Source organism: Kribbella sp. NPDC000426, from assembly GCF_040300265.1.
Classification (GTDB): domain Bacteria; phylum Actinomycetota; class Actinomycetes; order Propionibacteriales; family Kribbellaceae; genus Kribbella.
The window spans coordinates 674438-786432 of the sequence record NZ_JBEPDK010000001.1 but is presented as its reverse complement, the minus strand read 5'-3'; the positions used below and the strand labels follow the sequence as shown (position 1 = coordinate 786432).

Sequence of the window (111995 nt, the reverse complement as noted above, 5' to 3'; positions counted from 1 at the left end):
CGTCGACGACCCCGCCGTACTGGGGGCGGCCTGCGGTGAGCTGAAGACGCTGATGGACCGCGTCGACAAGGCCGCCAGCCGCTTCCGCCCGGACTCCGAGCTGTCGGCCGTCAACACCCGCGCCGGCGCGCTCGTACCGGTGTCCCGCCTGCTGGTCGACCTCGTCGACGTCAGCCTGGTGGCAGCCCAGATGAGCGGCGGCGCAGTCGACCCGACCGTCGGCGCGGCCGTGATCGCGGCCGGGTACGACGCCGACATCGAGACCGTACGGCGCCGCTTCCCGCAAGCACCGCTTGACCCGAAGCCGGTCGCGGGCTGGCAGGAGGTCCGCCTCAACCGCAAGCTCGCACTGCTCGGCGTACCCAAGGACTGCGCGCTCGACCTGGGTGCGACGGCCAAGGCCTGGACCGCCGACCGCGCCGCCAACGTCATCAGCAAGCGCTATGGCTGCGCCGTGCTCGTAGAGATCGGCGGTGACCTCCGAGCCGCTGGTACGCCGACCAAGCCGTGGGTCATAACCGTCGCCGAGCGCGCCGGTGAGGAGGGCGTCCTCGTCACGCTCGCCCACGGCGGCCTGACCACGTCGACCCGCACGGTACGGCGTTGGCAGACCCCCACCGGCTACAACCACCACGTCATCGACCCGCGCACCGGACTGCCCGCGGCAGGCTCCTACCGAACCGCATCCATCTGGGCTCCGACCGCCGTACGTGCGAACACGTTCAGTACTGCGCTTGTCGCCACCGGGGACGCAGCGCTCGGTCGACTGAAGCTGGCTGGTCACCCGGCCCGGCTGGTAGCCGCGGACGGTGAGGTCACCGAGCTGTCGGGCTGGCCGACCGCAAGCAGGGCTGCCTGATGACGCTGTGGTATCTGGCCCGCGCCGCCGGCGTGGTCACCATGGTCATGTTCACGCTGTCGGCCGTCCTCGGCATGGTCATGCCGAACGTACGCCGACCCGAGCGCCGGTTCTGGCTGCAGTACGTGCACCGCTCGGCCGCAGTGACCGGTCTGGTCCTGCTGGCGACCCATGTCATCGCAGTCATCGCTGACAGCTACGTTGCGATCAGTCCGACCGTCCTGGTGTGGCCGTTCGCCTCCGGCTATCGGCCGTTCGCCATGGTCGTCGGCGTACTTGCTCTCTACAGCCTCGTACTGGCGTCCCTCGTCGGAGCAGCCCGTGGTCGATTGGCCGCGTCCGCGACGTTCACAAAGTACTGGCGCAAGCTCCACATTGCAGCGTCGGTCGGCTGGCTGCTGTCGATAGGGCACGCACTGCTCGCCGGCACAGACCGCAGTACGCCGTGGATGCTCGCGATCACGATCGGCTGCCTCGCTGCAGTCGCCACTGCGGGGGTGTACCGCCTCAACGCCGCCCCGAGACTCACCCGTGCCTGGAGGACCCAATGATCACCGTCGACGACACCCGGGTCATCGGTGAGGCCAGAGTCCTCGCCGGACTCGACCAGGGCCGCCTGGACCTGCAGCGTCATCTCCTGACGCACGGGAACATGCCTGGGCTGACCCGAGAGCAGTACACCAAGCTATGTGAAGCGGTAGGACTCAGAGGGCGCGGTGGAGCAGCGTTCCCGGTCGCACTGAAGCTGCAGGACCTGCCAGCCCGCGGAGTGGAAGCTGTAGTAGTCAACGGCTCAGAGAGCGAGCCGGTCAGCCGCAAGGACCGCCTGCTCCTCACGCAGTCGCCGCACCTCGTCCTGGACGGCGCAGTCGGCCTGGCGCACGCACTGGGTGCACCACACGTGCTCATCGCCGTACACGACCCGGCTGCTGCCACCTCGATCCGTGAGGCGCTGATGGAGCGTGACGACCGGCTCGCGATCGACGTACAGGAGACTCCGGGCCGGTTCGTCGCAGGAGAGGCCCGCGCCGTGCTGAGCGCGCTGGAGGGAGGCAGCGCCGTACCGCCTGGTCGGAGGGTGCTGCCGACACGCAAGGGGTACCACCGGCGCCCGACCTTCCTGTCCAACGTCGAGACCTTCGCCCAGCTCGCCTTACTCGCACGACTCGGCTCCCGCGGCTTCAGTAGCACCGGACTCATCAGTGAGCCCGGCACGCAGCTGCTGACGATCGACGGCGCCGTACGACGGCCCGGTGTGATCGAGACACCGACCGGTATCCCGCTCGACACAGTCCTGCAGTACGCCGGCGCACAAGCCGGTCCCGTGCTACTAGGCGGCTACCACGGCCGCTGGCTGCAGCAGACCGAGGGCGTGACGCTGCAGCGACCAGAGGTGTCCGCGGGCATCATCCTGGCGCTTGGATCCGACACCTGCCCGCTCGGCGAGATCACCCGTGTCACCCAGTGGCTGTCCAGTCAGTCAGCCGGCCAGTGCGGCCCTTGCGTCTTCGGACTGGCAGCACTGGTCGACGACTTCGCCCGGCTGACGGTCGGGGATCCGCAGGGCTGGCACGACGCGCACCGGCATCTCGGTCTGGTTCCAGGGCGAGGAGCCTGTGCGCACCCGGACGGTACTGCGAGATTCCTCACGTCCGCGCTCGAGGTGTTCGACGACGACGTACAGCATCACCTCACCGGTCAGGGCTGCGGCCGGCCGGTTCTGGGAGTCCTCGGAGGTACCCGATGAACAAGCTCGAGATCGACTGGACCAGGTGCGACGGGCACGGCCTCTGCGCAGGTCTGGTGCCTGATGACATCCTGCTCGACGAGTGGGGATTCCCGGTTCTGCGAGGCCGCGAAATCACCGCCGGTGAGCTGTCGGACGCGCGCCGCGCAGTCCTCGCATGTCCCGCTCTTGCCTTGCGCCTCAACAATCGCTGACAGCTCCGTCCCGACACCACACCAGTGACAAAGGTGGACTAATCTCTGAGTGACCGCACAATGTCGTGCGGTCCGGCGAGACCGACGCCGACGTCACGTGTGGAGACGGTGGGGAATGCAGAGCAAGCTGGACGTCCAGAAGGCAGATGTGCTCGCCAAGGCGGTGGCCGCGGGCACCCATGGGCACGACAAACTCGTCGACCCGGGCAAGCTGAGGACGTTCCTCGAGCAGTACTACCGGCACGTCGCCGCCGAGGACGTCGCCGAGCGCCAGCCGAACGACTGCCTGGGCGCCGCGCGGCACCACTACAAGTCCGCGATGAGCCGCCCGCAGGGTACGGCAAAGGTCCACGTCTTCACCCCGACCGTCGACGAGCACGGCTGGTCCGCGAGTGGCCGGACGGTCGTCGAGATCGTCATCGACGACATGCCGTTCCTGGTCGACAGCGCCTCGATGGCGATCACCGAGCACAACCTCGAGCTCCAGTTGCTGATCCACCCGCAGTTCGTCGTCCGCCGTGACGTCGCCGGCACGCTGCAGGAGGTGCTGGACGACAGCGCCGCCGCGGACGGGCACGACCTGGTCCGCGAGAGCTGGATGCACCTGGAGATCGAGCGGATCGCCGACGTCGCCGAGCACCGCGCCCTCGAGCAGGCGCTGCAGAAGGTGCTCAACGACGTCCGCGAGGCGGTCGAGGACTGGCCGAAGATGCACGAGAAGGCGGTCAGCATCGCCGCCGGGCTCACCGCCGACGAGCTGCCGGTCTCCGAGAGCGAGGTGGAGGAGGCCCGCGAGCTGCTGGAGTGGCTGGCCGACGAGCACTTCACCTTCCTCGGCTACCGCGAGTACGACTTCACCATGGAAGGCCGGCAGGGCATCCTGCGCGGCCGCGCCGGGACGGGCCTGGGCATCCTCCGGCCGGACCCGAAACCGGGCTCCGGCAAGCTGCCGCCCGAGGTGAGCGCCAAGGCGCAGGAGCGCAAGCTGCTGATCCTCACCAAGGCCAACTCACGCTCCACCGTGCACCGGTCGACCTACCTCGACTACGTCGGCATCAAGCAGTTCGACGAGAACGGCGAGCCGGTCCGGGAGTGCCGGTTCATCGGTCTGCTCTCCTCGACGGCATACACCGAGAGCGTCATGCAGGTGCCCGTACTGCGACGCAAGGCGCTCGAGCTGTTCCGCCTGACCGGCTTCGACCCGAACAGCCACAGCGGCAAGGGCCTCCTCGACGTACTGGAGACGTACCCGCGCGACGAGCTGCTGCAGGCCCCGGTGGAGGATCTGCTGCCGATCGTGCAGTCGGTGCTGCACCTGCAGGAGCGGCGCGCGGTCAAGCTGTTCGTACGGCGTGACGTCTACAACCGCTACCTGTCCTGCCTGGTGTACCTGCCGCGTGACCGCTACACCACTGCGGTCCGGCTGAAGATGCAGCAGATCCTGAAGGACGCCATCGGCGCGGAGAGCGTCACCTACGCCGCCTACGTCACCGAGTCCGTGCTGGCCCGCGTGCACTTCGTGGTCCGGATGAAGCAGGGCGAGACCGTCGGGGAGTACGACGCGGACCTGCTCGAGCAGCAGGTGATCGACGCGACTCGTGCGTGGGCCGACGACTTCACCGCCGCGCTGCACGCACAGGGCGGCGACGGCGCGGTCACCAAGCTGTCCCGCCGGTACGCCCAGGCGTTCCCGGAGGCGTACAAGGAGGACTTCGACGCGCGCGTCGCGGTCAACGACGTACACGTCCTCGAGAGCCTGCCGGCCGAGGACGGGCTGGCCATGTCGCTCTACAACCCGATCGACGAGGAGTGGGAAGGCGAGCGACGCTTCAAGGTCTTCCGGCGAGGTACGGCGCTGTCGCTGTCGCAGGTGCTGCCGCATCTGAGCGCGATGGGTGTCGAGGTGATCGACGAGCGGCCGTACGAGATCCGCTGCGACGACGGCACGATGGCCTACATCTACGACTTCGGCCTGAAGGCGCCCGAGGACACCGAGGAGCGCGAGGAACTGCGCAAGCAGTTCTCCGACACGTTCCAGGCCGTCTGGGACGGCCGGGCCGAGTCCGACAAGCTGAACGCGCTGGTGCTGCGCGGCAACCTCAGTTGGCGGCAGGTGTCGATCCTGCGCGCGTACCAGCGCTACATCCGCCAGGGCGGCACGCCGTTCAGCCAGGACTACATCGAGAACACCTTCCTGAACCACGTCGACCTGGCCGGGCTGCTCGTGCAGTTGTTCGAGACCAGCTTCGACCCGGCCCGCGGTCCGGCCGACGACCCCGACCGTGTGATGCAGATAGACCAGCTGGAGAAGGAGATCCTGGCCGCGCTGGACACGGTGCAGAGCCTGGACGAGGACCGCATCCTGCGGTCGTACCTGACCGTCATGAAGGCGACCCTGCGGACCAACTTCTTCCAGCCGGGTCCGGACGGACAGCCGCGGTCGTACCTGTCGCTGAAGCTCGAGCCGAAGGCGATCCCGGATCTGCCGCAGCCGCGGCCGAAGTACGAGATCTTCGTGTACTCGCCGAAGGTCGAGGGTGTGCACCTGCGGTTCGGGGCGGTCGCGCGCGGCGGTCTGCGCTGGTCGGACCGGCGGGAGGACTTCCGCACCGAGGTGCTCGGCCTGGTCAAGGCGCAGATGGTGAAGAACTCGGTGATCGTGCCGGTCGGCGCGAAGGGCGGGTTCTACGCCAAGCAGCTGCCCGATCCGTCCGTCGACCGGGACGCGTGGCTGGCCGAGGGCATCGCGTCGTACCAGACGTTCATCTCCGGGTTGCTGGACATCACCGACAACATCGTTGCCGGTGGCATCGTTCCGCCGCGCGACGTGGTCCGGTACGACGGTGACGACGCCTACCTGGTCGTTGCCGCGGACAAGGGCACGGCGACGTTCTCCGACATCGCGAACGGGGTCGCGAAGGAGTACGGCTTCTGGCTGGGCGACGCGTTCGCGTCCGGCGGCTCGGTCGGCTACGACCACAAAGCGATGGGCATCACCGCCCGCGGCGCGTGGGAGTCGGTCAAGCGGCACTTCCGCGAGATGGGTCACGACTGCCAGCACGAGGACTTCACCGTCGTCGGCGTCGGCGACATGTCCGGTGATGTGTTCGGCAACGGGATGCTGCTGTCCGAGCACATCCGGCTGGTCGCGGCGTTCGACCACCGGCACATCTTCCTCGACCCGGCGCCCGACGCGGCCTCGTCGTTCGCCGAGCGGCGGCGGCTGTTCGACCTACCGCGGTCGTCCTGGGCGGACTACGACGCGTCGCTGATCTCCACCGGCGGCGGGGTCTTCCCGCGGACCGAGAAGGCGATCCCGATCTCGGCCGAGGTCCGTGACGCGCTCGGCATCGACGCCGGGGTGACCAAGCTGACCCCGGCCGAGCTGATGAACGCGATCCTGAAGGCGCCGGTCGACCTGTTCTGGAACGGCGGTATCGGCACGTACGTGAAGTCGTCGGGCGAGTCGAACGCCGATGTCGGCGACAAGGCCAACGACGCGATCCGGGTGAACGGCTCGGACCTGCGGGCCCGCGCGGTCGGCGAGGGCGGCAACCTCGGCTGCACCCAGCTCGGCCGGATCGAGTACGCCGCGGCCGGCGGCCGGATCAACACCGACTTCATCGACAACGTGGCCGGCGTGGACACCTCCGACCACGAGGTCAACATCAAGATCCTGCTGGACAAGGTGGTTGCCGACGGCGACCTGACCGAGAAGCAGCGCAACGACATCATCGCGTCGATGACCGACGAGGTCGGCGCGCTGGTGCTGAAGAGCAACTACCGGCAGAACATCGCGCTGGCGAACGCGACCGAGCAGGCGCCGGCGCTGCTGCACGTCCACCAGGACTGGGTCCGGCGGCTCGAGCGGCAGGGTCTGCTCGACCGCGAGTTGGAGTTCCTGCCGAGCGTGACGGAGTTCAAGCGGCGCAAGGCCGAGGGCCGCGGGCTGACGTCGCCGGAGCTGTCGGTGCTGATCGCGTACACCAAGATCGTGATGGAAGCCGAGCTGCTCAAGACCACGCTGCCGGACGACCCGTTCCTCAAGCACAAGCTCGCCAGCTACTTCCCGAAGGCGATGCAGGAGCGGTTCGGCGAGCAGATCCAGAGCCACCAGCTGCGGCGCGAGATCATCACCACGCAGGTCGTCAACGAGTTCGTGAACACCTCGGGCATCACGGCGTACCACCGGCTGTCGCTGGAGACCGGCGGTACGGTCGAGGACGTCGTCCGCGCGAACCTCGCGGCCAGCCGGATCTTCTCGCAACCGGAGCTCCTGTCGCGCAACTCCGAGCTGGACAACGTCGTCGGCGCCGACACCCAGACCCACATGCGGCTGGAGACCCGGACGCTGGTCGAGCGCGCGACGCGCTGGCTGGTCAGCAACCGGCGGCCACCGGTCGACATCGAGGAGCTCATCGAGTTCTTCGGTCCGGGGATCGCGAAGCTGACGGCGGCGTTGCCCGACGTACTGCGGGGCCGGGAGCTGGCGCTGTTCGAGCAGCGCCGGGAAAGCCTTGTGCAGAAGGGGGTTGCGGACGACTTCGCGACCCGGATCGCGGTGCTGCCCCCGGCGTACGCCGGACTCGGCATCGTCGAGACCGCGTCCCGCGACGACATCGACATCCTCGAGGTCGCCAAGGTCCACTTCGCGCTGGGTGAGCGGCTGCAGCTCGGTCGCTTCCTGGAGCGGATCATCGGCCTGCCGCGCACCGACCGCTGGCAGACGATGGCCCGGGCCGCGCTCCGCGACGACCTGCACGCCGTCCACTCGCGCCTGACCCGCCAGGTCCTGGCCACCACCGACGCCTCGGCCGACCCCGAGGACCGGGTCATCACCTGGCAGGACCAGAACGCGGTCGCCCTGTCGCGCGCCTCCTCGATGCTCGAGGAGATCGTCGAGACCGACGGCCCCGAACTGGCCCAACTCTCGGTCGGCCTCCGCCTCGTCCGGACCCTCATTGCCAATCAGGCCTAGACGGGTATTGACAGGACGGTAACTCTTCGGAGAGGTTGGGTCACGTCGCGTTTACGCCCGAACGCGACGTGACGCCAACACTCTGGGGGAGTGAGGCATGGGTTCGTCCCGCCCGAGATCCATCACTGCAGGTGTCGTTGCACTGGCCGTACTGATCGGCGGACTACATGCTCCGCCGGCATCGGCGGCCGATCCGAAGAAACCGAAGGCGGTCTCGGCCGAGGACTCGGTCGTCTCCGTTCCGGACAGATCGGTTCCGTTGCAACTCGATCCGTCCACCGCCGGCACCGCCAGACCGCAAGCGACACCGTCGAAGGTCGTCTGGCCCGCCGCCGGCACCACAACAGTCACACTCTCCGGCTCCAGCAGCTCTCGTAGCGCTGGAGCCGTTGCCTTGCAGCCGGTGTCCGGCGGTCCCGAGCAGGTGACCGTCGCGACCTATGACCACAAGGTCGCCGAGAAGCTCGGCGGCCACGGCGTCGCGCTGAAACTGACCCGCGCCGACGGCAGCCGCCGCTCCGCACCGGTCGGGGTCGCCGTCGACGTCGGCGGCTTCGCCGGCGCGTACGGCGGGAACTTCGAGTCCCGCCTGCGCCTGATCGCCAAGCCCGCTTGCGCATTGACCACCCCGAGCTCGGCCGCGTGCAACAAGTCGCAGCCGGTCGTGAGCAAGATCAACCTGGTCACCCACAAGCTCACTGCGACGCTGCCGGTGGCACAGCAAGGCCTGGTGTACGTCGTGGCCGCCGCGCCCAACGGCGAGACCGGCTCGTACACCGCGACCAAGCTCGCCTCGTCGAGCAAGTGGTCGGTCGGTCTGCAGTCCGGTGACTTCAACTGGAGCTATCCGATCCCGAAGGTCGCCGCGGTCTCCGGCAACGCGCCGGACCTGGACCTGTCGTACTCGTCGCAGGCGGTCGACGGTCTGACCGCCGCCGAGAACGCCCAGCCCGGCTGGACCGGTCTCGGCTGGAGCCTCGAGACGCCGTACCTGGAACGCCGGTACAACGGCTGCTCGGACGACGGCGGTGACACCGGCGACCTGTGCTGGGCCGGCGACCAGTTGATGCTGTCGCTCCAAGGCACGTCGTCCGAGCTGGTCAAGGACAAGGCGGCCGGCGGCGACGTGTGGCGGGCCAAGCAGGATCCGGGCTGGCGGATCGAGCGCAAGAAGGACGCCGACAACGGCGACAACGACGGTGAGTACTGGACGGTCCAGACGCCGCAGGGGATGACGTTCACGTTCGGCCGCGGTAAGCAGGCGACCACCGGTGCGGCGACCAACTCGGTCTTCACCGTCCCGGTCTTCGGCGACGACGACGGCGAGCCGTGTCACAAGGGCAGCGTCGAGGACTCCTGGTGCACGCAGGCCTGGCGCTGGAACCTCGACGGCGTGGTCGATGCCCACGGCAACAGCACGACGTACTTCTACGACGTCGAGAAGAACAAGTACGCCCGCAACGGCGAGTCCGGCAAGTCGACGGAGTACATCCGCGGCGGCCACATCCGCGACATCGTCTACTCCCAGCGCAGCGGCGACGAGGGTACGACGGCGCCCGCGCGCCTGCACTTCGACACCGACCTGCGTTGCACCGAGGAGAACGGCGGATCGGGCAGCTGCCCGGCCTTCGACAAGGACCATGCGTCGTCGTATCCCGACGTACCGATGGACCAGGTCTGCACCGGCAGTTGCACGGGTGACGAGCAGAAGTCGCCGAGCTTCTTCACCAACGTCCTGCTCCGCTCGGTCACCGCGCAACGCAACGACGGCACGAACTTCGTCGATGTCGACCGGGTCAACTTCACGTACTCGTTCCCGAAGCCCTCGGACGGCACGAGTGCGTCGCTGTGGCTGGAGAAGTTCCAGCAGGTCGGCCTCGGCGGGTCCGGGACGGAGTCGCTGCCACCGGTCGTGATCGCCGGTCGCGAGTCGCCGAACCGGGTCGACGCCGCGCCCGACAGCGGAGTGCCGAAGCTGGAGAAGCTCCGGGTCACCACGGTCACCGACGAGCTCGGACGCCGGGTCGAGGTCGACTACGGTCAGCCGGACGGCTGCACGATCGACAACTTCCCCGAGGGGCACGCCGATACCAACACCCAGACCTGCTACCCGGCTTGGCGTTCGAACGGCGACAGCTCCGGCTTCGGCTGGTGGCACCGGTACCTGGTCAGCAAGGTCACTGTGGTCGACCAGGCCGGCGGTGCGCCGCCGCAGGTGAACGAGTACCGCTACCGCGGCAAGCCGTCCTGGCACTACGACGATGACGACGTCACGCCCGCCAAGCGGAAGACCTGGAGCGACTGGCGCGGGTACGGCTCGGTGGACGTGGTCAAGCTGTCCCAGGCCGCGAAGCCGCTGGAGATCACCCGCAGCCTGTTCTTCCAGGGCATGGATGGCGACCGACTTGCGGACGGCGGCAAGAAGTCCGTCAACGTGGTCGACTCCACCGGCGGATCGGTGAAGGACCTGCCGTGGCTGCGCGGGAAGGACCGCGAGACCCAGCAGTTCCAGCTCGACGCGTCCGGCAACCCGACGTACGAGCTGGGCGGTTCGCTGCACAGCTATGTCTCCGCGCACACGACCCCGCTCGACCCGGGGAAGACGAACGAGGACGACGACGCGCACCTCGTGGTCGAGAGCGATTCGGTCAAGCGGGAGACCGTCGTACCCGAGTCGGGCGACGCCCGCAGTACACGGACGACGACGATGACCACGACGTACGACGACTACGGCCAGGCTGTGGCCGTAGCCGACACCGCCGGCAACGACGTCCGCTGCACGAAGACCAGCTATGCCCGCGACGACGCGACGATCGCCGACTGGATGCTCGCGTTCCCGTACCGGATCCGCACGTACGAAGGCAGCTGCTCGGCGCCGAAGAGCCTGATCTCGGCGAAGGACCAGTACTACGACGGCTCCGACACCGTCGGCGGACCGGTTGCCAAGGGCGACGTCTCCAAGACCGTCGCCGCGGTCACGGCGACCGGCACCGACACCATCACCAAGTCCACCACGACGTCGGCCACGTTCGACGCGTACGGCCGGACGCTGACCGAAACCGACGCCAACGGTCACACCTCGAAGACCGCCTACACGCCGGCCACCGGCCGTCCGGACACCATCACCGAGACCAACCCCTTGGGCCAGGTCGAGGTCACCACGATGGAGCCCGACCGCCAGCAACCGGTGACGGTCAAGGACGCCAACAACCAGATCACGACGGAGACGTACGACGCCGTCGGCCGGCTCGCCACCGTGCGCCTGCCCGGCCAGGCCGCCGATGCACCGCCCGCGAAGGTGTTCAGCTATCGGCTCGACCCGGACCACAAGCTGCCGCCGCTGGTGACCAGCAAGCAGTTGCAGTCCGGTACGACGTACGTGACGACCTGGTCCTTCCTGGACTCGACCGGACGTCAACGCCAGGCCCAAGAGGTCTCGCCGGCGTCAACCGGCGACAAGCCGAAGACAGTCGTCACCGACACCCGGTACGACGAGGCCGGCCATGTCGCGGCGGAAACCCTTCCGGTGGTCGTGGACGCGGCCGCGGGTAGTGCGCTGCAGGCGATCCCGGCCGACCAGGTGATCGAGACGCGGCACAGCTACGACGCGCTCGGCCGGGACACCAGGGCCGCGCACGTTGCCCAGGGCAAGGAGCTGTGGGCGGCCACGACGGCGTACTTCGGGGACCACACCCGGGCCACGCCGCCGCCAGGTGGAGTGGTGAAGACGTCGTGGACCGACGTCCGCGGTCGTACGGTCAAGACCGAGGACGGCGCCGGTGCCGGGATCGCGGCGACGACGTACACCTACTATCCGTCCGGGCAGGTCGCGAGTACGACGGACCCGGGCGGGCACAGGTCGACGTTCGGCTACGACCTGCTGAACCGCAGGACCGATGCGGTCGACCCGGACGCGGGCCGGAGCCGGACGCAGTACGACGACGCCGGCAACGTGATCGCGAGCTGGGACGCCAAGACGCTGGCGTCGGGGCAGCCCGGGCCGACGACCTCCACGCAGTACGACGCCGTCAATCGTCCGACCGCCCGGTACGACGGCCCGGCCGGCACCGGCGAGAAGGTCGCGGCGTGGACGTACGACTCGACCGATATCCCGAACGGCATCGGGCGTAGTACCGCGCAGACGACGTACTGGAACGGGAAGGCGTTCACTCGCGCCGCGACCGGGTACGACGCACGCGGCCGGATCACCGGTCGCACGTGGACGTTCCCGCAGGGCGTGGGCGGTCTGCTGCACGGCTCGTCGTACACGATGAACTACGGGTACGACGAGGCCGGGCACCAGGTGTCGACGACCTACCTGGACCCGGTGCTCGGTGCGCCGAAGGAGACGATCACCTCCGCGTACGACGACCTGGGCAACCCGGACACGCTGTCCGGTGAGCTGACCGATCCGCTGACCGGGAACACCAGCACCGATCCCTACATCAGCTCGACCGGTTACGCGGCCGACGGCAAGCTGGCCGGCCGGGAGTACGCGAATGCGCACCACTCCCTCAAGCGCGCCTACGCCTACGAGCCGCAGACCCAGCGGCTGTCCCGGATCCAGACGCTCGTGGGCGACCCGCTCACCGGCGACGAGAAGGCCGAACAGGACGACACCTACAGCTGGGATCCGGCCGGCAACATCCAGCAGATCAAGGACGTCACCGGACCGAAGCCGGTGGCGACCTGCTACGGCTACGACGGTCTCAACCGGCTTGACCACAGCTGGACGACGTACCAGACCGACTGCTCGGACGGCTCCTCGGAGACCGTCCACGACGGCCCGGCCGGGTACAACCAGTCCTGGACCTACTCGCCCGACGGGAACCTCACGTCGGAGACCACGTTCGGGGTCACGGAGAACTACACGTACGGCGATGCCGCGCATCCGCACGCGGTGACCAAGGCCGGTGCGGCCGCGTTCAAGTACGACGCGAACGGCGCCATGGTCGAGCGGCCCGGACTGCTGGGCGGGCTGATCCCGACCAGGCTCGACTGGAACGCGCAGCAGCGGCTGGAGTCCGAGACCAGCACGCTGGTGAGCCAGACGCAGTTCGTGTACCTGCCGGACGGCACCCGGATGGCCCGGGTCGACCCCCTCGGGGTGGCGGCCACGCTGTACATCGACGGCGAGGAGATCACGATCGTCGCCGGCGTGCTCAAGGCGGCGACCCGGTTCTACCAGCAGGACGGCGTGCCGGTCGCGGTTCGGCTGACGCTGGGGAACGTGGTCTGGCAGCTCAACGACCAGCAGGGATCGGCGCAGGTCTCGGTTGCCGACGGCACCGGTGTGGCCGCGCGGACCTACTACACGCCGTACGGCGAGATCCGGAACCTGCTGCCCGCACTGCCGACCGAGCACGGCTTCCTCGGCAAGACGAAGGACCCGACCACCGGGCTCAACGCACTCGGGGCGCGGTACTACGACGCGCCGCTCGGCCGGTTCCTGTCGCCGGACCCGGCCAGCGACCTGTCGTCGGCCCAGTCGGCGAACCCGTACTCGTACGCGGCGAACAACCCGATCACCTATCTCGACCCGACCGGTCTGTGGAGCCTGTCCGGCGCCTGGGACGCGGTCAAGAGCGGGGTCAGCAAGGCGGTCGACTGGGTCGACGAACACAAGGGCCTGATCGCGAACGTTGCCGTCGGCATCGGTGTCGGCATCGCGATCGGCGCGGTCTGCGCGACCGGTGTCGGGTGTGTGATCGCGGCCGGTATCGCTGCCGGTGCGGCCGGCGCCGCGGCCGGGTACGGCGTCGATGTCGCGGAGGGGAAGAAGGACTTCTCCTGGGGTGGTTTGGCCACCGAGGTCGGTGTCGGTGCAGCCATCGGTGGGATCACGGCCGGCATCGGGGCCGGGGTTGGCGCGGGGTTCCGTGCGCTGGCGAACAACACCGCGGGCAAAGCCGTGACGGCTGCGGCAGGCAAGGCCGGTGTTGCCGAGTCCAATGCGGTCAGGTCCGCGGAGGCCAAGGCGGTCAGCTCGGGTGCGGCGAAGACCGGCGGCGGGAAGGTCGCCGAGTCGGCGAAGTCCGCGGCGGACACCGGCCGGCTGACCGGACGTGCCGACCAGCTCAAGGATGCGCTGAAGCTCAAGAGCGGGGCCCCGGACACGATCGCGCAGAAGCAGCGGGTGGCCGCGGTCCTGGCCACGAAGGAGGGTAAGGATGTCCTTGCGGGTGGGGTGCGCGACCTGAATCCGGCGCAACGTGCGCTGGCCGGCGCGGACGACGTGCTGGGTAAGGATCCCGGTCTGCACGCGGAGACGACCGCGCTGAAGACCGCGGCCGAGGAAGGTCTGACGCCGGCGGCGATCGGCACTTCCAAGGACTTCTGCCCGGCCTGTCAGACCGCGTTGAAGGATGCCGGCGCGGTGATCACTGGTCCTCGGACCGCAGTATGGCCAGGATAGGTCGCATGCTTCGATACGACGACGAACAGTTGCTCCAAGCTCTGTCGGCTGCACCGAAGGCGGCGCAGGTCGCCTTCGGTGCGGCGAGCGCTGAGCGTCTGCAACCGCTGTACGTGTGGTTTCACGAGGTCTCGGGGCAGGGAGATCCGGCGACCTTGCGGGCCGCCCTGGATGCGGTCTGGGATCTTGTGCTGGGGCTGCCTGTGCTTGACGATCTCGAGCGCCTGCGGGATGTCGCGGAGTCGCTGGTGACCGATGACGAGGATGAGAGCTGGGTGGCGCAGACGGCGTACGCGCAGAATGCCGCGGCTGCGGTCGCGTACGCCGTGAGTTCCTGGATCAGCGGAGACCCGAGCGACGCCGTACTGGCCTCGAACCAGCTCTACGAGGCTGCTGACTACGCGGCGCAGCAGGAGGCCGACCTCAACGCACTGGGAGCCGAGGACGCGATCCTCGGCCACCCGGTCGTCCAGGCAGCCCTCGAAGGCATCAACGAGGACCTGCAAGGTGTCAGCCGACCGGGGCTGCTTCGCGACAATGCCAAGGCAGGTGGAGAGAAGCTGGCCCGCCTCATCCGTAACTAGCGCTCGGAGACCACGACGTCGACCGAGTAGTGGTCGGCGCGGTAGCAGTGGTTGCCGTACTCGATCGGGGAGCCGTCCGCGGCGTAGGCGGAGCGGGTCATGGTGACGAGCGGCTCGGCCTTGGACATGTGGAGGGTACGTCGTTCGTCCGCGGTGGCGTTGCGGGCGCCGATGCGCTGGCGGGCGACCGTCGGGCGGATGCCGCGGGCCCGGAGTACGGCGTACAGGCCTTCCTGCGTGAGTTGTTCGAGGGTGAGGTCGTTGAGGGCCGGGGGCAACCAGTTGCGCATGATCGCGAGCGGGACGTCGTCGGCGTACCGGAGGCGGACGATCGAGACCAGCGGCGTGCCGGACGGGAGCTCCAGGACCGTCGCGGCGCGGTCGTCCTGCGCTTCGCAGTCGAGGGACAGGACCTCGGTGCGCGGCGTACGGCCCTCGCGCTGGAGGTCCTCGTACAGGCTGGTCAGCTCGGCCTTGCGGTGCACCATCTGGCTCGCGACGGTGGTGCCGATGCCGCGTCGGCGGACCAGCAGGCCCTGATTGACCAGCTCGGCGATCGCGCGGCGCACCGTCGGCCGGGACAGACCTAGGCGGTCCGACATGGCGATCTCGTTTTCGAACGGGTCGCCCGGGCGGAGCGAGCCGTCGGTGATGGCGGACGTCAGCTGCTCGGCCAGTTGGTGGTAGAGCGGCACCGGGCTGGCCCGATCGATACTGACCGGAAGGGCAACCATGGCCGGATGTTACATGATGAAGGTATGTATGTCGTGACGTGAAAATGTGTTAACAAAGTGTTGACACTGCCGCCGCCCGCCGGGGAAGCTGACTGGGGCGCGCCGACGGGACCGGCCACGCCGAGCCGGGCTGGTCCGTGCTGGGCTGTTCGGGTTTGCTCCGGGCATGTTCCGGGCCGGGACGTGCCGGGTGTGCAGGGCTGGGTTGTTCTGGGCTGTTCTGGACTGTTCGGGCGAGCGGAGAGGTGACCGGGATGCGGATCGGGTTGGTCGGGGTCGGGCGGATCGGGGCGTTCCACGCCGCGACGCTCAAGGGTCTGCCGGCGGTGGATCAGGTGGTCGTCGCCGACGCGGACCCGGGCCGGGCGGAGCTGGTCGCGAAGGACCTCGGTCTGGAGTTCGCACCCGACGTCGACGCGCTGCTGGCGAGCGGTGTCGACGGCTTCGTGATCGCGGCCGCGACCTCCGCGCACGCTGCTCTGATCGAAGCCGGCATCGCGGCCGGCGTACCGACGTTCTGTGAGAAGCCGATCGCGCTCGACCTGGCCGAGACCGAGCGGGTGGTGGCGGTGGTCGAGGCGTCGACCGTGCCGGTACACATCGGTTTCCAGCGACGGTTCGACGCCGGGTACCAGGCGGCGCGGGAGGCGGTGCGGTCCGGCGAGCTGGGTTTCGTCCACCACATCAGGGCGAACACCAACGACGCGTTCCCGCCGCACCACGAGTACATCCCGCAGAGCGGCGGCTTCTTCCGCGACTGCACGGTCCACGACTTCGACATCCTCCGGTACGTCACCGGCCGCGAAGTTGTCAGCGTCTACGCGACCGGCGCGAACCGCGGCGAGGCCTTCTTCGGCGAGTACGGCGACGTGGACTCGGCCGCCGCGTTGCTCACCCTCGACGATGGCACGTTCGTCGCGGTCAGCGGGACGCGCTACAACGGCGCGGGGCACGACGTACGCATGGAGCTGCACGGCAGCCTCGGCTCGCTCGCTGTCGGCCTCGACTCGCACACCGCGCTGCGCTCGGCCGAACCCGGCGTCACCTTCCCTGACGGGCAGCCGCACATGACGTTCATGGACCGCTTCCAGCCCGCGTACGTCGCGGAGCTGACCGCGTTCACCGAGGTCGTCGCCGGTACCCGTTCAGTGCCGTGCACGGTGAGGGATGCACTCGCTGCCTTCCAGATCGCCGATGCCTGCGAACTGTCCCGCCACGAGAACCGCATCATCACGCTCTGAGGAGACCCGCTCGTATGACTGATCTCGCTGCTCGCATCGCCGGCGCCCCGATCTCGTGGGGCGTCTGCGAGGTACCCGGGTGGGGCTGGCAGTACGACCCCGCGACGGTCCTCGCCGAGATGCGCGACGCCGGCCTCGCCGCAACGGAGTTCGGCCCGGACGGCTTCCTGCCGGAGGACCCGGCCGAGAAGGCGAAAACCCTTGCAGACGTGGGACTCCGCGCCGTCGGCGGCTTCGTGCCGGTCGTGCTGCACGACCCGTCGTACGACCCCGCTCCTGTTGTCGCCACGGCACTCGAGGGTTTCGTTGCCGCCGGCGCGACCACGCTGGTGCTCGCGGCCGCAACCGGCCAGGAGGGGTACGACGACCGCCCGGTGCTGGACGAGACCGGCTGGACCACGCTCCTCGCCAACCTCGACAAGCTGTCCGCCGCTGCGGCCGCGTCCGGGGTGCTCGCGACGATCCACCCGCACGTCGGCACCATGGTCGAGAACTCCGACGACGTCGAGCGTGTGCTCAGCGGCTCCGCCATCGGACTCACCCTCGACACCGGCCACCTGCTGATCGGCGGCGTCGACCCGGTCGCTCTAGCGGTCAAGCACACCGACCGCATCCGCCACACCCACCTGAAGGACGTCGACGCCACGTGGGCCGCCCGCGTCCAGGCCGGCACGATCTCCTACACCGACGCCGTACGCCAGGGAATGTACCGCCCACTAGGCGCCGGCGACATCGACATCGCCACCATCGTCACCACCCTCGAGAACTCCGGCTACAACGGCTGGTACGTCCTCGAACAAGACACAATCCTCACCTCCCGCCCCACCGACGAGGGCCCCGTAGCCAACGTCCGAACCAGCATCACCCACCTAAAAACAATCACCGAGACAACCCGATGACCCCCACCCCAACCCACCCAACCACCCCCACCCCGACTCGCGTGGATGGGACTGTGTTGAGCCGTGTGGGCGGGTGTGCGTCGAGTTCGGTGGGTGTGAGTGGGTTTGTGCGGACCCGTGTGGATGGGATGGTCTGAGGATGGATGACGTACTGACGATCGGGCGGATCGGGGTTGACCTGTATCCGTTGCAGGCGGGGACTCATCTCGAGGACGTGGAGTCGTTCGGGAAGTTTCTCGGTGGGAGCGCGACCAACGTGGCGGTCGCGGCCGCGCGGCACGGGCGGAAGTCGGCGGTGATCAGCCGGACCGGGAACGACCCGTTCGGCACCTTCATCCACCGGACGCTGCGCGAGCTCGGCGTCGACGACCGGTTCGTGTCGCCGGTCGACGGTCTGCCGACGCCGATCACGTTCTGCGAGATCTTCCCGCCGGACAACTTCCCGCTGTACTTCTACCGCTTCCCGAAGGCGCCGGACCTGGTGATCAACCCATCCGAGCTCGACCTGGACGCGATCCGGTCGGCGCGGATCTACTGGTCGACGGTGACCGGCCTGTCCGCGGAGCCGTCGCGGTCGGCGCACTTCGCGGCGTGGGAAGCCCGCGAGCGGAGGCCGATCACTGTGCTGGACCTGGACTACCGACCAATGTTCTGGGCCGATCCGAGCGAGGCGCACGAGCAGGTGTCGCGGGCCCTGGACTACTGCACGGTTGCTGTGGGCAACCGTGAGGAGTGTGAAGTCGCGGTCGGCGAGACGGACTCGGACAAGGCGGCCCAGGCGCTGCTCGATCGCGGGCTGGACCTCGCGGTCGTGAAGCAGGGTCCGCGCGGAACGCTGGCCCGTACTCGCGACGAGCGCGTCGAGGTCCCGCCGTACCCGGTCGAGGTCGTCAACGGCCTCGGCGCCGGCGACGGCTTCGGCGGCGCGCTGTGCCACGGGTTGCTGTCCGGCTGGCCGCTCGAGAAGGTCATCCGTTTCGCGAACATCGCCGGCGCCATTGTCGCCTCCCGCCTCGAATGCTCCACCGCCATGCCCACCACCGAAGAAGTCCTGTCCAAGTTGGGTGAATCCTCATGACCAGACGAGACCAGGACCCGTACGACGAAGACGCCCGCCCCATCCCCATCCAACGCCCCACCCACGACGACGAGACCGTCTACGAACCAGGCCCCAACGACCCCACAATCGCCCACCGCCGCACGCCAACCGACTCGCCCTTCGCCCCGCAACCCGGCGCGAACGACCCAACGGTTGCCCACCGCAGCACGCCAACCGACTCCCCCTTCGCCCCGCGGCCCGGCGCGAACGACCCAACGGCCGCCCACGGCGGTGGACCGACTGACTCGCCGTTCGCGCCCCAGCCCGGCGCAGACGACCCGACGATTGCCGCACCGCGCCCAACCAGGCCCGCCCGCCCAACACACCAAGCAGTCCCAGGCACCGGCAACCCAGCCCCCGCCCACAGCACGGCCCCAACCGACTCCCCATTCGCCCCACAGCCCGGCGCGAACGACCCGACTGTCGCCCACCATGGGACGCCGACGGGCTCCCCGTTCGCGCCGCAGCCTGGTGCGAACGACCCGACGGTTGTCGCCCAGCGCCCAGGCCCCGGGCCGAACGACCCGAGGGCCGCCCAGGGCGGTGTTCCGAGCGACTCCCCGTTCGCGCCTCAACCGGGCGCGAATGAGCCAACGGTTGCCCACCATGGGACGCCGACGGGCTCCCCGTTCGCCCAGCAGCCGGGCCCGAACGACCCGACGGTCGCCCACGGCGCTGCGCCGAGCGACTCGCCGTTCGCGCCTCAGCCGGGCGCGAACGACCCGACGGACGCCCGCCACGGGACGCCGACGGGCTCCCCGTTCGCGCAGCGGCCTGGTGTGAACGACCCGACTGTTGTCGCCCAGCGCCAGGGCCCCGGACCGAACGATCCGAGGGCCGCCCACGGCGGTGGTCCGAGCGACTCGCCGTTCGCACCTCAACCAGGTGCGGGCGACCCGACGGATGCCGATGGCCGTGTGCGGGCTGGATCGCCGTTCGCGGGGCAGGCTGGGGTGAACGATCCGACAGTGCCCGGCCAGCGGCCCGGATCGGGGGCGGATGAGCCGACTGGTGGTCACGGTGGCATGGCGGGTGACTCGGCGTTCGAGGCGCAGGCGGGTGTGGGTGAGGCGACGGTTGCTGCGCAGTATCAGGGCGCGCCCGGCGGCCCGACACACCAGGCGGCTTCGGGTGGTGGTGATCCGGCGGCTGCTCGCGGGGGTGTGCCGAGTGGGTCGCCGTTCGTGCCGCAGGTGGGGGTGGACGACGCGGCTGGTTCTCCTGGCGGACGGGCTCCGGACGCCGAGAGTGACCGCGGGGTGCACAGCAGCCCGTCGCAGGGGGCTGCTCCTGCCTGGCAGGACGAGGTGACGGTTATCGCTGGGTCCCCAGGTGACGCCAACGCCGGAACCTTCGCTAGCCCGGGCGCGCCAGGTGGCCCGGAGGGGGATGGGCAGCAGGGTGTGGCCGGACGGGGGGAGTCTGCGGGGGTGGGGAATTCGGGGCCTGGGTCGGATGAGCCGACAGTTGAGCGTCCCATGGTGCAGCAGGGGCAATGGTTGCCGGATGGGCAGACGACGGTGATCAGGGATCTTGAGTTGCCTGCGGAGCAGCATGTGCAGGCGCGGTATCAGGGGTATGGCTCGCGGTTGGCGGAGCTTACTGAGATTCGGGTGCGGCATCCGGAGCGGATGGCCGAGGCGTGGCAGCAGCGGCGGACTCGGGCTCTGGTGGGTGACGACGGACGGTTGCTGATTGTGGCTGCCGACCACCCGGCGCGCGGTGCACTCGGCGTACGCGGTGATCGGATGGCGATGGCCAGTCGTCCGGATCTGATCGCTCGCCTGATGACCGCGCTCGAACGCCCCGGTGTAGATGGCGTTCTGGCGACCCCGGACATCCTCGAGGACCTCCTGCTGCTCGGAGCGCTGGAAGGGAAGGTCGTCATTGGCTCGATGAATCGCGGCGGTCTGCAAGGCGCCGCGTTCGAGGTAGATGACCGGTTCACTGCGTACCGCACGGCGGATGAGATCGCGCTCCGCCGGCTCGACGGCGGCAAGATGCTGACCCGCATCGACCTCGGCGATCCGGGCACCGTGACCACCCTGGAGTCCAGCGCCGCGGCCGTCACCGGTCTGGCCGAGCACAAACTCATGGCGATGGTCGAACCGTTCTGGTCGACGCGCAGCGAGGACGGTCGGGTGACGAACCTGCTCGACCCGGACTCGGTGATCAAGTCGATCCACATCGCCTCCGCCCTCGGAGCAACCAGCGCGTACACCTGGCTGAAGCTCCCGGTCGTCGACGAACTGGATCGGGTGATGGAGGCAACGACCCTGCCGACGCTCCTGCTCGGCGGCGACCCGACGGTCGCGCCGGAAGCGACGTACGCGTCGTGGGGCAAGGCGCTCAGCCTGCCTTCGGTCCGTGGCCTGGTCGTCGGCCGCGCTCTGCTGTTCCCACCCGACGGTGACGTTGCCGCAGCCGTCGACCACGCCGCAATGCTCGTCCACGGAGGTGCCGCATGACCGAATGGTTCCGGCCTGCTGGATCCACGGCGTACGAAGGCTTCGAGCTGATGGTCCGGCCGGGTGAGCCCGACTGGCACTACACCGGCCTGTCGATCCGCACTCTGCTCCCAGGCCAGTCGGTGGAGATCGACACCGGGGACTGCGAGTACATCGTCCTCCCGCTCAGCGGGTCGGCCGAGGTGATCATCGACGGAAACTCGGTCCCGCTCGGCGGGCGGGCCGATGTCTTCGCCGGCGCGACGGACCTCGCCTACGTCCCTCGCGGTACGACGTTCGCCGTTGTCAGCGCGGGTGGCGCGCGGATCGCGTTCCCGAACGCGAAGGCCGCGAACGACATCCCGTTCCAGCGGATCGCCGCCGATGACGTCGAGACCGAACTGCGCGGCGCAGGCGTCTCCTCCCGCCAGGTCCGGAACTTCGGCGTCCCGGGTGTGCTCGACGCCGACTCGATCATCGCCTGCGAGGTGATCACGCCGGCCGGCAACTGGTCGTCCTACCCGCCGCACAAGCACGACGAGCACAAGCCGGGAAAGGAGAGCGAGCTTGAGGAGATCTACTACTTCGAGCTGCAGCTGTCCGACGACGTGCCGGAAGGTGTCAAGGGCAACGATCCGATCGGCTACCAGCGGGTCTACGGGACCGACGAGCGGCCGATCGACGTGCTGGCGGAGGTGAGAAGCGGCGACCTGGTGCTGGTCCCGCACGGCTGGCACGGCCCGGCGATGGCGCCGCCCGGCTACGACATGTACTACCTGAACGTGATGGCCGGCCCCGGCACCGAGCGTCAGTGGCTGATCACCGACGACCCGCAGCACGCCTGGGTCCGCGAACTGTGGAACTCCCAACATATCGATCCACGCCTGCCTTTCGGAAAAGAAGAATCTCTCGGAGGAGATGAGTCATGACGGTGCGTCTCACGGTCGCCCAGGCCCTGGTGCGATTCCTGAGCGTCCAGTACTCGGAGCGGGACGGGGACCGGCAGCGGCTGATCGCCGGATGCCTGGGGATCTTCGGGCACGGCAATGTCGCCGGGGTCGGCCAGGCGCTGCTGCAGTCTGAGCTCGAGGACCCGAAGGCACTGCCGTACATCCTGGCCCGCAACGAGCAGGCCATGGTGCACACGGCGGCGGCCTTCGCGCGCACGCGTGACCGGCTCCAGACCTACGCCTGCACGGCCAGCGTCGGTCCGGGCTCGACGAACATGGTGACGGGTGCGGCCCTCGCGACGATCAACCGGTTGCCAGTGCTGATCCTCCCTTCTGATGTGTTCGCAACCCGGGTGGCGACACCCGTGCTGCAGGAGCTGGAGAGCTTCGGCGCCGGTGACGTCTCGGTCAACGACGCGTTCCGCCCGGTGTCGAAGTACTTCGACCGCGTGTGGCGGCCCGAACAGTTGCCGTCGGCACTGATGAACGCGATGCGCGTGCTCACGGATCCGGTGGAGACCGGCGCGGTGACACTGGCTCTGCCGCAGGATGTCCAGGCCGAGGCGTTCGACTGGCCGGATGAGCTCTTCGCCGAGCGCACCTGGTACGTCGCACGACCATTGCCGGAGGCATCAATTGTCGACAAGGCGGCAGAACTCCTACGGTCCGCGCAGCGACCTCTGATCGTCGCCGGCGGTGGGGTGCACTACTCGGGAGCCGAGGAAGCGCTGCGTGAGTTCGCCGAGCGGACCGGAGTGCCGGTGTCGGAAACCCAGGCAGGTAAGGGATCTCTGAGCTACGACCACCCGCAGTCGGTGGGCGCGGTCGGCTCGACCGGGACCACGGCAGCCAACGCTCTGGCCCGTGACGCCGATGTGGTGATCGGCATCGGCACCCGCTACAGCGACTTCACGACGGCGTCGCGGACCGCGTTCGCGAACCCGCAAGTCAAGTTCCTCAACATCAACGTGGCGCGTTTCGACAGTGGTAAGCATGCGGGCCTTCCGGTCGTGGCCGATGCGCGGGAAGCCCTTGTTTCGTTGGGATCTGCGCTCGGCGAGTGGTCGGTGGATGCCAAGTACACAGCAGAGGCCCAGGAACTCACAAGGAACTGGAACGGAACTGTGGACGCAGTTTTCCGGCCCTCTGCGGAGATCACCGCGAAGTTGGCCGAAGGCCTGCTGACACAGGGCGAGGTGATCGGTGCCGTCAACGAATTGTCGGCGGCGTCTGATGTGGTTGTCTGCGCGGCCGGCTCGATGCCGGGTGACCTCCACAAACTGTGGCGGCCGCGCGATCCGAAGGGATACCACGTCGAATATGGCTTCTCCTGCATGGGATACGAGATCGCCGGCGGACTCGGTGTCCGCCTCGGCGCGCCGGATCGCGATGTCTTCGTCCTGGTCGGCGACGGGTCGTACCTGATGATGTCCAGCGAGCTGGCCACCGCGGTCCAGGAAAACCTCAAGATCATCGTGGTTCTTGTGCAGAACCACGGCTTCGCGTCGATCGGCGCGCTGTCGGAGTCGCTCGGCTCCCAGCGGTTCGGTACGGCGTACCGCAAGCGCACGGGCGACGGGCGGCTCGACGGCGACTACCTGCCCGTCGACCTGGCGGCCAACGTCCGCAGCTTCGGTGTCGAGGTGATCGACGTCCACAGCCGCCCCGAGCTGGAGAAGGCGATCCAGACCGCGAAGGCGGCGACCGGACCGATCGCGATCCACGTCACTACCGATCCGCTGATCGGCGGGCCGGACAGCGATTCGTGGTGGGACGTCCCGGTCAGCGAGGTGTCCGAGCTGCAGTCCACGCAGGCGGCGTCCGCGTCGTATGAGGAGAGCAAGAAGGCCCAGCGTCCGTATCTGGCTCCGATCGAGGGCGACGTCTGATGGGCCGGGTAGCTATCGGTACGGCGCCGGACTCGTGGGGAGTCTGGTTCGCCGACGACCCGAAGCAGACGCCGTGGACGCGGTTCCTCGATGAGGTCCAGCAGGCCGGCTACACCAAGATCGAGCTCGGTCCGTACGGCTACCTGCCGACCGACCCGGTCCGGTTGAAGGACGAGCTCGACCAGCGCGGACTCACTATGACGGCCGGCACGACGTTCGAACACGTGCATCGCCCCGACGGGTTGGAGTCGACCTGGCGGGACGTGGTCAAGACGGCCGAGCTGACCGCTGCGATGGGTGCCAAGCACCTCGTCGTGATGCCGTCGATGTGGCGCGGGGACAACGGCGAGATCGTCGAGGAGCGCTTCGATCACGACACGCAGTCCAGGCACGGTCGCGCGGTGACCGAGCTGGGCCGGCGTCTCGCGGAGGAGTTCGGGCTGCAATTGCAGTATCACCCGCATGCGGACGGGCATGTCGACACCCAGGACACGGTCGAGCGCTTCCTCGAGGAGACCGACAGCGCCTTTGCGAACCTGTGCCTCGACACCGGCCACATCAGCTACTGCCGTGGTGACAACCTGGAACTGATCAGCAAGTATCCGGACCGGATCCGCTACGTCCATCTGAAGCAGGTCGACCCCGAGGTCCTGGATCAGGTCGAGGCCGAGGGCCTGGCCGTGGATGAGGCGGTACGGCGCGGCGTGATGTGTGAGCCGCCGAACGGCGTACCCGATCTTCCGCCGGTGCTGGAGGCGCTGGCAGCGCTCGACGTCGAGCTGTTCGCGATCGTCGAGCAGGACATGTATCCCTGCGCACCCGATGCCCCGCTGCCGATCGCGGAGCGGACGCTGGCCTATTTGAGCTCTCACGGGGGTGGCGTATCGAGATGACGGCCAGGGGAGTGTGACACTCTCTGGTCCCACGCAACTCCGCGGAGTGGCCGCGGTTCACCTGAAAGGCTGGTTGAGTCATGGTTCGGTGGCAGAGGAAGGCCGTGGCAGGCGCCGCGGCGCTGGTGCTGGCCGCGGCGTTGGCCGCGTGCAGCTCCTCCGGGGGAAAGCAGAAGGAGGAGAGCACCAGTGGTAGCGGCGGGAACGTCGCCGACACCCCGCGCATGAAGGTTGCCCTGATCACCCATTCGGGTGCGGGCGACACCTTCTGGGACATCGTCCGGCGCGGCGCCGAGGCGGCCGCGAAGAAGGACAACATCGAGCTGCAGTACTCCGCCGACCCGGACGGTGCAGCGCAGGCCAACCTCGTCCAGACCGCGATCGACTCCAAGGTCGACGGCATCGCCGTCACCCTGAACAAGCCCGACGCCGTGATCCCGAACGTCAAGAAGGCCATTGCCGCCGGCATCCCGGTGACGGTCCTGAACGGCGGCCTCGACCAGTGGAAGACCACCGGGGCGCTCGGGTACTTCGGCCAGGACGAGCGGATCGCCGGTCAGGCCACGGGTGAGAAGCTCAAGCAGCTCGGCGCGAAGAAGGTCCTCTGCGTCATCCACGAGCAGGGCAACGTCAGCCTCGAGGCGCGCTGCCAGGGCATCAAGGACAAGCTGCCGACCACCGAGAACGTCAACGTCAACGGCACCGACCAGCCGGGCACGCAGGCGACGCTGACCTCGAAGCTGCAGCAGGACAAGAGTGCCGACTACGTCGTCGCGCTGAACGCCGGGATCGCGCTGACCGCCGTCCAGGCGGCGAAGGACGCAGGCTCGTCGGCCAAGATCGGCAGCTTCGACATGAGCAAGGAGATGGCCAAGGCGGTCGCGGACGGCACGGTGCAGTTCGCCGTCGACCAGCAGCCGTACCTGCAGGGCTACCTCGCGATCGACGCGATCTGGCTCTACCGGACCAACGGCAACACCATCGGCGGCGGCGAGGCCACACTGACCGGGCCGGCGTTCATCGACAAGTCCAACATCGCGGCGGTGCAGAAGTTCGCCGAAGCCGGGACGCGCTGAGGTAGCCCCATGGCATCGACCATCACTTCACCGGCCTCGGCCGACGACCGCGTCTCGGCGCGGTCCCTCGGGGCCCGACTGCTCAGCCGGCCGGAGATCGGATCGCTGGTCGGCGCGGCCGTGATCCTGGTGTTCTTCCTGATCGCCGCACCGCCGTTCCGCGAGATCAACAACACCGGCACGATCCTCTACCAGGCCGCGCTGATCGGCGTGATGGCGGTGCCGGTCTCGCTGCTGATGATCGGCGGTGAGTTCGATCTGTCGGCGGGTGTCGCGGTGACGACATCAGGCCTGACGGCGGGTCTGTTCGCGTACCAGTTCAGCGTGAACGTGTGGATCGGCGTGCTCGTCGCTCTGGTGTTCTCGCTGGCGATCGGCGCGTTCAACGGCTGGCTGCTGATGCGGACGGGCCTGCCCAGTTTCCTGGTGACACTGGGCACGTTCTTCATCCTGCAGGGCCTCAACATCGCCGTCACCCGGCTCGCCTCCGGCGCCGTCGCGTCGAACTCGATCAGCGACATGGACGGGTTCAGCGCGGCCAAGGCGATCTTCGCGTCGGAGTTCAAGATCGGCGGCGTGACGATCAAGATCATCGTCGTCTGGTGGATCGTCTTCGTCGCGATCGCGGCCTGGGTGCTGCAGCGGACCCAGATCGGCAACTGGATCTTCGCCGTCGGCGGCGACGCGGCGGCCGCGCGGGCGGTCGGCGTACCGGTCCGGAAGGTGAAGATCGGGCTCTTCATGGCGGTCGGGTTCTTCGCCTGGTTCACCGGCATGCAGTTGCTGTTCGTGCAGAACGGCGTGGTGCAGTCCGGTGAAGGTGTCGGGAAGGAGTTCCTGTACATCATCGCGGCGGTCGTCGGCGGGTGTCTGCTCACCGGCGGCTACGGGTCCGTGGTCGGTGGTGCGGTCGGTGCGCTGATCTTCGGGATGGTCCAGCTCGGCGTCGTGTACGCCGGCTGGAACCCGGACTGGTTCAAGGCGTTCCTCGGTGTGATGTTGCTACTGGCAACCATTGTCAACCTCGTCGTCAAGAACCGGGCGGAGGCACGATGACCACCACGGAATCGTTCGCGGACGAAGCCTCGACCGGCCCGAACACGCCGATCGTGCTGCTTGAGGACGTCGGCAAGAGCTACGGGAACATCAACGCGCTCCGCGGAGTGTCGTTGTCCGTCCGCCAGGGTGAGATCACCTGTGTGCTCGGCGACAACGGCGCGGGGAAGTCGACCCTGATCAAGATCATCGCCGGCCTGCACGACTACACCTCGGGCCGGATGTCGGTGAACGGTGAGGAGCGCCATTTCGGCTCGCCTCGTGAGTCGCTCGACAGCGGTATCGCGACCGTTTACCAGGACCTCGCGCTGGCGCCGCTGATGTCGGTCTGGCGGAACTTCTTCCTCGGCAACGAGATCACCAAGCGCCCGTTCCGGCAGCTGGACTCCGCGAAGATGAAGCGGATCGCGCAGGAGGAGCTGACGAAGATGGGGATCTCGATCCCCGATCTCGAGCAGCCGGTCGGCAAGCTGTCCGGCGGTCAGCGGCAGTGCGTCGCGATCGCGCGGGCGATCCATTTCGGGGCAAAGGTACTGATCCTCGACGAGCCGACCGCGGCGCTCGGCGTGAACCAGTCGGGCGTGGTGCTGAAGTACGTCGTGAGGGCGCGGGACGCCGGGATCGGGGTCATCTTCATCACCCACAACCCGCACCACGCCTACCTGGTCGGGAACCATTTCGTCGTACTGAAGCTGGGCCGGGTCGCGCTCGACACCCATCGGTCGGAGATCACGCTGGAGCAGTTGACGACCGAGATGGCGGGTGGCTCCGAGCTCGAAGCGCTGAGTCACGAACTGCGCAGTGTCGACCCCGAGTTGGTCGTGGAGAATGAATCCCAGCGGCAGGAGGACACATGAGCGATCTGCGGGTCGGGATCGTCGGCGTGGGGGTGATGGGCGCCGATCATGCCGAGCGAATCGTGCGGAAGACGGCGGGAGCGCGCCTGGTCGCGGTATCGGATCCGGATCAGACGCGGTCCGAGAGCCTCGCGTCGAGGCTTGATGCGCGCGTCGTGGCCGACCCGCTCGAGCTGATCGCCGCCGACGACGTCGACGCGGTGATCCTCGCCTCGCCCGGGTTTGCGCATGCCGAGCAACTGTTTGCTTGTCTCGAGCACGGCAAGCCGGTGCTCTGCGAGAAGCCGTTGACCATGGACGCGGCCTTGGCGCTGGAAGTGGTCGAGCGGGAGCACAAGCTCGGACGTCAGCTGATCCAGGTCGGGTTCATGCGGCGCTTCGACCCGGAGTACGCCGCGATGAAGCAGCTGCTCGACTCGGGGGAGCTCGGGCGGACGTTGCTGCTGCACAACGTGCACCGGAACAAGTCGGTCCCGACGACGTTCCGCAGCGAGATGATCGTGCGGGACTCGATGGTGCACGAGGTCGATGTCGCGCGCTGGTTGTTCGGATCGGAGATCACCCGGATCACCGTGCGTACGCCGCAGCCGACGAGCCTGGTGGCGGACGGCGTGCTCGATCCGCAGCTGGCCTTGTTCGAGCTGGCGAACGGCGCGATGGCCGACGTGGAGGTGTTCGTGAACTTCCAGGTCGGGTACGAGGTCAGGTGTGAGGCGGTTGCCGAGCGCGGGAGCGCGACGATCGGCCTCGGGTCCGGCGTGTTCACCAGGGCCGGCGGGCGGTGGGGCGGCGTGATGCCGGCTGACTTCCGGGTGCGGTTCGAGCAGGCGTACGACATCGAGGTGCAACGCTGGGTCGATGCGACCGTGGGCGGTGAGATCGACGGGCCGAGCGCCTGGGACGGGTACGCCGCGGCCGCAGTCTGCGAGGCAGGCCTCGAATCGCTCAGCTCTGGTAGACCAGTTGAAGTCACCCTGGCAGACCGCAGCAAGGTCCTCGGATGAAGCACCTTCAGGAATTCGGCAGTGAGGAAGCATCGTGAGTACTGAGATCAAGCGCATCACCCACCTCGTCGGCGGCGGCTCGTGGACCGGCGTGGCCGAGCGGACCAGCAAGGTCTACAACCCGGCGACCGGCCAGGTCACCGGGGAGTTGGACCTGGCGTCGGCGGCGACCGTCGACGAGGTCGTCAAGGTCGCTCACGAGACCTCCAAGGCCTGGGCGGAGACGTCGCTCACCAAGCGTGCCCAGGTCCTGTTCGCGTACCGCGAGCTGGTGAACCGGGACAAGGAGCGGATCGCCGCGATCATCACCGCCGAGCACGGCAAGGTGCTGTCGGACGCGCTCGGTGAGGTGACCCGCGGTCTCGAGGTGATCGAGTTCGCCTGCGGGATCCCGCACCTGCTCAAGGGCGGGTTCAGCGAGGGCGTGTCGACTAAGGTCGACGTGTACTCGATCCGCCAGCCGCTCGGTGTCTGCGCGGTGATCTCCCCGTTCAACTTCCCGGCGATGGTGCCGATGTGGTTCGTCCCGATCGCCGTTGCCTGTGGCAACAGTGTTGTGATCAAGCCGTCCGAGAAGGACCCGTCCGCGGCGAACGCGATGGCCGAGCTGTGGAAGGAGGCCGGCCTGCCGGACGGCGTGGTGAACGTCGTCCACGGCGACAAGGAGGCCGTCGACCGCCTGCTCGAGCACCCGGACATCAAGTCGGTCTCGTTCGTCGGCTCGACCCCGATCGCCAAGTACGTCTACGAGAACGGCACCAAGAACGGCAAGCGGGTGCAGGCGCTCGGCGGCGCGAAGAACCACATGATCGTGCTGCCGGACGCGGACCTCGACCTCGCCGCCGACGCCGCGGTCAACGCCGGCTTCGGTTCGGCCGGTGAGCGCTGTATGGCGATCTCCGCGCTGGTCGCGGTCGAGCCGATCGCGGACGAGCTGATCGGCAAGATCAAGGAGCGGATGGGCAAGCTCAAGACCGGCGACGGGACGCGCGGCTGCGACATGGGTCCGCTGGTCACCGGTCCGCACCGCGACAAGGTCTCGGGGTACGTCGCCGCCGGTGTCGAGGAAGGCGCCGAGCTGGTCGTCGACGGACGCGAAGGTGACTTCGACGGCGCGGACGACGGGTTCTGGCTCGGTCCGACGCTGTTCGACAAGGTCACGCCGGAGATGTCGATCTACACCGACGAGATCTTCGGTCCTGTGCTGTCGGTCCTGCGTACGGCGTCGTACGACTCGGCGCTCGACCTGGTGAACTCGAACCCGTACGGCAACGGGACGGCGATCTTCACCAACGACGGCGGCGCCGCGCGACGGTTCCAGAACGAGGTCGAGGTCGGGATGGTCGGCATCAACGTGCCGATCCCGGTCCCGATGGCGTACTACTCGTTCGGCGGCTGGAAGAACTCGCTGTTCGGTGACACGCACGCGCACGGCACCGAGGGCGTGCACTTCTTCACCCGCGGCAAGGTCGTCACCTCGCGCTGGCTGGACCCGTCGCACGGCGGCATCAACCTCGGCTTCCCCACGCACGACTGACCCTCGAACGGGATCGCTCCCCACCCGGTCGACCGAGCCTGTTGACCGAGCCTGTTGACCGGGTGAGCAGCCGTTCGGTACCGTCCAAAGGCGTCGTGAGGACGCGTCGAGACTCGCCGGAAGGCTGGAAGCCACCTCACGTTCCCACCAGGCTGAGTTGCTGACGCGCTCTTGTGGCCCGTGCGAGTCCGGGCGCGAGAGGATGCGTTGTGAAGCTGTTGCCTGACCGGCCGAGTATCGAGTTCCTGCGCAAGGAAGCCAAGGATCTGCTGGCTGTACTGCGCGATTCCGCCCCCGACACGTCGCTCGCGGAGGCGCAACGGGCGTTGGCCGCAGAGTACGGTCTACGCGACTGGCCGGCGTTGAAGGCCGAGGTCGAACGACGGGCGGCTGCGACGCCCGCTCCGCCGGACGGGCTGGCCCCGTCGCTCGCCGGAGCGTTCGGTCTGGGTGAGGTGACCGCCGAACCCAGACCTGTCTCGTTCACCGCGATGGGCCGGTGCTGGGAGCTGACGACCGACCGCGGCCGGTGGCTGGCGGTGACGGTCTTCGACTGGATCACCAACGAGCAGGCCGAGCTGGGCGCCCGGCTGCGGGACGCTGCGGTGGCGGTCGGTGTGGCGGCGCCGGTCGCCGTACGGAGTCCGCGGGGTCAGCTGATCGAGAGCGTGCAGGGTGAGAACTGGCGCGTGCACGAGTGGCTCGAGGTGGGTCCGTCGCCGGCGTTGCCGGTGTCCGCGGCGGTGGCTCGGCGCGCGGGTACGGCGTACGGGAAGCTGCATGCGCTGGCGATCCCGACCGAGACGCCGATGAGCCCGTACGTCGTGTGGCGACGGGATGCGACCGAGTGGGAGAAGCTGCTCGAGCGGGCTCGGAACGCCGGTAAGCCGTGGGCCTCGAGGCTCGAGGAGCTGCTGCCGGTGTGGCTCGACCTGCAGACGATCGAGGCAGAGGTCGATCCGGGCGAACTCATTGTCTGCAACAGCAACCTGATCCCGACGCATGTCCGGCTGGGGCGTGACGACGAGCTGATCGTGATGGAGTGGGACTTCACCGGCTCGATGACGCCCGCACTGGAGCTGGGGGCGGCGCTGACGCAGTGGGTGATGCGGCCGACGGTCAACTCCAAGGCCCTCGCGGCGTTCCGGGAGGGGTACGGCGAGTGGCCGGCGATGGACCTGTCCTCGTTCAGCGTCGCGATCACCGGCTGGCTGAACTGGGCACACAACGCGATCTGCGAGGCAATCGATCCGCAGGACTCCGACCACGCAGAGTTCGCCGAGCGCGAGGCCGTCGGGGTCCTCGACCGGCCGATGACCCGCGCAGGCCTCGAGCAGCTACTTGAGTAGCTATTTGAGCAGCTACTTCAGGTTCGATAGCAGAAGCGCGGCCGGCTCGGACAGGTCGCCGTGGAGCAGTTCAGTTCGGTGGACCAGCCGGGGTCTCGTGAGCGGGACGGCTCCCGGCGCCTGAACCGCTCGGGGCAGGACGGCCAGCCCATGGCCGCTGGTGATCAGGGTCAGGAGGGTGTGGAGGTCGGTCCCCGCGTAGATGAAGGCCGGGCGGAAGCCGTCGGAGCCGGTCGCCGCGCGGAGGACCGGGAGCGGCGCGGCGAGATCGGGTGCGTCGATCCAGCGGGCGTCGGCGAGGTCGTGCAAGGACAGACCTCGCCGGCCGGTCAACGGATGATCGTTGGGGAGGGCAACCACCAGGTCGTCGTGAGCGATCGGGGTCGTCCGCGGGTGCACTGTCTCCGACAGCCGGAGCGGATCACTCGGGGCGGCTACTCCGTCGACGAGCCCGATGGCGAAGGTCCCGGCGGCCACACCCTCCACAACCTCCTCCCGGCCACAGACAGTCAAAGTCACCTCGGTCCCGGCGTGCGCTCGCCGTACCTCACGCAGCGCCACGGCAAGCGCGCCAGGCTCGGAGGCGGCGGTGGCCAGTGGGGTGGTTGCGACGGGCAGGACGGTTGGCGGTTTGGCGAGGGTGCGGCGTACGTCGGCTCGGGCAGTGGCCAGCCGGAGAAGGATCGGGGCGGCGTGTTCGAGGAGGCGTTCGCCGGCCGGGGTGGGGGTGGCGGGGCGGCGGCGGAGGAGCGGCGTGCCCAGGTCGTTCTCGAGGGCGGAGATGTGCTGGGAGACGGCCGACTGGGTGTAGCCGAGGCGTTCTGCCGCGGCGGAGAACGAGCCGCACTCGGCGACCGTCACGAACGTCCGGAGCAGATGAGGATCCACGCGGATCAGTATTGCTTATGCACAGTGCAGAGATCATCGTTGGCGCTGATACAGCCATCGCGGCCAGGATGGAGCCATGAACGCCTACTCCGGACGTATCGCCCTCGTCGGTGACCGCTCGCCGCATGTCCGCTCGCACGTCCGCGTACCCGGGCTGTTCGACCGACTGCGCGACCGCGACAACCTCGACTTCGACACCTACTGGATCCCGACCGAGCAGGCCGACGAGGCGCTCGAAGGCTTCGACGGGATCTGGCTCCTTCCCGGCAGCCCGTACCGGAGCGAGGCCGGCGCGATCACCGCGATCCGGGTCGCCCGTGAGGGCGGCATCCCGTTCCTCGGCACCTGTGCCGGGTTCCAGCACGCGATGCTCGAGTTCGCCCGCAACGTCTGCGGCGCCTCGCAGGTGCAGCACGGCGAGAGCACGCCGGACGCCGACGACCTGCTGATCGTCCCGCTCGCGTGCTCACTCGACGGTCATGAGGGCGCGATCCAGGTGACGCCCGGCACCCGGGCGGCCGCGCTCCTGGGCGTCGAGCGATCGATGGAGCGCTACCACTGCTCGTACGGCCTGGACACCAGCAGGCTCGACCTGCTCCGCGAGCACGGCCTCGTCTTCAGCGGGTACGACGACGAGGGCGACCCGCGTATCGCGGAGCTACCCGATCACCCGTTCTATCTCGCCACGCTGTTCCAGCCGGAGCTGGCCGGCGACGGCACGCGACCGCACCCGTTCATCCAGGCGTTCGCGCACGCGGCGGCTCAGAGGGCAGAGGTGGGCCGCGGCGTCATCCCGGCCGCGATGTAGCAGGCGTCGATGAGCTCCATCGTCGCCAGCGCGTCGTCGACGTCGGTGAGCACCGGGGCGCCGTTGCGGACGGCCCCGGTGAAGGCCTCGAGCTGATAGGTGTACGACGTCCGCGTGCCGCGGTGCTCGACCCAGGTGTCCTCCTTGGTCGTCACCACCACGCGGTCGTCGCGCTGCGGCAGCACGTAGAACGGCGCGAACGCCTCACCGCGACTGCCGACCACCTTGAGGCTGAACTCGACCTCCTCGGCCGCCATGCTGGTCCGCACCGCACCGGTCGCGCCGTTCGGGAACTCGAGGTCCGCGTTCAGCCACTCGTCGACACCGGGCAGCCGCTTCCGCTCACCGGCGCGTGCGCTGACGAGCCGCGGCGCGCCACCGGCGTACGGCGCGAACATCCGCTGCGCGTGGAGCGCGTAGCAACCGACGTCCATCACGGCGCCGCCGGCCAGCGGCAGGGACCAGCGCGGGTCGTCCTCCGGCGGCGGGGGCATCACCATGGTCGCTTCGACGTGCTGCAGGTCGCCGAGCTCGCCTTTGGCCAGCAGCTCGAGCAGCCGGCGCATCACCGGGTGGTACGCGTAGTGGAACGCCTCCATGAACACCAGCCCGGACGAGTGGACGGCGTCCCGCACCTGCAGCGCCTCCGCGGCGTTGCTGGCCGACGGCTTCTCGGTCAGCACATGTTTGCCAGCGGCAAGCGCCTTGAGGTTCCACGGGCCGTGCAGGCCGTTGGCCAGCGGGTTGTAGATCGCCTCGACCTCGGGATCGTCGATCAGCGCCTGGTACGACGCGTGCACCCGTTCGACCCCATGCTCGGCGGCGAAGGCCTCGGCGCGGTCGGCGTCGCGCGCAGCGACCGCGACCAGCCGGGCACCGGTCAGCTTGGCCGGCTCGACAATGGCCCGGCCCGAGATCCGGGCGGCGCCGAGGATCCCGATCCGCAACGGTTCCATGCCTTCTCCTTCGAGGGTCGGCCGCACGGGCGGCGTACGGCGCTTCGTCCGCGAGGCGCGTGTTCCGCCGGTAAGGGTAGCTCCCGGATCGGACAGCGAACGCGCCATCCTGCCTGACGATCGCTCCGGCCCGACAGCGGCTGCCCGTGATCCGGACGTGGTTCACCCAACGTTCACGCGTTTCTGTCGGCTGTCTGTCGCCGGTCGGCGTGCTCGGCGAGCGCCTGGTGCAGCCTGTCCGGGTGCCAACGCTCTGTGACCGCGGACCGCAGTACGTCGGCCTGGGACTGGGGCGCGAGGCCGCCGATCGGCTGGTCGCGGTCGAGGTTCGTCGGGAAGGCGTAGCCCTCGGCCGTTGCCGCGATCACGTTCTCGATCGCTGCCGGATCGGCCTGGGCGAGCAGGGCGGGATAGACCGCTTCTATCATCCGGGCCCGGTCGATGCTCTCCATCGCGCGGCCGAACGCGGACGAGACCTGCAGGAGGTTGGCCATCCGCTTGATGTCGGTCGAACGGTTGCTTCCGGCAGCGTGGAAGAGCGCGGGGTTGAAGAACACCGTGTCGCCCTTGTCCAGCGGCAGCTGCACGTGGTTCTCGACGAAATGCGCCTGGAACTCGGGCCGCCGGTACGCGAGGTATCCCAGCCCGTACTTCTGCGAGTGCGGCAGATACAGCGTCGGCCCCGACTCGACCGGCATGTCACAATGCGCGACCGCACCCTGCAAAGTCAGCACGGACGACAGCCGATGCACATGCTCCGGGTACTGCGCCGCCACCTCGTCCGACTGGAATCCCAGGTGGTAGTCCCGGTGCACTGTCTGCCCCTCGCCGCCCGGGTTCACCACGTTCACCTGCGACGTGACCTGGTACGCCGGTCCGAGCCAAGCAGCCGACACCAGTGCGAGCAGATCGTTGGCGTAGTACGCCGTGAACACGTCAGGCGCACCGACCGCGAGCTTCTCGAGCGCGTTCCACACCCGGTCGTTCGCACCCGGCTTCGCGAAGTGGTCGCCGGCCGCGACGCCGGACCGGTGCTGCTCGTCGATCAGCCGGTTGAACTCGACAGTCGTGGCATCGACCACGTCGTTGCTGAAGGCACCTTTCAGGACGACGATCCCCGGCCCGTCGCTGAACGCCCGGACGAACTCGGTCTGCACTTCACGCGGATCGGCGGCTCGGACCCGCGCGGCGTCGTACACCGGCACCTGCTGCTCGACGGTCACGGCTAGTGGGTAGTCGGCCGGATCGGTCTGGTCCTTGAGAACGGTCAGCAGATCGTCGAGCCGGGCATCGGCGGGTTTCAGCCACATGCTTCTAGACTGCTTGACCAGCTGAGCACCTGTCCACGTTCGAGCAGTCTGGCCTGCAGCTTCTGCACATCTACTTCTTGTACGTCGGTCTGCTCCCGGAGCGACTGCACAGCGGCGACTGCAGCCGACTCGGCTAGTACGCAGAAGACAGGTTCCATCCGTGTCGCGGCGTACCCGACGTGGGAGGCGGACAGGCAGACCGGGACCAGGAGGTTGCCCATCTGCTGTGGAGTGATGGCTCGGTAGGGGACCGGGTACGGTCGGCCGGTGCCGAGGTGGCCGCCGATGAACATGTCGCCCTCGGTGGCCACGCCTAGCTGGCCGGATGCGCTCCGGCTGGCGATTCGTCGTACCGGATAGACGTCGACACCGAACAGGGCAAGACCGATGCTGTCCGCTGGTTCGGTCTGGTTGATCACGTCTGCGTGGGTGATCGTGTACTGACCTTCGAGTCGGCGGCAGACCCGGATGTACAGCTGCGGCGGCCAGCCGTCTGTCTCCGGGAAGACGCTCCCGTCCAGTCCGTACGCCGCTGTCTCCGCCCGGAACGCTGCGGGCACCGACGGGTCTGTCGACAGGAAGTGGTGGAGTCCACGGAGGTAATCGAGGTGCTGACGCCAGATGCGCGAGCGGACCTCCCAGCTGCCGTCCTGGTATTCCCGGCTCAGTCCTAGCGGAGCGTTGGTGATCAGCGAACTACGCTGGTAGTTGTACTCGCCTGAATTGATCCAGCCGGGGAAGATGCCGGACAGGTCCTCCGAGTACTCGAGGTACCGCCGGACCAGTTCGTAGTCGGCTGGTGAGTAGTTGTCGGGCGGTGTGAGCTCCACGCGCTTGGCAGGGTCCGTAGTGACGTAGAAGCGATAGTTGTAGGCCTGCGTGTAGTCGTCGCCCGAACCTGTAGCCAGGCCGTGGTCTTCTTCGACCAGCGGCAGCAGTCCGCTCGTGCTGTCCCCAGGAACGACATACGGGTCGATTGGGGTCCAGTTGGTGACCGGACGGACGCCTGCGAGCTCCTCACCGAAGGTGTCCTGGGACTCGCGTCCGGTTCGGTAGGGGACGCTGGCGAGAGCCATCAGGTCGCCCTCGTAGGAGGCGTCGATGAAGTACGCCGCGTGGACCTCGCGATCGGGAAGAGAGTCGGCAGCGGGTACGCCCCACAGGTCCGGCGGCGATGTCTCGAGCTGAACGGACGTGATCCGGTTGCCGGCGCGGCTCACCGACCGCACGCGGCGTTCGAAGATCACCTCGATCCCGGACGCGGCGATCCAGTCGTGGAGCGCGCGCATCACCTCGTGCGGGTGGTCGCCGAAGCCGAACACCACGTCCCGCGTCAACCCGCCCGCTGCGGCCGGTACCGGACAGTCCTGCGCCGGCTTGATCCCCGCACCGAGCATGCCGCCGAGCCACCGACTCGGCTCGACCAGCACCACCGACGCACCTTCCTGGTACGCCGTCATCGCCGCGACACAGCCCGCGGCCGTTCCTCCGTAAACGCAGACATCGACCATGTCATGCACTCTGCAACAACCACAGCCCGCCTAGAAATAGCAGTTCTGAGCGTGCTCATGTACTTTCTTGCCATGCTCGAGCTGGACGGCTACCTGCTCGCACCGCCCCGGTCGCAGTTCGCTCTGCCGTTCGACACCTACGAAACCTGGTGCCTTCTGCTCCCGGCCACCGGCTCGTTCGACTACCAGGTCGGCGACGCGCGTGGGACCGCCAAGTTCGGCGATGTCGTCGTCTGTCCGCCCGGCGGCGTCCTCCATCGCCGCATGCGCACGCGAACGTCGTTCTTCCACGCGCGCTTCAGCACCGAGCTGGAGCCGCCGACCGGCCGCACCCGAGTCCGCGACCTCGACCGCCTCCGCGGCAACCTGAGACTGCTCGAGAACGCCACCACGGCGATCGCGACCCACGTGGTGACCGACGTCGTCCTGATGCTCAACCGCACCGGCTCCCCACAAGACCCGCTGATCCACAGCGCCATGACCTATCTCAACGAGCACTACGCCTCACCGGACGTGTCGTTGACGGAGCTCGCAGCTGTCCTCGGCATCAGCCCGTCGCAGCTCTCCCGGCGCTTCCGCGCGGCCCGTGGCTCCACACCGGTCGCTTACCTGCGCGACCTCCGCCTCCAGAAGGCACGTGAGCTGCTGACTGAAACCGATCAGACCCTCCAGGTCGTAGCCGAGCACACGGGCTACCGCAGCGCGTTCTACCTCAGCAGAGTGTTCAGCGCGCAGACAGGACAATCGCCGTCGGACTATCGACGTACCAGTCGGGTCTGAAGCGTTTTAGGCTTAGCTATGCGGACAGACCACGGGCTCCCCGTCGTGCGGTTGGGACTGATCGGGGCCGGCCGGATCGGCACGATGCACGCCGGCAATATCGCGCGGCGAGTGCCCGGCGTCGAGTTGGCGGCAGTCGCCGACACCAGGCCGGAGGCGGCCCAGAAACTCGCAGCCCGGTACGACGCCGCGCCTGTGACCGTCGACGAGGTGTTGAAGGATCCGGAGCTCGACGGCGTGGTGATCACGTCGCTCGCGATCTCGCACTCCGAGTTGATCACTCGCGCCGCCGAGGCCGGCAAGGCGGTCTGGTGTGAGAAGCCGGCGTCGCTGACGCTGGCGGAGATGGACCAGGCCATCGCCGCGACCGATCGCGCTGGTGTCCCGTTCCAGGTCGGCTTCAACCGGCGGTTCGCCAAGGACTTCGCCGCCGCGCGCCGGACGATCGAGGACGGCGGCATCGGGACGCCGCGGCTGATGCGCTCGATCACCCGCGATCCCGGCCGTCCCGGCGGTATGCGGTACGCCGATCGCATCCCGCAGTGGACGATCTTCCGCGAGACGCTGATTCACGACTTCGACATCCTGCTCTGGCTCAATCCCGGCGCGCGGCCGGTCGAGGTCTACACGACGGCGGACGCGCTGGTGGCGCCGGAGTACAAGGACGCTGGGCTGCTCGACACCGCGGTCGTGATGATCACGTTCGACAACGGTGCGATCGCGACGGCCGAGGCGAACTTCTCGTCGTACTACGGGTACGACGTCCGCGGCGAGGTGTTCGGCAGCGAAGGCATGGTCGTGGCTGGTCAGCTCGCCAGCAGCGCAATGGTGCATTACAACGCGAGCGGCGTGCACCAGCAGACGTTGCGTAGTGACGAGGAGATGTTCCAAGACGCGTACGTGCAGGAACTCGCCGACTTCGCCGACGTGGTGCGGACGAACGGCGTACCGCCGGTGACCGGCCGGGACGCGCGCAACGCCTTGCAGGTCGCGCTGGCGGCGATGACGTCGTACGAGGAGCGCCGTCCGGTGCGGATCTGATCAAATCCGGGTGGTGGGTCGACGGAATCGGGCCCAGCATTCAAGATGTGCCCATGAGTACCGTCCAGGTCCAGGTCGATCGGAACAGCCGTACGCCGTTGCACGTTCAACTGGCGCAGCAGCTCGAAGCGGCCATCCAGGGCGGTGAACTGCCCGTCGGTTCCCGGCTGAGCAACGAGGTGGACCTGGCCGAGGCGTACGGCCTCAGCCGGCCGACAGTGCGTCAGGCGATCGCCCGGCTGGTCGACCAGGGCCTGCTCGTCCGCAAGCGCGGCGTCGGCACACAGGTCGTCGGAAACTCCGGTCAGGTACGCCGGTCCCTCGAGCTGACCAGCCTGTACGACGACCTCGCAGCCGCGCACCGCAAGCCCGAGACCGAGGTACTGCGCTTCGGGATCTCGCCCGCAACCGCAGAAGTGGCCGCTGCACTGCAGTGCGAGCAGGGGGACCGGGTGCTCAGGCTGGAGCGACTGCGCCGTGCAGATGGTGAGCCGCTGGCCCTGATGCGGAACTGGCTGCCGCCGGACCTCCTGGAGACCGACCCGACCACGCTGGCCGAGCGGGGTCTCTACCAACTGCTGCGGGCCGAGGGTGTCCGGCTGAAGGTGGCGCACCAGACGATCTCCGCCATCCCGGCAACGCCGGAGCAGTCACGTCTGCTGGCAGAGGAGCCAGGCTCACCGCTCCTCGCGACCACCCGCGTCACGTACGACGACCACGGGCAGCCGGTCGAGTACGGCTCCCACCTGTACCGCGCGAGCCGGTACTCCTTCGAGCACACACTGGTGCACCGCTAAGAGACGCGCGGCGGGTACACCCACTGCTTGCTGCCAGCGATCTCCGTCAGCTGTGCGATCGACAGGATCGGAGCGGGCCGGCTGTGCTCAACGCCTTCGTCGCGAGGCGCGTTGTAGTTGCTGATGCTGATCTGTCGCCCGTCCGGGTAGAAGAGCTCGACGGTGGTCACTGTGATTCCGCCGGGATTCACGCGGTCCGTGTACAGGGGCCGGTTGGCGTAGGCGACGTACACCGTGCCGTCGGGCTGGACGGTGCAGGTGCCGGCAGGGGAGCCGTTGCAGTTGGTGTTCGCCTGCGCGGTCATCATGTCGACCGTGAGCAGTCCGGCGCCGTGACCGTCGTCGAGCACCACAGAGAGGGTGCCGTCCTCAGATGTGTTGGTGTGGGTGCGGTGCAGGCTCTTGGGCAGTAGCGCGGCCAGAGTCTCCGCAGGCGTCAACGGCGTCGGGCGGTGTGCGCTGGGCTTACTGGCTGGCTGAACAGCTGCGTCGTGCTGAAGCAGTTGCGTGCTGCCGACGATGATGCCGACGGTCGCCAGTACAGCGGCCGCGCCGGACAGCCCGGCCAGTGCGGTCCGGCGGCGGCGCAGGACCTTGCCGCGACGGATGCCCCGGGCAACCAACTCGGGAGTGGCCGGCTGGAGGTCCTCGGTGGCCCGCCGCATCAGGTCCGGGAGGCTGTCGTGAAGGTCGGTCATGGTGCTCCCAGCTCAATGTGCGGTCAGGTGGACGGCTTCGTCGCCGAGCACCGCTCGTAGGCGGCTCAGCGCGCGTGACGTACGCGTCCTGATCGCACCGGTGTTCTTACCGAGGTCCTGCGCTACCTGCTCGGTGCTGCGGTCCTCGAAGTACCGCAGTACCAGCACTGCACGGTCCAGCGGGGACAGCTCTGCCATCGCCTGCAGCAGGGACAGGCGCAGCGCGTGGTCGCCAGGAGGGTCCGCACGGTCCGGCGTCCGCTCGACTGGCCGCTCGGTGGAGCTACGGCGCCGCCGCTGGGAGATGTACGTCCGCGCCAGCACGGTCTGGGCGTACGCCGCTGGGTTGTCCGCCTGCTCCACCCGCCGCCACGCGCGGTACAGCTTGGCCAGCGTCTCCTGGACCAGGTCCTCCGCCAGGTGATGCTCGCCGGCCAGCAACCAGGCAGACCGGTACAGCTGCGGCGTCCGCGCCCGCGCGAACTCCTCGAAGTCCTGTGTAGACCGTGTCAAAGCACCCTCCCGAGGTCCCTCCACCCGGTTCGACGCCACGAGTCCGCGTTCTGTTACCGCCGAATTGCAACAAGCTGCAATTTCCTGGACCGGTGGTGAGGCGATGGATACGGTGAGTGAGCCTCCGGCGTGTCACGGTTGTCCACAGGGTCGCCTCCGCGAGTGGCGCGGGCCGCTCCGGACTTGAAAGGATGGTCGCGCATGGTGACCGCACGGTCGCCAAACGGGACACACACGGGGAGATCGATGACAGCGGACAGGCTCGACGCGCACCGGTCCGGGTGGGATGGTGCCATCGAGCTGATCGACGCCCAGGTGCGCGACGTCGTCCGCCGCGAAGGCATCGACCCGCTCCGCGATCCCGGCGCGGTGAACGCGATCGTCGCCCTGGTCGTCAAGGAGTACGACGAGCGCAGCCTGACCGGCGTCGTCCCGCCGATCGGCGACGTGGAGGCGGTCAGCCGGGAGGTGCACGACCGGGTCGCCGGCTTCGGGCCGCTGCAGCGCTATCTGGACGACCCGACCGTCGAAGAGATCTGGATCAACGAGCCGAGCCGGGTCTTCATCGCCCGTGAGGGCCGGCACGAGCTGACCACGACCGTCCTGACCGAGGAAGAGGTCAGCGACCTGGTCGAGCGAATGCTCAAGACCACCGGCCGCCGGATCGACGTGTCGCAGCCGTTCACCGACGCCCGCCTGCCCGACGGGAGCCGGGTCCACATCGTGCTCGGCGGCATCACCCAGCGGTATGCGGCGATCAACATCCGCAAGTTCACCGTCCGCGCGACCAGACTGGCCGACCTGGTCCAGCTGGGTTCGCTGACACCGCACGCAGCCGCGGTGCTCGAAGCATCCGTTGCTGTCGGCCTCAATGTGCTGGTCTCGGGCGGCACGCAGGCCGGCAAGACCACGATGCTGAACGCGCTGGCCGGTTCGATCCCCGGCAGCGAGCGGGTGATCAGCTGCGAAGAGGTCTTCGAGATCAAGCTGCCGATCCCCGACTGGGTGTCGATGCAGACTCGTCAGGCCGGTCTCGAGGGCACCGGCGAGGTGCGGCTGCGCGACCTGGTCAAGGAGTCGCTGCGGATGCGGCCGTCGCGGGTGATCGTCGGCGAGGTGCGCGGTGAGGAGTGCCTCGACCTGCTCCTCGCGCTCAACAGCGGCCTGCCCGGCATGTGCACGATCCACGCGAACTCGGCCCGCGAAGCGCTCACCAAGATGTGCACGCTGCCGCTGCTGGCCGGCGAGAACATCGGCTCCCGCTTCGTGCTGCCGACCGTCGCGGGGTGCGTCGACATCGTCGTGCACCTGGGGATCGCGGCGGACGGGCATCGCCGGGTGCGGGAGATCGTCGCGGTCACCGGGCGGGTCGAGGAGCAGGCGATCGAGACCGAGTCGCTGTTCGTGACGTACGACGGGTATCTGCGCCGCGCCGAGGGACATCTGCCGCATCCGGAGCGTTTCCAGCAGGCCGGGTACAACGTGGCCGGACTGCTCACCGAGCTGCCGCGGGGCGTGGCCTGATGGGGCTCCTGATCGGGTTGTTCTTCGGGGTCGGCGTGCTGCTGATCATCGCGGCGTTCGTGTCGCCGTCCGAGGCGGTGGCCGGCGAGGACGGGCGGCTGCGCCGCAGGAGTCGTGAACTGCTTGCCAGTGCAGGGATCGAGGGCCTGACTCCCGGTGCGTTCATGGGGGCTTGTGTGATCACCGGGCTGGCGGGGTTCGTGCTGATGTTCCTGGTGTCCAGGGCCTTGCCGGTCGGTGCGGTGTTCGGGCTGATGGCGGGCTGGCTGCCGATCGCGTTGGTGCGGTCCAGGGCCCGTCGGCGGCTGGCGGAGTTCCGGGAGTTGTGGCCGGACGTGGTGGACAACGTCGCGTCCGCGGTTCGCGCCGGGTTGTCGTTGTCCGAGGCGTTTGCCCAGGTGGGTGAGCGCGGGCCGTTGCCGCTGCGGGAGCCGTTCCGGCGCTTCGGTGCGGACTATGCGTCGACGGGCCGGTTCGCCGAATCGCTCGACCGGTTGAAGGCTCGCCTGGCCGACCCGGTCGGTGACCGGGTGGTCGAGGCGCTGCGGATCGCGCGCGAGGTCGGCGGTGGCGATCTCGGTCGGCTGCTGCGATCGCTGTCGACGTTCCTGCGCGACGACGCCCGGACCCGGTCCGAGCTCGAGTCGCGACAGTCTTGGTCGGTCAACGGCGCTCGGGTCGCCGTCGCCGCGCCCTGGTTGGTGCTGGCGATGCTGTCGTTCCAGGGCGATGTGATCCAGCGGTACAACTCACCCGTCGGCGCGCTGATCATCGGCGCGGGCGCAGTCATCTGCGTGCTCGCGTACCGGTTGATGCTGCGGATCGGTCGCCTGCCCGAGCCCGAGCGGGTGCTGCGATGAGTCCGATGCTGGTCGGCGGCTTCCTCGGTGCACTGCTCGGCGCGGGGTTGCTCGTCGTCGTACTGCGGTTGTCGTTCCTGCGCAAACCGACGGTGGACGAGCGGATCTCGCCGTACCTGCGGGATCTCGGGGCGCCGGATGTCTTCGTCGGCGTGGTCGATTCTCGGTCGCCGTTCTACGCGATCCTGCGGTTGTTCGGGCCGTCACTGCGGTCGGCGGCCGCCCGGCTCGAGCGGATCCTCGGCGGCGCGAACACGATCCGCCGGCGGTTGCAGCGGGCCGGGATCCAGCGCACGGTGGAAGAGTTCCGGATCGAGCAGTTGCTGTGGGGCGCGCTGGCTTTCGGCGCCGGCCTGGTGATCTCGATCATCGCCGCGGCGTTCAACGCCGGGGATCCGGTCGCCCTGATGGTGTTCTGCCTGGTTCTCGGTGTCCTCGGTGTGCTCGGCCGTGACACCTACCTGACCGCACAGGTACGACGTCGCGAGCGGCGACTGCTGGCCGAGTTGCCGACTGTCGCCGAGTTGCTGGCGTTGTCGGTCGCCGCTGGTGAGGGGCCGGCGGCGGCACTCGATCGGGTGACGCGATCGTGCCGGGGCGACCTGGCCGACGAGCTGGAACGGGTCCTGGCGGAGACCAGGGCGGGGGAGTCGCTGGTCCGCGCGCTCGACGCGCTCGCGGATCGCACCGGATTGCTGGCGCTCTCGCGCTTCGCGGACGGGCTGGCGGTGGCGCTCGAGCGCGGCACCCCGCTGGCCGACGTACTGCGGGCGCAGGCCGCCGACATCCGGGAAGCGGGGCGCCGTGAGCTGATCGAGTCGGGCGCGCGCCGCGAAGTAGCCATGATGGTGCCGGTGATCTTCCTGGTCCTCCCGGTGACCATCGCCTTCGCCTTCTACCCGGGCGCTGTCGGAATCCGGCTGATCGCCGGATGAATCGAGGAGAGGTCATGTCCCTACACCTGACGAGACTGTTCGTGGCGTTGCTGCTGAGGCCGCGCCCGGCGCGGACAGAGCGCGGCGACGTCCCCGGCTGGGTGCTGATCACCGTGATGACGGCCGGCCTGGTCGTCGTGATCTGGCGGGTGGCCGGCGACCAGCTCGCCACCATGCTCAAGGACGCGCTGTCCTCGGTCTCGAACAAGTAATGCGCAGAGCCCGTGGTGAGCGGGGCGCGGCGGTCGTCGACTTCGTCCTGGTCTCGACGCTCGTGGTGCCGTTGTTCCTCGGGATCCTGCAGGTCGGCCTGTTCCTGTATGTGCGAAACACGGTGACCGCCGCCGCCTCCGAGGGCGCGCACTACGCGGCCGTGCTCAACCGGGAGCCGGCCGACGGTGAGGCACGCACGCGCGAGCTGATCAGCGGTGTGGTGCGGGACCAGTTGATCGACTCGGTGTCGGCGGAGGCGACCGATGTCGACGGGCAGCCCGGCGTCGAGGTCACCGTCGACGCTCACATGCCGCCGCTCGGGCTGTGGGGACCAGGTATCTCGTTCAGCGTCCACGGGCACGCGGTCAAGGAGACGGGCGAATGAGGCGCCGCCGGGACGAGCGCGGGAGCGCGATCGTCGAGTTCTCCTGGTTGGCGATCCTGCTGATGGTCCCGTTGGTGTACTTCATGCTCGGCGTCTTCGATGTCCAGCGCGCGTCGTACGGCGCGACCGCGGCGACCCGCGCCGCGGGACGGGCCTTCGTCATCGTGCCGGACGGCGTGTCCGAGGACGAGGCGCGCTCGCGGGCGTTCGAGGCCGCCAAGCTGGCGATGAAGGACCAGGGGATGGACCTCACCACCGACGAGCTCACGATCAGCTGCAACCCGGCCTGTCTGCAGCCGGGGTCGACGGTGACCGTCACGCTCAACACCGAAGTACGCCTGCCGCTGATCCCCGATGCGCTCGGTGGCGAGCCGCCGGCGATCCGCATCAGTGCCTCGCACACCGAGGCGTTCGGCGACTACCGCGAAGCCAAAGGCGACGGATGAGTCGGCGGAGGCGGGGCGAGGACGGGCAGATGTCCGTGCTGATCATCGGGTTCACCGTGGTGATCCTGCTGATGATCGTCGTGGTGACCGATATCTCGAAGGCCTTCCTGGTCCGCCGCGATCTCGACGCGACCGCCGACGGCGCCGTTCTCGCGGCCGCCAACGGCCTGGCCGCGGTCTACGCCCAGCCCGGCGCGGGCGGCAACGCGGAGCTCGACCCCGACCAGGCCGCCCGCCTGACCGCCGACTACCTCAACGAAGTTGCCGCCAGCAACAGATTCGACGGCCTGGGCTGGTCCGTCGACGTCAACGGCGCCACGGTCACCGTCCGCCTGACCTCCACCGCGAACCTCCCCTTCCACCCACCTGGCTTCCCCACCTCGACCAACCTCTCCTCCGAGGCCGCCGCCATCGTGCCGATCCGCTGAGCTCAGAACAGCCCGGGGTGGTCGGCGAGCCAGGTGGTGAAGGTGCGGCCGGTGTGGCCGGTGAGGAGTTCGACGCCGGGCTCGATGCGCTGGGGCAGGCCGACGCGGGACTTCCAGTAGGCCAGCAGCGTCTCGCGCTGGCCTTCGTCGCGCATTCGCATCTCAGCGCGGGCCTCGTCCGGGGTGAGGTCGACCGCCTCGATCGGTACGCCGGTGGCCGCGGTGATCAGCCCGATCTGGTGACGACGGGTCATCGACTCCGGACCGGTGAGCGGGTAGCTGCGACCGTCGTGGGCGCTGCCGGGTCCGTCGAGGAGGATGCGGAGCGCCGCGTCGGCGATGTCCTGCTCGTGGATGGGGGCCTCCTCGGCATCGAGGTAAGGGAGCCGGATCTGACCGGTCGCGCGGACCTGGTGCGCCCAGTACTTCGCGTTGCTCATGAACGCACCGGGTTGCAGGCGCGTCGTCGCGTACGACCCGTTGGCGATCACCTGCTCGGTCTTCGCGTGCGGATCGTCAGGACCGCCGAGTGAGGACAGCGACGAGAGCAGCACGACCTGCTTCACGCCGGCGGCCTCGGCTGCGGCAACGAAGGCGGGTGCTGTTTGCGGGTCGGAGTACAGGAAGACCTGGCTGATGTCGCGAAGAGCAGGCGCGGGGTCGGCGGGGTCGTAGCCGATGGCCGACGGGAGAGCGGAGGGCTCGCGGCTGGCGATGCGGACGTCGTGTCCGGCCGCGATCAGGCCGGCGGTGACGGCGCGGGCGATCGCGCCGCGGCCACCGGTGACCAAGAATGGTCATTGGATGTGCTCCAAAAATGTAGTGACTACAACAATGGATTCAGTAAAGCAGATGCTCTACGGTGTGGCAATGGAGCTCGGGCGGCGGGAGCGCAAGAAGCAGCAGACGCGGCATGCCATCTCGGACGTGGCCACGCGGCTGTTCCTCGAGCGCGGGTTCGACGCGGTCACCGTTGCCGAGGTGGCGCGCGCGGCCGACGTCGCCGTACAGACCGTGTTCAACCACTTCCCGGCGAAGGAGGATCTGTTCTTCGACGAGTCGGGGTGGTGGCTGGGGCCCGCGCGGGCGGTCCGGGAGTCGCCGGCCGAGGCGGATCCGATCGATGTGCTCGAGGCGCATTACCTGGCCGGCACGCGGGATCGGTTCGAGGTCGGGCATCTGGCGACCTGGAAGCAGTTCGTCCGCACGATCGAGAACAGCCCGGCGCTGGAGGCCCGTCGCCGGTTGCAGGCCGCGGAGCTGGAGACGACGCTCACCGAAGCCCTCGACGAACGCGCGCCGGACCACCTGCGTAACAGGCTGATCGCCGCGCAGTACGCCGCCGCACAGAAGGTGCTCGAGGAGCAGTTGATGCACATCCTGGCCGACGACGCATCCCCGGAGCAGCTCGCGGCGGCCCAGACAGGTCTCGAGCGCGCGATCACCCAGATCTTCGCCGTTCTTCGTCGCGGTCTCGCCTGAGCTAAGCTGCTTAGTTGTGGCTGGACTGGATTTTGACGCGGAGCTGAAGCAGCTCGACGTGACGATGACCTCGATCGAGAAGGTGCTCGATCTCCCTGCACTGCGCAAGGAGATCGACGAGCTCGGCGAGCAGGTCGCTGCGCCCGACCTCTGGGACGACCAGGCGAACGCGCAGAAGGTGACGTCGCGGCTTTCCAGCCTGCAGGCCGACCTGGAGCGGGTGACCGCGCTGCGTAGCCGGGTCGACGACCTCGGCGTCCTGGTCGAGCTCGGCCGCGAGGAGAACGACGCGGACAGCCTGGCCGAGGCGGAGAAGGAGCTCGGCTCGCTGGCCAAGTCGATCCAGTCTCTCGAGGTCCGCACGCTGCTGTCCGGTGAGTACGACGAGCGCGAGGCGCTGGTGACGATCCGCTCCGGCGCGGGCGGTGTGGACGCCGCGGACTTCGCCGAGATGCTGCAGCGGATGTACCTGCGCTGGGCCGAGCGGCACGGCTATCCGACCGAGGTCTACGACACGTCGTACGCCGAAGAAGCCGGGATCAAGTCGACCACGTTCGGGGTCAAGGTGCCGTACGCGTACGGCACGCTGAGCGTGGAGTCGGGGACGCACCGGCTGGTGCGGATCTCGCCGTTCGACAACCAGGGTCGCCGGCAGACGTCGTTCGCCGCGGTCGAGGTGGTCCCGGTGCTCGAGCAGACCGACGAGATCGACGTACCCGAAGAAGAGCTGCGGATCGACGTGTACCGGTCGTCCGGGCCGGGTGGCCAGAGCGTCAACACCACCGACTCCGCGGTCCGGATCACGCACATCCCGACCGGCACCGTGGTCTCCTGCCAGAACGAGAAGTCCCAGCTGCAGAACAAGGCCAGCGCGATGGTCATCCTGAAGGCCAAGCTGCTCGCGCTGAAGAAGGCCGAGGAGCGGGCCCAGCTCGACGCGCTGCGCGGCGACGTGGCCGGTTCGTGGGGCGACCAGATGCGCTCGTACGTCCTGCACCCGTACCAGATGGTCAAGGACCTGCGGACGCAGTACGAGTCCGGTAACACGTCCGGGGTCTTCGACGGTGAGATCGACGAGTTCATCGAGGCCGGCATCCGCTGGCGCCGTACCGGCCACACGGTTGCCGAGCAGAACTGAGCTCCGCGCCGACTGCGGTAGTTGCGTCGGCCTGTGCTGCATCGCGCTCACTTTCACCAAGTCGGCGGACTTCGCGCTGGACAAGCCGGCCGGTGAAGCCTGCCCGAATCTCAGCACAGACTTCCGCTGCACGATCCACAAAGACCTGCGCAGCAAGGGTTTCCAGGGCTGCACGGTGTACGACTGCTTCGGCGCCGGCCAGGCGATCACCAGCCGCGGGCAGTCCGCACCGGAGATGTTCGCGGCGCTCCCGATCCTCCGCCAGCTGCACGAGCTGCTCTGGTACCTCGACCAGGTCCTCGAGTACGACGAGACCGCGCGCGAGGCGATCGCCCGCATCGAGGACGTCAGCCGTACGCCGGACCTCACGACCGTCGACGTGAACGCCGAACGCGCAGCCGTGAACGAACTGCTCCTCAAGACCAGCCAGCGCGTCCGCGGCAAGCAAAGCAAGAAGAAGGAACGTCGCGGCGCCGACCTGATCGGAGCCCGCCTCCGAGGCGCCGACCTCGCCAAGGCCAACCTGCGTGGCGCCTACTTGATCGGCGCTGACCTCCGCGAGGCGGATCTACGCCAGGCAGACCTGATCGGCGCGGACCTGCGCGACACAGACCTGCGCGGCGCCGATCTGAGGGGCGCCCTGTTCCTCACCCAGTCCCAGGTCAACGCTGCACGCGGCGACCACTCCACCAAACTCCCGCCGGCCGTGGAGCGGCCGGCGCATTGGTCACAGCCGTAGCGTCACGTACCGCGTCGAGCCGGCCGCACCGGTCACGTCGACGGTCACGTCCGCGCCCAGCAGCGTACGGCGTACTGTGACGCCCTCGTCCGCGTCGACCAGCCGTGCGCCAGGTGCGAGCAGGTGCAGCCGGAGCGAAGTCGCCAACTGGGTCGGATCCGAGATACCGAGCCGAACGGTCGGTCCGTCGATCCGGCGAACGACCGAACACGGGTCGTCCGCAACCAGCCCACCGACCCGACCGGCCTGCCAGAAGTTCGCCAGCGTCAGACCGTGTCCGAGATCGAGCACGGCCTGCACCACCGTGGTGTTGCTGAGGATCACAACCCCTGGGTTCCGCGACAACGCCCTGGTCTGCGCGACCGAGGCCCCCGGAACGATCAGATAGCTGTACGACGCTCCCGCCGGATCCACCCCGTGGTCGGTCCACAGGGTCGCGTACCGCCGCGTGATCGGTGTCGTCGGGCCACCCGTGTTGACGTCCCGCCACGCGCCGGTCCGGGCCTCCCGCAGTACCTTCACGTCCGCACCCGACGGGAACACGTATCCGCCGACACCCTCCAGGTGTGCCCAGCGCGCGTCTTCGATCGTCGCCGTGTCGCCGAGCCCCGGAACCCGTACCTGGCCGTCGACAGTCAGCGTGTTCGTCCCGTCGCTGTGCAGGTTGTGGTTCTCCACCACGGTCTCCACCGGATATCCGCTGCTGCCGGTGATACCGGTGCCTAGGGCAACGACGTACCGGTCCAGGCAGAACCACGACTTCCGCGCACGCATCGGCGAGGACGGCCCTTGCAGGTCCTGGCCGACGGCGGCGTACCCGTCGAGGGTGCTGCCGCCGACCCAGGTGCTCGTGGGCCGAGCCGCTCCCCACTCGCCGCCGGCCTTCGGTGCGAGCGGCAACTTGTCGACCGTGATGCCGGGCAGACGACAGCGATCGACGGTCGGCCAGAAGGCATCCGCGTACTGCCCGTTGTCGTGGTCGTAGAGGTAGGTCATCCCGGACCCGGAGTGGTATCCCTGGTCGTTCTCGCCGTTGCCGCACTCGTAGTAGGCGATCCGGCGGCTGGCCATCGAGATCGAGTACGCCCAACCGGACCGCCGGTGCACCGACCGGTCCATGCTCGCGAACAACGTATGCCCGTCCGCCTCCGCGGCCGGCTGCACACCCTGCAGGGACTTGATCAGCGCGACCCGCGGAATGCTTGCCCCCGACAACATGTTGCCGAACGTGTCGCGCGCCAGCCAGCCGGCGACCGCGGCGCGCCAGGGGCCGGCCAGCGACGCATCGACGCCCGCGGCCAGGCGCAGGATCGCCTCGGCGGCGATGTAGGCGTCGTCGTGGTCCGACTCGGTGTTGCGCGACACCGCGCGCCCGCGGACGAAGTCCATCATCCGCAGATCGTGGACCACCGGGAGGAACGTTCTGGCGACGGAGTCGAACAGGATCTGCCGCTTCGGGTCGGTCACCGCCCACGGCGAACCCGCGAGCAGCGCGAGCAGTTTCCCGATCCCGCCCAGCAGCACCTGCCCGTAGGTGCCGGTGTACGCGACCCAGGTGTGCTGTACGAACGAGCCGTCGCGGTAGAACCCGTCGCCGGTCGTGACGTACTGCCAGACGTCGCTCAACCCGTCCCGGGCGTGCACGAGCTTTGCCTCGTCCTCGGTGACGAGCGCGCGGACGATGGTCGCCTGGCACAGGTCCACCCGGTTGGCTCCGGTCGACACGACCGCGCGCGACGGCGGGAACATCTGGTACGGATCCGGCACGAAGTGGTCGATCGCGGCGCAGTACCGCGCCCGGGCCTCGGCCGGCAGGACGTCGTACAGCAGGACCATCGTGTTCGCGAGCGGCCGGGTCGCGCCGATCTCCCACGACCACCAGTTGCCGAACTCGGCCTGTCCGGGGTTGTAGATCAGCCGGTCCATCGACTCCAGTGCGGCCTGGAGGTCGGCGAGCAGGCTCGCACTGGAGTGGTACTGCGAACCCGGCGTCGCCCAGGCGGTGGCGAGTTGTTCCAGCCGGACGTACGTGTTCGCGACCGAGGGATCGGCGGTCAGCGGGTAGTCGGTGAAGACCTGTGTGCGCGATGCCGATCGGTCGAGCTTGGCGAGCGAGGCTGTCGCGCCGGCGTCGAGACGGGTCAGGGCAGCGGCGAAGTCGGGGTCGGAAGGATCGAGGACCGATCCGCCGGTGAGCGCGTCGGCCCACTTCCGGCGGAGAGCGGCCATGTCAACGGGGTCGGCGGGATCGGCGAAGGCTCGAGGGCTCAGTGTCATGGCGGCGGCGGTTGCGGTCGAGGCGGCGAGGAACGTCCTGCGTTTCATGAGGTCTCCTGCAGTGGTGGCGGAATCACTGAGGCGCTGCTGACGAATGAGTCTGTGCCAAGTCATTCCCTTTGGCAACAGATTCATGCGAATGAATTTTCGGATTCATCCCGGTAGAGTCAGCGCTGTGACTGACGTCGTACGGGGCCAGAAGGCACGGCTCCTGGCCGCCGAGCTGCGCCGGGGGATCGCCGAGCTGCGCTGGCCGGGCGGCAAGCTGCCGACCGAGCAGCAGCTGGCCGCCGAGCAGGGCGTCAGCCTCAACACCGTTCGCCGGGCGGTCGACCTGCTGGTCCAGGACGGGCTGGTGTACCGCCGTCAAGGCTCAGGGATGTACATCGCGAGCCCTAGCACCGGTCCGCTGATCGGTGTCGCCGTGCCGTCGATGACGTACTACTACCCGCGGATCATCGTGGGGATCGAACGCGAGCTGGCCAAGCACGGCGCCCAGATGCTGCTCCGCAGTACCGAGTGGGACTCCGCAGAGACCAGGCTGGCGATCGATGGGCTCGTCGGTGCCGGTGTCGCCGGTCTGATCGTCGCACCGGACACGGCCGAGCTCGAGGAGCTGGATCTGCCTGTGGTGCTGGTGGAGCGTGGACTGGAGGACCCGGCCACCCTGCACGAGTTCGTCGGCACGAACCACGCGGCCGGTGCTCGGCTGGCACTGAAGCACCTGAAGGAGCTCGGGCACACCCGGATCGCCTACCTCGAACGCACCAGCCCGCATACCGCACCGCAGGTGCGAGCCGGGCTGGGTGACGTGCCAGTGCTGGGCCGTGCGCTCGACCGCTGGACCGGTGCGGACGTCGAGCGCTTCTTGACCGAGGTACGGCGGGAGCGGGTCACCGCCGTCATCTGCTTCGCGGACCGCGAGGCCAACCTGCTCCTCAACGTGGCGCTGGCCCGCGGGATCAACGTACCGGGTGAGCTGTCGGTCATCAGCTACGACGACGAGATCGCCGAGTTGTCCGACGTACCACTGACCGCTGTGTCGCCGGCGAAGCTGGAGGTCGGTCACAGAGCGGTCGAGGTACTCCGGGCGCGCCTGGCGGACCCGGAGTCACCTCGTCGGCAAGAGTCGCTCGTTCCACGGCTCGTAGTCCGTGAGTCGACCGGACCAGCCCTGCGTTAGCGACTGCGGAGCTGGTTGGTCACCGGGGTCATCAGTAGTGAGATCGCGGTGATGGCCAGGGCTACCGCGGCCAGTGCGCCGCCTTGGCCCCAGGAGCTGCCGGCCAGCGACAGGTAGGCCGTGCCGACCGTGGCTGCGCCCAGAGCCAAGCAGGTCTGCTGGCTGGTGAGCAGGATGCCGCTACCGAGACCTGCCTGTGCCGGCGGGACCTGACTGAGTACGACACCCATCAGCGGCACCATGACCAGGCCGGAGCCGAAGCCGGCGATCAGCATCGGTACGGCGAGCTTGAGCGGGTTCACGTCCGGCCACAGGGTGAGTGCAGCGACCGCGAGTACGGCGTACCCGACGCCCTGGATGATCCAGCCGCGGACGATGAGGCCGGCGCCGTACCGCACCTGCAGGCGTGGTCCGTAGATCGAGGTGATCAGGAACCCGACAGCCATCGGCAGCAGGCTCAGACCGCCTTCCAGCGGGGACATGTGCGCCTCACCCTGGGTGGCGATCGCGAACACGAACATGAAGCCGCCGAACGTGGTGAAGAACGCGACCGCCAGCAGGAGGCCGATCCGCATCGCCCGCAACCGCAGCACCGTCGGCGGGATCAGGGGAGACCGGTCGGACTGCTCTGACCGGTGCTGGTGTACGCCGAGGGTCAGTACGGCCGGAATCGTCGCTGCCAGGCAGAGCCAGGTCCACAGTGGCCAGCCGAGCGGCCTGCCCTCGGTGAGCGGCAGGAGCAGCAGGACCAGCGTCAGCGCGAGCAGTGCGGCTCCGACCAGGTCGACCCGCTGCGCCTTGCCGGCCTTGGTCTCCGGGATCAGCCGGACTGCCGCAGCCACGCCCACGATCCCGACAGGGACGTTGACCAGGAACACGGCCCGCCAGCCGAGGTCGAAGACGTTTGCCTCGACCAGTACGCCGCCGAGAATCTGGCCGAACGCCGCCGCCGCACCGCCTGCGACGCCGTACATGGCCATGGCGCGGGCGCGGTGTTCACCGGTGAGGACGCTGGTGATCGTCGCCAGCACCTGCGGGGTGACGGCGGCGCCGGCCGCGCCCTGGACGACGCGGGCGACCAGGAGTACGCCGATGCTCGGGGCGAGGGCGCAGATCAGCGACATCACGGTGAAGCCGATCAGCCCGATCAGGAACAGGCGTTTGCGGCCGAACTTGTCGCCGAGGCGACCGCCGACCACGAGGAGGGTCGCGACGGCGATGCCGTAGCTGCCCACCACGAGTTGGAGCTCGCCCGAGGTGGCTCGCAGGTCCGAGCCGATCGCGGGCAGAGCGACGTTGATGACGAAGAAGGAGAGCATCGGCAGGAAGGCACCGAAGATGAGAGTCGTGAGGGTCACCGGCTTCAGCGGGGCGGCGACGGCCTGCGGCCGGGCGGGCACTCCGGTGGCGGCTTGGAGCTGGTCTGTCATGCGTCCAGCCTGGACGGACTCCGAACCTGGTGGTGAGAGCCTGGTTATCCTATTACTGACAGCACCTGGCACCAGGATCGAACTGTGCCCATGATGGAACCATGACCACTCTCCCAGCCGCCACCGACAGAACCGTGCCGGCCCAGCGGCGAGAGCTCGGGGTGTTCCTGCGCAGTCGGCGGGAACGCATCCGGCCGGACGACGTCGGGTTCGCGCCCGGCGGCCGACGGCGTACGCCGGGACTGCGGCGCGAGGAGGTTGCGCTGCTCGCCGGGGTCGGGGTCACTTGGTACACCTGGCTCGAGCAAGGGCGCGACATCAACGTGTCCGCGCAGGTCCTGGACGCGATCGCGACGGCGCTTCGGTTCGACCGGCAGGAGCGCATCCACCTGTACCGGCTGGCCGGGATCCGCTCCGATCCGGCGCCGGGAGTGTGCTCGGCGCTGCCGCCGTCGGCGCAGAAGACCCTCGACGCGGTCTCGCCGTACCCGGCAGTGGTGCTGAACAAGCGGTACGACATCCTCGCCTTCAACGACGCGTACTGCCGGGTCATCATCGATCTGGAGAAAGTGCCGGTCGAGGACCGGAACATGCTCTGGCTGAACTTCGTCTCGAACGAGTGGAACTGCAGCTTCGTCGACGCCGAGTCGACCAAACACCACATGGTCGCGGCGTTCCGGGCGGCATCGGCCGACCACCTCGGTGACGCGCTCTGGCAGGACCTGATCCAGAGCCTGCTCAGGAACTCGCCGTACTTCGCCGAGTTGTGGGAGCGGTACGACGTCGCAGCGCCGAGCACCCGGACGAAGATGCTGGAGATCGACGGGTTCGGGATCCTGCGGATCGATCCGATCAACCTGTGGCTGTCGCCGGTCGGGCCGTTGCGGGCGACCATCTACACGGCGCTCGACGAGGAGACCGAGGTCAAGCTCCGGCAGATCGTCGATGCGCCGTCGGTGGAGCCTGCCTGCCGGCTCAGCTGATCAGGCCGTGTCGCGGTCCGGCCAGGCTGACTTCAGGGTTTCCAGGGTCACCGCGATCGCCGGGCGGCGCGACGTGGTCGTCCGCCAGACGGCGTACAGGCGGCGGGTCGGCGCGGGCTGCAGGGGTACGACGACCACGCCGGCGGGGACCGGGCCGCGGCCGAGGCGGGGGAGCAGACCGATGCCGATGCCGCGGGCAAGCATCGCGAGCTGGGTCTGATACTCCGCGATCGAGTACGCGACCTCCGGCTCGACGCCGGCGCGACGCATCGTCCGGATCAGCCACTCGTGGCAGATCGACCCGGCCGGCTGGCAGATCCAGCGCTCGCCCACCAGGTCCTCCGCCCGCACGAACTCCTTGCCGGCCAGGCGATGCGACGCCGGCACCAGTACGTCGGCCGGATCCGTGCCGAGCTTCGCCCGTGACAAGCCTTCGGGCAAGGCGAGCGGCGTGTTGTGCCAGTCGTGCACAACCGCCACGTCGATCTCGCCACGATTGACCGCCGCCACCGCCTCGAACGGATCGGTCTCGCGGACGCGAATGTCCAGCCCTTCGTGATCATGGACGAGCCGCACCAGCGCCGACGGCAGCAACCCGCGCGCGGCGGTCGGAAAGGCGGCGATGCTGAGCGTCCCGATCGCCTGCCCACGTTGCTCGTCCAGCGTCAGCTCGGCGTCCTCGACCAGCGCCAGAATCCGGGCCGCCGTCGACGCGAGCTGCTGGGCGGCGTCGGTCAGCACGATCCCGCGCCCTTGCCGCTCGATCAGCGTCGTGCGCGTCTCGCGCTCCAGCTTCGCCAGCTGCTGCGACACCGCGGAGGGTGTGTAGCCGAGCACCTCGGCGGCCCGGTTGACCGACCCGTACTGCGCGACCGCGTGCAACGCGCGGAGCCGACCGAGATCGATCATGTAGCACTCCTACATTGAAGGCGATAGAAATCGGTGCTGGTCCTTAAGTGTACCGCCACCCACACTGGACCGTATGAAGCCTCGTGACCTGCTCCTCGCGCTCGCCGTCGTCGTTGTCTGGGGCATCAACTTCGTCATCATCGAGGTCGGTCTGGAGGGCGTGCCGCCGCTCCTGCTGTCCGCGCTGCGGTTCTTCTTCGCCGCCGTACCGGCGATCTTCCTGCTCGGCAAACCGCGCGTCCCCTGGCGGTACGTCGTCGGCGTCGGGCTCGCGCTCGGTGTGGCCAAGTTCGGTCTGCTGTTCATCGCGATGGACCACGGCGTGCCGGCCGGTCTGTCGTCGCTCGTCCTGCAGGCCCAGGTGATCTTCACGGTCCTGTTCGCGATCGCCGTACTGCGGGAGCGTCCGCGGCCGGCTCAGCTCATCGGCATCGTGATCGCCTGTGTCGGGATCGCGCTGATCGTCCTCGACCGCAAGCTGTCGGCCCCGCTCGGCGCGCTGGTTCTCGTCATCGTCGCGGCCGGCTTCTGGGGTGTGTCGAACACGATCACCCGCTACGCCAAGCCACCGGACACGCTGCGCTTCATGGTCTGGGTGAGCGCGGTCGCCGTCGTACCCCTGCTGGTCCTCTCCCTGATCACCGAAGGACCGCGCGCCGACGTCGACGCGCTGCGCGACATCAACCTCAGCGGCATCGGCGCGATCGCGTACCTCGCCTTCGGCGCCACGCTGTTCGGCTTCGGGGTGTGGGGCTACCTGCTGAGGCAGTACGACGCGAGCACGGTCGCGCCGTTCTCACTGCTCGTGCCGATCGTCGGGATGTCGGCCGCCTGGGTACTGCGTGGCGAGGCCGTCGGGCTGCAGCAAGGGATCGCCGCAGTACTGGTGATCGGCGGTATGGCCTGCACGATCATCCGGCGCCGGACCCCGCGCGCAGTAAAGCCCGCGGAGTCCGGCGACCCGGAGCTGACGTCAGTCGCCTGACCCGACCGGGATCGGCATCGGCGGCATCTGCCAGCCGCGCGCGAGCGAGGACGCGTACGCCGGACTGCCGCCGGCGAAGTACTCGGTGAACTTCATGATCAGCGGATCCCACCGCAGCGGGTCGATGTAGCGGTCGTTGCTCATCAGCAGGTCCTCGCGGACCCGGACTCGCTCGACCCGCATCTCCAGCGAGCACAGGTGGGAGTCCGGCCCGCCGATCTCGTTGATCGCCACGATGCGGCCTTCGAGGTTGATCGGGCTCTCGACGACGGTGTGGAGGGCGGACAGCTCACTCGGCTCACGGGTCAGCCCGGCCGCGGCGAACTTGTCCGGCTCGTACCGGTATCCGCGCGCCCGCTTCGAGTCGGACATCTCCTGCGACCCGGTCAGCAGGGCGATCCGGTCGAGCGCGGCGACCATGTCCGGATCGACCAGATTGAGGACGATCTCCGGCCGCTCGACCAGGTTCTTGACGGTCTGGGCGCTGGTCCCCATCCCTAGCATCGCGGTGTACCCGAGCCACCACGCGGACGACATCGGGGCGAGGTTCGTGGTGCCGTCGGGGTTGAGGGAGCTGATCAGTACTACCGGCGTACCGAAGTACAAGACCTTGGGCTCGACAGTTCGCTTCATGGGCATGGAACGGCGCAGCGCCGGAATGTGTGAGGGCTACTCGTACGGGTTCGCCGGCGCCGTAGTCGGCGTGATGGTCTCGACGGTCAGCGCGGCGACGTCGCCGTCGACCCGCCTGGTCGGCTCGCCCCATTGGCCCGTGATCGTGACCCACTGGTTCTTCGGCGGCGCCGCCTGACCACGGGCCTCGACCATGTACGCCGTACCGTCCGCGACGCAGCAGGTCAGGCCGATGCGGGTCACGTACCAGACGCCGTTCTTGGCCGGGGTGACGAAGCCGGTGAGCTGGAACGAGTGGCCTTTCATACTGTCCTGCTCCCACACCGCCCAGACGGCGTAGTCGCGGACCGCGAGGGCCGTGGGTCCACTTGTGTTCCCGCCCAGCCAAGACGCGCCTTGAGCCGGTTTCGCGGCAACAGGCGACTGGCGTTGGGCGGCGTCGGCACCGAGCGCAGGCGGGTCGACCACGAGCAGGGCGAAGATCGGAACAACGAGCAGCCAGGCGGTCCGCGGCAGGCCGTGGTCGTGCTCCTCCCGGGTCCTGATCAGTACGTCGGTGACGGCGAGCGCGATCAGGATCAGCCCGGCCGCCAGCAACATCCACCGCATGCCGGGCTTGACGTAGCGCAGGTACGTCCCGGACGTCGCGAGCTGCAGCACCGCCGCGCCGACGAACACCATCACCAGTCCGGCGATGTTCCGCTTCACAGCAACCACCACCCGACGAGCAGACTGGCGACGAGCGCGATGACGAAGGTCGTCGGCGCGAACCGTACGGCGAACCTCGGCCCGAACGTCCCGGTCTGCAACGCGATCAGCTTCACGTCCACGATCGGCCCGACCACCATGAACGCAAGCCGCGCGGTGAGCGAGAACTGCGACAAGCTCGCCGCGACGAACGCGTCCGCCTCGGAACAGATGGCCAGCAGGACGGCGAGCAGGCCGAGGATCACGACCGACAGCAGCAGATTCCCGGCGACGTGATCCAGCCAGGTCCGCGGTACGACGACGTTGAGCGTGGCTGCGGCGGCGGCGCCGATCACGAGGAATCCACCGGCGTGCAGGAAGTCGTGCAGCATCGCGGACCGGAACACGTCGAACTTGCCCGCGTCGTGCGCATGCCGGTTCTTCGGCGGCTTCAACCCTTTGCCGGTCAGCAAGTACAACCAGCCAAGGACCATCGATACCGCGAGTGACGTGACCGCTCGTGCGACCACCACCTTCGGCTGGCCGGGAAAAGCGACCGCTGTCGACGTGAGCACGACCGGGTTGATCGCCGGCGCAGAGAGCAGGAAGGCGATCGCTGCGGCGGGCGTGACCCCCCGGTTCATCAGCGCGGCCGACACGGGCACCGACGCGCACTCGCACCCAGGCAGGACGACGCCGGACGCGCTGGCAACCGGGACCGCGAGGGCAGGGTTCTTGGGCAGTGCCTTGGCGAAGAACGACGCCGGCACGAACGCGGTCAGCGCAGCTGACAGCAGCACACCGAGGACGAGGAACGGCATCGCCTGCACGGTCACGCCGACGAACATCGTCGCCCAGGTCCGGATCCCGTCCGCGGTGAACCAGCCGGAGAAGACCCGCCGCCCGAACAGCGCCGTACCGACCAGCAGGATCAACGTCGCGGTGAACGCGATCGAAGACCCCGAGGACTCCTCCTTGGCCGTTGCCATGCGGGAATGCTGGCAGAACCCCGCCGGAAATGAAAATCAGCATCAACAGAGCCGGGCGTGGCAGTGTGGTGGGTATGAATGCCGACGTGGTGCGCGCAGTCACTGACCTCACGGCTCGCTGGGCTCGGAGTCTTCCGGCGGGCAATACCGTCGTGTCCGGGCTGGGGCTGTGGCCGCTGCTCGCGTTGCTTGCGACCGGGGCGGACGAGCCTGGCCGGAGCGAGCTTGCCGCGGCCGCCGGGGTGGACGCGGCGAACGGTTCGACCGACGCGATCCGGCTGATCGAGGCGATCGAGGGATCCGCCGACCTGCATGCCGCGCTCGGTGTGTGGGTGAGCGAGCAGTTGAAGCTCGCGGAGTCGTTCGACACCGTGATGCCCGCTCCGCTCGTCGGCATGCTCACCGGCAACCCCGCGGTCGACAAGCCGAAGCTGGACGCGTGGGCCGCCGATCACACCGACGACCTGATCCGCGAGATGCCACTCGAGCTCGACCCCGGCGTACTCCTCGTGCTCGCGTCGGCCCTGCTGCTGCGCACGACCTGGGTCCGCCCGTTCACCGAGCAGGTCCGGCGCGTGCCTGATGGGCCGTGGGCAGGCTCGTGGCACTGGCTCGACCGCGTCGACTCGGACCTCGACGCCGTAGGGCGGTACGGCGACCTGACGGTCGTCACGGTGCAGGGCGATGCCGATGTCGACGTACTGCTAGGGATCGGGCAACCGCAGGCCCCGCGGGCCGACGTGCTGGCCGGCCTCCTGGATGCGGTCGCCGACCCAAGCGACGGAGTGTCCGGCCAGACCCTGATCGAGCAGGGCGAGCAAGGCGCCGAAGTCGCGCCAGGCGTACGGATCGGGCAGACGACGTCGGCGCGGCCGGATCTGAAGCTGTCACTGCCGTCGTTCAACGTCGAGATCGAGCACGACCTGATGCAGTCACGTGAGCTGTTCGGCCTGACCGCCGTCACCTCGGATCCCGGCGATCACGGCCACTTCAGTGCGCTCAGCCCGACTCCGCTCCAAGTCGGGCAGGCCAAGCAGAAGGTGCTCGCGCGGTTCTTCGCGACCGGGTTCGAGGCGGCGGCGGTGACGGCGATGGCGATGACCCGGGCCGCGATGATCACGACCAAGCAGCGCCGGCTCGAGCTCGCGCTGGACCGGCCGTTCGCGTTCACCGCCGTACTGCGGGAATCGCGGCTGCCGATCGTGGCCGGCTGGGTGGCGACGCCTACCCAACCGGGGGACTGAACAGCCGGTTGAGCAGCGCGGACGCCTCGTCGACGCCCGCGTGATCGCCGGTCAGCAGCAGGTCGAACAGCAGACCCCGCGACGCCGCCAGACCGAGCCGCGCGTACGCCGGTGCCTCGTCCGCCGGGAGCCCCGCGCGGATGCATAGCTCGATCAACGGCGGCAACCAGACGTTGATCAGATCCGCCTTGAGCGACTCGGTGTGCGGCAGATCCTGCATCGCGTGCGCGCTGAGCTCGAAGAACAGCGGTCCGTAGATCAGCGCCGCCTCTGTGACCCGGCGCCAGAACAGTTCGTTCTGCTCGGCGACCGGGAGGTCGGTCGCCAGCACCTCGGCCAGCAGGTCACGCTGCTGCTGCTCGACCGTGCGCACCACTTCGGCGAGCAGCCCCTCGCGGGAGCCGAAGTGGTAGATCAGCATCCGGTGGCTGGTGCCGACCGAGGCCGCGATACTGCGCAGGCTGGCGTCGCCGATCCCGTTCTTGGCGAAATGCTCGACCGCGTCAGCCAGCAGACTCTCTCGACTCACTGACTTCCTTCAGCTTCTCGGTCTCGGTGGCGATGTAGCGCTTGGTCAGGCCCGCGTACAACCTGCCGAAGAGCCAGCTGAGCGGACCTTCCTGGATGATCGTCGCGGTCGCCACCGTACCTTCCGGGGTGCTGATCACGCGGTGCCCGCCGGTCGTCTTCAGCCCGGGAGCGGTGGAGACCCACTCGAAGTACTCCCCGTCCTTCAGTTCGGTCACCTCCCAGACGGCGACCTTGAGCTTGGGCTGGCGGATCCGGGTGCGGGACCCGAGATGGATCCGGCCCGCGTCGAGCCGCTCGACGGAATCGACAGTCGGGGTCCAGTCGGGCCACCGCTCGACATCGCTGAAAACCTCCCAGACCCGCTCTGGCGAGGCCTGGATCGTGCTGGAGTGATCGAAGCGCATGTACCAAATGGTACATCAGGTCTGTGTGAGGCTTCTGTGGGCGGTCTGCCGGGCCGATCCCGGCGGCAGGTAGGGTCTTGGCCCATGGCTGACCAGAACGTCCCGCAGAACGTGGAGAACGAGCAGGACCCGGGTGCGAACACGCAGATGTTCCGCGCGTTCGTCAACGAGGGCTCGACCGAGACGACCCGCGATCCGAAGATCAACGGCCGCGTGCTCGCCGTCATCGGCGCCGCCGTGCTGCTGATCGCGGTGATCGCCGCCATCGCAGTTCTCTGACTTGACCTCGATCCCCGTCCAGGTCGTCCACGTCTTCACCGACCCGGACGGCCGGTTCGGCAACCCCCTGGGCATCGTCGACGGCCGCCTCGTCCCGGCCGCGGACCGGCAACGGCTCGCCGCCGAGCTCGGGTACAGCGAGACCGTGTACGTCGACGACGCCGCGACCGGCACGCTCCGCATCTACTCCGCCACCGGCGAGATGGCCTTCGCCGGCCACCCGACCGTCGGCGCAGCAGCCTGGCTGCACTCGACCGGCCAGCTGGTCGACACTCTCCACGTCCCGGCCGGCGCCATCGCCGTCACCCGCAGCGACGATCTCTTCTCGGTCCGCGCCGACACGACCTGGGGCAGCACCTGGGAATGGCGCCAACTCGACTCGCCTGAGGCGGTCCTGGCGGCCGAGCCCACGTCGTACGACGCCGGCCACACCTTCCTTTGGTCCTGGCTGGACGAGCCCAGCGGCATCATCCGCGCCCGTGCCTTCGCTCCCGCGATGGGCGTCGTTGAGGACGAGGCCACCGGCTCCGCGGTCACCCAGCTGACCGCCCAACTCGGCCGCGACCTCCACATCGTCCAAGGCGCCGGCTCGCACCTCTACACCACCCACGAGCCCCCGACCCACGCCACAGTCGGCGGCCACGTCCGCATCGGCAGCGCCCGCACCATCACGATCTGACCCCGATCGGGGCATCCGTTGACGGCTGGTATGTAACGGATAGAGCATGGGACCTCTACTTGGGGAGGTCTTGTGGCGGACGTTGTCAGGGCTGCTTTGGTGCAGACGTCGTGGACCGGCGACAAAGAGTCCATGATCAAGGCGCACGAGGACTACGCGCGGCAGGCGGCCGCCGCGGGTGCGAAGGTGATCTGTTTCCAGGAGCTGTTCTACGGACCGTACTTCTGTCAGAAGCAGGACGCCGAGTACTACGAGTACGCCGAGTCCGTGCCGGGCCCGACGACCGAGCGGTTCGCCGCGCTGGCGCAGGAGCTCGGGACGGTGACGGTGCTCCCGGTGTACGAGCAGGAGCAGCCGGGCGTGCTGTACAACACCGCGGCCGTGATCGATGCCGACGGCACCTATCTGGGCAAGTACCGGAAGAACCACATCCCGCAGGTGAAGGGTTTCTGGGAGAAGTTCTACTTCCGCCCGGGCAACCTCGGGTACCCGATCTTCGACACCGCGGTCGGGCGGATCGGCGTCTACATCTGCTACGACCGGCACTTCCCGGAGGGCTGGCGCGCGCTCGGCCTGGCCGGCGCGAAGATCGTCTTCAACCCGTCGGCGACCAGCCGCGGGCTCTCGGCGTACCTGTGGAAGCTGGAGCAACCCGCGAGTGCGGTCGCGAACGAGTACTTCATCGGCGCGATCAACCGGGTCGGCATCGAGTCCGAGTTCGGCGAGAACGACTTCTACGGGACGTCGTACTTCGTCGACCCGGAAGGCAAGTTCGTCGGCGAGGTCGGCCATGACCACGATCCGGAACTGATCGTCCGCGACCTGGACCTCGGACTGCTGGACACGGTCCGGGACCGCTGGCAGTTCTACCGCGATCGCCGCCCGGACGCGTACGGAGACCTCACCAAGCCGTAGAACCTCAGCGCTCAAAGGGGAGTGGCCTGAATGTCGTTGCTGGTCAAAGGTGGAACCGTCGTCGGACCGACCGGAACCAGGGTCGCGGACGTGCTGGTCGAGGGCGAGAAGATCGTCGCCGTACTCGATCCGTCGTTCACGCCGACGATCACCGCGAACGAAGTGATCGATGCCTCCGGCAAGTACGTGATCCCGGGCGGGATCGACGCCCACACCCATATGGAGATGCCGTTCGGCGGTACGTCGGCCAGCGACACCTTCGACACCGGGACCCGGGCCGCGGCGTACGGCGGAACGACGACGATCATCGACTTCGCGATCCAGCGCACCGGTGAGGTCGTGCAGGACGGGCTCGCAGCTTGGCACGCGAAGACCGAGGGCGAGTGCCACATCGACTACGCGTTCCACATGATCCTCGGCGGCGTCGACACCGATGCGCTGAAAGCGATGGACCAGCTGGTCGCGGACGAGGGCATCACCAGCTTCAAGCTGTTCATGGCGTACCCGGGCGTCTTCTACTCCGACGACGGGCAGATCCTGCGGGCGATGCAGACCGCGCGGGCCAACGGCGCGATGATCATGATGCACGCGGAGAACGGCATCGCGATCGACGTCCTCGTCCAGCAGGCGCTGGAACGTGGCGAGACCGACCCGATCTACCACGGGATCACCCGCCCGGCGGCTTTGGAGGCCGAGGCGACGAACCGGGCGATCGCGTTGGCCGAGGTTGCGCAGGACTGCCCGCTGTACATCGTCCACCTGTCCGCGAGTCAGGCGCTGGCCAAGGTCGCCGAGGCGCGGGACCTCGGGCGGAACGTGTTCGCGGAGACCTGTCCGCAGTACCTCTATCTGACGTTGGAGGACCAGCTCGGCGCGCCCGGGTTCGAAGGTGCGAAGTGGGTCTGCTCGACGCCGTTGCGCAGCAAGCACGAGTCGCATGCCCGCGATCTGTGGAAGGGTCTGCGCAGCAACGATCTCGCGATCGTGTCGACCGACCACTGCCCGTTCTGCATGAAGGATCAGAAGGAGATGGGCATCGGCGACTTCTCCAAGATCCCGAACGGCATCGGCGGCGTCGAACACCGGGTCGACCTGATCTTCCAGGGCGTTGTCGACGGCAACATCTCGCTCGAGCGCTGGGTGGAGACGATCGCGACGACGCCGGCCCGGATGTTCGGGCTGTACCCGCAGAAGGGCATCGTCCAGCCCGGATCCGACGCCGACCTGGTGATCTACGACCCGAACGGGACGACCCGGATCGGGGTCGAGACGCATCACATGAACATGGACTACTCGGCGTACGAAGGGGTCGAGATCCAGGGCCGGGTGGGCACGGTGATCTCGCGCGGCGAGGTGATCGTGGCTGACGGCAACTATCATGGCCGCAAGGGCCGGGGGAAGTTCCTGAAGCGCGGCCTGTCGTCTTACTTGATGTAGGGGGAGACAGTGGACTTCGGTGTGGTGTTCCAGTGTGATCCGCCCGCGTCCACGGTGGTGGAGCTGGCCCGGAAGGCGGAGGACGCCGGGTTCGGCTACGTGTGGACGTTCGACTCGCACCTGCTGTGGCAGGAGCCGTTCGTCATCTACAGCCAGATCCTGGCGGCCACGCAGCGGGTGATCGTCGGCCCGATGGTGACGAACCCGGGGACGCGGGACTGGACCGTGATCGCGTCCCAGTTCGCCACGCTCAACGAGATGTTCGGCAACCGGACGATCTGCGGGATCGGCCGCGGCGACTCGGCCCTGCGGACGCTCGGCGCGAAGCCGGGGACGATCGACGAGATGAAGCAGTGCGTCGAGGTGGTGCGCGCGCTGGCCCGCGGCGAGACCGTCGAGTATCGCGGACAGCAGCTGAAGTTCGCGTGGGTCGACAACGGTGCGCTGGACGTCTGGGTCGCGGCGTACGGCCCGCGCGCGCTGGCCGCGACGGGCGAGGTCGGCGACGGCTACATCCTGCAGCTCGCGGATCCCGACATCGCCGAGTGGATGATCACCGCGGTACGGCGGTCCGCGGAGCAGGCCGGCCGCGACCCGATGGCGATCAAGTTCTGCGTCGCGGCCCCGGCGTACGTCGGCGACGACCTGGACCACCAGCGCGAGCAGACCCGCTGGTTCGGCGGCATGGTCGGCAACCACGTCGCCGACATCGTCGAGCGCTACGGCACGTCAGGCGCCGTACCGAAGGCACTCACCGACTACATCGAGGGCCGCAAGGGCTACGACTACGCCGAACACGGCCGCGCCGGCAACACCCACACCACCTTCGTCCCCGACGAGGTCGTCGACCGCTTCTGCATCCTCGGCCCCGCCGAGAACCACCTCACCCGCCTCAACGAACTGAAGGACCTCGGCGTCGACCAGTTCGCCCTCTACCTCCAACACGACGCCAAGGAACAAACCCTCGCCGCCTACGGCAAACACATCATCCCAACCTTCTGAGCTGCCCGCGCCAGTTGTAGGCCGGGGGTGGTGGTGCGGTAGACGGTTGCGGGTGGGTAGGCGTCGGTGACGGTGCGGGTGATTAGGGCGGCTGCTTCGAGGTCTTTGAGGGTGAGGGTCAGGGCGCGTGGGGTGACGTCGGGGAGGGCTCGGCGGAGTTCTGAGAAGCGGCGTTGTTCGGTCAGCAGCGTCAGGGTGGGGAGGGACCACTTCTTCAGGCCCAGGTCGGTCACGCCCAGGTCGGCCAGGAGGTCCGTGAGTACGGCGGCGTCCGCGCCGAGCTGCGGGTCGGTGAGCAGGTACTCCGGGCGGAGCGGGTGACCCTTGCCCGGGTTGCGCTGGATCAGGCCGGCCTCGGTGAGGAACGTCAGCGTCCGGCGTAGCGACTCGCGGCTCACGCCCAGGGAGTGGGTGAGGTTCACGAAGCGCCCGCCGCGGCCGCGGTGGAGCTCGGCCAGCACTGGGACGGCCCAGCGGAAATGGACCAGGCGGGCAAGCGTTGACACGAAAGTAAGCTTAGTATAAAAACAGGACTATGGGTGGGATCGAGTACGACGGGCGCGCGGTCTGCGCGCTGGACGTTTCCGACCTGGAGCGGGCCGTGCAGTGGTACGAGCAGGCCCTCGGCTTCGAGGTCGTACACCGGCTGGAGTCCTGGGGCTGGGCCGAGTTGAGTACGCCGCTGCCCGGGATCTCGATCGGCCTCGGCCAGGTCGAGGAGCCGAAGACCGACGGCGGGGTCGTGGTCACGTTCGGGGTCCGCGACATCGAGAAGTCACGCCGGCATCTGGAGTCGCTGGACACCCGCTTCGACGGCGAGACGAGGCAGATCGCCGACGAGGTCCGCCTCGCCACGTTCTACGACCCGGACGGCAACACGTTCATGCTCGCCGAGAGGCTGGTGTGAGCACGCCGCCGCGGCCGGGCATGGAGAGCCTGACACTGGTCCTGCTCCGCCGCCCGGCGGCTCCGGTCGACTTCGCCGACGACGAGGCCGACCGCATCCAGCAGGCCCATCTCGACTTCCTCGACGGCAAGCGGGCGGCCGGCGTGATGGGCGCGGCCGGTCCGTTCCGCGATCACGACGACCAGGTACTACGGGGGCTGTGCGTCTACCGCACCGGGATCGACGAGGCACGCAAGCACGCGGCCGAGGATCCGGCCGTGCAGGCGGGCATGCTCGAGGCCGAGGCGATCACCTGGTGGTTCCGCGAGGGCGAGATCGTCTTGGGTCAGGGCGTCCAGCGGTAGGCGCCTGGGAGCAGGTCGGTGGCGAGAACCGACCCGGGGCCGTCCTCGCTCGGCAGGATGACCCTGATGCCGGGGTGGTAGTCGAGCAGGACCTGCCGATCACGGCCGCACGGTCCCTGGACGCCGCGTCCTTCGTTGCCTACAGCCACGATCGTCGTCAGCTCGCGGGCGCCGGACGCGCGGGCGTGGCCGAGGGCAACCAGTTCGGCACAGGGTCCGCCGGTGAAGTGGTAGAGGTTGATGCCGGCGTACATCCGGCCGTCGATACCGCGGACCGCGGCGCCCATCGTGTAGACGCCGTCGGGTCCGTCGGTGTTCGCGTCGACCGTACGGCGGGCCAGCTCGATCAGCTCGCGGTCGTCGTCGGTCAGCGGTTGCAGGGAGAGCATGCCGCCTACTGTGGCACGCTGCGGCTCAGCCCGCGATGCGTTTGAGCTCCGCCTCGGTGACCGTGCGGACCTTCTTGATCTCCGCGGCCGGGTCGGCCCCGCTGCGGATGATCCGGTTGAGCGCGTCGGAGTACGCCGTACTGGCCTTGGGCGACCACAGCATCGGGTTCTGCGGGCGGCCGTTCTCGTTGAGCAGCTTGACCGCGTCGGCGGCCGGGCCGGACTTGAGCTTGTCCGCCTTGCCGGCCAGGCTCTTGCGGGCCGGGACGTGGAAGCCGTACGACTGCGCGAAGTCGAGCTGGTCGTCGGTCTGGTCGACCCACAACCACTCGATGTACTTCTTCGCCGCGTCGACGTTCTTCGACTTCGCGTTCACGCACGCGCCGTACGCACCGACCGGGACGCTCGCCTTGCCGGTGGTCGCGTTGAGTTTCGGCCAGGGCAGTACGCCGTAGTCGCCCGGCAACGCCTTCTCGATCACGGGCAGCGTCCACAGCCCGGTGAACTGCATCGCGGTCAGCCCCTGCGTGAACGCCGCCGGGTCGGACCAGTCGGTCGGTGCCCCGAGCAACAGAACCTTCGAGGTCCAGAGCTCGCGCAGCTTGCTCAGCGACTCGGCCGCGAGCGGGTCGTCGAACCCGAACTGGTTGTCGGCGGTCAGGTAGTCGAGCCCGGCCGACCACAGCGCCGGTCCGCCCAGCACGCCGACGCCGCCGTCGTTGCCGACGAACAGGCCCTTCACCTTGTCGTTGGTCAGCTTCTTCGCGGCCGCCAGCAGTTCGTCGACGGTCTGCGGCGGCTGTACGCCGGCCGCGCTCAGCATGCTCTTGCGGTAGACCATCAGCTGCATGTCGATCACCTGCGGGATCGCGTACAGCTTGCCCTGGTACGACATCCGCTCGACCAGCGCGGCGTTGAAGTCGTCCTTGGCGTCACCCAGGATGCCGCTGAGATCGACGACCTGGCCGCTCTTGATCATGTCGATGGTCGGACCGTTCGGGTACTCGAACGTGTCCGGCCCCTGGTTCGTGAGCAGCGCCGTCGAGGCCTTCTTCTCGTAGTCGCCCGGCGACCAATGGATCGTCACGGTCGCGTCCGGATAGGCCTTCGCGTACTTCTCGACCGCCTGCTGCGTGCCCGCTTCGCCGTACTGGTGGTACCACTGCTGGAGCGTCGGCTTGTCGCCGCTGCCGCCGCTCGATGGCCGCCCGCTGTCGGAACCACATCCGGCGACGGCCATCGCCGCCAGCCCGGCCCCGAGCCCCAGCACCTGCCGCCTGCTGATCCCACCGCTCATTACGCCGTCTCCAGTCCCGCACGGTCCCACAGCCCGTGCGCATCCGCTGACTCTACGTCGGCGGTGGGGCTCAGGAGACGGTAATTCCAGGGATCAGGAATTCCGCGGGGTCAGGCGGGGGTCAGGCGGGGGCCGGCGCGGCACCGGCGCCGTTGTCCGGCCGGGCGCCCGCGATCCGGGCGACGCCGGCATCGGGTTTGCGGCCGGCTCTGCGGGCAGCCTCGACGTGCAACCGGGCCAGCTCGACGGCCTGGCGGGAGACCTTCACGGTCTTCTTCTCAGCCATTGTCACTGTCTCCCTCGACGACCTCGATGTCTGCATCCGCAATATCAGCGTACGCGGCCGCGCCGACGCGGTCGATCGCTACCGCGGCGGTCAGCGCGGCGACCAGGTCGTAGTCCTCGGGCTGTAACAACTCCGACCGCATCAGTGAGCGCAGCGTCACCACACCGGCGTCCGTGCCGGCGTTGTCCTCGCCGTCGAGGATCTGCTCGACCGCCCAGCGGACCATCCGCATCGTCTCCTCCCGGTGCCGCCAGGTGTCGAGCTCGCGGTCGGACTTGCGGACCAGGTACGACCCGAGGAAGACGCCGCCGAGCGCGAGCAGCGGACTGAGCACCGTCATCACGACGCCGACGATCGAGATCCAGGTGGGGATCACGTACGCGCCTCCCGAAAGCCGATGAATTGCATGGTTTTGACCGGTCGATGATGTTACGAAGGAGCATTCCACCCGCCACCGACAAAGCCGGCCCAGGCTGACCCAGGATGACAAGGAGCGGTGTCACCGTGACCGACGAACCCGAGATGTACGACGTGTTCGTACAAGGCACCGTGTTCTACGACATCGTGATGACCGGCCTGGAGACCGCCCCGACCACCGGGACCGAGATCTTCGCCGAAGGCATGGGCTCCTGCCCGGGCGGCGTCGCGAACTTCGCGATCGCGGCCGCGCGGCTCGGCCTGAAGAGCGGCCTGGCCGCCGTCTTCGGCGACGACGTGTACGCCGATTTCTGCTGGCGGACCCTGGCCGACCAGGAAGGCGTGGACCTGTCCCACTCGCGCCGGATCGGCCACTGGCACTCGCCCGTCACCGTCTCGATGTCGATCGACCGGGACCGGGCGATGGTCACGCACGCCCACGAGGCGCCCGGCGACCCGAGCAAACTGGTCGGTCCCGGGCTGAAGACCCGGTCCGCGATCGTGCCGGTCGCCGACGAGTTGCCCGGCTGGACCGTCGAGGCGAGGGAGTCCGGTGCGCTGCTGTTCGGCGACGTCGGCTGGGACCCGACGGACGAGTGGTCGCCCGCGGTTCTCGACGTACTGGAAGGTTTCTACGCGTTTACGCCGAACGCGACGGAGGCGATGGCGTACACGCGGACCGACACGCCGAAGGCCGCGCTGCACAAGCTGGCCGAGCGGGTGCCGCTGGCCGTCGTGACCAACGGCGCTGACGGCGTACTCGCGATCGACTCGACGACCGGTGAGGAGGAGCAGGTGCCGGCGCTGCCGGTCCGCTCGTACGACCCCACCGGCGCCGGCGACGTCTTCCTCGCGTCGCTGGTCCTCGGCACGCTGCGCGGCTGGCCGCTGGCCCACCGGCTCGCGTTCGGCAACCTGTGCGCCGGGCTGTCGGTGCAGCACTTCGGCGGCTCGCTCGCGGCGCCGGGCTGGGGCGACATCATCGACTGGGTCCGCGACCACAGCCGGCACCGTCCCGGCGAGGTCGACCCGGCCGTCCTCGAGCACTACACGTTCATCGGCGACGTGCTCCCGGCCGGCCCGGTCCCGATCGTCCGCCGGGCCTCGGCGACCATCGCGCGCCAGTCGGACGCCTGATACATCCGTTTCAAACGCACCGGGTATCGGACGCGCCCGCACGCACCGGCAGGCCTGGTCGGCGGCACGCCCGGGAACGCCTAGACTGATCGCCGGCCGCTCCGGTGGCGTACGGTGCCCTTCGTGGTTACCGTCGCGTCGCTTCCTGTTCCCGACCACGGCCGGATGATCCCGTGATCCGCTTCGAGAATGTGTCCAAGACGTACGAGGGCCAGTCCAAGGCCGCTCTGCTGAACGTCAACGTCGAGATCGAGAAAGGCGAGTTCGTCTTCCTGGTCGGCACCTCCGGGTCCGGCAAGTCGACGTTCCTGCGCCTGGTCCTGCGTGAGCACCGGACCACCCGCGGTCACATCATGGTCGCAGGGAAGGACCTGAACCGGCTGGCCAGCTGGCGGATCCCGCAGATGCGCCGCCAGATCGGGACCGTGTTCCAGGACTTCCGGCTGCTGCCGAACAAGACCGTCGCGGAGAACGTGGCGTTCGCGCTGCAGGTGATCGGCAAGCCCCGCTCGCACATCCGCAAGACCGTTCCCGAGGTGCTCGAGCTGGTCGGCCTGGACGGCAAGGAGGACCGGATGCCCGACGAGCTGTCCGGCGGCGAGCAGCAGCGGGTGGCGATCGCCCGCGCGTTCGTGAACCGGCCGATGATCCTGATCGCCGACGAGCCGACCGGAAACCTCGACCCCGGTACGTCGGTCGGCATCATGAAGCTGCTGGACCGGATCAACCGCACCGGGACGACCGTGGTGATGGCCACCCACGACGTGTCGATCGTCGACCAGATGCGCAAGCGCGTGATCGAGCTGGAGAACGGCCACGTCGTCCGCGACGAGTCGCGCGGCGTCTACGGCTACCAGCACTGACCAGGGGACTGACTGACTGATGCGCTTGAACTACATCCTGTCCGACCTCGGGATCGGCCTGAAGCGGAACCTGTCGATGACGATCGCGGTCGTCGTCACCATCTGGGTCTCGCTGTCGCTGTTCGGCAGCGCGCTGCTCGCCCGCGAGCAGGTCGACCTGATGAAGGGGAACTGGTACGACAAGATCCAGATCTCGGTGTTCCTCTGCACCAAGGACTCCGGCGGCCGCGGCTGCAGCGGCACCGAGGTGACCCAGGAGCAGAAGAACCGGATCCAGCAGGTCATCCAGACCAACCCCGACACCGCGCCCGACGGCGTCTTCTCGGAGTCGAAATCCGAAGCGTTCGAGTCGTTCAAGAAGCTGTACAAGGACTCGCCGATCGTCAGCACGGTCACCCAGGACCAGATGCAGGAGTCCTTCCGGGTCAAGCTGAAGGATCCGCAGCGCTACCAGAACCTGGTCAGCGCGGTCGCCGGCCTACCGGGCGTCGATACCGTGCAGGACCTCCGGCAGTACCTCGATCCGCTCTTCAAGGCGTTGAACGGGTTGCAAGTCGGCGCGCTGATAGCGGCCGCACTGCTGCTGGTCGCTGCCCTGATGCAGATCTCCAACACGATCCGGCTGGCGGCGTACGCCCGGAGACGGGAGATAGGCATCATGCGCCTGGTGGGCGCCTCGAACTTCTACATCCAGCTGCCGTTCCTGCTGGAAGCGGTGCTGGCGGCCCTGGTGGGCGCGGTCTTTGCCTGCGGCACCTTGTGGGTCGGGGTGTACTTCGTTGTCATGCAGCGGGCCCAGGAGACGTTCCGGGTCTGGCAGTGGGTCGGCGCGACCGAAACCTTCCGCGCGACGCTGATCATGGTCGTGGTCGGCCTGATCCTGGCCGTCATCCCGACATTCCTGACGACGCGGAAATACCTCAAAGTCTGACCCGGGTGCTTTATCGTGCGTTAACAGGAGTAACAGCAGTCACTCCTGTTACGTACAACTGAACCCAGAGCAAGGGGTCGACCTGTGGTCCCGCACTTCCCCGGTGCGAACCCGCGTGAGCGGGGGAGCATCAAGCGAGACGACAGCACCGGCACCTCCACCACGCCGTACCCGCGATCACGCACGCGACCGCCGGGCCGGCAGACGGTGGTTGCCGCCTGCTGCCTTGTCCTGTCCCTGTCCGCCGGAGTCCTGGCGGCGGTTCCCTCTGCACCGGCAGAGGCGAAACCGCCGGATCCAGCCGCCAAGAAGAAACAGCTCGACGCGCAGCTCGGCCAGCAGAAGGCCGATCTCGACGACGCGTCCGACCAGCTCGGCAAGTCCGTTGCCGCGTACAACCAAGCCGAGGCGAAGTACCAGGCCGTCCAGGTCCGGTACGCCGCCGCACAGGGCCAGCTGGCCGCCGCGAAGGCCGCCGATGCGGTTGCCGCGGGCAAGCTTGCCGCGGCCGAGGCGGCGCTGCGGACGGCGGTGGCCGACGTCGAGGCCGGCGAGAAGCTGATCGCGGAGAAGCGCGCCGTCGCGGGTCGCGCCGTACGGTCGGCGTACCAGCAGCAGAACAGCCTGGTCGGGCTGTCGATCGCGCTGCGCGGCGCCGCGCCGGCCGATATCGCCACCGGGATGCAGATCCAGCGGAACGTGTTCGGCATCCAGAGCAACGCGATCACCAATCTGAACAACGCGCAGGCGGAGCTCGCCAGCCGCCGGGTCAAGGTCGCGGCCGCGGAGAAGGCATCCGAGGCCGCTCGGGCCGAGGCGGCGGCGACGGTACTGCGGGTCACCGAGCTGACCAGGCAGGTCGCGGCCGACAAGGCCGAGGCCGCGGCGGTCGCGAAGGTCAAGCTGGTCGCGTTCAAGGCCGCCGAGAAGGAGAAGAACACCGAGCTCGCGCAGTACAACTCGCTGCTGCGGGAACGGGCGCGGGTCGAGCAGTTGCTGATCGCGCGGGCCAAGGCCGAGAAGGCGGCGGCTGCGCGCCGGAAGGCGGCAGCCGAGAAGGCCGAGCGCGAGAAGGCACGCAAGGAGCACCGGCCGCCGCGGAACATCCCGGACGACCCGGGCGGGTCTGGTGACGGCCGGTTGGCCTACCCGGTCAGCAGCTACATCACCTCGCCGTACGGGATGCGCTTCCACCCGGTCCTGCACTACTGGAAGCTGCACGACGGCACCGACTTCCGCGCCCCCTGCGGTACGCCGGTGCGCGCCGCGGCTGACGGGGTGGTGACGGACAAGTACTACAACGGCGGTTACGGCAACCGGCTCTTCGTCTCACACGGGGTGATGAGCGGTCACTCGATCACGACGGTCTACAACCACCTGTCTCGCTACAAGGCTCACGTCGGCGAGCGAGTCAAACGAGGCGAGATCATCGCCTGGTCCGGTACGACCGGGTACTCGACCGGCTGCCACCTGCATTTCATGGTGTACAAAGACGGCAACGTGGTTAATCCGATGGGGTGGTTGTAAGCGGTCTGAGATACTGGTCGGATGGTGAAACAGACCGGCCAGCAGAAGCCGATCGCGCAGAACCGGAAGGCGCGACACGACTACCACATCGAGGATGTGGTGGAGGCCGGGCTGGTGCTGACGGGGACCGAGGTGAAGTCCCTGCGGCTGGGCCGGGCCTCCCTGGTCGACGCGTTCGCCGCCGTCCGCGGTAACGAGCTGTGGCTGCAGGGCATGCATATCCCGGAGTACACGCATGGCACCTGGACCAACCACGAGCCGCGCCGTGCGCGCAAGCTGTTGCTGCACAAGGACGAGGTACAGAAGCTGATCCGCGCGGTGGAGCAGCAGGGCGTGTCGCTGATCCCGCTCTCGCTGTACTTCAAGGACGGCTACGCAAAGGTCGAACTGGCCACCGGCCGAGGCAAGAAGGACTACGACAAACGCCACGCCCTCGCCGAACGCCAAGCCAACCGCGAGGCCCAGCGGGCGCTGTCGGACCGCAACCGCCACTAACAGCCGCGCCGGCGGTTTGCCTGTGGACAACGCCGTCGGCGAACTCTTGAAAGCGGATACGCTCAAGCAGGAAGGGCAGGGGCGGGGCGGCGGTGGGGCGGCGGCACGCGGCCCGGAGCCCAGGTGGGGTCCGCTCAGGGGCTGTTGGGGGCTGAACCCGATGGGGCGAACGGGCGCCTGCACGCAGAGTGGAAGCATGTCCACTTCAGACCTGCTGGTGACGCCGGCCCAACGGGACCGCGCAGTCGAGATCCTGAAAGAGATGTACGCCGACGGCCGGCTCGACCACATGGAGTTCGACCTCCGGCTCGAGAAGGCCCTGAAGGCCCGCACCCGCGCGGAGCTGAACAGCACGTTCGACGGCCTGGTCGCCCGGCCCGTCCCGACGTTCGCGCCGGCCGCCTTCACCCGCCCCGCGCCGATCCAGCGCTACCAGGGTGACGGCCGCGGCATGGGCACGGTCGCCCACTGGCTCGGGTACCCGACCTTCTTCGTCGGGCCGGCCATCGTGGTCGCCACGACCGGCCAGAAGAACCCCGCCGTACGCCGCCACGCCGTCGAGGCGCTCAACTTCCAGCTGACCGCATTCGGCGCCTTCGCCGCCCTCGGCATCATCACCGGGTTCACCCACGGCTTCTTCGGGTTCCTGTTCCCGATCCTCGGCATCCTCTGGTTCTTGCTGACCGGCATCGGCGGCCTGGCCACCGCCGCCACCGGCAAGTTCCGCTACCCGTTCACACTCCGGTTGATCAAGTAGGCCCTACGCTTTCTGCGTGGGCGTTCCGGTCGGGGTGCGGTGGGAGGTCGGGGCGTTCCTGGGGTTGACCGCGGCGACCGGGTTGATCGACGCGGTGAGCTATCTGAAGCTCGGGCATACCTTCGTCGCCAACATGACGGGGAACGTGGTGTTCCTCGGGTTCGCGGCGGCACCGGATTCGGGGTTCCGGTTCGGCCCGCCGTTGGTGGCGGTCGCGGGGTTCGTGCTCGGGTCGCTGGGTGGGGGACGAGCGGCTCGGGTGCTTGAGGCGCGGCCCCGGCGCTGGTTGGGGATCGTCTTCGGGTTCCAGGCGGTCGTGCTGTGGACATGCGGCCTGCTGGTCGGCCTCGACGTACTGCGGGAGTCGGGCGGTACGTCGTACCTGCTGATCGCCGCGCTCGCAGCCTGCTTCGGACTGCAGAACGCCACCGTCCGGCACGTGGCGCCGCGTGATATGACGACCACCGTGCTCACTCTGACTCTGACCGGGCTGGCCGCGGACAGCGTGCTCGGGAGTGGACGCTCCGCCAGCCCGTACCGCCGGCTGGGCTCGATCGCGGCGATGCTGGCCGGCGCCGCAGTCGGCGCGCTGCTGCTCCGGTCGACCACCGGCTGGGTGATCGCGCTCGCCGGCGCGGCCGTCGCCGTCGCCGCGGCGATCTTCCTCCTGGCACCCGCCGACTGATCCCCGGGGAATGTCGGATGCGGCCGGTCTGTTGGACTTGATAGTGTTGATCTTCCACCACCCCTCGGGGCGGTGGGAGTTTGACAACTCAACAGGGGGTGAACGGTTTCGACTTTGGACGTTGGTTCCAAGGGAAGCGGGCCGAGGATCCAGGGTTATCTCGTTAACGATCTCTGGAAACCAATAAGTGCCAATACATCGCGCACTAGCTACGCTCTCGCCGCCTGACGGCCGAGCACTAAAGTAGCGGTCAGCCCGGGGATGCTTCCGACCCGGTTCCTGGCCTCAGCTAGGAAGCTTGCTGTGCTAGCCCGGTCACGGGGTTAGCACGGGACATTCACAGTGACTGAGCCTGTCAGCGAGATGTCTGTACAAACGCTGGGGCTGAGAAAAGCGCCATTCAGACTGCGCCCGGAGAAGTCTTGAAACCCCGCCGAAGGACGCGGGTTCGATTCCCGCCACCTCCACCCCTTGAGAACGCGCAGGTCAGACCACCTCTGACCTGCGCGTTCTGCTGTCTACGACCACTTTCGCCACAGACGGCGAGAGCAGTGGTACGAAGACCAGCGCCTCTCTGAACCTCAAGACTGAGGCCGGTTGCCGATGTGTCGCCAGTAGGCCTCCTGGCGGGCGTTCGCCTCAGGCCATTCGTCGATGAAGGCGGCAGCAGCACCCGTTGTGAGACCGCGCCACTCCACCAGACAGGCGATCGCTTCCTCGCGACAGATCAAACCCTCATCCACCGCGAGCGCGAGGCTCTCAAGTTGTTCGATCAGAGTCGTCATCTCTCGCTTCTTCGACTGCCGCCGATGTGGAAGGCGGGGCGGGCACGGATGCAGGGATCGACATGCGCGCCCCGCCGGTCTAGTCCCGCTCGTCGTACGGCCGCTGCTTCAACCAGTCCGGACGGACGTCCTCGGTGCCGTCGTCAAGCCACTCGGCGCCGGCCTCGTCCCGGTGGAAGCCGTGGTGTTGGCCGAGCACACAGGTTCGGTCGGTCAGCGGGTTCCGCCCATCGCATTCAAAGTCCTGCGCTGCCCGAAGAACCGGCCAGGGTGTGCCGCCCTTCGGGGTTCCCGCCGTCGCGTCGTTCATGGCTGAAAGCATCAGGCCAAGCACGCTGTGGAGCCACGATTCCCGCGTACCCCACTACACAGGGAGACAGGGATACAAGCGGTGGGTAACACTTGGGGCGTGACGTTCGGGAGTCGTCTGCGCGAATACCGGGGACACCGTGGCTGGTCGCTCGGGGACCTGTCGCGCGGGACGAACTACTCACGGTCGTACCTGAGCAACATCGAGAACGGCCGCAAGACCGCCACCGATGACGTTGCCAGCGCCTGCGACCGGGCGTTGAAGGCGACAGGCGAATTGATCGCGGCCGCCCGTCAGGACGCGGCTGCGCGGCTGAACGACACACCGTGGCAGACGGCGGAGCTCGTTCAGAAGATGCAGGTCAGTGACACCACCCCCGCGACCCTCGAACAGCTCCACGCCACCGTCGAAGAGCTGTGCTGCCAGTACAACCGCAGAGACGCCCTGGAGCTTCGTGAAGAGGCCCACGAGTGGCTCCAGTACGTCGGAGTACTGCTGCGCCGCCCGGTCGGCCTGAAGGCCCACTCGGAACTTCTGGTGGCCGGCGGCTGGCTGGCTCTCCTCGCCGGCTGCGTCGAGTACGACCTGGGCATGGGGACAGCAGCCGAGTCCACCAGGGTTGCCGCGCTCCAGTTGGGGCTGGAGGCCGGTCACCCTGAGATCGTCGGGTGGGGCCACGAGATGACTGCGTGGTTCGCGTTGACGCAGGGCCGGTTCCGCCAGGCCATAGCTGCATCGCTGAGGGGGCAGGAGGCGGCGCCGCACTCCAGCGTCACCGTCCAACTGAAAGCCCAGGAGGCGAAAGCGAAAGCCCGCCTCGGAGAGGCCCAGCTGACTGCGCTGCTGGAGTCCGGCAGGGACATGCTTCATCGGCTGCCGTACCCCGACCGCCCGGACAACCATTTCAAAGTCGACCCGGCGAAGTGGGACTACTACTCGATGGACGTACACCGGATGGCGGGCGACAACGAGCAGGCCGCCCGGTACGCCGAGGAAGTGATCCGCGACAACACCGCCCCCGACGGCACGGAGCTGTCCCCGATGCGGATCTCCGAATGCCGCATCAACCTCGGGTTCGTCGCCGGCCGCGAAGGCGACCTCGAACAGGCTGTCAGCCTCGGCATGGAGGGACTGAAGGACGGCCGCCAGTCAAAGGTCCACCTGCGCATGGTCGCAGCAGAACTCGACCAGGAACTCCAACACCACTTCCCCGGCGAAGGCTTGGTCACCCAGTTCGAAGACGCTCTACGCTCCGTCTGACAATCCAACCTGGAACTGATGCGTCCGTCCCCATCACCACGACCCAATCGACCTACTGCTTGGCTAGGAGCGCCTGCAGCAGCTGGTTTGTGCGGAGTTGCTCGTTCACCAGTGCGATCGCGTGCTGGTTGGCCTCCTCGGCCAGTTGGTTTGAGCGGGCCAGTTCGTTGGCGACGGCCCCCAGAAGTTCGACCTGCGCGGCCAGTAGCTGGCCTTGTTGCAGGTTGTGGGCTCCTATGAGTTTTGCGGTCTTGCGCGTGTTCATCGCAGCCGCAGCAATGTTCAGTCCGTCGACGCTTCCCATGGTGTTCCCCTTTCGGGGTGGACATCGTGGTTGGGGCGGCGGCTGTTACTGGATCGGGTTAGTCGTCGGAGAGTAGTTGGGCGGCTAGGGCTGTGTCTTCGGTGCCTCGGTAGTAGTAGACCTTGCCGTCGCGGAAGCGCCACCAGTGGTGGAGGTCCATCGTGCCGGACTTGCCGGTGCGGATGCTGGTGGAGCTGAAGCGGACGACGCTCATCACGTCGGTGTCGTTGGAGGCGAACGACAGGGGTGTGAACTCGGTGACGGTGATCGTCTCGGCCAACTGCTGGAAGAAGGTCTGTACTTCGGCCGTGCCGTGGCGGGCACCGTGCCAGGGCGCGATCGGCAGTTCCGAGACGGACGACCAGTCGACGTCGTCGGTGAGCTGGTCGACGATGAAGCCGACGTCGGCGCGGCCGAATGCGTCGTAGATTGCCTCGACCGTCTTGATGTTGTCGTTCATGCTCGCCATGAGAGCCTCCCCTGTCGCGTGGCCGGGGGCGCTGTTCACCCCAGTTGCGCAGTGTCAGATCGGCCCGGATGCCAACGGCACCACGGCGAAAGCCTTCCCCCGGGACCACGTCCCTCCCTACAGCTATAGACCGTTCGGAGCCGGATGGGAACCCCGCCCCGGGCCATTGCGGAGGGGGTAGGCCGGGCGCAGTCTGGCGGCGTGGAGACGACGGGGGTTCGGCTGGCAGAGCTTGTTGTCGGGCTGTCGTCGGTGGCTGACCTCGGTATGGGCTTGCCGATCGGGTCCGCGGCACGGACCGCCTTGATCGCCGTCCAGCTCGCCCGCAACTGTGGGTGGCCCGAGGACACGGTGAGCCACGTGTTCTACGCGGCGCTCCTGCAGCACATCGGATGTACGGCGTACTCGCACGAAGTGAGCGCGCTGTTCGCGGACGAGCTGTCGGTGAAGCGTGCATCGATGGCCACCGACTTCACCCGCCCAAGCGAGATCATGCTCGGCTACCTGCCGGAGATCACCCGCCGGTCGCCACCGGGAGAGCGGTTGCGAACCGTTCGATCGGGCCTGTTGCACTCCCGTCAGATGACGGCCGGCTACACGCTGTCGAACTGTGAAACGGCCGCAGCTGTCGCTCGCCGGATCGGCCTGCCCGACCCAGTGCGTACGGGCCTACTCGACAACTTCGAGTGGTGGAACGGCAAAGGAGGGCCGAAAGGGCTGCGGGGTGAGGCCATCTCCCTCATCGCCAGGGTGGTCAACGTGGCTGGATACGCCTCGTTCTTCGATCAGCGCGGTGGACCCGACGCGGCCGTTGCCGCGATCGTGCAGCGCTCAGGTCACTACCTCGACCCGGCGCTAGCGACCGCGTTCCGTCGGCACGCGAACGATCTGCTGACGGCGACGGCCGCCGGCGATGTCTCCGATCGACTGGTCGCCGCCGAGCCCACGCCGCCCGTACAGATCGCTGCCGCCGCCGTCGAAGATGTCCTGCGGATCTTCGGCGAGGCCGTTGATCTGAAGTCGCCGTTCCTGCACGGTCATTCCACCAGGGTCTCGAAGCTCGCCGACGGCGCGTGCCGACGACTCGGCCTGGACGAGCCCGACGTCGAGCTGGCGCGCCAGGCGGGCCTGGTTCAGGACCTTGGCAGAGTCGCCGTGGCAACAGGGATCTGGGAGCACGCGGGCAGTCTCGGCACCGATGCTTGGCAGCAGGTACGGCTCCACGCCTATCACAGCGAGCAGATCCTCTGCCGCTCGACGGCGCTGTCGCGACTAGGCACGTTGGCCGGTCTGCATCACGAGCGTCTCGACGGCAGCGGCTACTACCGACGCGTGTCGGCGGCGCAGCTACCCATCACAGCGAGAGTGCTAGCGGCGGCGGACAGCTACCAGGCGCTGATCCTCGATCGTCCACATCGCCGCGCGTTCTCACCGTCCGCGGCTGCCGGCGTCGTACTCGCGGAGGCACGCACCGGTCGCCTGGACCCAGACGCAGTCGCCGCCGTACTCGCGGTTGCCGACGGTACGCCGGTGTCGCAGCGAGCCCAGGTTGCCGGACTGACCGACCGGCAGATCGAGGTGATCCGCCTGGTGGCGCGCGGTCTGTCGAACCGCGCTATCGCCGGCGAGCTGACGATCTCGACGCGTACGGCGGAACACCATGTCCAGGACATCTATGCGCGCATCGGAGTCTCCAGCCGGGCCGCGACCGCGCTCTTCGCGATGGAGCACGGTCTGCTCTGACCATTGGTAGTTCTGCCCATGTGGCCCGCCGCGGTGATCGCGATCCTCGAGAAGTACCAGCCGATTCGAGGAGGAACGATGAGCGAGACGAACAAAGCGATCATGAAGCGCTTCATCACCGATTACCAGGTCGGTGACGACCAGCAGGTGCTGTACGACACGGTGTCGCCGTCGCTGGTCAATCACACCCCGATGTTCCCGGATGCGCCCGGCGGGCCGGCGGAGGTCAAGGCGATCTTCGACCTGTTCCACGCAGCCTTCGACGACTTCGGCGCCGAAGTGCTCGGACAGCTCGCCGAGGGTGACAAGGTCGTCACCTACAAGGTGTTCACGGGCAGGCACACCGGTGAGTTCCTGGGCGTGCAGCCGACCGGCGCGAAGGTCCGGTTCGAGGTGATGGACATCGTCCGGATCGCCGACGGCCAGATCGTCGAGCACTGGGGACTGGTCGATCAGCTCGGTCTGCTCCGCCAGCTCGGAGCGGTCACCTGAGCCGCGCGGACCACGAATTTCCTCATCCGGGCAGATATCGGGCCGCTGACGGGTTATGTCAGTGGGGTGTCAGGCCGATGCCAGCGGGGCGGGGGATGGTGGGGTTGTGGAGCAGGGGAGGGTCCGGATGAGCGCAGCACGCGCAAAAGGGTGGGAGCGGGACGTTGTGGTTGCCGGCGATCGGTCGGCGATCGAGGTTCTGAGCCGGGGCGCGGGGCCCGGCGTGGTGGTGGTTCCGGGGAACAACCGGCGGGCGCACCACTACGAGAAGCTCGCGCGCGGGTTGGCCGGCGCGCACACCGTGCACGTGATCGAACGGCGGGGCCGCGGGGCGAGCGCGCCCCAGGGACCGTCGTACGGCGTGGAGACCGAGGCCGATGACGTGCTGGCGGTGATGGAGCGTACGGGGGCTCGGGTGCTGTTCGGGCATAGCTACGGCGGGTTGATTGCGCTTCATGTGGGGTTGCGGGAGTCGTTGGATGCGTTGATTGCGTATGAGCCGGGTGTGAGTATCGGCGGGTCGTTCGATGCGAGTTGGCTCGAGGTGTTCACGCGGCAGTTGGGGGACGGGCGGCGGGTGGCCGCGATGGCTACGTTCCTCAAAGGGACTGATTTGTTGCCGTTCCGCGCCGGTCCGTTGCTGTGGGCAATCTCGTTGCTGATGTTGCGCGGCTCGGGCGGGCGGGAGACGCGGGAGATGATGCCGACGACGCCGGCCGAGATCGGCGAGGTTGTGCGGCTCGACTCCGACGGCAGCCGGTACGCCGGGATCGCGGCGCGGACCCTTCTCCTCGGTGGTGAGAAGTCGCCCGCGTACCTGACCGGAGTACTCCCGCAGCTCGCGACGATCCTGCCGAGCGCCGAGTACACGATCCTGCCCGGCCTCGACCACAACGCGCCCGATCTGAACGCTCCGGACACTATCGCCCAGCAGATCCGGCTGCACCTCGTCCGTGGGGAGCGTCACGGGTACGTCGACCACGACCTCGAGGCATCGCTACCCACGACCTGACCCGCTTATGTACCTTGACGGTTACGTACCCTGATGGTTACATAAGAGCCATGGAAGCTGTACTGCGGGCTCTGGCCGATGACGGGCGACGGACGCTGGTAGAGGCGCTGGCCGCCGGTCCCGCGACCGCGGGCGAGTTGGCGGAGCTGTTGCCGATCGCGCGCCCCGGGGTCTCCCGGCATCTGAAGGTGCTGCGTGAGGCGGGGCTGGTGGACAGCCGGCAGGAAGCGCAGCGCCGGGTCTACAGCCTGCGGTCCGAGCCGCTGGCCGAGCTCGACGAATGGCTGGGACGGTACCGCGCTCTCTGGGAGCAGCGGCTCGACGCGCTGCACACCGAGATCGCCAGAGGGGAGAGGAGCGACAAATGACATCCAGCGGAGGCCGTGTTCTGGGCCGCCTCGCCGCAGCGGACGGCGCCGGCGTCGTCCGGATCGAGGATCGCTACGACACCGGCATCGACGACCTGTGGACGGCAGTCACCGATCCGGACCGGCTGGCCCGGTGGTACGGGAAGGTCGACGGCGATCTCCGTCTCGGCGGCGCCTTCACGCTGTACGTCGAGGCCGCCGACCTGCACAGCACCGGGCGCGTCGACGTCTGCGAACCGCCGCGGAACCTGCGGGTCACGACCCGGGAGACCGACGAATCGGCGGCGCGAGGCAACGGTCCGGCACCGTTCGACACGACGATCGAAGCCACCCTCACCGCCGACGGCGCGCAGACGATCCTGACCATCGAGGTGCGCGGCGTCCCGTTGGACAAGATCGAGTACTTCGGCACCGGCTGGCAGATCCACGCCGAGAACCTCGCGGCGTACCTCGCCGGCGGTGAGCCGACCGGCACCGAGGAGCACTGGACCGAGCTCGTCGCCGCCTACCAAGCGATGTCGGCCGCCATCCGCTAGCCCGACGCGGTCGCGATCAGCTCATCCGACAGGCTACGCAGCCGCGCGCGGGCGTCCGCGTCGTACGCCTGTGAGTTGGCTCGCGACTCGCGGAGACCGTTGAAGTACCGCCCGGTCGGCAGGTCCGGCGCCGTGATCAGTCGCATCGTGGCATCGGCGCCCTCGGCAACAGTGCTGATCGGGCCGACCCCGCTGTCGGTCACCATCGTGGTCGCCATGAAGGTTGCTGGGTGCAACGAGTTCACAAGGAACCCTTCTGCAGCAAGGGCGTGGCGCGACCACCCCCGGCTGGCCGGCCATCGCTAACGCAGATCCCGGAACGTCCGCCGGAGGTCGTCGGTCCATTCCGTTGGCAGCTCCCACGGAATGAAGTGGCCGCCGTTCGGATGTGCGGTGATGTTGACGTGGTTGTACCAGGCGGCGCGGTCATTGGCGAGGAAGTTGTCGACGCGTTGCTGCGGGGTGTGGACGCCGGGCGGGTCCTCGTGGCCGACGAAGGTGATCCCGGTCGGCGCCTCGATCACCGGCGTACGGTCGTGGGACGGCGTCCACGGGTAGCGGTTGTTGTTGGCGTACGTCCGGATCGAGGTGTCGATCGCGTTGCCGGCCCAGAAGATCGTCGCGTGCGTGAGCAGGTCGTCGTCGGTGAACGCCTTCTCGCTCTCGGCCCACTTCTGCCAGCGTTCCAGGATCCACGCGAGCATGCCGGCGGGTGAGTCCGCGAGACCGAAACCGAGCGTGCTCGGGTCCAGGACGTGCACGGCAAGATGCGACGCGAAGCGGTGCTCTAGCTCGAGGATCCGGGCGTGGATCTCCGGCGGCAGACCTTCCGGGATCGGGTTGCCGCCGCTCAGGTCCCATCCGCGGTCGCCGTTGAAGAAATTCAGCTTCAGGGCCGAGCCGATGTGCATCCCGTACAGCTCGTCGGCGTACTTGTGCCCGAGCTGCCCGGTCACCAGCGCGCCGACGTCGCACCCGGCCGCGGCGTACTTCGGATGCCCCAGCACCTCGGTCATCAGCGAATGCCAGACATCGGCGATCTTCCAGAAGTTCATGTCCGGCCGCGTCGGCGTCGAGAACCCGAACCCGGGCAGCGACGGCACGATCACGTCGAACGCGTCGGCCGGATCACCGCCGTACGACGCGGGGTCGGCGAGCCGGTCGATCACCTTCGACCAGTGCCAGAACGTCCACGGCCAGCCGTGACTCAGGATCAACGGGATCGGGTTCGGGCCGACGCCCGGCTTGTGCATGAAGTGCACGGGTACGTCGCCGACGTCGACCCGGTAGTGGTCGTACGCGTTGATCGCGCGCTCGGCGGCACGCCAGTCGAAGCCGTCGGCCCAGTACTCGACCAGCGGTTGCAGGCGGGTACGACGTACGCCGTAGAAGCCGTCGTCGTTGCCGGCGTCCCGCGGCCATTTCGTGGCGCGGAGACGCCGGCGGAGATCGTCGAGTACGTCGTCGGGTACGTGGATGGGCGTTGGAATCATGGGGAATCCTCAGCAAGCTCGGTCAAGCGGTGGAGTACGTCGACGGAGCCCGCGAGCACGGCGCGCTCTTCGGGCGTCAACTGGTCGACGAGTGCGGTGAGTTTCGCGACCCGGTTCGCGTGCCGGGAGTGCACGATCTCCTGGCCCGCTTCGGTCAGGGAGATCAGGCTGGCCCGGCCGTCGCTGGGGTCGGGGCGGCGTTCGAGCAGGCCGTCCTGCTCGAGCTTCGCGACCAGGCTGGTCAGCGCGGGCTGCTTCAGCTGCTCGGTCGGTAGGAGCTCGGTGAGCCGCAACGGGCCGTTGCGGTTGAGCGTGTGCAGCACCGACAGCGTCGAGAAGTTGAATCTCCGCACCGACGGCAGCCGGATGAAGATCGTGTTGAAGTCCTCGATGACAGTCGTCAGCCGGTCGACGTCCATGCCGACGACTATATCAATTTTCGATGTATGTTCAAGTCAGTTGCTTAGGGCAACAGGTACGCCGAGCCCGGTCCCGCCGGACTTCAGGGTGAGGACGGCGGCGTCGGCGCTGTCCGGAAGCTTGCCCTTGAAGGTGATCGTGCCGTGTGCGGTGCCGCCGGTCGCCACCTTGCTCGGCCAGTTGCTGCGGCGGGTGTCGGCGCGCAGGGTGGTGCCGTCCGCGGCCGTGAACGTCGCGCCGGCGATCGGGATCGTGATGGGCTCCTTGGCGCCGTTCGCGAGCATCACCTCGACACGGGTGAAATGGCTCGTGTACGTGACGTTCTCGACCGTGACGGTGATCGCACCGGCCGGTTTCGCGACGGGTTTGACCAGGCGGTCCTCGCCGGATTCGTTGCCGGTCAGGTAGCCGCCGACGTACTCCGTGCCGGCGGTCAGCGCGAACCCGCCGACGCCGACGCCGACCAGCACGACGGCGATCGCGATCAGGATCGAGACGTCGAGCCGCCCCGGGCGGTGGTCCTTGGGTGCGGCCGCGTCGAGCAGCGCAAGCACCATCGCCACCACGAGCGCGATCCCCGGCGGCACCAGCCAGCGCAGCTCACCACCAGGTCCGTCGGCGAGGAACGTGACAATCAGGTTCACGATCAGCCCGAGCACGATGATCCCCGCGCCGACAATCAGCACCCGAGGCAACCGCACAGTCCCAACGGCCTCACCCTCAGCTCCCACCACCCGCCGGTCCCCGTCAGGCAACCGGTCCGCTTTTCCGCGCCGATCCGCGCCCCGCTCAGTCTTGGTTGGCCGCCCCGCGCTCGCGCCCCGCCCACCGTTCGCACGCCGATCCGCGCCGCGCTCGGCGTTCGTGCGATGGTCCGCGCCCGCGCCGGCCTCGGCCGTCGTGCCACGCTCGGCGTTGGTGCCGCGCCCTCCGTTCGTACGACGGTCCGCGTCGGCACGCCTGTCTGCGGCGGCGCGCCGATCCCCACCCGTACGACGGTCCCCACCGGGCAACCGCCGCTCCGCCGGTGCCCGACTCGGCTCCGGCCAGTTGTCCGACTGATTCCAGTTAGGCTCCGCCTGCTCAACCCGAGCCGAAATCTCCCAAGGCGTCCGAACCGGCTCCGCGTTATCCACCGACGGATAAGCCGCCCAACCCCCACCCCCCGACGGCCGCTCACCCGCCTCCTCAACCTCAAACCCAGGCACAACCCCCGCAGCCCCAAACTCCTCCCCACCCTGCCCCCGCTGATACCGCCCCGGCTCCGCCTGGTCGCCCTGGTACTGCGCTGGGCCCGGCTGGTCGCCCTGGTACTGCGTCGGCTCCGCCTGACCGCCGTCGTGGCCCGCCAGGCCCGCGTGGTCACCGCTGTACTCGGCCGGGTCCGCCTGCTCACGCTGGTACTGAGCAGGGTCCGCCTGCTCACGCTGGTACTGAGCAGGGTCCGCCTGCCGACCCTGGTACTCGGCGGGGTCCGCCTGGTCACCCTGGTACTCGGCGGGGTCCGGCTGCCCACCCTGGTACTCGGCGGGGTCCGCCTGGCCACCCTGGTACTCAGCTCGGTCCGCCTCCCCACCCCGGTACTCCGCCGGACCGGCCTGCTCGCGCTGGTACTGGGCTTGGTCCGGCTGGTCGGCCCGGTACTCCGCTGGGTCCGCCTGCCCGTCGCGGTACTCGGCCCGGTTCGGCTGCTCACGCTGGTACTGCGCAGCGCCACCTGCCTGGTACTCGGCCCCAGCATTCCCCTGGCGTGCCGGTTCGCTGGACTGCCCGCCACCGCCAGCAGCCCCGTCGGCCGCCCGCGGGTCCTGAGCAGGCGGGAACGCCCCACTGGGGCCTGTGGGTTGTGGAGGGGCAGCCGGAGGCGGGAACGCCTCGCCCTGCGTAGGCCTCGCGGGTGCTGGAGTGGCGGCCGGCGCCGCAGCCGACTCCGGCGTGAAGTCGCCGTACTGCTGGCCGCCTGCAGCCGCGCCGGCCTCCCCTGGCTCCTCAGCAGGCCGAAACGCCTCACTGGATGCAGCCCCCGCTGACGCTGGGGGAGCAGCAGCCGCTGCTCCGTCGGCTGCCCACGGATCCTGAGCGGGCGGAGCCCCGCCGGGCGCGGGGCCTGCAGGTGGCGGAGGTGTCTCTTGGGCTGCGAACCCGGCGTACCCAGGGCCGTCGGACGACCTCGGCGTGTACCTGGGGTCGGGCTCCCCGCCCGCAGCAGCCGGACCGGCTGGTGCTGGGGTCTCCCACGACCCGTCCTCGCCTGCGGAGGAGACCCGGTCCGGGATGGAGGTCTTGTGGAAGGTGAGGACTGAGCGGCCTATGTGGATGCGGTCGCCGGTGCTGAGGGCCGTGGGGGCGGTGATGCGGTGGCCGTTGAGGCCGGTGCCGTTGCGGGACTCGTCGTGGAGGGTCCAGGTGGTGGCTTCGCGGGTCAGGCGGGCGTGGATGCGGGAGATCTGGTCGTCGGCCTGCAGACGGATGTCGGCGTTGGAGGCGCGGCCGATGGTGATCGTGTCGGCCTCGGGCGGCAGCGTCCAGCGCTGCTCGCCGAGCGACAGCACGAATTCGGTTTCCACTCACACCCCAGCCGGCGTCATCCTGATCGCGTTTCCGTCGCGCCGCTGCCGGCGCGTCGCACCCCGCGGCAGCCAACCCGTCTGCGCGATTCTGCCATCCGCGCCCGCTCCGGACCACCGGCAGTACCCCACCAGCACCCTCCGCGACAGCCCCCTCACAGCCCGGCCCAGGCGCACCCGGCGTACGGCCTCCGGTTGTCACAAATCTCAGGATCCGGTCGCCTTTGTCAGCTGTTAGTAGCGATGACAACGCGGTCAGTTGTCTTTGCGGTGCCAACGGCACGGTAGCGCCTTGCCCGGGTGGGGTCGCGGACATAGTGTCCCCCCGCGCGATTCATCGGGGCCGGATGAAAAGGGGGACCCAGTAACAGGCCCGGTGAGTAGGCCGGAGGTTCCAGGCGGAGTGGTGCACCGCCTGCAGTCCGGCGAGGCGCAACCCGCCCAAAGCACCGTATTCGCGAAGGGACCAATACCAATGGTCTTGTTCCAGCGTTCTCGTAAGCCTGCCGTCATACTGGGGCTCACCGGCCTCGCCGCGGCAGCACTCGCCGGATTCGGTACGTCGGCCGCAGGGGCCGCGCCGAGTGCGGCACCCCCGCCCCGGCCCTCGCAGGCGCAGTCGAAGGCGTTCGCCGTCGATTCCGCCTCGTCGCTGGTCGCCGGCCGGCCGAGCGCCCTGCACGCCTCCAAGGACGACAAGTTCGCCGCGAAACCGGTGATCTCGGACCCGTCCGGCCTGCAGTACGTCCCGTACGAGCGCTCGTACAAGGGGCTCCCGGTCATCGGTGGTGACTTCGTCGTCGTCACCGACGCCAAGGGCGCCGTGAAATCGACCTCGGTCGCTCAGACCACCGCCGTACCCGATCTGTCGACGACGGCCAAGGTGACCGCCGCGGCCGCGTTGAAGACCGCCACCAAGCAGCTGAAGAAGGTCGACTCCTCGACCACTCCGACGCTCGCGGTCTACGCGCTCAACGGCACCCCGAAGCTGGCCTGGCAGTCCCGTGTCACCGGCCGCAGCGCATCGGAGCCGTCGAGCCTGAGCGTGTACGTCGACGCGCAGAGCGGCAAGGTGCTCGGTACCCAGGAGCACGTCATGGCCGGCAACGGCACCGCGGCGTACAGCGGGCCGAACCCGGTCCACCTGGACACCACGCTGTCCGGCAGCACGTACTCGATGAAGGACCCCAACACCACCAACCAGTCCTGCCAGGACGCGGCGAACAACACCACGTTCTCCGGTCCGGACGACAACTGGGGCAACGGGACGGCGTCCAACAAGGAGACCGGCTGCGTCGACGCACTGTTCACCGCGCAGACCGAGCGGCACATGCTGACCGACTGGCTCGGCCGTAACGGCTTCGACGGCAACGGCGGCGGCTGGCCGATCCGCGTCGGCCTGAACGACGAGAACGCGTACTACGACGGTTCGCAGGTGCAGGTCGGCCACAACACGGCCGGCGGCTGGATCGGTTCGATGGACGTCGTGGGCCACGAGCTCGGCCACGGTATCGACGACCACACTCCGGGCGGCATCTCGGGTTCGGGCACGCAGGAGTTCGTGGCCGACACCTTCGGCGCGGCCACCGAGTTCTACAGCAACCAGGGCTCTGCCTACGACCCGCCGGACTTCCTGGTCGGTGAAGAGGTCAACCTGGTCGGCAGCGGCCCGATCCGCAACATGTACAACCCGTCCGCGGTCGGCGACCCGAACTGCTACTCGAGCTCGATCCCGGGCTCCGAGGTGCACGCCGCGGCCGGTCCCGGCGACCACTGGTTCGTGCTGCTGTCCATCGGCAGCGGCGGCAACCCGAACGTGCCGACCTGCAACAGCTCGTCGGTCACCGGTCTGGGTATCCAGAAGGCCATCAAGATCATGTACAACGCGATGCTGATGAAGACCAGCAGCAGCTCGTACCTGAAGTACCGCACCTGGACCCTGACCGCGGCGAAGAACCTGTACCCGGGCAGCTGCACCGAGTTCAACACCGTCAAGGCGGCGTGGGACGCGGTCAGCGTGCCGGCTCAGTCCGGTGACCCGACGTGCACCGTCTCCGGCGGCGTCACGGTCAACAACCCGGGCAACAAGAGCGCCACGGTCGGTACTGCGATCGCGTCGTTCACGCTGACGGCCAGCGGCGGCACCGCGCCGTACACCTGGTCCGCCACCGGTCTGCCGGCCGGCATCACCATCGGTTCCTCCACGGGCACCGTCTCCGGTACGCCGACCACCGCCGGCACCTACAACGTGACCGCCACGGCCACCGCGAGCGCGGGCGGTTCCGGCAGCACGTCGTTCAGTATCACCGTCAGCCCGGTCGGCGGCGGCTGCTCCTCGCCCGGCCAGAAGCTCGGCAACGCGGGCTTCGAGACCGGTACGGCGTCGCCGTGGTCGGCCTCGGCCGGAGTGATCGACAACACCACCTCCCAGCCCGCCCACAGCGGCACCTGGAAGGCATGGCTGGACGGCTACGGCCAGACCCACACCGACACGCTGAGCCAGTCGGTCACGATCCCGTCCGGCTGCGCGGCGACGCTCACCTTCTACCTGCACATCGATTCTGCGGAGACCACCACCACTACGCAGTACGACAAGCTCACGGTGAAGGCGGGCTCGACCACGCTGGCGACGTACTCGAACCTGAACAAGGCGAGCGGCTACTCGCTCAAGTCGTTCAACCTCTCGTCGTTCGCCGGCCAGACGGTGTCGATCAGCTTCACCGGCACCGAAGACAGCTCCCTGCAGACCTCGTTCGTCATCGACGACACGGGCCTCAACCTGAGCTGACCCCTTGAAAGAACCCGGCCGCCGCACCTTCGGGGGTGCGGCGGCCGGCTCATTCCTCAGGCTCTTGAGACAGCCGGGCTCCGCGAAGATCGGCATCACGAAGAATCGCGCGGTTGAGCTTCACATCGCTCAGATCCAGCCCTCGAAGATCGGCCCCGGTCAGATCGGCACCGCTCAGATCGGCGCCACTCAGCAACGATCGCGGCTGTCCCGAGGACTCGGGTGAGCTGCCCTTCGCCTGGGAATTTGCCGGGATCTTGACGACCGTGGCCGGATCGAGCCCGGCCCGAAGGACCAGGCCGGCAACGACCGCCAGCATGAGTCCAAGCGCCACAGCGGCACCGACGATGCCCAACCAGGCGCTGGCCGCGGCCAGTACGCCGAGAGCCAGCACAGGCACCGCCCACACCGTCAGCCGCTCGACGCGCATCGCACTCCTTCCGGCTCGTCCGTAGCATCTCAAGCCTGCTGCGGCTCGAGGCCGCCGCCGCGCCGACCCCTGGATCAGCAACCGCGGCGGGGGACATACTGACAGTTATCAAGGTGCGGGGAGGTCCAGGATGACGTTTCGCTTGCCGGCTGCGCTGGCGGTACTGATCCTGCGGCTCGGCCTGACGACACAGCACCCGAACCCGGAGGCGGCCGGGGTCGGCCGACTGGGCCAGTCCCGCAAGTGCGACGAGTGCAAGCGGCCGACGCTGAAGTTCAACGAGCGGACCGACGTCTGGTATTGCACGAGCTGTGGCTGGCGGCAGCCGAAAGGCGACCGCTGATGGCAGCTGGGCTATCCGGGGCTACGACCTCGGTCGGCTCGCAGATCGGGCGATACTTCAGCCTCGCGTCGCTGTTGCCGTCGCTGCTGTTCGTCACCTGGATCGTCGCTCTCCAGGGCGCGGTCCACCATCCCTTCGGCGAGTTCACGCTGACGGGCCTGAAAACGGCCTTGTCTGACTGGAGTCCGACCAAGATCGGCCTGCTGCTAGGAGCCGCGCTGGTACTGGGTTTCGCCGTTCATCCGCTGATGTACGCGACGACGCAACTGCTCGAGGGGTACTGGGGTCCCCGGCCATTCGCGGTTCGGCTGGCGACGATGTTGGCGCTGCGGCACCGCGGGCGGCAGCTTCGCCTGGAGCACCGCGCAGCGGATCTCGAGGTGGAAACCGAGGAAAAACTCGACGAGCTGATCCTGTCGCGGTTGCCCGAAGCAGACGTCGCGGGCCTGTCCGCCGAGGAGTTGGAGGAGATACTGGCGGCCGAGCGGGAAGAAGAGCGGCTGCAGCCGAGCGGGGCTGCGGTGTACGGCCTGATCATGGCAAGAGAAGCGATCCAAAAGGTCTTGGACAGCTCGATGCCGAAGGATGCGGACCGGATGCTGCCGACCCGCCTCGGCAACGTGCTGCGCAGGATCGAGGACAGTGTCGGGCAAAGCTACAAACTCCCACTGGTCCGGATCGCGCCGCATCTGACAATGGTGGCCGCGCCCGGCCGAGCGGCGTACATCAACGACACGCGCGAGCAGATGGACATCGCCATCCGGATGACCTTCTACGGTCTGGCGGCAGCTGTTGTGACAACGGTCTGGATGCTCGGCTCCGGGTGGTGGCTCCTGCTCGCGGCGCTGCCGTATGCGTTCGCGTACATCGCCTACCGCGGTGCTGTGGCCGCCGCGAGCGCGTGGGGCGCCGCGGTGAAGACGAGCATGGATCTCGATCGGTTCGCGCTGTACGACGCGATCCACGTCGACTGGCCGACCGACACCAGGGCCGAACGCAGGCGGAACGAGAAGCTGATGGGCGTGCTGCTGGGCACGCCGGGAGCTTCTGTCACCTACGTCCGGCCCAAGAAGGTCTAGTTCAACGTCATTCTCGGTTCGCCGTTGACCAGGCCGGTGCCGGCGATGGTGCAGGTGCCGCCGCGGTTCTGGGTGTAGGTCTGGCGGACGCAGTTGCGGAGGGCGAGCTGGGCCCAGTAGTTGGGGTGCAGGGACTCCTGGATGAAGTAGTTCGAGCCGATCGTGGTGACGGTGCGGATCTGGTTGATCCACTCCGTCTTGTCGACGGCGGTCGGCTGGGTCCAGGAGCTGAGCCCGACTTCCTCGTACAGGCCGACGGTCTTCTCGCACAGGCGGCGGCCGTTGAAGGCGGACTGGAGTTCGAGCAGGCGGGCGTTGGCCAGGCCGGACTGGCCGATCGCGGCGCGGACGGTGTTGTTGATCGTGACCAGCGCGGTCGCGTTGGCCCAGTCGGCGTCGGCGTTCCAGAAGCCGCAGCCGCCGGTGCTCTGCCGGGTGAAACCGCTCTGGCTGTAGCGGAACCCGCTGGACGAGGGGATCGGCGACGGATACGTCTGTACGACGAGGCTCCACGCGGTGTCGCCGTACCCGGCGTTGCGCATCGCGGTGCGGACGTTCTGGAACGCGGTCGCGATCCGGGCGCGGACGGTGGTGATGTTGGCGGAGGTGAAGTTGGCGACGACGGACGAGTCGTCCTTGCAGTAGTCGGGATCCCAGGACGGCGACAGCAGGAAGTCCTGCACGCACTGGGTGACGATCGACGCGAAGTTGAAGTCGTTGCCGCCGATCGAGACGTCGACCTGCTTCACGTTGTGGCTCGTCGCGAACTGCTGCAGCATCTTCGCCTGGCCGAGGTTGCCGGCGCCGTCGTCGTAGAAGTCGATACCCGGCTTGAAGTAGTCGCCGGTGGCCGTCGTGGTCTTCGCGCCGGAGCAGGCCAGGTTGAGCCCGCCGACCCCGCCGCCGATGTACGCCTCGGCGGACAGGCTGCGGTGGCATCGCGGGATCTGCTCGGCGGTGTGGCTCGCGTTGTCGTGGTAGGCGTGAGCACCGAGCGCATCGGCCGGTGCCTCGGAGTCGTTCGAGCTACCGGCCCAGCGGCCGGCCTCACCCGAGATGTAGGAGTCCCCAACGGTGACGACGTACGGCGTACCAGAGCCGGGACCGTCGGCGTGTGCCGGGGGAGCGACCAGGCCGAGCCCGGTCAGGGAGAGTAGGAGGATTGCTGCGGACACTCGACGACTTCTCGGAAGAGTTCTCACCCGGAAGGCCTCTCTCGCCGGAGTTCGGTGATCCCAGGACCCCCACCAGATCACCGTCGGCGTCAAGGTACTCCCGAGTAACCATCAATGGTAGACCGAGCGTACTGACACGTTTGCGCCCTGTCACCACCGTGTCATCGCGCCCACCTCCACGGCACCCGGCCCAGGGCGCGCGACCTCGCGGCGCGCAAGCCCACAGCCCGCGACCCACGGCGCGCCAGCCCACGGCGCGTGACGCACGGCGCGCCAGCCCACGGCGCGTGACGCACGGCGCGCCAGCCCACGGCGCGTGACGCACGGCGCGCGACCCGCAGCGCGCGACCCGCAGCGAGCAGGCCCACGGCGCCCAACCCCGAAGGCGCCCATCTCCCAGGGCGTGTGACTCCAGGGTGCAAGCCCACGGCCCCAAGCTCACCGACGATCCGGCCGGCCGGATCGTTGCCCGCGGGCTGGCCCCTGCGGGTCGTGTCTCGGGTTAACCGAGGAGGTTGAGTTCTTCTGGCCAGCGCTGCTGCCACCAGGTGCGCCAGCGGGTCTCGAGTTCGTCGCGGTCGGTGTCGGCGTACACGGAGAGGATCGCCATCGTGGCGCCGTCCGGCTTCTGTTCGCCGGGTGGAATGTGGCTGAGGACGAGCAGGCCGTTGCCCCAGGCATCTACTGTCAGGCCGACCTGGTGCTCGCTGGTATACCAAATCTCGCCCTTGATGGCCTGACCAACGAGCTCCACCTCGACGGGTGCACCGGCCGGCTCGGCGGGGATGCCCAGCTCGGTGATCGGCGACACCGCGCCGGTGCCGGAGAAGAACAGCGTGTGCCGGGGCTCGCCCGGGTGCCGCTCGACCGCGAACCGCAGTTGGTGCAGGAAGGTGATCCAGCCCTCGGTGACGTCGTCGTAGTACGCCTCCCACTCGGGGTTCGCGCCGCGCGCCGCCCGGGTCAGCGTGACCCGGGACCCGCCATCGACCGCCTCGACCTCGAACCGGTCGCCGTGGCCGAGGGTCAGCGTCGTACCTTCCTCGGTCGTCTCGGTGAAGTAGATGAGGTCGATCTCCTCGTCCAGTCCACCCTGCGCTCCCTCGTACTCCCAGCCGTGCCAGTGCCGGATCTTCTCCTTGTTCCGCAGGGCGTCCCACACTGCCTCGACCGGCGCCGCCACGGTGACCACGATCTTCATGACTCTCCTTCGGTACGGCGGGGCGCCGGATGCCCGCCCGCGATCAATCGGTACGGCCGCCCGCCCTCGCTGTCGAACTGCTCGACGACCTGCTGCACGGCCGCGGTCAACGCATCGGTGAACCGGTGCACGTCACCCGGCTCGGCGAACCGCACCTCGGCCTCGAGCGTGAACGTCAGCAGCCGCTTCCCCTCAGCGTCGGCCGCGCTCTGCATCCGCGCCACCTCGCGCACCGTCCCGGCGGCGACCTCGACCAGATGCTCGGCGGCATACTGATCCTGGATCTCGGTGAACGCGTGTCCCATCACGCCCGGATCGACCACCAGTCCGGCCGACGCGCGCAGGATCCGCTCGGTGAACCCGCGCCGCTGCCGCTCTTCGACGAGCTCGACCAGACCGGCCTTCTCCAGCTCGCGCAGGTGGTAGTTCACCCGCTGCCGGGGCAGGTCGAGTGCCGCCGCGAGCTGGGTCGCCGATGCCGGCTCCCGCAGCAGCTCGAGCAGCCGCCGCCGGATCGGCGACAACGCCAACCGCACCTTCTCGGGCTCCTCGACGTACCGCAGCATGTCCCTAATCTCCAATTGACAGGAAAATTTGTCAAGGGATCGCTCCGGATCCCCAGGCCATCGCAATCGACAGCCGGCGTTCGCGTCAGGCGGGGCGCGGGCGGGGGACCGCAATTGTGATGGCCTGGAGATCCGCCGGTACGGGAGCATGGGCGGCATGTCCGAGCGATCGCAGCGAGGTCCGCAGTTGCCGGTGGGGACTCAGGTAGTGATGCGGGTGGCGGCTGCCGACCATCACGGCGGTACGGCGCAGCGTGGGGCGACCGGGCGGGTTGCAGGCATCACCGCGGACGGGCGGTACGCCGTGCGACTCGTCGACGGCCGGGAGACGGTGGCGCGGCGCGACCAGCTGAGCCTGCGGACGGTATACCAGGACGAGGCGATCGAGCTCGAACTGCCGGACGGTGACCGGCTCGTCCGCGAACACACGATCTACGCAGCCGTCGTCGGGTCGCGGGCGTTCGGTCTGGACACGGATGCCTCGGACACGGACACGCGCGGGGTGTACGTCGCGCCGACGGAGGCGTTCTGGTCGCTGGCCAAGCCGCCGACGCACGTGGACGGTCCGGAGCCGGAGTGGTTCTCGTGGGAGGTCGAGCGGTTCTGCGAACTGGCGTTGAAGGCCAATCCGAACCTGCTTGAGGTGCTGCACTCGCCGCTGGTGGTACGCCAGACCCCGCTCGGCGAAGAGCTGGTCGGGCTGCGTCGCTCGTTCCTGTCGCAATTGGCATACCAAACCTATTCCGGGTACGTGCTCAGCCAGTTCAAGAAGCTCGAGACGGACTTCCGGCGGGACGGTTCGCCGAAGTGGAAGCATGTGATGCACCTGATCCGGCTGCTCCTCGCCGCGCGCAGTTTGTTGCTGGAGGCAACGTTGGTCGTCGATGTCGGACCGCATCGGGACCGGCTGCTCGCGGTCAAGCGCGGCGAGATCCCGTGGGACGAGGTCGAGCGCTGGCGGTTGTCGCTGCACGAGGAGCTCGACCGCGCGCTCCAGCAGACGGTCCTGCCCGCGACACCGGATGTCGCCACGGTCGACGAGTGGTTGCGGTCCGTACGGAAGAGGAGTCTCGGTGACGCGTGACATGCGGCAACTCGACTACGCCGAGCTGCGCACCATCATGGGCGAGCAGCCGTACCCGCTGCTGTTCGCGACGGTCTCCGGCGCGCACCTGTACGGCTTCCCGTCCCGCGACTCCGACGTGGACCTGCGCGGCGTACACGTCCTACCGGCAGCCGAGGTGGTCGGGCTGCGGACCGGCCCCGAGACGCTCGATCGCACCTGGTTCGAGAACGAGGCGGAGGTCGACCTGGTCACCCACGACCTGGCCAAGTTCGCCCGGCTGATGCTCCGTCGCAACGGCTACGTACTCGAGCAGGTCCTGTCTCCGCTCGTAGTCATCAGTACTCCGGAACATGCCGAGCTGATCGAACTCGCGGCCGGCTGCATCACCAAATGGCACGCACACCACTACCGCGGCTTCGCGAAGACCCAGTGGGAGTTCTTCCTGAAGAAGCGCGAGCTGAAGCCGCTGCTGTACACGTTCCGGGTCCTCCTCACGGGTATCAACCTGATGCGGACCGGCGTCGTGCAGGCCGATCTGCGTGAGTTGCTCGACGGCGCCCCGGCCTATCTGCCCGAGCTGATGGCCGCCAAGGCCGAAGCTGAGCATGCGCCGTTGGACGGCCCGTCGGGTGAGCAATTGTCCGAGGATGTCACCCGCCTCCAGGCAGCTCTCGACGAGGCGGAGGCGGCGAGTCTCCTGCCCGACCGGCCGACGGCTGAACCGGGCCTGCACGACCTGCTCGTCCGCGCCCGCCTCGGATAACGGTTGCCACATCCTGGGCTGACAACGCTGGACAGTCGTAGCGTAATTACTTAACTTCGTGAAGCATTGACATTGAGGCTGGCGGGGTAAATAGTTCCGTCCTGAAATCAATCAGAAAGCAGAGTGAATCAACAGTGTCGAACATCGAGATTTTGCAGCTCCGGGCCGCTGCGGTCAGCCTGGTGCTCGACTGCTCCGGCCCAGGCCTTCCGTCCGTCCTGCACTGGGGTGCGGACCTGGGCGAGCTGACCGAGAGCGCTCTGCTCGAACTGCGCCGCGGCGCGGGTGCGGTTCAGGACGGCAACGGCCTGGACGAGAACCGTCCGATCGCGATCGTGCCGGAGTACTCCGCCGGCTGGTTTGGTATACCAGGCCTGAGCGGGCACCGCGACGGACACGACTTCTCCGCGAGCTTCCGGCTGACCAGCGTCGCGCAGACCGGCAACACCGTGCAGTTCGACGCCGCCGACGCCGATGCCGGCCTCGACCTCAAGCTCACCATCGAGCTGACCGACTCCGGTCTCGTGCGTGCCAAGGCGGACCTGACCAACACCGGTGCGACGCCGTACACGGTCGACGGTCTGCTGCTCGCGCTGCCGGTCCCGACCGAGGCGACCGAGCTGCTCGACCTGACAGGCCGGCACATCGGCGAGCGCCACCCGCAGCGCCACGCCTTCACCCAGGGCGCGCATATCCGCGACAACCGCCGCGGCCGCACCGGCGCCGACGCGACCCTCCTGCTGTTCGCCGGCACTCCCGGCTTCGGCTTCCGCGACGGCGAGATCTGGGGCGTGCACACGGCCTGGAGCGGCAACCACCGCTCGTACGCCGAGCGCGGCATGAGCGGGTACGCCGTCATCGGCGGCGGCGAGCTCCTGCTCCCGGGCGAAGGCCGCCTCCAGCCGCAAGGCACCTACAGCACCCCGTGGATCTACGGCTCGTACGGCGTCGGCCTCGACCAGGTCTCGCACCGCTTCCACGACTACCTGCGGGCGCGGACGAACCACCCGAAGACCGAGCGCCCCGTCGTACTGAACACGTGGGAGGCCGTGTACTTCGACCTCGACCTCGACAAGCTGAAGGCGCTCGCGGACGCGGCCGCCGAGGTCGGCGCCGAGCGGTTCGTCCTGGACGACGGCTGGTTCCGCGGCCGCCGCGACGACCACGCCGGGCTCGGCGACTGGTACGTCGACGAAGGGATCTGGCCGAAGGGCCTGCACCCGCTGGTCGACCACGTGAAGGGCCTCGGTCTGCAGTTCGGGTTGTGGGTGGAGCCGGAAATGGTGAACCCGGACTCCGACCTGGCGCGCGAGCACCCGGACTGGATCCTCGCCGCCGGTGACCGGCTGCCGCCGACCGCACGCCACCAGCAGGGCCTGAATCTTGGTATACCAGCCGCCTACGACTACATCCTCGAGCGGCTCGACAGCATCCTGTCCGAGTACGACATCGCGTACCTGAAGTGGGACCACAACCGCGACTTCGTTGACGGCGGCAACCAGTTGACCGGCACGGCGGGGATCCACGAGCAGACGCTCGCGGTATACCGGCTGATCGACGAGCTCAAGCGCCGGCACCCGGGTCTCGAGATCGAGTCCTGCTCGTCCGGCGGTGCGCGGGTCGACCTCGCCATCCTGGAGCGCACCGACCGCGTCTGGGGCAGCGACAGCAACGACGCGCTCGAGCGGCAGACCATCCAGCGGTACACGCAGCTCCTGCTCCCGCCGGAGCTGATCGGCTGCCACGTCGGTCCGCCGCGCGCCCACACCACCGGCCGTACGCAGACGCTGTCGTTCCGCGCGACCACGGCCCTGTTCGGCCACTTCGGCATCGAGTGGGACATCGCGTCGGCCAGCCCCGAGGAGCGCGAGGAACTCAAGGGGTGGGTCGCGCTGCACAAGCAGCTGCGGCCGCTGCTCCACACCGGTCGAGTGGTCCGCGCCGACCGCGGTCCCGAGGACGTGCTCGTGCACGGGGTCGTCGCGTCGGACGGCGGGAGCGGCGTCTTCAGCGTCGTACAGGTCAAGCAGTCGGTGACGTCTGCCGTCGGACGGGTCAGGCTGCCCGGCCTTGATCCGCAGCGAACTTATCGAGTCAACAAGGTTGCGACACCCGGACCCGAGTCGCGGTCCACCGCCTGGTCGGCCGACCGTGGAAGCGTGGAGTTGAACGGCGCCGCCCTCGCCTCGGTCGGAGTACTCATGCCTGTGCAATGGCCCGAGAGCGCGATCTTGCTGGAAGTTACAGCGATCGGGTAAGCCCGCCCGATCGCCAGACAGTAGAGGAGATCCCCGTGACCGCCACCACCAACGCACCACCTACTACGACACGAAGTCACGGGGACTCCGGAGCACCGCCGCGGAAGCGGCGAAGCCTGGGCGACCTGAAGGTCGCGATGATCTTCATCGCCCCGGCCACCCTGGGCTTCGTCGTGTTCTACATCTGGCCGACGCTGCGCGGCGCGTACCTGAGCTTCACCGAGTACAGCCTGCTCTCGGCACCGAAGTTCAACGGGCTGGCCAACTACGACCGGATGATCCACGACAGCTTCTTCTGGAACGCGCTCGGCGTCACGGTCGAGTACGTCGTGATCAACATCGGCCTGCAGACCGTGCTGGCGGTCGGGATCGCGATGCTGATGTACCGGCTGACCAAGTCGATCACGGTCCGCGCGATCATCCTCGCGCCGTACCTGGTCGCGAACGTCGTGGTCGCGCTGGTCTGGTACTGGATGCTCGACGTGCAGGTCGGCGTCGTGAACACGTTCCTGGGCTGGGTGGGGATCGACCCGATCGCGTTCTTCGGCGACTCGCACTGGGCGATCCCGACCGTTGCCGGGATCAACGTCTGGCGGCACATGGGGTATACCGCCCTGCTCGTCTTCGCCGGCCTCCAGATGATCCCGTCGTACGTCTACGAGGCGGCCGAGGTGGACGGGTCGACCGAGTGGAAGACGTTCTGGCGGATCACGTTGCCGCTGCTGCGGCCTGTTCTGGTGATGGTCCTGGTGGTCACCATGATCGGGTCGTTCCAGATCTTCGACACGGTCGCCGTGACCACACAGGGCGGTCCGATCAACGCGACAAGAGTCATCTACTACTACATCTACGAGCGGGCGTTCACCCGGTTCGACTTCGGGTACGCCTCGGCGATGGCGCTGGTGCTGTTCGCCATCCTCGCGGTCGTCTCGCTGGTCCAGCTGCGGTTGCTGCGGGCGCGGGAGAGTGATCTCGCATGAGCGTGTCGACTGGTTCGGTACGGCAGGTGAGCGTCGGGCGCACCGTCGCCTGGGTGCTGTTGTTCATTCTGCTGATCGTCACGCTGTTCCCGTTCTACTGGATGCTGCGGACCGCGTTCTCCGACAACACCCAGTTGCCGGGTCACCCGAATTCGCTGCTGCCGGTGGAGACGACGCTCGGCGCGTTCAAACGCGTGCTCGGGTTGTCGAGCATCGAGGAGGCGCAGGCTCAAGGCGGCTCCGGTGCCGCGGTCAACTTCTGGCTGTACCTGCGCAACTCGTTGGTCGTGGCAACCATCACGACGGTATGCCAGGTGTTCTTCAGCGCGATGGCGGCGTACGCGTTCGCCCGGCTGCGGTGGCCAGGCCGGGACAAGGTGTTCGCGGTGTTCCTGGCCGCGCTGATGGTGCCGCCGATCTTCACCACGCTGCCGAACTTCGTGCTGATCAAGAACCTCGGCCTGCTGAACAGCTTCGCCGGCATCATCCTGCCGGGCGCGTTCATGACGCCGTTCGCGATCTTCTTCCTGCGGCAGTTCTTCCTCGGTATCAACCGGGAGCTCGAGGAAGCGGCGATGATCGACGGCGCCGGCCACCGGCTGATCTTCTTCCGGCTGATCATCCCGATGAGCGCGGCGCCGATCGCGACGCTGGCGATCCTGACCTACATCAACTCGTGGAACGACTACTTCTGGCCGCTGCTCGTCGGTCAGCAGGAGAACGTCCGCGTACTGACGGTCGCGCTCGGCGTGTTCCGGTCGCAGACACCGCAGGGCGGTCCGGACTGGGCCGGGCTGATGGCGGCGACGCTGATCGCGGCGCTGCCGATGATCATCCTGTTCCTGGCGTTCGCCAAGCGGATCACCAATTCCATCGGCTTCTCGGGGATCAAATGATGACGCTCTCACGAAGGAACCTGCTGAAGGCCGGGATCGCCGCGCTCGCCGTACCGTCGCTTGCCGCCTGCAACAACGGCGCCGCGGCGCGCGGACCGGGCGAGGTCATCTACTGGCTGTGGGACTCCGCCCAGCTGCCGATGTACACCGAGTGCGCGAAGGTGTTCCACGAGCAGAACCCGCAGTACAGCGTGACGATCGAGCAGTACGGCTGGAACGACTACTGGTCGAAGCTGGTGACCGGGTTCATCTCCGACACGGCGCCGGACGTGTTCACCGGACACTCCTCGAAGTACCCGCTGTTCGCGGACAAGGGCCAGGTGCTGCCGATCGACGAATACGTTGCCAAGGACAACGTTGATCTGAGCATCTACCAGAAGGGCCTCGCCGAGCGGTGGATCGGGGCCGACGGCAAGCGGTACGGACTGCCGAAGGATTGGGATACCGAGGTCTACTTCTACAACAGCGCGTTCACCGAGGCGGCCGGGATCAGCACTGACCAGCTCAACTCGATGACCTGGAACCCGCAGGACGGCGGAACGTTCGAGCAGATCGTCCGTCGGCTCACGGTGGACGCGAAGGGCCGTCGCGGCGACCAGCCCGGGTTCGACAAGGAGAACGTGAAGGTCTACGGGCTCGGGTACGCCGATGCCGGTGGTGGCGACGGGCAGACCAGCTGGAGTTGGTATGCCGCGATCAACGGCTGGAAGTACTCCCAGGGCGAGCCGTGGGGTACCAAGTTCTTCTACGGCGACCCGAAGTTCACCGACACGATCGGATGGTGGCGGGGCCTGATCACCAAGGGCCTGATGCCGACGTACGCGCAGGCGAAATCCGGTGTGGACGTGACGACCTCGTTCGGGGCCGGGAAGTACGGGATGACCCCGAACGGTTCGTGGATGCTCGGGACGTACGGGCAGCTGAAGCAGGTGAAGACGAAGTTGGCGCGGTTGCCGATCGGTCCGATCGGGAAGCGGATGTCGATGATGAACGGTCTGGCGGACACCATCTGGGCCGGGACGAAGCGGCGCGACGCGTCGTGGGCCTGGGTGAAGTTCCTCGGTTCGCAGACCGCTCAGGACATCGTCGCCAAGGCCGGCGTCGTGTTCCCGGCGGTGGCGGCGAGCATGCCGGCGGCGAAGGCGGCGTTCGCCAAGAGCGGCTGGGACGTCACGCCGTTCCTGGAACCGGTCGAGGCGGGCGACGTGTTCCCGTACCCGGCCAATCCGAACGCCGCGGACGTGACCGCGGTGATGACGCCGGCGATGGAGTCGGTGATGTCGTTCGAGGCCGAGCCGAGTTCGCTGGCGAAGGCGAACAACGACGTGAACAAGATCCTCGCGGTCAACAGCTGAGGTCAACAGCTGAGGGGAACACCTGAGGGTTGACCCTGGCCGGGCCTACGCCCGGGGGAGTACGTCGTACTGCGTCGGTAGGCGCAGGGTGCTCCTCCGGGGGTAGGTGAGGTGTCGCCGCTGAGGCGACGCGGAGACAGGGGCCGGAACGACAGCCTTGGTGCCATCGGAGAACCGACGAGCATCGAGGAGAATCATGAGTGACGAGAGGCCGGGCGGGTCGATCCGCATCGGCGACAGTGAGCGTGAGGACGCGGTCCGGCGGCTGGGCGAGCATTACGAAGCCGGCCGGCTGAGCGCCGAAGAGCACTCCGAGCGGGTCGAGCAGGCGCTGCAGGCGCGAACCGGAGCCGACCTCGACGGTCTCTTCACCGACCTGCCCGGCGCACACCAGCCGGGGGCGCACCAGCCGGGCGGCGCCGCGGGCGGCCCGGGTGCGGACAGCGCCGGTACGGACGGCGCCGGCGAGGGATGGGCCGGGCCGTGGGGCTGGCGGAAGCCGCCGTGGACGTCGCCGGAGAACGCCGCGGGCGCTGAGGGATCGGGCTCCGGCCCGGCGGGCGCACCGGGGGCGTGGTCTGGAGTTGGATCGGCGTGGCGCGGGGCCGCGTCCGGCGGACCAGGCGCTGGCGGGCAAGGCGCCGGCGGTGCTGGTGGAGTGGCCGGCGGTGGACCAGGCGGCGGTGGCTCGTGGGTTGGTGGGCAGCGGCCTGAGTGGGCCAAGCGCGGGTTTATCGGGCGGGTTCCGTTGCCGTTGCTGCTTGTGCTGGGTGTGGTCGGCGTGCTCGCGTCGTTCGGGTGTGTGGTGCTCGGCGGGCATCCGCCGTTCCTGCCGATCGCGTTGATCGTCGCGGCCGTCATCGTCATCCGCAAGCGTCGGACGGAGCGCCGGGCATGAGAACGGTATACCGGACGCTCGGTCTGCTGATCGCGATCGCGGTCGTGCTGCAGATCGCCTCGATCGCGCTCTCCGGCTTCACGATCGCGAAGGACGCGGACGACGGAACCGCGATCGGGGCGGACTACAGCAACTTCGGCCAGAGCTACCACAGCATCGCCGGTGCGGTGATCGGTCTGCTCGCGCTGGTGTTCCTGATCGTGTCGTTCCTGACCGACGTACCGCGGGGTCGTGTGCTGGCCGGGATCGTGCTCGGTCTTGTGGTCCTCCAGTTCCTGCTGGCGGTGGTGTCCTTTGGGGTCCCGGCGCTCGGCGTACTGCACGGGATCAACGGGCTCGCGATCGCCGCTGTAGCGAGCATGGGGGCCCGACGGGCCGCCGTACCCAACCAACCTGTGACCAGTGGCTGAGGTCAAGAAACGGCGATGGGGCCGGCTGGTCGCACTCGGGATCACCCTGGCGGTACTCGTACCGCTGGGGTATCTCTGGGCGACCAGCCTGGTCCCCGGCTCGTACGACGCCGCGGAGATGGGGTACGCCGATTACGGCGGCGGACCGTCGATGGATCACGAGCACCACGCCGGGATGAGCGGGACCAGCGTCGCGGATCTGACCGGGCCGAAGACTGGTATACCAAATGTGAGCGTGACCCTGACGGCGCGGAAGCAGAAGTTCCAGCTCGCGTCCGGGGAGACCGTCGACGGGTACACGGTGAACGGGACGTCGCCCGGTCCGCTGATCCGGGCGCGGGTGGGCGATCTGATCCAGGTGACGTTCGTGAACGAGTCCGTGCCGGACGGCGCGACGCTGCACTGGCACGGGATCGACGTACCGAACGCCGAGGACGGGGTCGCCGGCGTGACGCAGGACGCCGTACCTGTGGGTGGCAAGCATGTGTACCGGTTCAAGGCGCCGGCGGCCGGGACGTACTGGTACCACTCGCATCAGGTGTCGGCCGACGAGGTGAAGGGCGGTCTGTTCGGGCCGATCGTGATCGCGCCGGCAGCTCCGGAGAAGGCCGGCGAGGTGATCGCCACCATCCACACGTACGACGGCAAGCGGACCATCAACGGCCGGACCGGGACCTCGAGGTTCGAGCTTCCCGCCGGTACGACGGCACGCGTCAGGGTGATCAACACCGACAACGCGATCGTGCGGGTCGGCCTGGTTGGTATGCCATTCAAGGTGGTCGCGGTCGACGGACGCGACGTACACGGACCGACCGCGGTGACGGCCGCGTATCCGTTGGCTGCCGGCGGACGTGTGGACCTCGAGGCTGTTGTGCCGGCCGGCGGGATGCGGCTGGACGCCGGTACGGCGTCGACGTCAATCGGGATCGGACCGGGTGATCCACCTCGGGGAGAGCTGCCGGCGGAGAACGTCGATCTGCTGACCTATGGCACGCCGGCGCCGCTCGGCTTCGACCCCGCGAAGGCGAACCGGAACTTCGAGTACCGGATCGGGCGGACCGCCGGATTCCTGGATGGCATACCAGGGCTTTGGTGGACGATCAACGGGCACAAGTTCCCGGACGTGCCGATGTTCATGGTCGCCGAGGGGGACATCGTCAAGATGAAGATCTCCAACACCAGCGGCCAGGCCCACCCGATGCACCTGCACGGCCATCATGTCGTCGTCCTGTCCCGCAACGGCGTCGCCGCCACCGGCTCACCCTGGTGGACCGACACCCTCGAGGTCGGCAACAAGGAGACCTACGAGATCGCCTTCGTAGCCGACAACCCCGGCCTCTGGATGGACCACTGCCACAACCTCCCCCACGCCTCCCAAGGCCTGGTGACCCACCTCATGTACGAAGGCATCACCACCCCGTACCAGGTAGGCGGCAGCTCCCACAACAAACCGGAGTGAAACCACCTGCCGCCGGGCTGCGTCCATCTCCCATGATGTTCCGGTGAGCGACGACCTGCACGGCCGGCAGCTGGCCTTGTTGCTGCTGTTCTTCGGTTCGGTCGGCGGCACGTTGTACTTTCTCGGCTGGCTGACCCGCCCGAGCACCCTCTACAACGCCCCGTTGCTGTGTTTCGCGATCGCGGGCGGGGCCTGCTACCCCGCCCGCTGGTTGGTCGAGCGGTTCGACTGGTGGAAGCGGCTGGCAGAGCCCACTCGATGGACGCGGGCACGACGCGAACGGGCACAGCGCGAACAAGCGCAACGTAAGCGGGCAGGGCGAAGCGGGCGTCAGTTCGACTGGTTCACGGTGGTGCGGAGGATCGTCGGGGTTCCGCTGGTGCTGGGATGCCTGGCGATCATCCCGCTCGGCATCAGCGGCGGCCGCGACGACGAGCGGCTGGCCAGGTCTGGTGAGGTGCGGCCGGCCGTCGTCCTGTCGGTCACCGAGGACAAGTGGTCGCGATCGCGCGAGGTGACGATCACGGTCGCGCGACCGGGCGACGGTGTGCCGGTGGAGCTCAACGGCGGCAACGACCTCGATGCCGTGCCGGCGGTCGGCGATCAGGTCGACGTCATCGTCGACCCCGACGATCCGTCGTACGTGATCGCCGCGGACGTGGACTGGGACATGCATTGGTACTGGTACGTGCTGGTCGTTGTGATCGCGCTGATCTGCGCCGGCTTGTGCTCGATGCTTCTGGTGTGATGGTCAAGCGGTTGCTTGGGGCAACGGGTGGTTGTGGTCGGTGCGGGCGCGGTGGAAGGCGGCCAGGCGTTCGCATGCGGCTTCGATGGCGGCGTGCTGGGAGGAGTAGGAGCCGTACCAGAGCGGGTTGTCCGGCTGGGGGTCCAGTTCGTCGTCGACGTCGGCGTACCACTCGTCGAGGGTTCTGAAGATCCGCGCGTGCAGTTGGTTGTCGTTCACCGCCACACTCCTGGAGTGAGAACCGTGTACGTCTTCAGGATGTGACGCGGGTACGGCGTTGGCGGTGAACGACACGCGGGTTTCAGGTGACGAGGACCGTGATGCGCTGGGCGGTGTTGTTGCTGAAACCGCCTCGGTTCCACTGGGCCTCGATGGGTTGCTCGCGGCCGCTGGCGTCGTACGCGCGGACCGTGAGCACGTGTTCGCCGGGAGTTGCCTCCCAGTCGTAGGCGAACGCGCGCCACGCGAGCTCGTCGTTGCCGAGGGCATCCAACGTGGCTTCGTGCCAGTTGACGCCGGCGTCGGTGCTGACCTCGACGCGTTCGATCGGCGCCCAGCCGGACCAGGCCCGGCCGAACAGCGGAACGGTGCCTGCAGCAACGAAGCGGTGGCGGCTCATGAAATCCGGGAAGCCCGGCGGCACGAGCAGCGCCCGCGGTTCGATCCGGGTCACCGGCCGGCCCGGGTCGTCCGGGCGCTGGCGGATCACATAGGCCACCGCGTTCTGGAACCCGTCGAACGCGTGGTCGATCACCTCGATCGATCGCAGCCACTTCACGCTCGCCATCCCGTACCAGCCTGGTACGACGAGACGCAGCGGATACCCGTGTTGCGGTGGCAGCGGACCGCCGTTCATCTCCCACGCGACGATCGCGCCGGAGTCGATCGCCTCCGCGAGCGAGAGCCCGCGCTGATAGTCCTGTACGACGCCCCGCTCAACCCCGCGATCCGCGCCGGTGAACACCACATCCACGGCATCCTCGCGGACCCCGGCCAACCGCAGCAGGTCGGCCAGCAGCACGCCGGTCCACTCCGCCGTACCGACCGCTTCCGACAGCCACGGCTGGCTGATCGGTCGTGGCTGCAGTGTCGCCCGCCCGTTGCCCGCGCACTCCAGCGTGACGCGGATCGTACGGCGACCCATCGCGCGCATCTCGGTCAGGCCGAACGACAACGGTTGCTCGACGCACCCGTTCAGCTCGAGCCGCCATTCGCCCGCGTTCGTTGCCGGTATGTCGTAGTGCACGAGCACGTAGTGCAGGCCCGGCGGCGTCACGTCGTACCGCAGGCCCTCCAGCGGCATGCCGTGATTGCGCGCCGCGAGCTGCAACTCGTCGGCGGTGATCCCCTCACCCGTGTCCGCCAACCGCCCCTTGACACTGAATTCCTCGATAGAAACCACAATCCCACCCCCAAAACACAACCCTAGAGGTAGGGGCCCGTTACAACCAGCCGTTGTCTACGGCGATGCGGGCTGCTTCGGCTCGGGTGCGGGCGCCAGTCTTGCCGATGGCGGCGGAGAGGTGGTTGCGGACGGTGCCCTCGGACAGGTGGAGTTCCTTGGCGATGTCCGCGACGGTGCCGCCTTCGCGGGCTGCCCGCAGTACGTCGGCCTCCCGTCCGGTGAGCGGGCTCGTGCCGGCGACCAGGGTCTCGGCAGCGAGTGACGGATCGACGACCCGCAGCCCCTGGTGCACCCGCCGTACGGCGTCGGCCAGCTGGGTCGCGGGCGTGTCCTTGACGACGAACCCGGCCGCGCCCGCCTCCATCGCGCGCCGCAGGTACCCGGGCCGGCCGAACGTGGTCACCATCAGCACCCGAACCCCCGGTACGGCGGTGCGCAGCGCGGCGGCCGCCTCGATCCCGTCCAGCCCCGGCATCTCCACGTCGAGCAGTGCGACATCGGGCTGGGAGTTCTTCGCGGCGTCGATCACCTCGTCACCACGACCGACCTCGGCCACCACCTCCAGGTCGGGCTCGAGGTCGAGCAGCGCGGCCAGGGCCCCACGCACCAGCGCCTGGTCGTCGGCAATCAGCAGTCGGATACTCACAGGTCCATCCTCACAGGCCGACCCGGACGGCCAGCCGGAACCCGCCACCGGGCGCCTGGCCGACCTGCACACTCGCACCGACCAGGTCCGCCCGCTCCCGCAGCCCGACCAGCCCGTGACCGGATGCGCCGCCCCCGGGCGTCGGTCCCTTCCCGTCGTCCAGTACTTCGATCTGCGTCGCCGTGATCCGGATCGTGCAACGCTTCGCGCCGGAGTGCCGTACGACGTTCGTCACGCCCTCCCGCACCACCCACGCGAACAGCTCGCGGTTCTCCTCGGGTACTTCGTCAACCGTGGTCGGCAGATCCGCCTTGACCTCGGCGGCCTGCAGCGCGGTCCGCGCCGAGACGAGCTCACCGGCCAGGCTCAGTTCGCGGTACCCGGCGACCGCGGCCCGTACGTCGGCCAGCGCTGCCCGCGCCAGGCTCTCGACGTCCGCCACCTCGGCGGCGGCCCGCGTCGGGTTGGCCTGGATCAGCTTGCCCGCCAGCTCCGCCTTCACGGTGATGACCGTCAGCGAGTGGCCCAGGATGTCGTGCAGGTCCCGGGCGAACCGGTTCCGTTCCTCCTGTACGGCGAGCTCGGCGAAATCCTTGCGCGCCGCGTTCAACTCGATGCTGCGCTGGATCGCCCGCCGCAGCCCGAACACCGCGAGCGCACCGAGGAAGATCGCGAAGCCGTAGCTGCCGTCGTCGGTCCATCCGGGCACGACCCGCATCGAGATCTCGGCGCCGGCGAGTAGGACCGCGACGAACGCGACCGCCGCCCGCAGATCCAGCAGCATCATCGCGACCGACGCGATGTAGACCAGGCCGGTGAGGGCGGTCTGGCCGGCGGTCGGGATCATCAGCAGGCACAGCGCCAGCATCAGGCCCAGGTACGCGATCTGCTGCCACAGCGCGAGCAGATGCTTGCGGGCCATCCGGCGCAGGATCCCGAAGAATCCCAGGTAGCTGGCCGCGAACAGGATCACCGTGAGGAACCCGAGGATCTGGCCGAGGCCGTCCTTGCGCTCCGCGATCTTCTGCAGCGGCTGCGCCAGGTAGAACAGCCAGACCCCCGCGGCCAGCCAGCCCCAGCGCCCCGGTCCGGCGCCGACTCGGTCGGCCATTCCGTCCAGGGCGCTGGGGCCGCGGTTGGTCTTCACGGTGGTCACGCTACCGCCCAGGTGCTCAGGCGCGGGCAGTGTCGGCGCGGAACCGACGCAGGCCGATGAACCCGAGTACGACGGTCCAGCCGAGCACGACGAGCAGTGCCTGGGTGTCGACCCCGCCCTGCGTCAGGGCGCTACGGGAGGTCAGCCCGGTCCAGTACGCCGGGGTCAGCTGCGCGATGTGCTTCATGATCGACGGCATCTGGTCGACCGGCAGCCACAGTCCGCCGAAGGCCGCGATCAGCATCGTGCTCAGACCGGTGATCGGCTGCACGCTGTCCGGCTTGGCGATGTACCCGATGACCAGGCCGATCGCAGCGAACGGCAGGGCGCCGAGCCAGGACACCAGCGCGACGGTCATCCACTGGCCGAGGCTCAGGTGCACGTGGCCGAACATCATTCCGAAGGCGAAGACGACCAGCAGCGGCGGGATCGCCAGCAGCAGCGACAGGATCACCTTGTTGACGACGTACGCCTGCGGCTTCAGCGGGGTCAGCCGCAGCGTCCGGTTCCAGCCGCCGTCGCGCTCGGCCGCAATCACGCCGCCGCTGCTCATCGCGGCCGACATCGAGCCGAACATCGCCATACTCACCATCACGTACGCGATCGCGGAGATCCCGCCCTCGCTGGCGTCCTTCGGCAGCGTCATGCCGAAGATCGCGAACAGCACCAGCGGCATCAGGATCGAGAAGATCAGCACCCGGCGGTTCCGCAGGGTTCGGCGGATGTCGAAGATCAGGTAGTTGCGGTTCATGCCAGGGTCTCCTCTTGGGCCGCGCTGATCGCGAGGACGGCGTCCTCGAGGTCGGCGGACGTTACTTCGATGTCGTGGGCGGTGGTGTTCTCGAGCAGGTGCCGCAGCGTGTTGTCCGAGTCCGCGCACTGCATCAGGACGACCTCACCGCGGGTCTCGACGTTGCGTACGCCGGGCAGCGACGCGAGCGCGGCGAGATCGGCGCCGGGGATCGTGGCGCGGATGGTGCGGCCGGAGACGCTCGCCTTGATCTGCGCGGCGGTGCCGTCGGCAACGACCTTGCCGTTGCGCATCAGCACGACGCGGTCGGCGTACGAGTCGGCTTCTTCGAGGTAGTGGGTGGCAAACAGGACCGTGCGGCCGCGGGCGGTCTCCTCGTGCATCGACGCCCAGAAGTCGCGGCGGGACTCGACGTCCATACCGGTCGTCGGCTCGTCCAGGACGATCAGGTCGGGCTGCGGGATGATCGCCATCGCGAACCGCACCCGCTGCTTCTGACCGCCGGACAGCGCCTTCATCGTGCGGCCGGTGAGGTCCGCGATACCGGCCCGCTCGAGCGCCTCCTCGACGGGCATCGGGTCGCGGTGCAGACCGGCGACCAGGTTCAGCAGTTCGCCGACCTTGGCGTCCTCGATGATCCCGCCGCTCTGCAGCATCACGCCGACCTGACCCTGGGCGATCGCGTCCGTCGGCGACCCGCCGTACACCTGGACGGTGCCGTTGTCCGGCTTCACCAGGCCGAGCAGCATCTCGATCGTGGTCGACTTGCCGGCGCCGTTCGGGCCCAGCAACGCCACTACTTCGCCGGCCCGGATGGTCAGATCCACCCCGGCGACGGCCTGCACGTCGGCATACTTCTTGGTCACACCCCGCAGGCTGACCGCAGTCGTTGTCGTCATACCCAGAAGCTTGTCGGAGCGCGCCGGACACCGGATGGATCGCTCGTCACGACCCATCCATGACATCCGTCAGCCCGCCCTCAGGGTCGGTTCTCAGGGTTGTTCGCCGACCGCGCCAACTATTCGCCGGGCCGGACCGTCCAGAGGTGAAGAGGAGGTGGTTGAGGTGGTCGAACTACGGTCACGAGTGGGAGGGTGGCAGGGGAGGAACGAGATGGCGACGTTGACGGTGTGGAAGTTCGAGAACTGGGACGGGGCCAACCAGGCGGTCGGGACGCTGGAGAGCCTGGCCAAGCAGAAGCTGATCAAGATTCATGACGCCGCGACGGTGTCGTGGCAGCCGGAGAAGCGGCGGCCGCGGACCCGGCAGGTGCGGAACATGACCGGGCCGGGCGCGGTCGGCGGGGCGTTCTGGGGGATGTTGTTCGGGACGATCTTCCTGATGCCGTTCGCGGGGGCCGCGATCGGTGCCGCGGCGGGTGCGGTGGCCGGAAAGCTGATCGACGTCGGGATCGACGACGACTTCATCAAGGAAGTGCGGACCCAGGTGACGCCGGGCACGTCGGCGCTGTTCCTGCTGTCCAGCGACGAGGTGACCGATAAGGTCCGGGAGACGTTCCAGAAGACCAGGCTCCGGGCCAAGCTCATCCACATCAACCTGAGCGACGACCAGGAGACTGCCATCCACGAGATGTTCGGCGGCTGATCTCAGCGTTGCACGAAGGCAAGTGCGCGTAGCCAGTCCTCCTCGAGAAGCGCGTGGCCGCCGGGCCGGACGTGGTACCCGATGTCGCCGTCCCCGAACGCCGGGGTCGCCGCGACGACGGCCAGGTACTCCCCGATCGGGTCGGCCCAAGCGTCGTCCTCCCCGCTGGCGACGTACACACGACGGGGCGCGATGCTCGCGAGCAGTTGATGCTGGTCGATGGGCGGCCGGCTCCCGGCGTACGCCGAGAACGACGGCACGAACCAGTGCGGGAACCGCGTGGTGATCGCGGCGATGTCCTCACCGCCGGGGTGGCGGAAGAGCGAGGCGCCGCAGCAGCCGGAGTCGTTCGAGACCGTGACGGCGAAGCGTTCGTCCTGTACGCCGGCCCAGAGG

Annotated in this window: 112 protein-coding genes and 1 other RNA gene (2 of these 113 running past the window's edge); 73 read left to right on the top strand and 40 right to left on the bottom strand. The window is 68.4% G+C overall.

Going from position 1 to position 111995, the window contains the following annotated elements; all coding sequences use genetic code 11:
• The 7 genes from ABT313_RS03850 to ABT313_RS03820 form a co-directional block, all read left to right on the top strand.
• On the top strand, nt 1–859 hold the 3' portion of the coding sequence (locus tag ABT313_RS03850) for an FAD:protein FMN transferase (protein WP_350848342.1). 50 nt of this gene lie to the left of the window's left edge; 859 of the gene's 909 nt are visible here — the last part of the coding sequence; the start codon falls outside the window, past its left edge; its stop codon occupies nt 857–859.
• A complete protein-coding gene (locus tag ABT313_RS03845) occupies nt 859–1410 on the top strand; it encodes a hypothetical protein (protein ID WP_350848340.1) in 552 nt (183 codons plus the stop codon). The genes ABT313_RS03850 and ABT313_RS03845 overlap by 1 nt, the downstream gene beginning before the upstream one ends.
• The gene (locus tag ABT313_RS03840; RefSeq protein ID WP_350848338.1) at nt 1407–2606 is read left to right on the top strand and encodes an NADH-ubiquinone oxidoreductase-F iron-sulfur binding region domain-containing protein; all 1200 of its coding nucleotides are present in this window, start codon (nt 1407–1409) and stop codon (nt 2604–2606) included. Before ABT313_RS03845 ends, ABT313_RS03840 begins: the two co-directional genes overlap by 4 nt.
• The gene (locus tag ABT313_RS03835) at nt 2603–2800 is read left to right on the top strand and encodes a ferredoxin (protein ID WP_130444735.1); all 198 of its coding nucleotides are present in this window, start codon (nt 2603–2605) and stop codon (nt 2798–2800) included. Before ABT313_RS03840 ends, ABT313_RS03835 begins: the two co-directional genes overlap by 4 nt.
• A 115-nt stretch (nt 2801–2915) precedes the next feature.
• Nucleotides 2916–7778 (top strand): NAD-glutamate dehydrogenase, encoded by a 4863-nt coding sequence (locus ABT313_RS03830; protein WP_350848336.1) that lies wholly within the window; start codon nt 2916–2918, stop codon nt 7776–7778.
• Between the two features lie 97 nt (nt 7779–7875).
• Nucleotides 7876–14193 (top strand): RHS repeat-associated core domain-containing protein, encoded by a 6318-nt coding sequence (locus ABT313_RS03825; RefSeq protein WP_350848334.1) that lies wholly within the window; start codon nt 7876–7878, stop codon nt 14191–14193.
• A 5-nt stretch (nt 14194–14198) separates the two neighbouring features.
• A complete protein-coding gene (locus ABT313_RS03820) occupies nt 14199–14777 on the top strand; it encodes a DUF416 family protein (RefSeq protein WP_350848332.1) in 579 nt (192 codons plus the stop codon).
• On the opposite strand, the gene ABT313_RS03815 is transcribed toward ABT313_RS03820, so the two are convergent.
• The gene (locus tag ABT313_RS03815; RefSeq protein ID WP_350848330.1) at nt 14774–15511 is read right to left on the bottom strand and encodes a GntR family transcriptional regulator; all 738 of its coding nucleotides are present in this window, start codon (nt 15509–15511) and stop codon (nt 14774–14776) included. The genes ABT313_RS03820 and ABT313_RS03815 overlap by 4 nt on opposite strands.
• A 254-nt stretch (nt 15512–15765) precedes the next feature.
• Between ABT313_RS03815 and ABT313_RS03810 the strand changes: the two genes are divergently transcribed.
• The 13 genes from ABT313_RS03810 to ABT313_RS03750 all read left to right on the top strand — a co-directional run bounded on the left by ABT313_RS03810 (nt 15766) and on the right by ABT313_RS03750 (nt 31808).
• The gene (locus tag ABT313_RS03810; protein WP_350848329.1) at nt 15766–16752 is read left to right on the top strand and encodes a Gfo/Idh/MocA family protein; all 987 of its coding nucleotides are present in this window, start codon (nt 15766–15768) and stop codon (nt 16750–16752) included.
• Between the two features lie 14 nt (nt 16753–16766).
• The gene (locus tag ABT313_RS03805; RefSeq protein ID WP_350848327.1) at nt 16767–17651 is read left to right on the top strand and encodes a sugar phosphate isomerase/epimerase family protein; all 885 of its coding nucleotides are present in this window, start codon (nt 16767–16769) and stop codon (nt 17649–17651) included.
• Between the two features lie 139 nt (nt 17652–17790).
• Complete coding sequence (gene iolC, locus ABT313_RS03800) at nt 17791–18729, top strand: 5-dehydro-2-deoxygluconokinase (protein WP_350848325.1); 939 nt, start codon at nt 17791–17793, stop codon at nt 18727–18729.
• Between the two features lie 1652 nt (nt 18730–20381).
• Nucleotides 20382–21218, top strand: a complete 837-nt coding sequence (locus ABT313_RS03795) for a Cgl0159 family (beta/alpha)8-fold protein (RefSeq protein WP_350849842.1) — start codon at nt 20382–20384, stop codon at nt 21216–21218.
• Nucleotides 21215–22126, top strand: coding sequence for a 5-deoxy-glucuronate isomerase (gene iolB, locus ABT313_RS03790; RefSeq protein WP_350848323.1), 912 nt, complete (start codon nt 21215–21217; stop codon nt 22124–22126). The genes ABT313_RS03795 and iolB overlap by 4 nt, the downstream gene beginning before the upstream one ends.
• Nucleotides 22123–24036, top strand: a complete 1914-nt coding sequence (gene iolD, locus ABT313_RS03785; RefSeq protein WP_350848321.1) for a 3D-(3,5/4)-trihydroxycyclohexane-1,2-dione acylhydrolase (decyclizing) — start codon at nt 22123–22125, stop codon at nt 24034–24036. Before iolB ends, iolD begins: the two co-directional genes overlap by 4 nt.
• Entirely contained in the window at nt 24036–24929 is an 894-nt protein-coding gene (locus ABT313_RS03780) for a TIM barrel protein (RefSeq protein WP_350848319.1), read from the top strand. Before iolD ends, ABT313_RS03780 begins: the two co-directional genes overlap by 1 nt.
• Before the next feature lie 104 nt (nt 24930–25033).
• A complete protein-coding gene (locus tag ABT313_RS03775; RefSeq protein ID WP_350848317.1) occupies nt 25034–26005 on the top strand; it encodes a sugar ABC transporter substrate-binding protein in 972 nt (323 codons plus the stop codon).
• A gap of 9 nt (nt 26006–26014) precedes the next feature.
• Nucleotides 26015–27061: an ABC transporter permease gene (locus ABT313_RS03770; protein ID WP_350848315.1), complete on the top strand. Its 1047-nt coding sequence runs from the start codon at nt 26015–26017 to the stop codon at nt 27059–27061.
• Nucleotides 27058–27918, top strand: coding sequence for an ATP-binding cassette domain-containing protein (locus tag ABT313_RS03765; RefSeq protein ID WP_350848313.1), 861 nt, complete (start codon nt 27058–27060; stop codon nt 27916–27918). Before ABT313_RS03770 ends, ABT313_RS03765 begins: the two co-directional genes overlap by 4 nt.
• Entirely contained in the window at nt 27915–28922 is a 1008-nt protein-coding gene (locus ABT313_RS03760; protein WP_350848310.1) for a Gfo/Idh/MocA family protein, read from the top strand. Before ABT313_RS03765 ends, ABT313_RS03760 begins: the two co-directional genes overlap by 4 nt.
• 34 nt (nt 28923–28956) lie before the next feature.
• The gene (locus ABT313_RS03755) at nt 28957–30459 is read left to right on the top strand and encodes a CoA-acylating methylmalonate-semialdehyde dehydrogenase (protein ID WP_350848308.1); all 1503 of its coding nucleotides are present in this window, start codon (nt 28957–28959) and stop codon (nt 30457–30459) included.
• A gap of 209 nt (nt 30460–30668) precedes the next feature.
• Complete coding sequence (locus tag ABT313_RS03750) at nt 30669–31808, top strand: phosphotransferase (protein WP_350848306.1); 1140 nt, start codon at nt 30669–30671, stop codon at nt 31806–31808.
• Between the two features lie 12 nt (nt 31809–31820).
• Here ABT313_RS03750 and ABT313_RS03745 read toward each other — a convergent pair whose 3' ends face one another.
• Complete coding sequence (locus tag ABT313_RS03745) at nt 31821–32696, bottom strand: LysR family transcriptional regulator (protein WP_350848304.1); 876 nt, start codon at nt 32694–32696, stop codon at nt 31821–31823.
• 76 nt (nt 32697–32772) lie between these two features.
• Between ABT313_RS03745 and ABT313_RS03740 the strand changes: the two genes are divergently transcribed.
• A complete protein-coding gene (locus ABT313_RS03740) occupies nt 32773–33504 on the top strand; it encodes a CTP synthase C-terminal region-related (seleno)protein (protein WP_350848302.1) in 732 nt (243 codons plus the stop codon).
• Here ABT313_RS03740 and ABT313_RS03735 read toward each other — a convergent pair.
• From ABT313_RS03735 to ABT313_RS03725, 3 genes are all read right to left on the bottom strand, one after another.
• Nucleotides 33459–34460 carry a Gfo/Idh/MocA family protein gene (locus ABT313_RS03735; protein ID WP_350848300.1) on the bottom strand — a complete coding sequence of 334 codons (1002 nt, stop codon included), beginning with the start codon at nt 34458–34460 and terminating at the stop codon, nt 33459–33461. The two genes, ABT313_RS03740 and ABT313_RS03735, sit on opposite strands and share 46 nt — an antisense overlap.
• Nucleotides 34461–34633: 173 nt before the next feature.
• Nucleotides 34634–35770 (bottom strand): phytanoyl-CoA dioxygenase family protein, encoded by a 1137-nt coding sequence (locus ABT313_RS03730; protein WP_350848298.1) that lies wholly within the window; start codon nt 35768–35770, stop codon nt 34634–34636.
• On the bottom strand, nt 35761–37281 hold the full coding sequence (locus ABT313_RS03725) for an FAD-dependent oxidoreductase (protein WP_350848296.1): 1521 nt from the start codon (nt 37279–37281) through the stop codon (nt 35761–35763). The genes ABT313_RS03730 and ABT313_RS03725 overlap by 10 nt, the downstream gene beginning before the upstream one ends.
• A gap of 72 nt (nt 37282–37353) precedes the next feature.
• On the opposite strand from ABT313_RS03725, the gene ABT313_RS03720 reads away from it, so the two are divergent.
• The 3 genes from ABT313_RS03720 to ABT313_RS03710 are packed head-to-tail and all read left to right on the top strand — an operon-like array spanning nt 37354 to nt 39899.
• Nucleotides 37354–38061, top strand: coding sequence for an AraC family transcriptional regulator (locus ABT313_RS03720; protein ID WP_350848294.1), 708 nt, complete (start codon nt 37354–37356; stop codon nt 38059–38061).
• Between the two features lie 18 nt (nt 38062–38079).
• Nucleotides 38080–39102: a Gfo/Idh/MocA family oxidoreductase gene (locus ABT313_RS03715; RefSeq protein WP_350848292.1), complete on the top strand. Its 1023-nt coding sequence runs from the start codon at nt 38080–38082 to the stop codon at nt 39100–39102.
• A 53-nt stretch (nt 39103–39155) separates the two neighbouring features.
• On the top strand, nt 39156–39899 hold the full coding sequence (locus ABT313_RS03710) for a GntR family transcriptional regulator (protein ID WP_350848290.1): 744 nt from the start codon (nt 39156–39158) through the stop codon (nt 39897–39899).
• On the opposite strand, the gene ABT313_RS03705 is transcribed toward ABT313_RS03710, so the two are convergent.
• Nucleotides 39896–40597: a hypothetical protein gene (locus ABT313_RS03705; RefSeq protein ID WP_350848288.1), complete on the bottom strand. Its 702-nt coding sequence runs from the start codon at nt 40595–40597 to the stop codon at nt 39896–39898. The genes ABT313_RS03710 and ABT313_RS03705 overlap by 4 nt on opposite strands.
• Nucleotides 40598–40609: 12 nt before the next feature.
• Entirely contained in the window at nt 40610–41110 is a 501-nt protein-coding gene (locus ABT313_RS03700) for a SigE family RNA polymerase sigma factor (protein WP_350848285.1), read from the bottom strand.
• Between the two features lie 246 nt (nt 41111–41356).
• Between ABT313_RS03700 and ABT313_RS03695 the strand changes: the two genes are divergently transcribed.
• The 7 genes from ABT313_RS03695 to ABT313_RS03665 are packed head-to-tail and all read left to right on the top strand — an operon-like array spanning nt 41357 to nt 45901.
• On the top strand, nt 41357–42634 hold the full coding sequence (locus tag ABT313_RS03695; RefSeq protein WP_350848283.1) for a TadA family conjugal transfer-associated ATPase: 1278 nt from the start codon (nt 41357–41359) through the stop codon (nt 42632–42634).
• Nucleotides 42634–43494: a type II secretion system F family protein gene (locus ABT313_RS03690; protein ID WP_350848281.1), complete on the top strand. Its 861-nt coding sequence runs from the start codon at nt 42634–42636 to the stop codon at nt 43492–43494. The genes ABT313_RS03695 and ABT313_RS03690 overlap by 1 nt, the downstream gene beginning before the upstream one ends.
• Nucleotides 43491–44429, top strand: a complete 939-nt coding sequence (locus ABT313_RS03685) for a type II secretion system F family protein (protein ID WP_350848279.1) — start codon at nt 43491–43493, stop codon at nt 44427–44429. Before ABT313_RS03690 ends, ABT313_RS03685 begins: the two co-directional genes overlap by 4 nt.
• Nucleotides 44430–44443: 14 nt before the next feature.
• Entirely contained in the window at nt 44444–44641 is a 198-nt protein-coding gene (locus tag ABT313_RS03680) for a hypothetical protein (protein WP_350848276.1), read from the top strand.
• Entirely contained in the window at nt 44641–45027 is a 387-nt protein-coding gene (locus tag ABT313_RS03675) for a TadE/TadG family type IV pilus assembly protein (protein WP_350848274.1), read from the top strand. The genes ABT313_RS03680 and ABT313_RS03675 overlap by 1 nt, the downstream gene beginning before the upstream one ends.
• Entirely contained in the window at nt 45024–45473 is a 450-nt protein-coding gene (locus ABT313_RS03670) for a TadE/TadG family type IV pilus assembly protein (protein WP_350848272.1), read from the top strand. Before ABT313_RS03675 ends, ABT313_RS03670 begins: the two co-directional genes overlap by 4 nt.
• Before the next feature lie 29 nt (nt 45474–45502).
• Nucleotides 45503–45901 carry a pilus assembly protein TadG-related protein gene (locus ABT313_RS03665; RefSeq protein ID WP_350848270.1) on the top strand — a complete coding sequence of 133 codons (399 nt, stop codon included), beginning with the start codon at nt 45503–45505 and terminating at the stop codon, nt 45899–45901.
• A 2-nt stretch (nt 45902–45903) separates the two neighbouring features.
• Here ABT313_RS03665 and ABT313_RS03660 read toward each other — a convergent pair whose 3' ends face one another.
• Complete coding sequence (locus ABT313_RS03660) at nt 45904–46692, bottom strand: SDR family oxidoreductase (RefSeq protein ID WP_350848268.1); 789 nt, start codon at nt 46690–46692, stop codon at nt 45904–45906.
• A 61-nt stretch (nt 46693–46753) separates the two neighbouring features.
• On the opposite strand from ABT313_RS03660, the gene ABT313_RS03655 reads away from it, so the two are divergent.
• From ABT313_RS03655 to ABT313_RS03645, 3 genes are read left to right on the top strand one after another with little or no spacing between them, the layout of a single operon-like run.
• Nucleotides 46754–47383 carry a TetR/AcrR family transcriptional regulator gene (locus tag ABT313_RS03655; RefSeq protein ID WP_350848266.1) on the top strand — a complete coding sequence of 210 codons (630 nt, stop codon included), beginning with the start codon at nt 46754–46756 and terminating at the stop codon, nt 47381–47383.
• Nucleotides 47384–47399: 16 nt separating this feature from the next.
• Complete coding sequence (prfB, locus tag ABT313_RS03650; protein WP_350848264.1) at nt 47400–48521, top strand: peptide chain release factor 2; 1122 nt, start codon at nt 47400–47402, stop codon at nt 48519–48521.
• A complete protein-coding gene (locus ABT313_RS03645; protein WP_350848262.1) occupies nt 48505–49260 on the top strand; it encodes a pentapeptide repeat-containing protein in 756 nt (251 codons plus the stop codon). The genes prfB and ABT313_RS03645 overlap by 17 nt, the downstream gene beginning before the upstream one ends.
• Here the strand turns inward: ABT313_RS03645 and ABT313_RS03640 are convergent.
• Nucleotides 49249–51585 carry a polysaccharide lyase 8 family protein gene (locus ABT313_RS03640; protein WP_350848260.1) on the bottom strand — a complete coding sequence of 779 codons (2337 nt, stop codon included), beginning with the start codon at nt 51583–51585 and terminating at the stop codon, nt 49249–49251. The two genes, ABT313_RS03645 and ABT313_RS03640, sit on opposite strands and share 12 nt — an antisense overlap.
• A 127-nt stretch (nt 51586–51712) precedes the next feature.
• Between ABT313_RS03640 and ABT313_RS03635 the strand changes: the two genes are divergently transcribed.
• Nucleotides 51713–52720, top strand: coding sequence for a GntR family transcriptional regulator (locus ABT313_RS03635; protein WP_350848258.1), 1008 nt, complete (start codon nt 51713–51715; stop codon nt 52718–52720).
• On the opposite strand, the gene ABT313_RS03630 is transcribed toward ABT313_RS03635, so the two are convergent.
• Entirely contained in the window at nt 52717–54150 is a 1434-nt protein-coding gene (locus ABT313_RS03630) for an MFS transporter (RefSeq protein WP_350848256.1), read from the bottom strand. The two genes, ABT313_RS03635 and ABT313_RS03630, sit on opposite strands and share 4 nt — an antisense overlap.
• Nucleotides 54151–54251: 101 nt before the next feature.
• Here ABT313_RS03630 and ABT313_RS03625 point away from each other — a divergent pair, with 101 nt between their 5' ends.
• Nucleotides 54252–55133: a helix-turn-helix transcriptional regulator gene (locus ABT313_RS03625; RefSeq protein ID WP_350848254.1), complete on the top strand. Its 882-nt coding sequence runs from the start codon at nt 54252–54254 to the stop codon at nt 55131–55133.
• Here the strand turns inward: ABT313_RS03625 and ABT313_RS03620 are convergent, their stop codons facing one another.
• Entirely contained in the window at nt 55134–56042 is a 909-nt protein-coding gene (locus ABT313_RS03620) for a LysR family transcriptional regulator (protein ID WP_350848252.1), read from the bottom strand.
• A gap of 73 nt (nt 56043–56115) precedes the next feature.
• Here ABT313_RS03620 and ABT313_RS03615 point away from each other — a divergent pair, with 73 nt between their 5' ends.
• On the top strand, nt 56116–57027 hold the full coding sequence (locus ABT313_RS03615; protein ID WP_350848250.1) for an EamA family transporter: 912 nt from the start codon (nt 56116–56118) through the stop codon (nt 57025–57027).
• Here ABT313_RS03615 and ABT313_RS03610 read toward each other — a convergent pair.
• From ABT313_RS03610 to ABT313_RS03600, 3 genes are read right to left on the bottom strand one after another with little or no spacing between them, the layout of a single operon-like run.
• Entirely contained in the window at nt 57016–57660 is a 645-nt protein-coding gene (locus ABT313_RS03610) for a flavin reductase family protein (RefSeq protein WP_350848248.1), read from the bottom strand. The genes ABT313_RS03615 and ABT313_RS03610 overlap by 12 nt on opposite strands.
• 36 nt (nt 57661–57696) lie before the next feature.
• Complete coding sequence (locus ABT313_RS03605) at nt 57697–58368, bottom strand: TIGR03943 family putative permease subunit (RefSeq protein WP_350848246.1); 672 nt, start codon at nt 58366–58368, stop codon at nt 57697–57699.
• Nucleotides 58365–59336: a permease gene (locus ABT313_RS03600; protein WP_350848244.1), complete on the bottom strand. Its 972-nt coding sequence runs from the start codon at nt 59334–59336 to the stop codon at nt 58365–58367. The genes ABT313_RS03605 and ABT313_RS03600 overlap by 4 nt, the downstream gene beginning before the upstream one ends.
• Nucleotides 59337–59410: 74 nt before the next feature.
• Between ABT313_RS03600 and ABT313_RS03595 the strand changes: the two genes are divergently transcribed.
• Nucleotides 59411–60580 carry a serpin family protein gene (locus ABT313_RS03595; RefSeq protein ID WP_350848242.1) on the top strand — a complete coding sequence of 390 codons (1170 nt, stop codon included), beginning with the start codon at nt 59411–59413 and terminating at the stop codon, nt 60578–60580.
• Here ABT313_RS03595 and ABT313_RS03590 read toward each other — a convergent pair.
• Together ABT313_RS03590 and ABT313_RS03585 are read right to left on the bottom strand one after the other, a co-directional pair.
• Nucleotides 60561–61109, bottom strand: coding sequence for a TetR/AcrR family transcriptional regulator (locus tag ABT313_RS03590; RefSeq protein WP_350848240.1), 549 nt, complete (start codon nt 61107–61109; stop codon nt 60561–60563). The genes ABT313_RS03595 and ABT313_RS03590 overlap by 20 nt on opposite strands.
• Nucleotides 61084–61515 (bottom strand): SRPBCC family protein, encoded by a 432-nt coding sequence (locus ABT313_RS03585; RefSeq protein ID WP_350848237.1) that lies wholly within the window; start codon nt 61513–61515, stop codon nt 61084–61086. Before ABT313_RS03585 ends, ABT313_RS03590 begins: the two co-directional genes overlap by 26 nt.
• Before the next feature lie 84 nt (nt 61516–61599).
• Here ABT313_RS03585 and ABT313_RS03580 point away from each other — a divergent pair, with 84 nt between their 5' ends.
• The 5 genes from ABT313_RS03580 (at nt 61600) to ABT313_RS03560 (ending at nt 65827) form a co-directional block, all read left to right on the top strand.
• Nucleotides 61600–61794, top strand: a complete 195-nt coding sequence (locus tag ABT313_RS03580; protein WP_350848235.1) for a hypothetical protein — start codon at nt 61600–61602, stop codon at nt 61792–61794.
• A 1-nt stretch (nt 61795) separates the two neighbouring features.
• Complete coding sequence (locus ABT313_RS03575; RefSeq protein WP_350848234.1) at nt 61796–62473, top strand: PhzF family phenazine biosynthesis protein; 678 nt, start codon at nt 61796–61798, stop codon at nt 62471–62473.
• A 72-nt stretch (nt 62474–62545) separates the two neighbouring features.
• On the top strand, nt 62546–63388 hold the full coding sequence (locus ABT313_RS03570) for a nitrilase-related carbon-nitrogen hydrolase (protein WP_350848232.1): 843 nt from the start codon (nt 62546–62548) through the stop codon (nt 63386–63388).
• 30 nt (nt 63389–63418) lie between these two features.
• On the top strand, nt 63419–64825 hold the full coding sequence (gene hydA, locus ABT313_RS03565; RefSeq protein ID WP_350848230.1) for a dihydropyrimidinase: 1407 nt from the start codon (nt 63419–63421) through the stop codon (nt 64823–64825).
• A gap of 9 nt (nt 64826–64834) precedes the next feature.
• Nucleotides 64835–65827 (top strand): TIGR03842 family LLM class F420-dependent oxidoreductase, encoded by a 993-nt coding sequence (locus ABT313_RS03560; protein WP_350848228.1) that lies wholly within the window; start codon nt 64835–64837, stop codon nt 65825–65827.
• Here the strand turns inward: ABT313_RS03560 and ABT313_RS03555 are convergent.
• Nucleotides 65797–66333 (bottom strand): winged helix-turn-helix transcriptional regulator, encoded by a 537-nt coding sequence (locus ABT313_RS03555; RefSeq protein ID WP_350848226.1) that lies wholly within the window; start codon nt 66331–66333, stop codon nt 65797–65799. The genes ABT313_RS03560 and ABT313_RS03555 overlap by 31 nt on opposite strands.
• A 29-nt stretch (nt 66334–66362) precedes the next feature.
• Here ABT313_RS03555 and ABT313_RS03550 point away from each other — a divergent pair, with 29 nt between their 5' ends.
• Nucleotides 66363–66734, top strand: a complete 372-nt coding sequence (locus ABT313_RS03550; RefSeq protein WP_350848224.1) for a VOC family protein — start codon at nt 66363–66365, stop codon at nt 66732–66734.
• Complete coding sequence (locus ABT313_RS03545) at nt 66731–67078, top strand: YciI family protein (protein WP_350848222.1); 348 nt, start codon at nt 66731–66733, stop codon at nt 67076–67078. Before ABT313_RS03550 ends, ABT313_RS03545 begins: the two co-directional genes overlap by 4 nt.
• Here the strand turns inward: ABT313_RS03545 and ABT313_RS03540 are convergent.
• The 4 genes from ABT313_RS03540 to ABT313_RS03525 form a co-directional block, all read right to left on the bottom strand.
• Nucleotides 67060–67467 (bottom strand): cytidine deaminase family protein, encoded by a 408-nt coding sequence (locus ABT313_RS03540; RefSeq protein WP_350848220.1) that lies wholly within the window; start codon nt 67465–67467, stop codon nt 67060–67062. The two genes, ABT313_RS03545 and ABT313_RS03540, sit on opposite strands and share 19 nt — an antisense overlap.
• A 25-nt stretch (nt 67468–67492) precedes the next feature.
• Complete coding sequence (locus ABT313_RS03535; RefSeq protein ID WP_350848218.1) at nt 67493–68764, bottom strand: ABC transporter substrate-binding protein; 1272 nt, start codon at nt 68762–68764, stop codon at nt 67493–67495.
• 121 nt (nt 68765–68885) lie between these two features.
• The gene (locus tag ABT313_RS03530) at nt 68886–69050 is read right to left on the bottom strand and encodes a hypothetical protein (RefSeq protein WP_166679481.1); all 165 of its coding nucleotides are present in this window, start codon (nt 69048–69050) and stop codon (nt 68886–68888) included.
• Entirely contained in the window at nt 69043–69426 is a 384-nt protein-coding gene (locus tag ABT313_RS03525) for a hypothetical protein (protein WP_350848217.1), read from the bottom strand. The genes ABT313_RS03530 and ABT313_RS03525 overlap by 8 nt, the downstream gene beginning before the upstream one ends.
• Nucleotides 69427–69554: 128 nt before the next feature.
• Here ABT313_RS03525 and ABT313_RS03520 point away from each other — a divergent pair, with 128 nt between their 5' ends.
• The 8 genes from ABT313_RS03520 (at nt 69555) to ssrA (ending at nt 76332) form a co-directional block, all read left to right on the top strand.
• Nucleotides 69555–70604 (top strand): carbohydrate kinase family protein, encoded by a 1050-nt coding sequence (locus ABT313_RS03520; protein ID WP_350848215.1) that lies wholly within the window; start codon nt 69555–69557, stop codon nt 70602–70604.
• A 173-nt stretch (nt 70605–70777) separates the two neighbouring features.
• Nucleotides 70778–71467 (top strand): cell division ATP-binding protein FtsE, encoded by a 690-nt coding sequence (gene ftsE, locus ABT313_RS03515; protein WP_130444829.1) that lies wholly within the window; start codon nt 70778–70780, stop codon nt 71465–71467.
• A 19-nt stretch (nt 71468–71486) separates the two neighbouring features.
• Entirely contained in the window at nt 71487–72398 is a 912-nt protein-coding gene (gene ftsX, locus ABT313_RS03510; RefSeq protein ID WP_350848212.1) for a permease-like cell division protein FtsX, read from the top strand.
• Nucleotides 72399–72482: 84 nt separating this feature from the next.
• Nucleotides 72483–73925 (top strand): peptidoglycan DD-metalloendopeptidase family protein, encoded by a 1443-nt coding sequence (locus ABT313_RS03505; protein WP_350848210.1) that lies wholly within the window; start codon nt 72483–72485, stop codon nt 73923–73925.
• A 21-nt stretch (nt 73926–73946) separates the two neighbouring features.
• The gene (smpB, locus tag ABT313_RS03500) at nt 73947–74420 is read left to right on the top strand and encodes an SsrA-binding protein SmpB (protein ID WP_350848208.1); all 474 of its coding nucleotides are present in this window, start codon (nt 73947–73949) and stop codon (nt 74418–74420) included.
• 196 nt (nt 74421–74616) lie between these two features.
• The gene (locus ABT313_RS03495; RefSeq protein WP_350848206.1) at nt 74617–75177 is read left to right on the top strand and encodes a DUF1707 and DUF4870 domain-containing protein; all 561 of its coding nucleotides are present in this window, start codon (nt 74617–74619) and stop codon (nt 75175–75177) included.
• A 16-nt stretch (nt 75178–75193) separates the two neighbouring features.
• Nucleotides 75194–75862: a YoaK family protein gene (locus tag ABT313_RS03490; protein WP_350848204.1), complete on the top strand. Its 669-nt coding sequence runs from the start codon at nt 75194–75196 to the stop codon at nt 75860–75862.
• Nucleotides 75863–75956: 94 nt separating this feature from the next.
• Nucleotides 75957–76332: a transfer-messenger RNA gene (ssrA, locus tag ABT313_RS03485) on the top strand.
• Between the two features lie 111 nt (nt 76333–76443).
• On the opposite strand, the gene ABT313_RS03480 is transcribed toward ssrA, so the two are convergent.
• Nucleotides 76444–76647, bottom strand: a complete 204-nt coding sequence (locus ABT313_RS03480; protein WP_350848202.1) for a hypothetical protein — start codon at nt 76645–76647, stop codon at nt 76444–76446.
• Between the two features lie 79 nt (nt 76648–76726).
• A complete protein-coding gene (locus tag ABT313_RS03475; protein WP_350848200.1) occupies nt 76727–76957 on the bottom strand; it encodes a hypothetical protein in 231 nt (76 codons plus the stop codon).
• Nucleotides 76958–77056: 99 nt separating this feature from the next.
• On the opposite strand from ABT313_RS03475, the gene ABT313_RS03470 reads away from it, so the two are divergent.
• Nucleotides 77057–78217 carry a helix-turn-helix domain-containing protein gene (locus ABT313_RS03470; RefSeq protein WP_350848198.1) on the top strand — a complete coding sequence of 387 codons (1161 nt, stop codon included), beginning with the start codon at nt 77057–77059 and terminating at the stop codon, nt 78215–78217.
• 52 nt (nt 78218–78269) lie between these two features.
• Here the strand turns inward: ABT313_RS03470 and ABT313_RS03465 are convergent, their stop codons facing one another.
• Together ABT313_RS03465 and ABT313_RS03460 are read right to left on the bottom strand one after the other, a co-directional pair.
• Nucleotides 78270–78521, bottom strand: a complete 252-nt coding sequence (locus ABT313_RS03465; RefSeq protein ID WP_350848196.1) for a hypothetical protein — start codon at nt 78519–78521, stop codon at nt 78270–78272.
• Nucleotides 78522–78579: 58 nt separating this feature from the next.
• Entirely contained in the window at nt 78580–78990 is a 411-nt protein-coding gene (locus ABT313_RS03460; protein ID WP_350848194.1) for a nuclear transport factor 2 family protein, read from the bottom strand.
• 201 nt (nt 78991–79191) lie between these two features.
• Between ABT313_RS03460 and ABT313_RS03455 the strand changes: the two genes are divergently transcribed.
• The 5 genes from ABT313_RS03455 to ABT313_RS03435 all read left to right on the top strand — a co-directional run bounded on the left by ABT313_RS03455 (nt 79192) and on the right by ABT313_RS03435 (nt 83141).
• The gene (locus ABT313_RS03455) at nt 79192–80733 is read left to right on the top strand and encodes an HD domain-containing phosphohydrolase (protein ID WP_350848192.1); all 1542 of its coding nucleotides are present in this window, start codon (nt 79192–79194) and stop codon (nt 80731–80733) included.
• Nucleotides 80734–80811: 78 nt separating this feature from the next.
• Complete coding sequence (locus ABT313_RS03450) at nt 80812–81225, top strand: ester cyclase (RefSeq protein ID WP_350848190.1); 414 nt, start codon at nt 80812–80814, stop codon at nt 81223–81225.
• A 127-nt stretch (nt 81226–81352) separates the two neighbouring features.
• Nucleotides 81353–82237: an alpha/beta fold hydrolase gene (locus ABT313_RS03445; protein ID WP_350848188.1), complete on the top strand. Its 885-nt coding sequence runs from the start codon at nt 81353–81355 to the stop codon at nt 82235–82237.
• A gap of 50 nt (nt 82238–82287) precedes the next feature.
• Nucleotides 82288–82605: an ArsR/SmtB family transcription factor gene (locus ABT313_RS03440; RefSeq protein WP_350848186.1), complete on the top strand. Its 318-nt coding sequence runs from the start codon at nt 82288–82290 to the stop codon at nt 82603–82605.
• A complete protein-coding gene (locus ABT313_RS03435; RefSeq protein WP_350848184.1) occupies nt 82602–83141 on the top strand; it encodes an SRPBCC domain-containing protein in 540 nt (179 codons plus the stop codon). The genes ABT313_RS03440 and ABT313_RS03435 overlap by 4 nt, the downstream gene beginning before the upstream one ends.
• Here ABT313_RS03435 and ABT313_RS03430 read toward each other — a convergent pair.
• The 4 genes from ABT313_RS03430 to ABT313_RS03415 are packed head-to-tail and all read right to left on the bottom strand — an operon-like array spanning nt 83138 to nt 87621.
• Nucleotides 83138–83386 carry a Rossmann-fold NAD(P)-binding domain-containing protein gene (locus ABT313_RS03430; RefSeq protein ID WP_350848181.1) on the bottom strand — a complete coding sequence of 83 codons (249 nt, stop codon included), beginning with the start codon at nt 83384–83386 and terminating at the stop codon, nt 83138–83140. The two genes, ABT313_RS03435 and ABT313_RS03430, sit on opposite strands and share 4 nt — an antisense overlap.
• A gap of 57 nt (nt 83387–83443) precedes the next feature.
• Complete coding sequence (locus ABT313_RS03425) at nt 83444–84634, bottom strand: epoxide hydrolase family protein (RefSeq protein WP_350848179.1); 1191 nt, start codon at nt 84632–84634, stop codon at nt 83444–83446.
• Entirely contained in the window at nt 84631–85053 is a 423-nt protein-coding gene (locus ABT313_RS03420; RefSeq protein ID WP_350848177.1) for a MarR family winged helix-turn-helix transcriptional regulator, read from the bottom strand. The genes ABT313_RS03425 and ABT313_RS03420 overlap by 4 nt, the downstream gene beginning before the upstream one ends.
• 36 nt (nt 85054–85089) lie before the next feature.
• Complete coding sequence (locus ABT313_RS03415) at nt 85090–87621, bottom strand: FHA domain-containing protein (protein ID WP_350848175.1); 2532 nt, start codon at nt 87619–87621, stop codon at nt 85090–85092.
• A gap of 475 nt (nt 87622–88096) precedes the next feature.
• Between ABT313_RS03415 and ABT313_RS03410 the strand changes: the two genes are divergently transcribed.
• Nucleotides 88097–90409: a M4 family metallopeptidase gene (locus ABT313_RS03410; RefSeq protein ID WP_350848174.1), complete on the top strand. Its 2313-nt coding sequence runs from the start codon at nt 88097–88099 to the stop codon at nt 90407–90409.
• Between the two features lie 49 nt (nt 90410–90458).
• Here the strand turns inward: ABT313_RS03410 and ABT313_RS03405 are convergent, their stop codons facing one another.
• Nucleotides 90459–90839 (bottom strand): pentapeptide repeat-containing protein, encoded by a 381-nt coding sequence (locus ABT313_RS03405; RefSeq protein ID WP_350848172.1) that lies wholly within the window; start codon nt 90837–90839, stop codon nt 90459–90461.
• A 130-nt stretch (nt 90840–90969) separates the two neighbouring features.
• On the opposite strand from ABT313_RS03405, the gene ABT313_RS03400 reads away from it, so the two are divergent.
• Nucleotides 90970–91182 carry a hypothetical protein gene (locus tag ABT313_RS03400; protein ID WP_350848170.1) on the top strand — a complete coding sequence of 71 codons (213 nt, stop codon included), beginning with the start codon at nt 90970–90972 and terminating at the stop codon, nt 91180–91182.
• Nucleotides 91182–92261 (top strand): hypothetical protein, encoded by a 1080-nt coding sequence (locus tag ABT313_RS03395; RefSeq protein ID WP_350848168.1) that lies wholly within the window; start codon nt 91182–91184, stop codon nt 92259–92261. Before ABT313_RS03400 ends, ABT313_RS03395 begins: the two co-directional genes overlap by 1 nt.
• Here the strand turns inward: ABT313_RS03395 and ABT313_RS03390 are convergent.
• From ABT313_RS03390 to ABT313_RS03380, 3 genes are all read right to left on the bottom strand, one after another.
• Nucleotides 92258–93436, bottom strand: coding sequence for an SGNH/GDSL hydrolase family protein (locus tag ABT313_RS03390; RefSeq protein WP_350848167.1), 1179 nt, complete (start codon nt 93434–93436; stop codon nt 92258–92260). The genes ABT313_RS03395 and ABT313_RS03390 overlap by 4 nt on opposite strands.
• 502 nt (nt 93437–93938) lie before the next feature.
• Entirely contained in the window at nt 93939–94637 is a 699-nt protein-coding gene (locus ABT313_RS03385; protein WP_350848165.1) for an SRPBCC family protein, read from the bottom strand.
• The gene (locus ABT313_RS03380; RefSeq protein ID WP_350848163.1) at nt 94634–95203 is read right to left on the bottom strand and encodes a helix-turn-helix domain-containing protein; all 570 of its coding nucleotides are present in this window, start codon (nt 95201–95203) and stop codon (nt 94634–94636) included. Before ABT313_RS03380 ends, ABT313_RS03385 begins: the two co-directional genes overlap by 4 nt.
• A 157-nt stretch (nt 95204–95360) precedes the next feature.
• Here ABT313_RS03380 and ABT313_RS03375 point away from each other — a divergent pair, with 157 nt between their 5' ends.
• From ABT313_RS03375 to ABT313_RS03330, 10 genes are all read left to right on the top strand, one after another.
• Nucleotides 95361–96287, top strand: a complete 927-nt coding sequence (locus ABT313_RS03375) for a nucleotidyltransferase domain-containing protein (RefSeq protein ID WP_350848161.1) — start codon at nt 95361–95363, stop codon at nt 96285–96287.
• A complete protein-coding gene (locus tag ABT313_RS03370) occupies nt 96277–97032 on the top strand; it encodes a nucleotidyltransferase domain-containing protein (protein WP_350848159.1) in 756 nt (251 codons plus the stop codon). The genes ABT313_RS03375 and ABT313_RS03370 overlap by 11 nt, the downstream gene beginning before the upstream one ends.
• Nucleotides 97033–97166: 134 nt before the next feature.
• Entirely contained in the window at nt 97167–99290 is a 2124-nt protein-coding gene (locus ABT313_RS03365; protein WP_350848157.1) for an alpha-galactosidase, read from the top strand.
• Between the two features lie 35 nt (nt 99291–99325).
• Nucleotides 99326–100270: a carbohydrate ABC transporter permease gene (locus ABT313_RS03360; RefSeq protein WP_350848154.1), complete on the top strand. Its 945-nt coding sequence runs from the start codon at nt 99326–99328 to the stop codon at nt 100268–100270.
• The gene (locus tag ABT313_RS03355) at nt 100267–101166 is read left to right on the top strand and encodes a carbohydrate ABC transporter permease (protein ID WP_350848152.1); all 900 of its coding nucleotides are present in this window, start codon (nt 100267–100269) and stop codon (nt 101164–101166) included. Before ABT313_RS03360 ends, ABT313_RS03355 begins: the two co-directional genes overlap by 4 nt.
• Nucleotides 101166–102521 (top strand): ABC transporter substrate-binding protein, encoded by a 1356-nt coding sequence (locus tag ABT313_RS03350; RefSeq protein ID WP_350848150.1) that lies wholly within the window; start codon nt 101166–101168, stop codon nt 102519–102521. The genes ABT313_RS03355 and ABT313_RS03350 overlap by 1 nt, the downstream gene beginning before the upstream one ends.
• A 196-nt stretch (nt 102522–102717) precedes the next feature.
• Entirely contained in the window at nt 102718–103419 is a 702-nt protein-coding gene (locus ABT313_RS03345; RefSeq protein WP_350848148.1) for a DUF1707 SHOCT-like domain-containing protein, read from the top strand.
• On the top strand, nt 103416–103829 hold the full coding sequence (locus ABT313_RS03340; protein WP_350848146.1) for a hypothetical protein: 414 nt from the start codon (nt 103416–103418) through the stop codon (nt 103827–103829). Before ABT313_RS03345 ends, ABT313_RS03340 begins: the two co-directional genes overlap by 4 nt.
• The gene (locus tag ABT313_RS03335) at nt 103822–105288 is read left to right on the top strand and encodes a multicopper oxidase family protein (RefSeq protein WP_350848145.1); all 1467 of its coding nucleotides are present in this window, start codon (nt 103822–103824) and stop codon (nt 105286–105288) included. Before ABT313_RS03340 ends, ABT313_RS03335 begins: the two co-directional genes overlap by 8 nt.
• A gap of 43 nt (nt 105289–105331) precedes the next feature.
• Nucleotides 105332–106036, top strand: a complete 705-nt coding sequence (locus ABT313_RS03330; RefSeq protein ID WP_350848143.1) for a hypothetical protein — start codon at nt 105332–105334, stop codon at nt 106034–106036.
• A gap of 3 nt (nt 106037–106039) precedes the next feature.
• Here the strand turns inward: ABT313_RS03330 and ABT313_RS03325 are convergent, their stop codons facing one another.
• From ABT313_RS03325 to ABT313_RS03300, 6 genes are all read right to left on the bottom strand, one after another.
• On the bottom strand, nt 106040–106255 hold the full coding sequence (locus tag ABT313_RS03325; RefSeq protein WP_350848141.1) for a hypothetical protein: 216 nt from the start codon (nt 106253–106255) through the stop codon (nt 106040–106042).
• A gap of 82 nt (nt 106256–106337) precedes the next feature.
• On the bottom strand, nt 106338–107438 hold the full coding sequence (locus ABT313_RS03320; RefSeq protein WP_350848139.1) for a sulfite oxidase: 1101 nt from the start codon (nt 107436–107438) through the stop codon (nt 106338–106340).
• A gap of 40 nt (nt 107439–107478) precedes the next feature.
• On the bottom strand, nt 107479–108087 hold the full coding sequence (locus tag ABT313_RS03315) for a response regulator transcription factor (RefSeq protein ID WP_130444881.1): 609 nt from the start codon (nt 108085–108087) through the stop codon (nt 107479–107481).
• A gap of 10 nt (nt 108088–108097) precedes the next feature.
• On the bottom strand, nt 108098–109234 hold the full coding sequence (locus tag ABT313_RS03310) for a sensor histidine kinase (RefSeq protein ID WP_350848136.1): 1137 nt from the start codon (nt 109232–109234) through the stop codon (nt 108098–108100).
• Nucleotides 109235–109259: 25 nt separating this feature from the next.
• Nucleotides 109260–109994, bottom strand: coding sequence for an ABC transporter permease (locus tag ABT313_RS03305; RefSeq protein WP_350848134.1), 735 nt, complete (start codon nt 109992–109994; stop codon nt 109260–109262).
• Nucleotides 109991–110893 carry an ABC transporter ATP-binding protein gene (locus tag ABT313_RS03300; protein ID WP_350848133.1) on the bottom strand — a complete coding sequence of 301 codons (903 nt, stop codon included), beginning with the start codon at nt 110891–110893 and terminating at the stop codon, nt 109991–109993. Before ABT313_RS03300 ends, ABT313_RS03305 begins: the two co-directional genes overlap by 4 nt.
• Nucleotides 110894–111107: 214 nt before the next feature.
• On the opposite strand from ABT313_RS03300, the gene ABT313_RS03295 reads away from it, so the two are divergent.
• A complete protein-coding gene (locus ABT313_RS03295; protein ID WP_350848131.1) occupies nt 111108–111599 on the top strand; it encodes a DUF1269 domain-containing protein in 492 nt (163 codons plus the stop codon).
• Between the two features lie 2 nt (nt 111600–111601).
• On the opposite strand, the gene ABT313_RS03290 is transcribed toward ABT313_RS03295, so the two are convergent.
• A protein-coding gene (locus ABT313_RS03290; RefSeq protein WP_350848129.1) for a glucuronyl esterase domain-containing protein crosses the window boundary here: on the bottom strand, nt 111602–111995 show its 3' portion. It continues 563 nt past the right edge of the window; only the last 394 of its 957 coding nucleotides appear in the window; its start codon lies beyond the right edge, outside the window; it ends in the stop codon at nt 111602–111604.

What these genes read in the sequence shown, in the direction of transcription:
- ABT313_RS03845 (WP_350848340.1), top strand. Translation starts at nt 859, where the DNA reads ATGACGCTGTGGTATCTGGCCCGCGCCGCCGGCGTGGTCACCATGGTC.
- ABT313_RS03840 (WP_350848338.1), top strand. Translation starts at nt 1,407, where the DNA reads ATGATCACCGTCGACGACACCCGGGTCATCGGTGAGGCCAGAGTCCTC.
- ABT313_RS03835 (WP_130444735.1), top strand. Translation starts at nt 2,603, where the DNA reads ATGAACAAGCTCGAGATCGACTGGACCAGGTGCGACGGGCACGGCCTC.
- ABT313_RS03830 (WP_350848336.1), top strand. Translation starts at nt 2,916, where the DNA reads ATGCAGAGCAAGCTGGACGTCCAGAAGGCAGATGTGCTCGCCAAGGCG.
- ABT313_RS03825 (WP_350848334.1), top strand. Translation starts at nt 7,876, where the DNA reads ATGGGTTCGTCCCGCCCGAGATCCATCACTGCAGGTGTCGTTGCACTG.
- ABT313_RS03820 (WP_350848332.1), top strand. Translation starts at nt 14,199, where the DNA reads ATGCTTCGATACGACGACGAACAGTTGCTCCAAGCTCTGTCGGCTGCA.
- ABT313_RS03815 (WP_350848330.1), bottom strand. Translation starts at nt 15,511, where the DNA reads ATGGTTGCCCTTCCGGTCAGTATCGATCGGGCCAGCCCGGTGCCGCTC.
- ABT313_RS03810 (WP_350848329.1), top strand. Translation starts at nt 15,766, where the DNA reads ATGCGGATCGGGTTGGTCGGGGTCGGGCGGATCGGGGCGTTCCACGCC.
- ABT313_RS03805 (WP_350848327.1), top strand. Translation starts at nt 16,767, where the DNA reads ATGACTGATCTCGCTGCTCGCATCGCCGGCGCCCCGATCTCGTGGGGC.
- iolC (WP_350848325.1), top strand. Translation starts at nt 17,791, where the DNA reads ATGGATGACGTACTGACGATCGGGCGGATCGGGGTTGACCTGTATCCG.
- ABT313_RS03795 (WP_350849842.1), top strand. Translation starts at nt 20,382, where the DNA reads ATGGCCGAGGCGTGGCAGCAGCGGCGGACTCGGGCTCTGGTGGGTGAC.
- iolB (WP_350848323.1), top strand. Translation starts at nt 21,215, where the DNA reads ATGACCGAATGGTTCCGGCCTGCTGGATCCACGGCGTACGAAGGCTTC.
- iolD (WP_350848321.1), top strand. Translation starts at nt 22,123, where the DNA reads ATGACGGTGCGTCTCACGGTCGCCCAGGCCCTGGTGCGATTCCTGAGC.
- ABT313_RS03780 (WP_350848319.1), top strand. Translation starts at nt 24,036, where the DNA reads ATGGGCCGGGTAGCTATCGGTACGGCGCCGGACTCGTGGGGAGTCTGG.
- ABT313_RS03770 (WP_350848315.1), top strand. Translation starts at nt 26,015, where the DNA reads ATGGCATCGACCATCACTTCACCGGCCTCGGCCGACGACCGCGTCTCG.
- ABT313_RS03765 (WP_350848313.1), top strand. Translation starts at nt 27,058, where the DNA reads ATGACCACCACGGAATCGTTCGCGGACGAAGCCTCGACCGGCCCGAAC.
- ABT313_RS03760 (WP_350848310.1), top strand. Translation starts at nt 27,915, where the DNA reads ATGAGCGATCTGCGGGTCGGGATCGTCGGCGTGGGGGTGATGGGCGCC.
- ABT313_RS03740 (WP_350848302.1), top strand. Translation starts at nt 32,773, where the DNA reads ATGAACGCCTACTCCGGACGTATCGCCCTCGTCGGTGACCGCTCGCCG.
- ABT313_RS03735 (WP_350848300.1), bottom strand. Translation starts at nt 34,460, where the DNA reads ATGGAACCGTTGCGGATCGGGATCCTCGGCGCCGCCCGGATCTCGGGC.
- ABT313_RS03730 (WP_350848298.1), bottom strand. Translation starts at nt 35,770, where the DNA reads ATGTGGCTGAAACCCGCCGATGCCCGGCTCGACGATCTGCTGACCGTT.
- ABT313_RS03725 (WP_350848296.1), bottom strand. Translation starts at nt 37,281, where the DNA reads ATGGTCGATGTCTGCGTTTACGGAGGAACGGCCGCGGGCTGTGTCGCG.
- ABT313_RS03720 (WP_350848294.1), top strand. Translation starts at nt 37,354, where the DNA reads ATGCTCGAGCTGGACGGCTACCTGCTCGCACCGCCCCGGTCGCAGTTC.
- ABT313_RS03715 (WP_350848292.1), top strand. Translation starts at nt 38,080, where the DNA reads ATGCGGACAGACCACGGGCTCCCCGTCGTGCGGTTGGGACTGATCGGG.
- ABT313_RS03710 (WP_350848290.1), top strand. Translation starts at nt 39,156, where the DNA reads ATGAGTACCGTCCAGGTCCAGGTCGATCGGAACAGCCGTACGCCGTTG.
- ABT313_RS03705 (WP_350848288.1), bottom strand. Translation starts at nt 40,597, where the DNA reads ATGACCGACCTTCACGACAGCCTCCCGGACCTGATGCGGCGGGCCACC.
- ABT313_RS03695 (WP_350848283.1), top strand. Translation starts at nt 41,357, where the DNA reads ATGACAGCGGACAGGCTCGACGCGCACCGGTCCGGGTGGGATGGTGCC.
- ABT313_RS03690 (WP_350848281.1), top strand. Translation starts at nt 42,634, where the DNA reads ATGGGGCTCCTGATCGGGTTGTTCTTCGGGGTCGGCGTGCTGCTGATC.
- ABT313_RS03685 (WP_350848279.1), top strand. Translation starts at nt 43,491, where the DNA reads ATGAGTCCGATGCTGGTCGGCGGCTTCCTCGGTGCACTGCTCGGCGCG.
- ABT313_RS03680 (WP_350848276.1), top strand. Translation starts at nt 44,444, where the DNA reads ATGTCCCTACACCTGACGAGACTGTTCGTGGCGTTGCTGCTGAGGCCG.
- ABT313_RS03675 (WP_350848274.1), top strand. Translation starts at nt 44,641, where the DNA reads ATGCGCAGAGCCCGTGGTGAGCGGGGCGCGGCGGTCGTCGACTTCGTC.
- ABT313_RS03670 (WP_350848272.1), top strand. Translation starts at nt 45,024, where the DNA reads ATGAGGCGCCGCCGGGACGAGCGCGGGAGCGCGATCGTCGAGTTCTCC.
- ABT313_RS03665 (WP_350848270.1), top strand. Translation starts at nt 45,503, where the DNA reads ATGTCCGTGCTGATCATCGGGTTCACCGTGGTGATCCTGCTGATGATC.
- ABT313_RS03655 (WP_350848266.1), top strand. Translation starts at nt 46,754, where the DNA reads ATGCTCTACGGTGTGGCAATGGAGCTCGGGCGGCGGGAGCGCAAGAAG.
- ABT313_RS03640 (WP_350848260.1), bottom strand. Translation starts at nt 51,585, where the DNA reads ATGAAACGCAGGACGTTCCTCGCCGCCTCGACCGCAACCGCCGCCGCC.
- ABT313_RS03630 (WP_350848256.1), bottom strand. Translation starts at nt 54,150, where the DNA reads ATGACAGACCAGCTCCAAGCCGCCACCGGAGTGCCCGCCCGGCCGCAG.
- ABT313_RS03625 (WP_350848254.1), top strand. Translation starts at nt 54,252, where the DNA reads ATGACCACTCTCCCAGCCGCCACCGACAGAACCGTGCCGGCCCAGCGG.
- ABT313_RS03620 (WP_350848252.1), bottom strand. Translation starts at nt 56,042, where the DNA reads ATGATCGATCTCGGTCGGCTCCGCGCGTTGCACGCGGTCGCGCAGTAC.
- ABT313_RS03615 (WP_350848250.1), top strand. Translation starts at nt 56,116, where the DNA reads ATGAAGCCTCGTGACCTGCTCCTCGCGCTCGCCGTCGTCGTTGTCTGG.
- ABT313_RS03610 (WP_350848248.1), bottom strand. Translation starts at nt 57,660, where the DNA reads ATGAAGCGAACTGTCGAGCCCAAGGTCTTGTACTTCGGTACGCCGGTA.
- ABT313_RS03600 (WP_350848244.1), bottom strand. Translation starts at nt 59,336, where the DNA reads ATGGCAACGGCCAAGGAGGAGTCCTCGGGGTCTTCGATCGCGTTCACC.
- ABT313_RS03595 (WP_350848242.1), top strand. Translation starts at nt 59,411, where the DNA reads ATGAATGCCGACGTGGTGCGCGCAGTCACTGACCTCACGGCTCGCTGG.
- ABT313_RS03585 (WP_350848237.1), bottom strand. Translation starts at nt 61,515, where the DNA reads ATGCGCTTCGATCACTCCAGCACGATCCAGGCCTCGCCAGAGCGGGTC.
- ABT313_RS03580 (WP_350848235.1), top strand. Translation starts at nt 61,600, where the DNA reads ATGGCTGACCAGAACGTCCCGCAGAACGTGGAGAACGAGCAGGACCCG.
- hydA (WP_350848230.1), top strand. Translation starts at nt 63,419, where the DNA reads ATGTCGTTGCTGGTCAAAGGTGGAACCGTCGTCGGACCGACCGGAACC.
- ABT313_RS03550 (WP_350848224.1), top strand. Translation starts at nt 66,363, where the DNA reads ATGGGTGGGATCGAGTACGACGGGCGCGCGGTCTGCGCGCTGGACGTT.
- ABT313_RS03540 (WP_350848220.1), bottom strand. Translation starts at nt 67,467, where the DNA reads ATGCTCTCCCTGCAACCGCTGACCGACGACGACCGCGAGCTGATCGAG.
- ABT313_RS03535 (WP_350848218.1), bottom strand. Translation starts at nt 68,764, where the DNA reads ATGAGCGGTGGGATCAGCAGGCGGCAGGTGCTGGGGCTCGGGGCCGGG.
- ABT313_RS03530 (WP_166679481.1), bottom strand. Translation starts at nt 69,050, where the DNA reads ATGGCTGAGAAGAAGACCGTGAAGGTCTCCCGCCAGGCCGTCGAGCTG.
- ftsX (WP_350848212.1), top strand. Translation starts at nt 71,487, where the DNA reads ATGCGCTTGAACTACATCCTGTCCGACCTCGGGATCGGCCTGAAGCGG.
- smpB (WP_350848208.1), top strand. Translation starts at nt 73,947, where the DNA reads ATGGTGAAACAGACCGGCCAGCAGAAGCCGATCGCGCAGAACCGGAAG.
- ABT313_RS03495 (WP_350848206.1), top strand. Translation starts at nt 74,617, where the DNA reads ATGTCCACTTCAGACCTGCTGGTGACGCCGGCCCAACGGGACCGCGCA.
- ABT313_RS03480 (WP_350848202.1), bottom strand. Translation starts at nt 76,647, where the DNA reads ATGACGACTCTGATCGAACAACTTGAGAGCCTCGCGCTCGCGGTGGAT.
- ABT313_RS03475 (WP_350848200.1), bottom strand. Translation starts at nt 76,957, where the DNA reads ATGAACGACGCGACGGCGGGAACCCCGAAGGGCGGCACACCCTGGCCG.
- ABT313_RS03465 (WP_350848196.1), bottom strand. Translation starts at nt 78,521, where the DNA reads ATGGGAAGCGTCGACGGACTGAACATTGCTGCGGCTGCGATGAACACG.
- ABT313_RS03460 (WP_350848194.1), bottom strand. Translation starts at nt 78,990, where the DNA reads ATGGCGAGCATGAACGACAACATCAAGACGGTCGAGGCAATCTACGAC.
- ABT313_RS03450 (WP_350848190.1), top strand. Translation starts at nt 80,812, where the DNA reads ATGAGCGAGACGAACAAAGCGATCATGAAGCGCTTCATCACCGATTAC.
- ABT313_RS03445 (WP_350848188.1), top strand. Translation starts at nt 81,353, where the DNA reads ATGAGCGCAGCACGCGCAAAAGGGTGGGAGCGGGACGTTGTGGTTGCC.
- ABT313_RS03440 (WP_350848186.1), top strand. Translation starts at nt 82,288, where the DNA reads ATGGAAGCTGTACTGCGGGCTCTGGCCGATGACGGGCGACGGACGCTG.
- ABT313_RS03435 (WP_350848184.1), top strand. Translation starts at nt 82,602, where the DNA reads ATGACATCCAGCGGAGGCCGTGTTCTGGGCCGCCTCGCCGCAGCGGAC.
- ABT313_RS03425 (WP_350848179.1), bottom strand. Translation starts at nt 84,634, where the DNA reads ATGATTCCAACGCCCATCCACGTACCCGACGACGTACTCGACGATCTC.
- ABT313_RS03420 (WP_350848177.1), bottom strand. Translation starts at nt 85,053, where the DNA reads ATGGACGTCGACCGGCTGACGACTGTCATCGAGGACTTCAACACGATC.
- ABT313_RS03410 (WP_350848174.1), top strand. Translation starts at nt 88,097, where the DNA reads ATGGTCTTGTTCCAGCGTTCTCGTAAGCCTGCCGTCATACTGGGGCTC.
- ABT313_RS03405 (WP_350848172.1), bottom strand. Translation starts at nt 90,839, where the DNA reads ATGCGCGTCGAGCGGCTGACGGTGTGGGCGGTGCCTGTGCTGGCTCTC.
- ABT313_RS03400 (WP_350848170.1), top strand. Translation starts at nt 90,970, where the DNA reads ATGACGTTTCGCTTGCCGGCTGCGCTGGCGGTACTGATCCTGCGGCTC.
- ABT313_RS03395 (WP_350848168.1), top strand. Translation starts at nt 91,182, where the DNA reads ATGGCAGCTGGGCTATCCGGGGCTACGACCTCGGTCGGCTCGCAGATC.
- ABT313_RS03385 (WP_350848165.1), bottom strand. Translation starts at nt 94,637, where the DNA reads ATGAAGATCGTGGTCACCGTGGCGGCGCCGGTCGAGGCAGTGTGGGAC.
- ABT313_RS03380 (WP_350848163.1), bottom strand. Translation starts at nt 95,203, where the DNA reads ATGCTGCGGTACGTCGAGGAGCCCGAGAAGGTGCGGTTGGCGTTGTCG.
- ABT313_RS03375 (WP_350848161.1), top strand. Translation starts at nt 95,361, where the DNA reads ATGTCCGAGCGATCGCAGCGAGGTCCGCAGTTGCCGGTGGGGACTCAG.
- ABT313_RS03355 (WP_350848152.1), top strand. Translation starts at nt 100,267, where the DNA reads ATGAGCGTGTCGACTGGTTCGGTACGGCAGGTGAGCGTCGGGCGCACC.
- ABT313_RS03350 (WP_350848150.1), top strand. Translation starts at nt 101,166, where the DNA reads ATGACGCTCTCACGAAGGAACCTGCTGAAGGCCGGGATCGCCGCGCTC.
- ABT313_RS03345 (WP_350848148.1), top strand. Translation starts at nt 102,718, where the DNA reads ATGAGTGACGAGAGGCCGGGCGGGTCGATCCGCATCGGCGACAGTGAG.
- ABT313_RS03340 (WP_350848146.1), top strand. Translation starts at nt 103,416, where the DNA reads ATGAGAACGGTATACCGGACGCTCGGTCTGCTGATCGCGATCGCGGTC.
- ABT313_RS03305 (WP_350848134.1), bottom strand. Translation starts at nt 109,994, where the DNA reads ATGAACCGCAACTACCTGATCTTCGACATCCGCCGAACCCTGCGGAAC.
- ABT313_RS03300 (WP_350848133.1), bottom strand. Translation starts at nt 110,893, where the DNA reads ATGACGACAACGACTGCGGTCAGCCTGCGGGGTGTGACCAAGAAGTAT.
- ABT313_RS03295 (WP_350848131.1), top strand. Translation starts at nt 111,108, where the DNA reads ATGGCGACGTTGACGGTGTGGAAGTTCGAGAACTGGGACGGGGCCAAC.